The organism is Flavobacterium potami (genome assembly GCF_020026915.1).
GTDB classification, from domain to species: domain Bacteria; phylum Bacteroidota; class Bacteroidia; order Flavobacteriales; family Flavobacteriaceae; genus Flavobacterium; species Flavobacterium potami.
This window is the reverse complement of the sequence record NZ_JAINUY010000003.1, coordinates 518,545-633,887: the sequence shown is the minus strand read 5'-3', so window position 1 is coordinate 633,887 and position 115,343 is coordinate 518,545. Positions and strand designations below refer to the sequence as shown.

The window sequence follows — 115,343 nt, the reverse complement described above, 5'->3', positions numbered from 1 at the left end:
GGAAGTACTTCTGCCGCTTACCAATATGTTGATATGGTGAGAGCTCGTGTAAATATGAACACATTGGCTGTTGCACATCCTGAAATTGGAAACAATCATGATCTATTCTTAGAGCGTTTGAAAATGGAGAGAGTTTTAGAATTATGCGGCGAGAGTGTTCGTTGGGAAGATCTAAAACGTTGGGGAGATTTAGATTCTCAGGCTTCTGTAGATAAAATCGCAGCTCGTGACCCTGATTTTAAAAACTTCACAGTAGGTAAAAATCATAGAATGCCAATTCCACAAGTTGACGTAGATAATAATCCAAATCTAGAGCAAAACTCTGGATATTAATACTGAATTTTTGAGGGAATCAGAGGTATCACTCTGATTCCCTTACCATAAAGAACGATTGTTCAAAAAAAACAAAAACTAAAATGAAGAAAGTAAAATTGTGTCTGACATTTATGTTAGCAGGACTTGTATTGCTTAGTTGTAACAACAAAAAAAGCAATCCTGAAGAAAGTAAAGCTGAAACAGCTTCAGTAGAAAAAAGAGAAATCTGGACTAAAGATCAGGCCAATAAATGGTATGCTGAACAACCTTGGTTGGTTGGAGCAAATTATTCTCCTAGCACAGCTATTAATCAGTTAGAGATGTGGCAGGAAGATACTTTTGATCCAAAAAGAATTGATCAGGAATTGGGTTGGGCAGAAAATCTTGGTATGAATGTAATGCGTGTTTATTTGCATGATTTATTGCATGAACAAGATCCAGAAGGACTTTACAAACGCATGAATACTTTCTTAGAAATTGCAGATAAACACCACATTAAAACGCTTTTTGTTTTGTTTGATTCGTGTTGGGATCCGTTTCCTGCTTTAGGAAAACAACGTGCTCCAAAACCGCATACACACAACTCAGGATGGGTACAAAGTCCAGGGCAAAAAGTGCTTCAGGATAAAAATCAATATCCTCGTTTAGAGAAATATGTTAAAGAAACAGTAGCAAAATTTAAAGATGACAATCGTATTTTAGGTTGGGATGTTTGGAACGAACCAGACAACATGACGGGACCATCTTATGAAAAAGTAGAAATTAAAAACAAAGTAGATTTAATTCTGCCTCTTCTTAAAGATGTTTTTGCTTGGGCAAGAGAAAGCAATCCATCACAACCATTGACTTCAGGAGTTTGGGTTGGAGACTGGAGCGATGAAGCTAAAATGAAACCAATGCACAAAATGCAAATTGAGCAATCTGATATCGTTTCTTTCCACAATTACGACAAACCACAAGATTTTGAAAGAGTGGTAAAACAATTACAACGTTACGGAAAACCATTAATCTGTACAGAATATATGGCAAGACCAAACGGAAGTACTTTCGAAGGATTTTTACCTCTGGCAAGAAAATACAATGTTGGTATGATCAACTGGGGATTTGTAGATGGAAAAACGCAAACAAAATACGCTTGGGACAGTTGGACTAAAACCTATACGGCAGAACCAAAATTATGGTTTCACGATGTATTGCACACAGACGGAACACCATACATAAAAGCAGAAACTGATTTCATCAAAAAGATGACTTCTGAGGCAAACAAGAAGAATTAGATAATGTGTCAATTTGATAATTAGATAATTTTTAAACAGTGTTAATTGATTCATTTTCTAATTGGCACATTGTCTAATTTTCTAATTATCTAATTATCTAATTATCAAATTGACTAATTGGCACATTTAAAAAAAGAGCTTATGAAAACAGTAAAGAACTTATTTTTTCTAGCAGTAATTTTAGCTGGATTTTCTGCGAATGCTCAACAACCGGACCCACCAGGACAAGTTAAAGGAAATGAAAAACCAAAAAACGAAGCCTATCTTTTTGCCCACATGACGCACAACGATTACGGAAGATTATATTATTCTGTAAGTCTGGATGGACTTCATTGGGAAAATCTAAACAACGGAAAAAGAGTTTTTGAAGAATACAAAGGACATCCAGACATCTGTAAAGGTCCTGATGGAAAATATTATATCGCAGGAAATACTGGAGACGATGCGAAGAGCATTAATATTTGGGTTTCTGACGATTTAATTACATGGAAAAAACATGCTGATTATACACCAGATTTAAAAAGTACACCAGATTACTCCAACGCTTTACAGCGAATTGGCGCTCCAAAATTGTATTACGATGAGCCTTCTCAGAAATTTATTATGACTTGGCACACGCCACATCTAGAAGGAACAAAAGAAGACGGAGAACGCTATTGGGCAAGTCAGAGAACATTATATGTTTTGTCTAAAGATTTGAAAACTTTTGAAGGAACACCAAAACGTTTATTCGATTGGGATATGGGAACTATTGATGTTTTTATTCGTAAAGTAGGCGATTCTTATTATGCAGTTATTAAAGACGAAACCTATCCAACTTTGTATTGGACAACAGGAAAAACCATCCGAATAGCCAAATCAAAATCCCTTTTAGGACCTTATTCTTTGCCCCAGCAATCTATCAGTCCAAACTTCAGAGAAGCGCCAATGTTGATTCCTTCTCCTGATGATAAAATATGGTACATGTATTACGAACAATATCCAGGTGTTTCATACGGATTATCGATCGCAGATAACCTAAACGGACCTTGGTTTCAGGCTTCTGGTTATACTTTCTTCTCGGATTGGGACAAATACAGTCTTCCAGAAAAAGTACGCCACGGCTGTATGATTACAATCTCTAAAAATGAATACAATAGTTTGGTCAAGAAATTTGGTCTTACAAAAAAATAGTGGTGAATTATGAGGTGAATTCGGGTTATAATAATTCTTAAAAAAGAGGAATTTTTAAGATGTCAATAATTTACGGTTCACCATTAACCATTCATCATTTAAAAATTGGTTAGTTAAGTTAGTTTAGTTTAAGTAATTACCAGACTTATGTGGATATGAGTCTGGTAATTCAATTTTGATTTAGAAACATCATGGTAGTTATTCAAAGATAAATACCTAATAAATATAGAGTATGAAAAGAAAAAGTATCCTTTTTTTAGCCTTGTTTTCAGTATTGGCAGTCAACGCACAATGGAAACCACAAGGAGATAAAATCAAAACCAAATGGGCAGAACAAGTAGATTCTAAAAAGCCACTTCCAGAATATCCGCGTCCGATTATGGAACGTAGTCAATGGAAGAATCTAAATGGTTTGTGGAATTATAGCATTCAGGAATTCGGAAAAGCAGCGCCATCAAAATACGATGGACAAATTTTGGTTCCATTTGCTGCAGAGTCTAGTTTGTCTGGGGTAATGAAAGAAGTGGGGTCTAAAAATGAACTTTGGTACGAAACCAATTTTTCAATAGAATCAGGCTGGAACGGTAAAAATATTTTATTGCATTTTGGTGCTGTAGATTGGAAAACCGAAGTTTTTATCAATGATGTAAAAGTGGGTTCTCACACAGGAGGATATACGCCATTTTCATTCGATATTACACCGTTTATAAAAAAAGGAAGCAATCAAAAATTGGTTGTAAAGGTTTGGGATCCTTCAAATGATGGGCCTCAACCAAGAGGAAAACAAGTTAAAAATCCGGAAGGAATCTGGTATACTCCCGTTACAGGAATCTGGCAAACCGTTTGGATTGAACCAGTTAATGCTAAAAATATTACAGAACTAAGAACTACTCCAAACATCGATCAAAATACAATTAGTATAAAAGCTGATGTAAAAGGAGCAGAAACGGGCGATTTAGTAGAAATTTCAGTTTTAGATAACGGAAAAGAAATTGCTAAAGAGAAAGCGGTTGTTGGCGAAAGCAATGATATTGTTTTGAATGCACCGAAATTATGGTCGCCTGAAAGTCCGTTTTTATATCAAACTAAAGTTCGATTAATCAGCAAAAACAAGGTGGTTGATGAAGTAAAGAGTTATTTCGCTATGCGTAAAATTTCATCAAAGAGAGATGAAAACGGAGTGATGAGAATGCAGTTGAATAACAAAGATTATTTCCAATTCGGACCTTTAGATCAAGGCTGGTGGCCAGAAGGATTGTATACAGCGCCGACTGACGAAGCTTTAAAATACGATATCATTAAAACAAAAGAATTAGGTTTTAATATGATTCGTAAACACGTAAAAGTAGAACCAGAACGTTGGTATACTCATTGCGATCAATTAGGGATTTTAGTTTGGCAGGACATGCCAAGTGGTGACGAGCAACCAATCTGGCAAGATAAAAAATACTTTGAAGGAACTGAATTGCAACGTACACCAAAATCACAGGAAATCTACAAAAAAGAGTGGAAAGAAATTATGGATCATTTGTATTCTTATCCAAGTATTGTGGTTTGGGTGCCTTTTAATGAAGCTTGGGGACAATTCAAAACAGTTGAAATTACAGAATGGACTAAAAATTATGATTCAACTCGTTTGATCAATTCTTCAAGTGGAGGAAATCACTTCCAAACTGGCGATATTTTAGATTTACACAAATATCCAGCACCAGAATTGTATTTGTACGATGCTAGAAGAGTAACAGTTTTAGGAGAATACGGCGGAATCGGTCTTCCTCTTGAAGGGCATTTATGGAGAGCAAATGACAACTGGGGTTATGTGAAATTTAAAAACCAAGCAGAAGTTACCGCTGAATATGTAAAATATGCAGAAATCCTTAAAAACTTGGTTAAAACAGGTTTCTCAGCTGCAGTTTACACACAAACAACAGATGTTGAAGGCGAAGTAAACGGTTTCATGACCTACGACAGAAAAGTAGACAAAATGGATTTCAAAGCGGTGAATAAGATCAATACGGATGTTATAAATGCTTTGAATCAGAAATAATCTTTTTTAAACACATAGAAACATAGCTTTTTTAGTTCATCAAAATACAAGCAGCTTTGTGAACTTCGGCTTCTTTTGAAGTGGCAAAGCTGAGAAAAAACCTTTGCGAACTTTGCGAAAAACCTTTGCGTCTTTGCGTTTAAAAAAAACACGCCCAACAATAAAAAAAGTAAAATGAAAAAATACCTATTTCTTTTTCTGTTCACTACAATTGGTTTTGCACAACAGAAAACCTTCACAAATCCAATCTTGCCATCGGGCGCAGATCCGTATAGTACGTATTACAAAGGATACTATTATTACACGAATACTCTTGGCAATAAATTGACTTTATGGAAAACAAAAGATTTGTCAGATATAAAAAACGCTGAAAGTAAAGTGATTTGGACACCACCAAAAGGGACGGATTATTCGTCTGAAATCTGGGCGCCAGAATTTCATATCATAAACGGAAAATGGTATTGTTATTTTGCGGCAGATAATGGTGATAATAACAACCATAGAATGTATGTTTTAGAAAACAAATCTTCTGATCCGTTTAAAGGTACTTTTGAATTTAAAGGAAAAATCGCTGCTAAAACAGACAAATGGGCAATTGATGGAAATGTTTTTGAGCACAAAAAACAATTGTACATGATTTGGGCTGGCTGGGAAGGCGATACCAACGGACAGCAAAATATTTACATCGCTAAAATGAAAAGTCCACTAGAAATTGAAGGCGATCGTGTTATGATTTCTGCACCAACAAACGATTGGGAAACGCACGGAGCTTTGCATGATGATGTAAATCCTGCACAGGTAAATGTGAATGAAGGACCTCAGTTTTTAGAAAGAAACGGTAAAATCTTCATTGTTTTTTCTGCAAGCGGATGTTGGACCGATTTTTATTCTTTAGGGCTTTTAACGTTCAATGGCGGAGATAATTTACTAGATGCAAATGCTTGGGAAAAATCTCCAGAACCAATCTTCAAACAATCGGATAAAAACAAAGTTTATGCTCCGGGACATAATTCCTTCTTTAAATCTCCTGACGGAAAAGAAGACTGGATTTTATACCACGCCAATTCCAATCCAGGAGAAGGTTGTGGAAATAAAAGATCGCCAAGAATGCAGAAAATTAATTGGGATGCGAACGGATTTCCTGTTTTGGGAGAGCCGGTTAGTGAAGAAACTAAATTGGCAATTCCATCGAAATAAATAAGAACATTTAAAATTCATAAAATGAAAAATATTCAGATTGCTGCAGTTGTTTTGTTTTCACTTTTGCAATTTAATTGTAAGGATGCCAAGAAAGAAGAAGCAGTTTCAAAAGAAAATACAGAAGTCAAAACAGATTCGGTAAAGACAGTTTTAGAAACTAAAAATTTCGATACGATAATCGATGGCAAAAAAGTCAATTTGTATTGGATCGAAAACAAAGGAATAAAAGCTGCTTTTACCAATTATGGAGGTCGTTTGGTAGGTCTTTGGGTTGCAGATAAAAACGGAAAACAAACCGATGTCGTGGTTGGAATGAACAGCGCAAAAGGTTTTAAAAATTCAACTGAACCTTATTTCGGTGCTACAATCGGAAGAGTTGGAAACAGAATCGGTAAAGGAAAATTTACTTTAGAAGGAAAACAGTATCAAGTTCCTTTAAACAATGGCAAAAATGCTTTGCATGGTGGCGTAAAAGGTTTTCAGGATGTGGTTTGGGATGCTCAAAAAACAGACGAAAAGACTTTGGTTTTAACGTATATTTCGCCAGATGGAGAGCAAGGTTTTCCTGGGAAACTATCGGTAAAAGTTACTTATACACTTACAGATGATAATGCTGTAAAAATGGAATACGAAGCAACAACAGACAAAACAACTGTTGTAAACTTAACCAATCATGCGTTTTTTAACTTGAATGGAGAAGGAAGTGGTAGTATTTTGAACCACGAATTACAAATATATGCGAACGAATTTACGCCAGTTGATGAAGGCCTGATTCCGAGCGGCGAACTAAAAGCAGTAAAAAACACACCATTTGATTTTACTTCAAAACATACTATTGGTGAAAGAATTGAAACCAAAGACGAACAATTGAAATTTGGTAAAGGTTATGACCATAATTATGTTCTAGCTGGTACTAAAAAAGATGGTTTTCTGCATGCAGCTACAATAAAAGGAGATGCTTCAGGAATTACTTTAGATGTTTATACAGAAGAGCCTGGATTACAGTTTTATAGTGGTAATTTCATGCAAAGTAAAAATACCTTCAAATCGGGTGCTAAAGATGATTTTAGAACGGCATTTGCTTTAGAGACACAGCACTTTCCAGATGCTCCAAATCAGCCAAAATTTGCTCCGATAACCTTGAAGGCAGGAGAGAAGTATCACACCGTTTCTTTGTATAAATTTTCGGTAAATAAATAAGAGAATTTTTAAAGAAATACCTTTTGAGTTTTACTACAGAATAGGGAAATTATGAATCAGTTTTTAGAAGTGTAAAATGCCGAATTTATACCTTTTTTCGATGTTTTTATTCTATAAATTTTATCTATACTAGTTTGTTAAGTTTTTGATTTTTAGTAATTAAAACGTTTTTAATTGAATTAATAGATTAACATGAAAACAAAGAGCTATTTGAAAATTTTTTTGCTTGTTTTGATTCTTATTTCTAATGATATAAAGGCTCAAAATTCAAAAGAAACGACTTTTCAAAATCCGGTTTACAAAAGTGATTTTGCAGATCCAACTGTCATTAAAGCTGGCGATGGATTTTTTTATGCATATGGAACCAATACAAATGTTTCTGGCAAGACCATTCACATTCAAACATTAAAATCTAAGGATCTTGTCGAATGGGTTTTTGTTGGAGATGCGCTTCCGATAAAACCAAAATGGGCCGATAAGGATTTTTGGGCGCCGCATGTTTTATACGATGCAAAACTCAAAATGTATTATTTATATTATTCTGGTGAATCGGATACAAAAGAGGGAAAATGTCTTGGAGTTGCCGTGTCTAAATCTCCAGAAGGACCATTCGTTGATAAAGGAGAACCTTTGCTTTGCGGAGACAGTTTTATCAATATCGATCCGATGGCGTTTGATGATCCGCAGACTGGAAAGAAATTGTTGTATTGGGGTTCAGGTTTCGAAGCTTTAAAGGTTCGGGAACTTTCAGAAGATCGCTTGAGTTTTAAAACAGGAACATCTGCCAAAAATCTAATAAATCCGATTCGCAATAATGATCCAGCCAATTATCAGAATTTAGTTGAAGGAAGCTGGATTTCCTATCACGATGGATTTTATTATCTGTATTATTCTGGTGATAATTGCTGCGGAGACAAAGCGCATTATGCTGTAATGATTGCAAGATCTAAAAACGCTGAAGGTCCTTTTGAAACTTTAGCAGAAGCTGAAAAAAAAGAAAACAGTGTGATCTTAAGTAAAAATAAAAAATGGATTGCACCAGGGCATAATTCTATCGTAAACGACGATAAAGGTCAGGAATGGATCGTTTATCATGCTATTGATGCAGATAGTCCAAAATCAGGAAGAATTGTCTTAATTGATAAAATAACGTATAAAAACGGATGGCCAATCATAAATTCCGGTTCGCCTTCCATAGTAAAAATTTTAAAACCCATTGTAAAATGAAAAAAATAGTAAGTATAGCGACCTTGTTTTGCGTCTTCGCGGCGTGTTCGCAAGAAAAAAGTACAGAAAAACCAAAAGAAGAATCGACATCTAAACCGATTTTATTAGCCGATCCGACCGTTTTTTACAATAATGGATTGTATTATTTGTACGGAACAACTAGCGGAGATGTTCCAATTGGAGAAGGTTTTCAGGTTTATACTTCTTCAGATTTAAAAGAATGGAAAGGTCCTGTGGGTGCTCAGAATGGTCTTGCTCTGAAAAAAGGAGATACTTTCGGAGACAAAGGTTTTTGGGCGCCTCAGGTTATTTCCTATAAAAACAAATTTTACATGATTTACACAGCTAATGAAAATATAGCTGTTGCGACAAGTGATAGTCCGTTAGGGCCATTTAAAAGTGAATCTAAAGAGCCTATTATTAAAACTGGAAATCAGATTGATCCGTTTGTTTTTATTGACGAGGATGGAAAGAAATACCTTTATCATGTTCGTTTAACAAATGGAAACCGCATTTTCGTGGCAGAAATCAATGATGATCTTCAAAGTATCAAAGCAGAAACTTTAACAGAATGTATTTCGGGGACTTTGCCTTGGGAAAATACTCAAAATGTAAGTTGGCCGGTTACAGAAGGTCCGACCGTTTTAAAACACAACGGTTTGTATTATATGATTTATTCTGCAAACGATTTTAGAAATCCAGATTATGCTGTAGGTTATGCGACAGCAAAAAGTCCGCTTGGCCCTTGGGAAAAAGCAACTGATAGTCCGATAATCAGTCGTAAAGATGTTGGAATTAATGGAGTTGGACACGGTGATGTCTTTTATGATAAAGCTGGGAAAATGAAATATATTTTGCATACGCATTTCAATAATGGTGCAGTTTCCCCAAGAAAAGCTGGACTTATAGATATTGATTTTGAAGGAGCTAAAATCAAAGCAAATGCTAAAAGTTTTATTTTGTTAGAGGAGTAAAAAAGAGTTACAAAGTTACAAAGTTACAAAGGGACAAAGGGACAAAGGGACAAAGAAAGGTAGAAGAAAGAAGAAAAGCTTAAAGCTTCGTCTCTTTCTAACTTTGTCTCTTTGTCCCTTTGTAACTCTGTCTCTTTTTCGTAAAACATTGTATATGTGAAATGGGATTCGTAAATTGTTGCAAATTAAATACCATGAATCAGAAAATAGAAGATTTAATTCCGCACAGAGCTCCATTTTTATTTGTTGATGAAATTATCTCTTATACAGCCGAAACAATTATTGGACTAAAAACTTTTACCCAAGAAGATGCTTGGCTTCAGGGAAGTTTTCCCGATTTTAATTTTGTACCCGGAACAATTTTGATAGAAGCAATGGCGCAATGTGGTGGCGCAGGGGTAAAATTATTAGGACTAGCAGAGGGTGTTTTTGGTTTAGTGAGTTTGGATAATATCGAATTTTTTGCAGGTGTTGAATTTGAAAAACTGGTGAAATTTTTAGTGAAAAACATCCGCATAAGCGAAAAAATCATCAAGCAATCTGGAGAAGCTTTTTCAGATGATAAATTGATTGTAAAAGGTGAGTGGCTTTGCGTGAAGCTGCAGTAAGTTTAAAATGCTTCGCCAATTCTAAAATAAACTCCCCAATCTCCTTTACCAACAGCTCCGTCCAAACCAACATTAAATTTTGATTTCTTAAAAGGATTGTAGCGATAACCTACACCGCCGCCTGGATATAATTTCCAATCGAAACTTGGAGTGTCGGAACCGTAAATGGTTGCAATTCCAAAAAAGCCTACTAATCCCATTTTTTTTGCAAAGTTGTAGCGGTATTCTCCTTGAATATCGATTAATCCGGAACCTCGATATTTTCCTTCAGAATAACCACGTATATCTGTTCCTCCGATAGTACTTTGCTGTTCAAATGCTACGTCTCCTAAACCGAATTTGCTGTAAAAACGAGCAGCAATAACGTCTTTTTCTCCTCTGTTTGGAAAATATTTATTGGCTTGAAAAGAAATTCGATTTGAGGCTAATTCATTATCCAGAAATTTAGGATAAGTGGACCAATCCATTTTTATTTTATAACCTTTTGTGGGATAATATACGGCATCTCTGGTGTCGTATAATAAATTCACGACTAATGCATTGCTATGTGAAACGGATGAAGGCGAAATATCATCTTCATAAACTGTGTTGTAATGTTGCAAAAGTATAAGAAAGTCCGCCATAGAACTGTCCAATGATTTTACGTTGTCCGCCTACACTTAAGATAGTTGTTTTGGTTCCATAATCATAAAAATCAGGTTGATCTGCATCATCAACATAAAACTGAGAATTTTGATTTCCGGTCAAAAAGAAAAATTTTAAGCGCCATTTGTCTTCATTTAGATACCATCTATTGAAAAATGCCAAAACATAAGATTTGTTTGTGGTATAAATGGCAGACATTCCTGAAAGTGATTTAGGGGAAATCGTATCCGCCTGATTGACTTTGTACATCATCATTGGAATAACGCCCAACATAAAATCTAAATTTCGATTATAGCTTAAATACGGCATTATCCTCAATTCTATTTTCTTTTCTTTTTTAGGAATAGAATCTGCGGTTTTTTGTCCAAAAGAAAAAGTGATAAAACCTGCGAGAAAAAATAGGAGTAGAAAATGCCTCATAGTATAAATTTGTTTTAGTGAAACTTATATCTGGCGTATAATTACTTTAAAAGGGTTTCGATACTTGTAAATTTAAATAAAATAATTGTAAGTATTTGATGTGTAAAGAATTAAGTTTTTGTTGTTCTTTCGAAAATAGCAACTAAATTTTCTAGAGCATTCTCAGAATGTAGTTGCGCTCCATTTTTCAGAGTATCTTCTGTGGCCTTTGTGGCTCTTTCCAACATTCGTTTTTCAAAATGTGAAATAGCAGATTTGATATCTTTAAACGAATTGGTAGTTAAAAACTCCGAAAGTTCAAGTGCGTCTAGCATTGCCAAATTTGCACCTTTTCCTGCAAACGGAGGCATTCGGTGTGCTGCATCTCCAATCATGGTAAGGTTGTCTTGTGTTTCCCAAGTTTGGTTTAATGGGAAATAGTATTGCGGACGTGGGATGAAATACAATTCATCACTCAATAAAAGTTCATGCCATTTTGGACTCCATTCTTTGTATACTTCTTTAAACCAGTCGAAGACTTCCTGGTTGTTTTTGAAATCTAAATCACTTTCTGAAATCCAGTTTTCAGGAATTTTGCTGCTTAAAAGAAACATCAAAGAGCCGTCTCCTTTTGTGCCGTACATAATGGTTTGTTCGTTTCCGAGCGCTAATACTTTTCCTCCTTTCGAAAAATGAAAAAGATTTGGAGCATTTTCTTTGGCATTATAAATTGTTCCTTCAAGCATTGTAATTCCGGAATAAATCGGTTTTTCAGCATTTAAATAAGAACGGACTTTAGAATTTGCACCATCAGCTGCAATGACTAAATCAGCATAAAAATTAGTTTCATTTTTAAAATGCAATCGCCAGCCTTTGTTTTCTTTTTCCATAGAAAGAAAATAACTGTCCCAGATAATCGTTTCGGGTAGAAGCGATTGCAGTAAAATATTTCGAAGTACTGAACGGTCAATTTCCGGACGAGGTTTCGAGATATCCTGAAGTGAATTGTCGATTGAATTTTGTTTTGATTTTGATTTTGATTTTGATTTTGATTTTGAATTTGACATTGATATTGATATTGAGTCTGTATTTGAATCTAAATGTTCATCAAATTTCAATTCGAAATCTTTATTAAGAATTCTTGCTTTACTTGCGTTTGGACTAATGTTGGAGTAAAATTCTTTTTCTAAACCAGCATTTATCATGGCTTTTAAACCAGAATCTTCATGTAGATCCAAAGGAGAGCCCTGAATGCGAACTTCATCATTTGTATCTCGTTCAAAAACTTTTACATTTACATTTTGCATTTGTAAAAGGCGGGCTAGAAGTAAACCGCCCATTCCGCCACCGATTATAGCGACTTGTTTGTTTTCTAAAAGCATAGTTTTTTGTTTTAAAATCTATGCGACAAAATTATTTAGAGGAAAGAGCCGATAATAGTATAAATCGGTCGTTTTTGTTTTGAAACAATTCTTTAGGAAGAGAGCCTGATATTTTTTTGATTTCTTTAATGAAATGGGTTTGGTCTGAAAAATTTTCTTCAGGAAATAGTTTTCCTTTTGCAATATGCTCCAATGAAGCACGAAAACGAAGAATTGAAGAATATTCTTTTAATGAAATTCCAAAATACTGCTGAAAATAACGGTTTATTTGGCGGCTGCTCCAATTGGATTGTTCTGAAAATTCTTTAACGCTCAAAGCTCCGTGTGTTTCATAAAGTAGTCTGAATAGTTTTTGTTTTCGAATATCTACTTCTTTTGTTAGTTGAGACTGAATTTTTAGTGAAGCTTTTTCGCAGAACAGTTCAAAATTTTCCAAATCGGTTTTGTTGAAGTTCCAAAAGTAGTTTTCTACTATTTTTCCTGAATTTAAAAGTGCAGCAATGCTTTCGTGAAAAACGTATTCAATGGCAGGAAGTTTAAAACTGATGACAAAGGTCAGGCTGTTGGCTGGAATTATACCTTTTTCATATTGTTTGGTTCCTAAACCTAAGAGTCTAATTTGAAATGCATTTTCCTTGGTTTGAATTAAGGATAAATCGATTCTTCCGTCAGGCAAGCCAATTGTTTCTAAATTTTCGTCAGAATTGTTTTTCATGCACCAAAAACTATCCACAAAGTCAGAAAGGCTTTGATCGGGTTGAATGGATTTGTATTCTAATTTCTCGTGCATGCTAAAGAAAACTGATTTATGAAACGTTTTTCAACGAATTTAAGGCGATTTTTTTCAAAAGGAACTATTATTTCGCTAAAATTAGAAGCCGTTCTAATGGCTCAGAAAAGCATCTGAATTTATGAAAAATTACGAAGTAAAAACTTAACATTGGGTAATTGATTGTTTTTTAGTGTTTTATGTCGTGTTTTTTGCTGTAATGAAAAACTTAACATTGGCGAATAGGTTTTTCAATTTATCTTTGTTTATTATTTTTTGATGTTAATTTAATGATTTAATAACATTGAAAATTAGCAATATTCAAAATTAATTTAATCAATTTCTTAAAATTAACACAATAATGGCAGAAGAAGTGCTTACTAATGAAATCGATCAGGAGGTAAATACAAACCCGGTTATCTCTACTGATGAAAACGAGCAAAATACCGCTCAGAATCAAGAAACGGAATCAGTTGCAACTGAAACTCCAGAATCTCAACCAAAACCAAAACGGGCTCCGAGAAAAACAGTAGCTAAAGAAACTGTAGCTGTAGAAGAGGTGAAGGAAGAAGAACAAGAAGTTGCTGAAGAAGTAGAAGAAGTAGTTTCATCAGAAGAAGAAGCCACAGAAGCAAAAGAAGATAAGTCTAAAAACGATAAGAAGAAAAAGATGAAGGAAAAAGAGAAAAAACAGTTAGCTGAGAAAAAAGAAAAATTGAAAAAGAAAAAAGCAGTAGCTAAAAGAAAAGAAAAAGCTAAAGATGCTAAAAAAGAAAAGGCTAAAAAAGCAAAACTAAAAGCAAAAGCTAAAAAGAAAGCAAAAGCTAAAAAAGCAAAAGATAAAGCTAAAGCTAAAAAAATCGCTAAAAAGAAAGCGAAAAGAACTAAAGCAAAAAAGAACAAAAAGAAATAATTGATAATTGTTAATTGTTAATTGTTAATTGTTAATTGTTAATTGTTATGATTAATTATTAACTGTCAGGCTGAGCGAAGTCGAAGCCTGCTAAGTTCTTTATCAATAAATTGAAAGCCACAGATTAAAAGATTAACACTGATTTTAAAATCATTTAAATCTTCTAATCTGTGGCTTTTTTGTTTGTCTATATTTTTTTCAAGTAAAGCACCACTAACAATTAACAATTAACAATCAACCACCAACCATCAACCATCAACCATCAACCATCAACCATAAACCATCAACAATTAACAATTAACCATTATTTCTCTTTCTTCTTCAAAGCCAATTTATCTATTTTTTGAAGGAATTCAGGATCAAATTCAGAATAAGCCCTTAATCGGTATTTATCGTCTCTAATTTTCATGACCAAACGAATTTTTTGCACCATCAGCCAGATGGGTTCGTAGCGTTTGTGTCCTAATAAATATTGGATTTTGAGAATTGGCATTTTTCGATGTGTCAAAGTCATTAATTCAATGCAGATCATCCAGTAGCGAATAGGAAGATTCGAATTTTCCATGACAGTTCCTGATCTAAGACTAATTCTACTGCCGCATTTTCGACATTGAAATTTCAAATCGTTTCTTCTGAAAGAATGCTGATCGTGATTGCATTTTTTGCAAATTAAACCATTTTGTAAGCGCTTGTTCTTGAGTTCTTCAATACAAGTGGCTTCGTCTGGATATTTTTCGAAATAGGCGCGTAGTTCCATTTAAACAGTTCTTTTCAGTTTCTAAATATAGAAATTTTAGAGAAGTTTGAAACTGTTGTAAAAAAATAAAGAGAAACATTCAATATAGAATATTCCTCTTCAAGGGGCAAAAAATTACAGGTATTACAATTTTGTTGCGATTTCTTTCTTGTATTTATTTAAGATAGATTTTGTCATACCTAAATTAGCTTTAGTAGAATCTACCGCTAAATAAATAAAATACTGCTGATTGTCAGATACATCGATAATGTGCATTTGCGTGCTAAGCGTGATCATAATGTTGTCAACAACCTGTCCTTGTAGGTTTAGAGCCTTAATAGCATTCATTTTTGCTTTAACCACTTCAAGATTATAAGCCGATGCTAATTCAGGATCAAAATCTGCAACAACTGATTGTGAATAGTATGACATACCGCTTGCAATTTCAGCTACAGAAACAGCTATAAAACCAGGGACGTTTTTCTTTAGGTCTTCACCAAATTGAGTTAAAAAATCTGACATAATGTAGGATTTTAATTTGTTGTAAATATGATTGAATTGTTTTGGATTGCGCAAAATTACTTATAACATATTATATAATTATCCGCTTTGTGTACCTATTTTTTATTAGAACTGTTAAAAAATCATCTAGAAAATAGAATGTGTTTTTTGAGTTTGCTGAATTGAAATATAAATGAACTGAAAATGAATTTTTTAAAATAGAAAAATGCTCCTGAAAAAGCATTGTCAGCAATTTCAGGAGCATTTATAAAAAATAAAAAAATCTATTTTCTTATTTGATTTCTGTAATAAAGTCAGCTTGCGGTGTTCTTACCTTTTTTAGATTTACCAGCCAGTCGTTTGCTTCATCTCTGTAGCCAAGTGGTAAAATCAAAACACTTTTAAGTCCAAGTTCATTTAAACCTAACAATTTATCTACTTCAGCAGGAATAAAACCTTCCATTGGAGTGGTGTCTACTTCTTTTTCTGCAGCAGCTGCAATAGCTAAACCAAAAGAAATGTAAGCTTGTTTTGCAGCATGATTGGCGTGCCATTCTTGTCCAAGTGGCTCGTACATTCCCCAAAGTCTTTGTTTGTATTCGTCCATTGCACTTGCAGGAATTCCTCTTTCTGTTGTAGTTCTTTCAAAAACAGAAGAGATTTTGTCAATGCTGTAACCATCCCAAGCTGCCCAAACTAAAACGTGAGAAGCTTCTGTAACCTGACTTTGATCGAAACTTACGGCTCTTAATTTTTCTTTTAATTCTGGATTCGTAACAACAAATACTTTGTATGGTTGTAATCCTGAAGAAGAAGGAGCTAGTTTTGCAGCTTCAAGAATGTAATCTACTTTTTCTTGCGGAACAGCTTGTCCGTTCATTTTTTTTGTAGCGTAACGCCACTTTAGTGCATCTATTAAGGCCATTTTATTTAATTGATTAAAATTGTATTCAAATGTAAAGACTTTAAGTGTATTTTTGTCATCCGATTACCAAAAGTAACTGTAACATCGGGGTAACTAACTAACATTCTATGATAAAAGAGCCGAAACACGATCCAAAAAGATGTACACAACATATTATGTCTGTGCATGATGCGATGTATATTTTGAACGGAAGATGGAAAATTTCTATTATTGCATCTTTGTGTTTTAATAAACTAAGATTTACCGATTTACTGAGGGAAGTAGAAGGGATTTCAGGGAAGATGTTAAGCCGCGAATTGAAAAATCTGGAAGAAAACCAGCTAGTAACGAGAACCGTTCTTAATACACAACCCATAACCGTCGAATATCAATTGACTGAATATGGACATACTTTAAAAGAAGTGATAGATTCTTTAGCAAAGTGGGGGGCAAATCATAGAAAGAAGATTTCGGGAAAGGAGTAGTTTTTTAGTCTCAGTTTTTAGTCTCAGTCTCGGTTTTTAGTCCCAGTCTCGGTTTTTAGTTCTAAAGCTCTTTGAAGGAAACCTTTACGGGTTAAATTTTGTTCGGCTTCTTCGATTGCTTTCAGTAGATTATTTTGGTTGTCGGTAATTTCATTTAATGCCTTTTTTATGACATTCCATACTGGCTGCATTTTTATTACAAGCTCTTTTCCTTTTGGAGTAAGTATAATGAGTCTTTTGCGTTCGTCCTGCTTGTCTTTTCTGGAACTGATTAGTTTTTGTTTTTCCAGTTCTTTCAATAAACTAATGGTTGATGGATGGCTGTAACCAATTTCGCTGGCAATTTCTACAACGCTCAACATTTCTTTTACATGTAAAGTGTAAATAACCGGAAACCATTTTGGTTCAAAATCAATATCAAAAGATTTGTAGATCAAGGCGCCGTCTTTGCGCAATTGTTCGCTCAGTCGCTGTAATCGTGTTGATATGGCCAAAATGCCTATTTCATCAATTATATTCATCACTATTGATTTAATTTTAAATGGCAAAAAACATTATCCGGTTTCATTAAAGGAAAATCAACAGGAAGTGCTTCTTTTGAAATTGTAACAAAGTTATTCTTTTCATAAAATCGCAAAGCTGCCTGTAATATAGAAACCGTTCCTAAATATAAGTTTTTAATTCCGTTTTCTTCGCTGTAGGCAATCAATTGCTCTAATAATTGTTGTGCAATCTGAAATTCTTTGCCTCGGTATTCTTTCTTAACAAACATTTTTCTGATGGCAGCAGCTTCAGAATTGAACTTTACTAAAGCAATAGTTCCAACCAATTGACCTTCTATAAATGCTCCGAGAAAAGTACCGCCTGGTTTAAAATAAAAATTATGAATATCCAACAAATCCGGTTGATCTTCTAAAGTTACAGGAACATTAAACTCTTTTTGTTGGATGTTTAAAATCAAATCTATGATTTCATTTTCGTACTCGTTTTGTATGGATTGGATCTTCATTTTTAATTGGAATTTAAATATAGGTACAAAACTACGTAGTTGGCTACATATATACAATAAAAAACTGCTGAAATCAGCAGTTTTAGGTCTTTTTAATGATTACAATTTTTCTTTTTCCTAAAAATTATTCTTTAATTAAAACAATTACAGCCTTGTAGCCCGTACCAACATTCCATTCGCTTGACGAAATAACCTGACCTTTGTCGTCGTAAACCTTAAATTCGGCTGTGTTTGGAGAGGCAAAACCTTCGTTTAAAGCCTCAATATCAATTTTATTGACTCCTTTTACCAAATTTATTTTGACGCTTTTAAAATCAGAAGTTAACGAAACTTCAGGTTCCAGCACCTGATCGTTAAGATATACTTTTACTTTATCACCGTCTACAAAAGCAGCGTCACGATACATAATAGTAGAATAAACGGCTGTGGTAGTTATGTTTCCTAAAAACTGGTTTCTTCTATAATAAATCCCTTCAACATTAGATTCTTGTTTGTACAGATTTCTATTTGCAAAAAGCTCATCTGGATTAACATCTAAAGTTTTGGGCTTTTCTACAATTGCTGGCGGATTCTCTTTTGGAGCAGCTTCTTTTGGCGGAATAACTTCTTTTACAGCAGGATCTTTTGCTGGAATAGTTTTGAATTTATTGTTTAGTTCTTGTGAAAATCCCTGCAATGAAAAAGAAGCAAAGGCGATTATCAAAAATATTTTTTTCATGTTTTTACAGTATTAATCTAGTGGGGGGTGTTGATTTTAAGCAAGATCAGATGCATCATGATCTTTATATATAAACATTTTATACCACGAATTATTGCCTTGTAAAGCATTATTTTTAGAAAAATTAACTTTCTTTTTGGGTTTTTATAAAATTGAAAGTTTGCCACAAATTCTTCGAATTTGTCGTAAAGAATTAAAAAAAATCTGCTAAATCAGCCAAATCTGCGAGAGCGTAAATATTCTTGCAGATTTAGCAGATAATATTATTTAGGTTATTATTTTTGAATAATGTTTTGGTTTTAAAATACTGTATATCAATATTGTATATTTGTGTTTTAATTAAAAACACACTATTAAGATGAAATTTAGTTTAGATTTTCTTCTTTTGACGGCTAGTGTTTTTGCACAAGAAATTAAAATGGATTCAAATATTCAAAAACAGCTAGAAAATTATAATACTGTTTTTGTAAAAGCCTTAGTTGAAAACAACAAAGATGTAATACTACAATCGTATACGAATCAATCTGTATTAATGCCTGAACACAGTAGGCAAAGAGTTGGAAAGCAGGTAATCAGTGATTTCTACCAACAATGGTTAACGCAGGCAAAAGTCCTATCTTATCAAAAAACAATTATCGATTTGCAGGATTTTGAAGATTATATTTTGGAAATTGGAAATTTTACTGAAAACCTCGATGTAAAGAATCTAAAACCTTATACCTATTCAGGAAAATATATGGTTTTATGGAGGAAAGTTTCTAAAAGTAAAATGACAATCGCGGCTGAAATCTGGGGAGCTAATAGTTATTTTGATGATCGATTTATTCCTGAAATTGATGACTCAAAAGTTCCTGCAGCAAAAGAGTTTATTTCATCAGACCAAACAATTAAAGAAGTTATTACAAGAAACGGTTCTATTAAAAATTTAGTTCAGAATAGATTAGGAGCAGAGCATGCTAAAATGTTTATGCCAGATGCGATGTATTTAACCTATTACACACCAATTCTAGCGGGAGAAAAAGAGATTACAGCCTATTTTACAGAACATGAAAAGCCGGGAACTTTGAGTATCGATCAAATTTCTATTCAGACTTCGGGCGTTATTGTGGCTAAAAAAGCAATTATAGAATTTGGTTTTTACAGCGTAGACTGGAGCGATGGAGATAAAAACGGCAATGTAAAAGGGAAAAGTATTAATATTTGGAAACGAAATAACGACGGACAATTAATGCTTTTTAGACAAATGGTCAATCACGATTGAGGGTTTGGTTCAGTATTTAAAAATAATTAAGAATATTCTTGTAAATAATAAGAAAGTAATTATTTTTGAATAAATCTTTAAAATGTTGAATGTAAATATTTTGAAGTTTTATTTGCTAACTAAACCACTCAAAAACCACATGTACAAACTAAACAAGACGCTTTTGTTTTTATTGATTTCGGCCGCTTCATTTGCGCAGATTACCGTAAAATATGTTGGAACCAATGAAGGCATCATAAATTTTACTTCTCAATCAAGAGTAAATAGTTCCGATAGGGCAGTTTTAAGTACAAATAATAGAGAATTAAAAGTAGACAATAATTCGATTGTTAATTGCAATGATATTAACAGAGCCACTTCTATTTATGCTTCATCAAATGAAAATATAGAATTTGATGTGGATAAAACCGGTTTAATCCATTACTATTGCGCAACAAATCCTATTCGTAAATCGGAATCGGAATTCGAGAACGAACGTTTTAAGAAGTATGGAGCAACTAAAAATCTTCCCAGTTATAATCAATTGAAAATTATTATGGTTGCTGCCAAAATCAACAGCTATTTTGATAAAAATTACACGAAGGAAAAAGAACTTTTAGAAACGTATTATAAAGAAAGTAAGCTTTCTAAAGAATTCTACGATTATTTTTCTGCAACTTATTGGAGTTTAACTTTATATAATGAATTGGAAGTTCCAACCTTGAATCCGAATACATTTACAGCAATAGAAAAAAGTTTTGACCAGGCTCATGTTTTACTTGATGTACAGGATTACAGAGAATTACTTCAGAATTATGTTCAGAAAAGAATGAAATTTTTAGGTTTGAAAAAAAGTCTTTCAAGTGAAATGGAATTCATTTCTAAAAATTTCAATAACCAAAATATTAAAGATTATTTATTATACGCTACTATTTCTTATCCGTTAAGTATTCGGGATCAGAAAGTTCCTTTTGATGCAAAAGCGCTCGAAATATTTAGAGAACATTGCAAAGACCAGACTTATGTTGCTCATGTAGAAGATGAGCTAAAAACGGCTGTCACGCCTTTAGTTTTAAAAGAAATAGTAAAAAAACACGAAGGGAAATTAGTTTTGATTGATTTTTGGGCTTCTTGGTGTATGCCTTGCCGTGAAGAATTTCCAAGCGAAAAAAAACTAATGAACAAATATACCTATGTCGCTTTTGTGTTTGTTTCTATTGATAAAAGTGCCAATTCATGGAAAAAAGCAATGGCAGAGTATAAAGATATTTTAAACTCAGAGAATAGTGTTTTAATAGCAAAATCTGAAAAAGACGAGTTGTTAAAGCAAATTAATGTAACTACAATTCCGCGTTTTGTCTTATTAGGAAAAGATGGAAAAATTATCCATAAAGATGCGCCAAGACCTTCTACACCTGAAATTGAGGCTTTAATTCAGCAACACTTATAAGATTTTACAAGCGTTATAGGAAAGTATTCGCTGAACGATATGAAATCTTTGACAATATACAATGGTCAAAAAAGCGAAATATTTCAGTCGGCTAAAGATTTTGCTTCTTTACTAATTTGTAGAGGGTTTTTTCAATTAAAAAGATTGTTATATTTACTTTCAAAATCCGTAAGATTATGAAAGCATTGGTAATTGGAGCAACAGGCGCTACAGGAAAAGAATTGGTCGATTTGCTTTTAAAAAGTAATGATTATGCCGAAGTTTCCATTTTTGTAAGACGTGCAACAGGAAAATCACATTCTAAATTGACGGAGCATATTGTTGATTTCTCGAAAATGGATTCGTTTAAGGATTTAATTACAGGAGATGTTCTCTTTTCATGTCTAGGAACAACTTTAAAAGATGCAGGTTCAAAAGACGATCAGTGGAAAATTGACTTTGATATTCCCGCTCAATTTGCTGCTGTCGCGAAAGAAAATCATGTCAATTCTTTAGTTTTGGTTTCGTCTTATGGCGCTTCATCAAAAAGCAATGTTTTTTATTCTATGATGAAAGGAAAATTGGAAGAAAATCTGGAAAGTCTTCATTTCCCACAATATATTATTTTCAGACCGGGACCGCTTATTCGCGAAAATACAGATCGCGTGGGCGAAAAAATTTCTGTCAATGTGATTAAAATATTCAATGCAATTGGACTTTTTAAAAATCTAAAACCCATCTCAACTTTGCTTTTAGCAAGCAAATTGGTAAAAGCCCCAAAAGAGTTTTCTGCTGGGACATTTACGCTAGAATTAAGTCAAATTATTTCGCTCTGATTTAAGGTTTGTTTTTAATGTAAGCCGCAAGATAAAAAGCAATATGATTTAGATATTCTTTTTCTGCATTGATCATTAGAAAAACCTTCGATTCTTCCAGAGTTGTTTCCACGCATAAATCGGCCGTATTGAATATTCCAGTTGGCATTATTACACTTTTCAAATCGTTTCGATCTAAAGATTCGAAATCTGTATTACTATATAAATTATAGAGACTTAGTATTTTAAGTTTTCCGAAATACTTTTGTTTTTTAAAAAGGATTTCGTCGTTATACACAATTAAAACAGGAAATTTTAAAATGTTTTTGCGAAGATAAATGGAAGTGTACACCATAAATGCACCGGCAGCAAATATAAAAGTCCATAAATTAATTCTGAACATAACAATTAATGAAAGCAGCGCTTTAATACTGATAATCATGATTATGATTCCAAATATTAAGGAGTTTTTGGCTATTTTTTTTATCGTTTCAGGATTAGAACCGAAAATTCTTTCTGCATTTTTGTAGGTTTCTTTTAGTTTAGCATCAATTTCAAATTGATAATTGGAATCGTCGTTTGGGTTATGGTTCATTTTTTGGTTTTGGATTGATAATAAGCGAATATATAAAAATTCGTTATAGGTTTGGAATGAAGTAAATAAAAAAAAAGCGCCTCTTTTGAAGGCACTCTTTTAAAATAAAATTCCAAAACAAACTTTATTTTTTATCTTCTGAAATAATCAATGTTGAAGGGATATTGGGTAACCAAGTACTTTTAGTATCCATTAAATGTTTCCAGCCATCAATAGAAATCAGCATTAAATCTTGCTGTTCAAGAAAATCCTTGTCAACGGTTTGTTCTTTTCTTAGCGAAAGCTGACTTGGAGCTGCTTGTTCCATTAATCTGATTTGTTCTTTAGTATCTAAATCAGTATTGATTTTTCCTTCTACATCCAAAATCACAATTCTCGCATCAATATTCTGAATGAATTTCTGAACATAATTCTGAATCAAATTCCAGTCTTTTAAACTATAAAGAGGAATAAAAATCGAGTTAATGTCGGTCAAATCTTTGTCAATTAAAATACCAACCGGAATTTGAGATTTTGAGATAATCTGTCTCGTTCCGTCATCAAAAGGAGCAGATTCTAGGATGTTTTCTTTTCCAGTTACGGTATTTAAGATTTTTTCAGGATTGATAATTCTTGTTGTAAAACCGAGAACACGTCCTAATAAACTTCCCTGATAAATAGATTGTCCAATTCCGACTAAAAGTAAATCGTGTTTGCTTTTGTTTGCAACAGAAACAATTTCGTTGTCAATATCGGCAGATGCTTTAAACATAGTGGTAATATTTCTATTTAAAGCAACAGATTCTTCAACAACATCTTTGAATTTTTCTGTTTCGTAAATATCTGTATTATAATGGTGTAATTCTTCAGTTGGAAGAAAATGCATCGCAGTAATTTCAGAACTTTCAGCTCTTTTATTGGTTAATCCGTCCGCTACTTTTAGTAAAGCTTTTCCAGATTCTGGACGATCAAAAGACAGTAAAATTCTGTATTTGTTTTTCAAGGCTGTATCTTCTTCAGACTCTTCTTTACTCGATTTAAACAACCAGTTGATTAGATCTAAAGTTGGTCCAGTCATAAAGGTCGTGGCAAGGGCCATAATGACAAACATTGAGAACAATTCTGGACTTAAAACTCCTAAATCATAACCAATATTCAGCGCTACCAATTCGGTTAAACCTCTTGTATTCATTAGCGCTCCGATTGATAAACTGTCTTTCCAACTTTGTCCCACAAATTTTGCGGCAAGCATACTGCTGACAAATTTACCTATAACAGCTACCAAAAAGATTAATCCAGCTATTTTCCATAAATAAGGCTCGTTTAATAAACCGATTTGTGTTCTTAAACCTGTAAATACAAAGAATAATGGTAATAATAGTACAAGCGCAACGTCTTCTACTTTTTCGATAAACAAATTTCTAAATCTAATGTTTTCCGGCATAATTGCTCCTGCAATAAAAGCTCCGAATAAAGCATGAATTCCGATAACTTCTGTTAAATAAGAAGAAACCACAAGCGTTAAGAAAAAGATAGCGACAATTGGTTTGCTTAATTTTTCGTTTGTTGCGTACAAATCTCCAATTCTTTTCAAGAACGGACGGACTACTTTAATCATCAAGAAAACATATCCTAATGCTAAAAGAACAGTATATAAAGCGCTTCCAAAAGAACCTGCTTTTACAATTGCAATTACAACTGCCAAAATACACCATGCTGTAATGTCATCTGCTGCAGCACATGTAATTACGATGGTTCCTAATCTTGTTTTATGAATACCGCGTTCCTGCACAATTCTGGCAAGTACCGGAAACGCAGTGATACTCATCGCAATTCCGGCAAACAAGCCAAACGATGTAAACTGTACATCTGCAGGGGCAAATTCTTCATATATAAAATACGCCAATCCCATTCCTAAAACAAACGGAATTATAATACTAGCGTGACTAATAACCACAGCATCATGGGCTTTATTTCTAAGAATCTTCATGTCGATTTCCATTCCTACGATATACATGAAAAGAATTAAACCAATCTGACTTAAAAATTGAAGATTTCCTAATGATTCAGTAGGGAATAATGCCGCAGAAAACTCTGGAAAATACATTCCAATTAAAGAAGGCCCCATCACAATTCCCGCAATCATTTCTCCAATTACGGCGGGTTGTTTCATTTTAATACAAATCCATCCAAAAATACGAGCGACGAAAATAATCGTAACAATTTGAGCCAAAAGTAGTGCTAAAGGATGGTGTAGGTTTTTTATAAGAGAATCAAGAAATTCGTTCCATTGACTTTTATCTGAAGTTGGAATTTTAAGATTTCTTCCTGTTTGCAATTGTACGCCCAATAAAATGATCCAATACATCAATAGAGAGAATCCTCCAATAACTCCAACGTAAAAAATACTGTTTCTTAAGTTTTTCATTTACTTTAATTTTTATCTCTTTTAAGTACTACGATTCCTGAAAAAAAGTGCCTTTTGAAAGAGATTAGTTTACAAAATCTGCGCAATTTTATAACAAAATCAGTTGGCGCCCAATAGCAGATATTCAATTTTGTAATGACCTTGAAAAAATTTGTAATGAAATAAAAAATGGGTAATACGATTCTGAATATCAAATACGTTTATAGGCAAAACAAGGCATCTTTATTCAATTTAGCTTATCTTTGTGCACTTTACCTACTAATAAAATGAGAGATTACCCCATTCCAGAAAACGAATTAGAACGTTTAGCTGCTCTAAAACGTTACAATATACTAGATACACTTCCAGACAATGCTTTTGATGATGCCACAAAGCTTGTTTCGTATATCTGTGGTGTTCCTATTGCCCATATTTCATTTATCGACGAAAGCAGACAATGGTTTAAGTCTGAAATTGGAATAGGAGTGTCAGAAGTTCCTCGTGAAATTACATTTTGTAATTATACGATCATGGATACTAAAATGGTCGAAATCAACGACACCCATTTAAGCGAAAGATTTAAAGATGACCCTAATGTAACAGGCGGATTCAATGTTAGGTTTTACGCAGGAGTACCACTTACAACACCTGATGGTTACAATATTGGAACTTTATGTGCTGTCGATCATGTCGTTAAAGAACTCGACGACAACCAGCGAAATGCACTTTCTATTGTAGCAAAACACGTTATGGCTCAGTTAGAATTGGGTACCAAAAATTATGAGTTGTACACGCAAAGAAAGATTGCCGAACGCGCTGTTTTAGCAAAAGACAGTTTTCTGGCAAATATGAGTCACGAAATCAGAACACCTTTGAATGCTATTATCGGTTTTACAGATCTTTTGGCTCAGACAGATTTAGATGAGACGCAAAAGGATTATATCGATAGTGTGCAAATTGCTGGAGAAAATCTCCTCATTATTATCAATGATATTCTGGATCTTTCTAAAATTGAATCGGGAAATTTGGCCATTGAAATGGAACCTTTCAATTTAAAAAAGACATTGAAACATGTCTATAATTTATTGAAAGTTAAAGTTCAAAAAGATGTTGAATTCAATCTTTATTTGGATGCGGAAATGCCTGAAAATGTAATAGGTGATCAGGGAAGACTGAACCAGATATTAGTAAATCTGGTAGGCAATTCGCTTAAGTTTACGCAAGAAGGAGAAGTAACTGTTTCAGTAAAGAAAACAGAAGAAACAGCCGACGGTTATACGCTTCGATTTTCTGTTAAAGATACAGGTATCGGAATTCCAAAAAACAAACTTAAAACTATTTTTGAACGTTTTACTCAAGGTGAAGAAAGTACCACAAGAACATTTGGAGGTACTGGTCTTGGTTTGAATATCGTTAAACAATTGGTAGAACTTCATAAAGGAGAAATTCATGTAAAAAGCGAATTGAACCGAGGTTCAGAATTTTTCTTTTTCATTACCTACAAAAAAACGGAAGTTCAGGAAACGGCTTCAAAAACAGTTTCAAAAAATGATCTTGGTCATCTAAAAATATTGCTTTGCGAGGATAATGTTTTAAATCAGAAATTGGTAAAAAGCGTTATTCAGAATTTTGGTTTTGAATTGGATGTTGCTGGGAATGGAGAAGATGGTATCGAATTATTATCAAAAAATCAGTATGATTTGGTATTAATGGATCTTCAAATGCCAGTAAAAGATGGTTACCAAACCACGGATTATATCCGTAACGAAATGAATTTTTCAATTCCTATTATTGCCATGACGGCACATTCTTTAATTGGAGAACAAGAACGTTGTTATAAAGCAGGAATGAATGGTTATGTTCCAAAACCTTTTAAGCAAAACATACTTTTAAAAGCAATAAAAACAGCTTTGACCGAAGAAGTAGGACCAGAAAAAAGAAGAAGAATAGATTTTTCTTTTTTGGATGAAATGGCTTGCGGAGATGAAAATTTTAAAGAGGAAATGATTCATCTTTTCTTAGAAAAAATTCCAGGTCAGGTTGCAGAATTAGAAGAAGCTTTCAAAAAAGAGGATCACGATACAGTAAAGAAACTGGCGCATAATATGAAGTCAAGTTTGGATATTTTTATGCTGGATGATCTTAGCAAATGTGCAACAATTATAGAGGAGGAGGCCATGATGGCTCAGTTTTCTACAGAAATTTTGGACAAAATAAATATTTTACATTGTGGAATCGAAGATGTCGTAAAAATTCTAAAATCACTATGATAAAAGAGAAATATGCAATAGCTTTACATTTCTGACATTATAATTAAATTTTGCCCCTAGTTTAAAATTTGAAAAAATGAGAATAATCTTAGCTGAAGATAATGACATCCTACGCAAATCATTATCTTTTTTCTTAGAATCTAAAGGATTTAGTGTTGACCAGTTTTCTGATGGAAAAGATGCGCTCGATGCTATAAAAGAGAATCATTACAATCTGATTCTTACAGATATCAACATGCCCGGTATAAGCGGAATGGAAATTACTCAATATGTCCGCGAAACGCTTAAATCTGATGTTCCTGTCATTATACTAACTTCTTCAGGCGTTGAACAAACAGAATTGGATTCGTTTGACATTGGAGCCAATGAATTTATAGCAAAACCAGTCAGCCCGGCTGTGCTTTTAGTGAGAATCAATAAATTACTAAACACACGTGTATAATGAAATTTCTATATTATTCTATCTGCCTGTTATTTGTTTCCTCCATTGCATTTGGTCAGGAAATTAATGTTGAAGAAACTTTAGCAAACGTTAAACGTGAAGTGGAAAAAGAACATTACGATAAAGCTTTATCTTTAATTGAACCTTTACGTGCCAAGTATCCTCAAGACGAAGATATCCAAACATATACCGGAAGAATTTACAGCTGGAAAAAGGATTATAAAACGGCGATAAAAGTGCTTTCTCCGTTGACAGACAGAGTTAATCCGAATCCGGAAGCTTTACAAGCCATTATTAATGTTTATTTCTGGTCAGAGAATTACGAAAAGTGTAATCTGTATTGTGATAAATATTTGGCAATTGCTCCAAAAGATGTTGAGGTTTTAAAAATAAAAGCAAGTTGTCTGGAAAAACTAAACCGTGATCAGGAAGCCTTAGAACTGATTGAGAAAGCTTCTTTTGCAGATAACAGCACTCAGGCTTTTAAGGGAATTAGAACACTTATTGGCCGTAAAGCAAAAAATGCAGTATCGGTGTCTTATTTGAATATTTCGAGTTCAGATCCAGGACAATCTCCGTTTCATTACGGATATGCTGAATATTCACATAAATTTAGTAAATCGGCCATTGTTGGAAGAGCAAACATCGGAAATGTGAGCAACGAAACGCAAATGTTGTTTGAGACTGACTTCTATCAAACCTTTTCTAACAAAAGCTATTTGTATGCAAATGCCGGAGTTTCAACTGGCGAAACGATATTTCCTGTTGCAAAAGCGGGTTTAGAATATTATTTCAAACCTTATAAAAAGTTTGAATATTCTATTGGAGGAAGATTCATGCATTTTGATACCGACGATATTACTTTGGTAACAGGCCAATTGTCTTATAATCCAGGAATTTATTCTTTTGCTTATCGACCTTATTATGATACTTCAAACGAATTGTTTTCTCATGTTGTAAGTATTCAGAGAACAAATGAAGAAAAAGAACGCATCATTAGGTTGGAATTGCAATATGGAAATGTACCTTATTTGTATCTATACAATAATTTTACACAACCATTGAAGGCATATCGAATCGGGATTCAGTACCAGCATCGTTTTGGCGACTCGTTTTTTGTTCGTCCGATTTTCTTGTATGAAGATGAAGAATATATTCCGGGACAATATAGAAACAGGTTTAATGTACAGCTAATTGTAACCAAACGTTTTTGATATGACAGAAATCTGGCAGTTATATAAAAACGGACATTGGGTGGTGCCTTTTCTAACGGGAGCAATTTATTTGTTTGTTGCTGCTTCCTTTATTTTCTATCTCATCATTGTGGCAAGTAGAAATAGAAACATCAAAAGGGAAAAGCTTAGATTAGAATATGAAACCCAGATTGAAAGGGTAATGTCTTCTGTCATTTTTGAAGATGTACTGTTTTCAGAGATTAAAAAAGATAAAAATTTCATGGTGCTTTTTGATACGCGTTTTTTCAGAGAAGTTTTGACAGAAACGCTCATCAATCTTCATAAAAATTACGAAGGCATTTATGCGCAGAAACTGGAACAATTTTATAAAGATTCTGCTTTGATAAAAGATTCCTATAAAAAGCTCAAAAATTTTAATTGGGAAGTAAAATGTAAAGGAATTACAGAATTGTCTGAATTTAAAATCAATGAAGCCTTTGAACAGATTATTGCCTGTTCTAAAGCCCGAAACAAGACTTTAAAAATTACAGCCATAAATGCAGGAATAAGATTAGAAGGAACAAAAGGAATTGTACATCTTACCGAACATTCTGATATTATTGACGAATGGACTCAGGTTAATATTATTAGTGCTTTCAAAAAACATGATATCGGAGATACAAAAGGTGTCGAGCTTTTATTGGAATCGCAAAACACCACCGTGATTTCGTTAGGATTGAAACTCATAAAAGAACTGAAACTGACACAAAAAGTGCCTTTTGTTGCAGAATTGACAGCAAAAGCTCCCAACACTATAATAAAATATGAAGCGCAAAGCGTCTTACAGGCGTTAACGCTATAAATAAAAACGGAATGACTTTTTTTGATACAGAGATAACATGGTTTTTAGATGTTTACATACTTCTTATTTTGGGGTATGCCATTCTAATTATGTCTTCTTATTTGATATTGGCTTATCTTTCACAAAAAGAATTAAGAAGTTACCTGAAAAAAAACAGTTTTGTAGATTATGAAGTGCTTCTGACAAGCGAATTCGCACCAAAACTTTCGTTGATTGCGCCTGCATATAATGAAGGATTTACGATTGAAGAAAATGTAAAATCTTTACTTTCATTAAATTATAATAATTATCAGGTTATTGTGGTAAACGATGGAAGTAAAGACAATTCGATGGAAATTCTAACCAAAACGTACGATTTGGTTTTGACCGATTTGAATATTCATCCTAAAATTGAAACCAAAAAAATAAAAGGAATTTATACGTCCAGAAATGCGGCGTTCAAAAAACTAATTGTAGTTGACAAAGAAAATGGAGGTAAGGCCGATGCTTTAAACGTCGGTTTAAATATTGCACAGAATCCATACGTAGTTTGTATCGATGTTGATTGTATTCTGGACAAAGATTCACTTTTAAAACTGGCAAAACCTTTCTTAGAATCACAAGGAAAAAGAATTATTGCAACAGGAGGCGTAGTGCGAATTGCCAATCAATGTGTAATTAAAAATGGTCGTTTGGTTGAGGTTAATATTCCGGACGTGATGTTGCCTCGAATTCAGGTTCTAGAATATTTAAGAGCTTTTCTTTTGGGTAGAATGGCGTGGGGAAGACTAGACGGATTATTACTGATAAGTGGTGCTTTTGGAGCATTTGATAAAGAAATTGCTATTTTATCTGGTGGCTATAGCACAAAAACGGTAGGAGAAGACATGGAACTCATCGTGAGAATGCGCCGTTATATGCTCGAAAATAAATTGCCTTATGCGGTAAGTTATATTCCGGATCCGTTGTGTTGGACAGAAGCACCCGAAGATTTCAAGATATTTAAAAAACAAAGAAGCCGTTGGATGCGAGGAACAATAGAAACATTAAGCTTCCACAAAAAAATGTTTCTCAACCCCAAATATAAACTTTTAGGAATGTTGAGTGTGCCTTATTGGACATTGTTTGAATTTCTGGCTCCCGGAATAGAATTTATTGGACTCTTAATAACCGTAATTTTTATAATTTTCGGCTTATTAAACTGGCATTTCTTTGTATTACTATTGCTTTTTGTCTATTCTTTTGCTGTTTTCTTTTCGGTAATTGCTTTGTTTAGTGAGGAAAGAACGTATCACAAATATCCAAAACAAACAGATTTCTTTAAACTTTTAATGGCAGCATTTATAGAACCAGTTTATTTTCATCCGCTTACGGTTTACGCCGCTTTGATCGGTTATAAAGAAAAAATTATGGGAACTAAAGGATGGGGCGAGATGACCCGAAAAGGATTTACTAAGAAATAAGTTAATTCGATTCGCGTTTAGGACTAAGTGCTAATAATAACATTCCAAGTCCCATTCCGACAATTAAACCTCTTGACAAATCTGATATTTTGATAAAATGAGGAATGATTAAAGAAGCGGCTATAATGAAAATTCCAACGGATAGCAACATTAGCGATTTGGAGGTTATTTTTTCCATTTTTAATAATTTAAGGTGGATAGTTTTGAGCTTTATTTTATAAATATATTAAAAAAAAATGAAAAAAGCTAAATCAATTTTGATTTAGCTTTTTTTTAAGTATTTGAAAATGTAAATTTTAGCTTTAATCTCTTTTTAATATAGCGTCTGTATTGGTATTCTGTTTAAATTGTTTTTATTGACCATTAAAGTTTTTTAAGCTTTCGTTGTTTTCTAATGCGTTTCTTGATGGTTTTGAAAAACAGGTTTTTTCTCAGTGCTTTTGCTTAATAAAAAAACTGTAGAGATGATTAATAAACTCCCAATCCAGTCAATAAGAGAAAAAGGTGTTTTAAGCCAATAAACGGCTAAGATTGTAGCGGCAAGTGGTTCGGCAGATGCCAATAAACTGGCTTTTTGTCCCCCAATTATTTTTACAGAATTGAGGTAAAATGTAAAAGCAATTAAAGTTCCAAATACAATTATCAAGATTGTGTAGAGATAGGTAAATGCATCCCATTGACCTTCTATTTGCCATGGAGCTTTAACAAAGCTAAAAGCAAAACCACCGCAAAACATTCCCCAACCAATTACAACCGAAGGTTTATATTTGTGAAGCAGTTTAGCAGGCTGTAGCGTATAAATTGCCAAAGCGACCGCTGAACTGAGTCCGAAAAATAAAGCACTTCCAGAAATAGCTAATTTATTGAAATTACCGTGCGTTACTAATAATATAGTACCTGTTACTGCAAGTATAATAGCTAATGTTTCTTTTGCTTTTGGTAATTTTTTAAATTTTAAAGCTAAAAAAATAGCAATAATAATGGGACCGCAGAATTGCAATATCGTTGCCGTTGCAGCATTGGAATGTTTTATAGCTGCAAAATAAGTGTATTGAACAGAGAGCATTCCAGCGATACTAAATACTAATAATTGTAAAGCATCTTTTTTGGATTTCCAGATTTCAAATACTGCTGTTTTTTCGCTTAATTTCGAGTAAAACAAAAGTATTATTCCTGAGACTAGCATTCTAATGGTAATCAACCATTCTACATTAAGTCCTCTTTCTTGAAATAAAAACTGGCCAAACGTTCCTGATATTCCCCAAAATATAGCTGCTATAATAGCCAAAAGAAATCCTTTAAATATTGATTTGCTCATTCTTGTATTATTTTAATTTATGAAATGCAAAATTGCATCATTATTGGAGGTTATTTTGCTTAAATTTGGGGGTGAATTTGCAATTTTGTTTCATTTATGGATAGTTTTGATAAGGAAATACTAAAAATTCTTCAAAAGAATAATTTAACTCCGCAGCGAGATATTGGAGAAACAATAGGATTATCTCCTGCAGCGGTACAACGCAGAGTAAAAAGAATGCGTGAAGAAGGCATTATTAAACATGATATTTCAATACTGGAAAGGGAAACTCTAGGAAATCCTGTAACCTTGATTGTTGAAGTGTTTCTGGAAAGCGAACAAATCGATCTTATTGATGAAACCAAAAAATCTTTTGTTTCCTGTTCGGCTGTGCAGCAATGTTATTACGTAACAGGAGAATCTGATTTTGTCTTAATAATTGTTGCAAAATCAATGGCAGATTACGAAAAACTAACAAGAGAATTGTTTTTCGCCAATAAGAATGTAAAAAGATTTAGAACCGTTGTTGCAATGGGAGTCGAAAAGTTGGGATTGAACATCCCAATTACATTATAATTTAAAAAAACAGCTTCTCCAAATTAATGAAGAAGCTGATTCTAAGATATCTTAAAAATTTAATCCAAATCTGTTTTTAAAACAGCTCCTGTACTAGCATTCGTAACCAATGCTCTATATTGAGAAAGCCATCTTGAGCTTAAAGGTTTTTTCAATGGTTTGAAATTGGCTTTTCTTACAGCAATTTCATCCTCAGTTAAATTAACCGATAAAATATATTGATCTACATCGATATGAATTTCGTCGCCATCCTGAACCAAACCAATCATTCCACCTTCAGCAGCTTCTGGAGAAACGTGTCCGATTGAGGCACCTCGCGTTGCACCGCTAAATCTTCCGTCGGTAATTAAAGCAACAGAACTTCCTAATCCCATTCCCATAATCAAACTGGTTGGAGAAAGCATTTCCTGCATTCCAGGTCCGCCTTTAGGGCCTTCGTAACGAATAACGACTACATTTCCAGCTTTCACTTTGCCCATCATGATTCCGGCAATCGCTTCGGCTTGACCGTCAAAACAAACTGCACTACCAGTAAATACGCGATCTCCTGTTAAACCAGCCGTTTTAATTACAGCGCCTTGTTCAGCCAGATTTCCGTATAAAATTGCCAATCCGCCAACTCTGCTATACGGATTATCAATGGTGTGAATAATCGTTGTGTCTTTAATTTCGGCATTAGCGATTTTCTCCAATAAAGTTTCTCCGCTAATAGTCAGATTATCAATTAAAACGCCAGAACCTCTTTTGTTTATTTCTTTCATCACCGCATTTACGCCACCAGCTCTATTGATATCTTCCATATGAACGGTGCTTAAACTTGGCGAAATTTTAGCAATATGAGCTACATTTCCAGAAATGGTATTAATATCTTTCAGTTTAAAATCAACATTGGCTTCGTTGGCAATGGCAAGCATATGCAGAACCGTATTTGTACTTCCGCCCATTGCCATATCTACAGCAAAAGCATTGCGAACTGCATTTTCATTCAATATATTTTTCAATTTGAATTTTTCAATAGCCTGCTGATCTTTCGCAATATCACAAATTCTTCTTGCAGCTTTGCGATACAATTGTTCGCGTTCTGGAGTTTGTGCTAGAATAGTTCCATTTCCAGGCAAGGCAATTCCCATGGCTTCCATCAAAGTATTCATCGAGTTTGCCGTAAACATTCCAGAACAGCTTCCGCCACTCGGACAAGCGTTGCATTCAATATCATATAATTCTTCGTCAGAGATTTTTCCTGCTTCGTGTTTTCCAACTGCTTCAAATGCTGTTGCTAAGTCAATTGCAGTTCCGTTTTTGGTGTAACCTTTAGACATTGGTCCGCCGCTTACAAAAATAGTAGGAACATCAACTCGTAAAGCACCCATAATCATTCCCGGAACAATTTTATCACAGTTTGGAATCGCAATCATAGCATCCAATTTATGAGCGTTCATGACACTTTCTATAGAGTTTGCGATAATCTCGCGACTTGGAAGCGAATACAGCATTCCGTCGTGTCCCATTGCGATTCCGTCATCGATTCCGATGGTGTTGAATTCAAACGGAACACAGCCATTTGCACGAATTTCTTCTTTGATAATTTCAGAAACTTTGTTTAAGAAAAAGTGTCCCGGAATAATTTCAATAAAAGAATTCGCAACTCCGATAAATGGTTTTCCAAAATCTTCGTTTTTCAAGCCCGTAGCTCGCAATAAGGATCTGTGAGGAGTTCGCTGAACCCCTTTTTTTACTTCATCACTTCTCATGATAGAAAATGTTTTTTTATGTTGTTTTTTGATGTTTTACAGCGTGTTAGATCTGTGATTTTATTCGGCTCAACGTCTCAGGCGAAACATTAAGATATGCTGCAAGATTGGCGTTGGACAATCTCTGAATGAGTTCTGGATTGTTTTTAAGAAGATTACGATATCGTTCTGCAGCGTTTTGCGTTAGTAAACTGCTTAGTTTAGAAGTAATAACCGTTAAACCGTATTCGAGAATATAAATATACATTTTGTCCCATTGCGGAATCGTATTTCGAAGTCGGAAAAAATCGTCGTAAGAAATCGCTAAAAGCTCTGAATTCTCAACAGCTTCAATATATTCGGCACTTGGCTCTCGCGAAATAAAACTGACGATAGAAGTTAGAAACGTACCTTCGAAAGCCATAAAACGAGTAGCAATAGTATGGTCTTCGGTGCTGTAATACAATCGCAAACAGCCTTTTTTGATAAAATAGATTTTGTCAGCTACAGTTCCGCTTTGCAGCAATTGCTCATTCTTCTTTACTTGTACTAATTTAAAGCAAGAGAGAATGGTGTTTAAATCATCATTTTCTAATTGTAATTTGCTTTGAATTAAAGCTTCAAGTTCACTCATCATTTCTCAAAAATTAATCATTTTCAAAAGTAAAGTTAATCAAAGAAAAAAACATTGACGAATGTCAAAATCGGTTTAAGAATCAGTATAAATAAGATTTTAGAGTGGAATAAAAAACTTTGCGCCTTAGCGTCTTTGCGAGCAATTTCACAAAGCAAGGATTTAAAAGCTTAAAAAAATAATCTCGCAAAGGCGCAAAGAGGCAGAGTTATTTTTGTTTTAAGAAATATGGTAAAGCCTTTGTGTACTTTGTGGTAAAAAAAACAACAACAAGCAAAGAAATACAAAAAGCTGTGCAAGGTTTAAACTCGCACAGCTTTTCTAGTAAACATAAGCAGATTATTCGTACTTCAAATATTTTAAAGCATCAGCTTTTGTGGCTTGATACGCTTTCGCTAAAACAATAATTAGAGTAAGCGCCAATAAAAAAGCAAAAGAAATGAAGAATGGCAAAACAGGAATTTCTATTCTAAAAGCAAAATTATTAAGCCATTTTTGCAGCAAAACATAAGCTGGAACAATCGCGATTAGAAAACCAATTATGCAATACAAAACATATTGTTTTGATAATTCTTGTAATAAAATATTGGTGTCTGCGCCTAAAGTTTTACGAATGGCGATTTCTTTCATTCTTCTCTGAATCGAATACGAAGCCAAAGAAAATAATCCGAACAAAGCGATAATAATCACGATTACATTTAGCAGCGAAAAAAGACTCTTTTGTTTTACGTAAGCTTCGTAAGTTCTTGCATATTGCTTGTCTACAAAGTCGTATTGAAACGGATATTCGGTATTGGCTTTAGACCATAATTTTTCGATATTGGCAATCGTATTTTCCATATCATCCGGTTTTAATTTTGCATAGACTTTATTAATGTTTTGTGACATACCAAACATTTTAATATTGTAAAAAGCAATTGGCGGTACCTTTAATTCAGGACTTAATAAGTTGAAATCCTGACTAATGCCAATTATTTTTAATTTCTGCTCCCGAATTACAAGTTCCTTGCCGATTGGATCTTTAAGATTCATTAATTTTAAGGCGCTTTCATTTATGATTACAGAATTTATAGAATCTGAAGCCAATTTTTTATCAAAATTTCTTCCCTTAATTATTTTGATGTTCAACATTTCGAACATGCCAAAATCTAAAGGGATAACGCGTTGTTTAAAAAGTTCATCATTGTATAAAACCCCCGCTAAAGAATTGTCTGAACCATCAAACGCAATAAGACCTGTGGAGATTTCTTCGACGCCTTTAATTTTGCTGAGCTGCTGTTTTATGACGTTGTATTTGTTGTAAATATTTTGGGCTGCATTTTCTCCCTCATAATCAACCGATGGGAAATTTAAAGAAACCGAAATTACCTGATCACCCTTAAAACCCAGATCTTTATTCTGTAAAAATTTAATTTGCTGGTATACGATATTTGAGCCAATAATAAAAAAGGCAGCAATAGCAAACTGAAAAATAAGCATTCCGTTGCGTAACCAAATACCATTTTTGCTTCTTTCGAAATTCCCTTTTAAAACTTTAAAAGTTTCAAAATTGGATATATAAATGGCCGGAAATAATCCTGCTACCAAAATTGTAATGATAAAAATCAATATCAATTGTATGTAAAACTGACTGGCAAGAAGTACAATGTTCTTGTTTAAAAAGTTGTTGTAATAAGGCAAAGTCAACTCTACAATTACTAACGCCAGTAAAATAGAAAAAGTCGTGGTTAAAGCTGTTTCAAAGAGAAACTGACTAACAATATCGCCTTTTGATGCACCTGAAATTTTACGTACCCCAACTTCTTTCGCACGTTTTACGGCATTAGCAGTTGCAAGATTGATGTAATTAACAATCGACAAAACGAGAATCAAAAGAGACAGCCCCATCATGATTATTAAAAACTGATAATTTCCTCGTGTTTCAGGATAACCATCTACTATCGAATGTAATCTGGCTTTTGATAAAGGTTCAAGGATAACTGTAAAATGCCCCACTTTTTTAGTCATAACTTCGACTGTAAAACCTGCTTCTTTGGCAATTATCGCAATAAAATCGTGGTTGTAAATTCTCTCGAGTTTCTGTCTTGTAAGTTCAACTTTTGAAGGGTCTTTTAGCTTTAATAATAACTTTAAGGAAAATCCAGATGACATTCAGCTTTCTACGGTTGAAAAAGCAACAGTAGAAAGAGCACTGCTTAAAAACCAGAATAATATCAGTAAAACTGCCGAAGAACTTGGGTTATCAAGAGGTGCGTTATACCGTCGTTTAGAGAAATACAACATCAATATTGGTTAATATGTTTAAAACATTCCAAACTTATAAACTCATTTTCCTCCGATTAATTTTTATCGTGATCGGAATCGAATTGTCTATTTATTTCTTTAAAATCGAGTTGTTTTTTACTGGAATATTTGGACTTTGCATGGTTTTTCTTTTAGGAAGAGAAATGTATTTTTATGTTCGAAATATGGTTTTAATTTACAACAAAACTATTTCTTCGATCTTACAAAACGATTTTACTTCTGATTTTTCCAAACAGAAATTCAATAAAAGTTATGATGATCTGTTTCAATTGTATGAAACGCTGAAAGAAAAACACAACGAACAGATTTCTAAAGACATTATTTACCGTTCTATTTTAAATACTATTGAAACCGGTGCTGTCATTTTGCAGAAACAGGAAACGGATTGGAATATCTTTTTGATGAACGATTATTTTTCAAATCATTTTGATGTTCCGAAGGTTTCAAAATGGAAATATCTTAAAAATCAACTACCGTCTTTATGCGAAATTATCGAAAAAGATGATTTTCATGAAGTAAAAACTTCCATCGAAATCAGTATCAATGAGCAAGGTAAGCAGACATTTGTTTTACAAGCTTCGAGAACAGAAATTTTTGAGCAGGATTATTGTATTGTTTTGTTAGATTCGATTCAGAATGTGGTTGAGAAAAAGGAAAAAGATGCTTGGATTAATTTGATGAAAGTCATTTCGCATGAGCTTCTAAATTCCATTACGCCAATTCGTTCTATTTGCCAGAATTTGGAAGATTTGGTAGAACAGGATTCCCTTTCTTCAGAAGATTTGGATGATATTAAAAATAGCGTTCAAACGATGTTGAGACGAAGCGATCATTTACAGAAATTTATTGAAGGATATCGAAAACTGGCAATTCTTCCTTCTCCAAAAAAAGAAAAAACTGACTTGAAGGGTTTGATAGAAAACAGTCTTCAAATCATGAATCCATTATTAAGAAAAGAAAATATTGAGATCGAAAATTCAATTACGTTTCCTTATTTTATAAATGTAGATCAGCAACAAACGGAGCAGGTTTTAATCAATTTATTGACAAATTCTATAAGTGCTTTAGAAAACAGTAATTTCAAAAGAATTTGCCTTTCGGCGGAAGCCAAAGAAAACCGGATTTTTATAAAAATTTCAGACAACGGAAAAGGAATAGAAAAAGAGATTGAAGATAAAATATTTCTTCCGTTTTTTACCACACGAAATGAGGGGGCGGGAATAGGTCTGACTTTGTCCAAAAACATTTTAGAAGCGCATGGAGGTTATTTGATTCATAAAAATGAAAATGAAAAAACAGTTTTTGAGATTTGTCTAATCGAGAGTTTATAAAATTGTTAAAATACCTTTTTAAAATAGGACTCATGTTTTTTTTTTATATTTGTGAGAGAGGGTTGTCAATTAATTCTCGTAAACATACAAAAAGTACCCTATGAGTAGTAATACAGCATCTTCAATAGCTTCGAATTTTCTTAATGATTTAAAAACGCAAACGTCTGATTCTCATAAGAAATTAGAAGAACTTCCAGTCTCTATGTCCATCATGTCACCCAACATGAAAATCGAAGATTACACGTATTACCTAAGTTTAATGCACGATGTTCATAACGATACAGAAAGACTTATTTTTCCTTTTTTCTCGAATTCACTTGATGATTTAGAACAAAGAAGAAAGAAACATCTTATAGAGAATGATCTTTTATTTTTAAAATCAAATAAATCTAATACAGAAAAAGTTTTTCAAACTGAAGGAATTTCGGCTCCTTTTGCTTTGGGAATTTTATACGTTGTAGAAGGTTCGACTTTAGGAGGAAGATTTATTTTGAAAAATGTATCTAAATTTCCTGAACTTTCAGGAAATGAAGGTGTTTCTTATTTTAATGGATATGGCGAAAAAACAGGAAGTTTCTGGAAAGCATTCCTGAATTTTCTGGCGGAGTATGAGCAAGAAAATAATTGCGGAGACGAAATTATAGAAGGAGCAATCTTTGCTTTTGATAGTATTTATAAGCATTTTGACCGATAATAAAAGAATGAAGATTAAAGATATAGTTAATCGTGACCTTGTCAACTTGAGCAATTGCGAGCACGAACCCATACATATTCCAGGTAAAATACAACCTCATGGTTTTTTGCTTGGTATAACACTACAATGGAAAATAGATTTCTGTACAGAAAATGTTGCAGTATATTTTGATATTTCCCACACTCAGATGCTGGGCAAAGATTTTTCAGAAGTTTTTGGATCTGAAGCTGAAGATGAGATTTTAGCTTATACGAATGGTGATGAATTTAGAGATGCTTTTCCGCTGGAGATAGAATTGTTGGGAAAATTATTCCAAATCAACATTCATAAAAGTGATGGAATTTACATTCTTGAGGCTGAATTGTTGTTTGCCGACAGAGAAAAACTAGCAGATGCTTACAAACAGACTATTCAGTTTGTAAGTCAGATGAACAAAACTACTTCGCTTAAAGATTTGTGCGCACTTGTTGCACAGGGAACACGAGAAATTACGGGTTATGACCGTGTTATGATTTATCGTTTTGATGAGCAATATAACGGAGAAGTATTTGCAGAAGATTGCAGAGAAGATTTAGAGCCTTTTTTAGGATTACATTATCCGCATACCGATATTCCTGCTCAAGCTCGTGAGTTGTATATCAGAAACCAGCTTCGATTGATTGTGGATATCAATTATGAAGCAGTTCCAATTTATACGGTTGATGACAAGGAAGGAAAAAATCTGGATTTGAGCCTTTCTATTTTAAGAAGTACATCACCAATTCACGTAGAATATCTGAAAAATATTGGAGTGGGAGCAACGCTGACGATCTCTCTTATTCATCACGGAAAGTTGTGGGGATTAATTGCTTGCCACCATTATTCAGAAAAAAATATATCGCCAGAGATTAGATTGGCGGCCAAACTTCAGGGACAATTTATTACTTCTCAGATTGATATCAGACAGTCAAATGATGAGTATATTAATGCACAGAAAACCATTTTGGCATTAGAACAATTAACCAGTCTTGATCTTCCAATTGTAAAAGAATCTTTAGAAAAGATTATTGCTGCTCCACAATTGTTGGAAATTGCAAATGCTTCGGGAGTTTCCATTATTTCGAGAGATAAAATATTCAAAAACGGTTTAACACCATCTGATGATGAAATTTTAAACTTAATTGAAAAGATTAACCAAAAGGAAGTAGTTGAAATTTTTTCGACTAATAATATTACGGAACACTTTCCTGAATTTGCGGGTAATTCTAATTTCGCTGGAATCATCTATCATTCAATAGGTAGTAATGGGCACATAATATGGTTTAGACCAGAAACAATTTCAGAAATCAAATGGGGTGGCGATCCGGAAAAAAGTATTATAAAAGATAGCAACGGACTGCATCCGCGAAATTCCTTTGCTATTTGGAAAGAGATTGTAAAAAATCAAAGTAGTACATGGAAACAGTACGAGATTAATGCTGCTTCACAATATGCTCATACATTGCATAATCAGCTTATTTTGATTATGTTGAGTGAAGAAGAAGAGAAATATCGTAACCAAAGCGAAATCTTAAAAGAAACCAATTCAGAACTTGAAAACATCAACTGGATTAGTACACACGATTTACAGGAACCTTTGCGTAAAATTCAGCTGATTACTTCTAAAATGTTATCAGAAATTGATGTTATTTCTACAGAGTCGATTTCAAATTCTTTAGAAAAAGTTTCAAAATCGGCTAATAGAATGAGCGGTTTGCTGGAAGATATTCTAAAATATACCCGAATAAAAAACACCAGAGATACTTTGCAGGAGGTAAATCTGAATGAAATTCTGGAAGCGACTATTAAAGAAATGAGCGAAGCAATTAAGGAAAGCAATGCTGTAATTGAATCACAAAATCTTCCGGAAGTTCATGCAATAGGTTTTTTAATGAGACAATTGTTTGTCAATATTATTCAGAATTCACTAAAATACGCATCTCCAGATAGAGCACCAAAGATCACGATTACAGCTTCTCAAGAACCAGTAATTATTCATGATTTGTATAAAGTGTATTGTCATTGGGTGCGTTTCTCCGACAACGGAATAGGTTTCGAGCCTCAATATCAGGCTTCTATTTTTAAGATTTTTACAAAACTCCATACTCAGGAACAGTATACAGGATCGGGAATCGGTTTGGCTTTGTGCAAAAAAATTATGCAGGCTGTCGGCGGCGATATTTATGCAGAAGGAAGACCAGGCGAAGGAACGGATATTATTATCTACTTTCCTTGTGATCCTGCAGATACGCTTTTGCCTTTATAAAGAAATAAAAAGAATAGAACTAACTAAAAGCTTTGTCAGAATTAAAAACTTTGACAAAGTTTTTAGTTTTTTTAACACATAGAAACGTAGCTTTTTCTCTCTTTAAAAAGGTAATTGAAAGAGACTAGTTTCTAACTATAGTCTTAGATTGTAGAACTTTGTCAAATTTTGAGACTTTGTCAAAGTTAAAAAGATATAAAATTTTTTTTCACGCAGATTTAAAATAATTAGAATAGATTTTAATAAAAAAATCTATTTAATCTGCCTAAATCTTTTTGAATCTGCGTGAAACATTTTTAACGACTGCATTTTTCCAATTAATTTTTCTTGGCTAGTTTTAGTTTGCTGCTTTTAAAATTTACTTCTGAAATTAAAGTTCCTGCAAAAATAAGAGTGCCACCCAAAAGCAAACGCCAAGAAAGATCTTCTCCTAAAATAAAAAAAGCTCCGATTGCACCAAAAACGGGTTCGAACAAATAAATTACTGCAACACGTTCTGCCGATAAATAACGTTGCGAAATATTAGAAACCGTATACATAAAAGCAGTAGAAAACAAAGCGCAATAAACAGCGCCAATCCAAAAAGTTTCATTTTTAGGAAACCATATTGCTTGAGAATCTGTAAATGCCAAACAGAATGTAAACAAAGCGCAGAACGAAAACATGGGAACAATAGAATACAAAAGATTTTTTGTAGCGGAATGTTTTTCAACGACAATCAAATACACAGCAAAAGCAAATGCGCCCACAATAGTAAATAAATCACCTAAGTTAATCACAAATTTATCCTTGATGGCGATAATAGCCAAACCAGCTAAAGCGGTGAAAGCAGCAATCCAAATTTTTAAGGGCGTATTCGTTTTATAAAGTGTCAATTTTAATAACGGAATCAGGATAACTGTTAACCCCGCAATAAAAGCACATTGGGAAGCACTTGTATATTTTAGGGCAGTAGTTTGCAATTGAATACCTGCAAACATGGGAACAGCCAGAATAAATCCTGTTTTAATAGCTTCAAAATTAATGTCTTTAACGTATTTCCAAAAAATAATACTGAGAACAATTACCGCTAGGAAAAATCGATAAAATAAAAAAACATTTCCCGAATTTCCGCCAATCGCCATTTTGGTAACCGAATAGGAAATACCCCAAAAAGCAGTACCGAGGATTAATAAAAGCAATATGAATTTTCTTTTTTCCATTTTTGAAAAGTATTAGGATAAAACTTTTTTCATCATTAAATCGGTTTGTTCGTCGTCGCCTAAGCGGAAAATGTGCGTGTCAAATTGTACAAAACCATTTTTTGTGTAGAAACTTACGGCTCTGAAATTCTCTTCCCAAACACCCAACCACATATAAGTTGCTTTTAGTTTTAATGCGGTTTCTTCGGCTTGTGCATAAAGTGCCTGTGCTACTTTTTTTCCGTGAAATTCTTTTGCAACATAAATACGCTCGATTTCTAATGCTTTCAAATCTTCTTTTTCAGTTTGTGCTTCTCCAGTATTCAATTTTAAATAACCGACTACTTTTTCGTCTAAAACAGCCAAATAAAAATAAGAAAACGGGTTGTTAAGTTCTGAGATCAGTTTTTCTGTAGCAAAACTTTCGTTTAGATACTTCGCCATATTTTCTTTGCTGTTAACCTCTGAAAATGTTTCTGAAAAAGTAATTCTTCCAATTAATTGTAATTGAATTACATCATCAATTGTTGCTTTAAGTATTTTTATTGTATTCATGTATTATTTTTTAATGCGTTAAAAGCTATTTTTTATTCTCAATAAATGCGTAAATTGCATCAATGGATTTACAGCAAATTAAATATTTTTTGGCATTGTCTCGCGAACTTCATTTCTGGAATACTGCCGGAAAAATGAATATTACACAATCAGCACTAAGCCGACAAATTCAGTCTTTAGAAAATCAGCTTGGTGTGCAGTTATTTGAGCGTAATAAACGTAATGTCAAACTTACCGCTGCGGGCCAATTCTTAAAAGAAAAATGGGAAGTCGAATTGAATAAACTTGAATTTATTCATCAATCTGCCCGTCAGATTCAGTTAGGGGAGAGCGGTACCATTACGATTTCTCATCCCGATTCTATTTCTGCTTCTCTTATGCCCGAAATTCTATCCCGTATTTCTGATGCTTTTCCTAAACTTAAAATCAAACTGGTTCAGGTTCTTTATGAGAATCAGCAAGATTATCTACGTAATTACAAAATCGATTTGGCGATTACCAGAGATATTAATAATGCCAAAGATATTCAGTCTCAAAAGATCCATACCGACCATTTAGCACTTGTTGTTCCTGAAAATCATCCTTATCAAACACCTGAGGATTTAACCAAAGAAACATTGGCTTCTCAAAAGTTCATTTTGCCAACTAATGACGAAGGAAGCAGCTACAGTGATCTTATTCGAAGACTATTCAATTCTTTAGAAAACGCTCCAGAAGTTTATCTTCATTCTGAATTTGGTTCTGCCATTATTGCTTTGGTTCGAAAAGGATTAGGAATTGCTATTTTGCCCGATTCGTATCTTTTTCATGAAATTCCAGGTTTACGATTTATAAAGCTTCCTTTAGAAACTGATTTATACATTAACTGGCGAACCGAGGATCATAATCCTGTTTTGGCCAACGTTTTAAAATTGATAGTCCCTTAAAATTAAGCCCGTAGCATTTCAATATGCGGAATCCCGTCTTCGTCATAAGCTTCGCCTTGTTCTTTAAAACCGAGCGATTGGTAGAATTTCGATAAATGGTATTGTGCGCTTATTCGAATTGGAGCTTTTCCAAATTTTTCTTCGCAGCCTGCAATTGTAGCTTCCATTAGTTTTACTCCTAATCCTAGTCCGCGGTGCGTTCTTGCAATTACAACTCTTCCAATTGAAATTTCATTGTATGATAAACCAGACGGAAGTAAACGTGTTACACCTGCCAAATCGTTATCAACATAATACAAAAGGTGAAAACTTTTTTGATCTTTATTGTCCAAATCCAAATACGGACAGTTTTGTTCGACCACAAAAACGTCGCTTCTTAAACGAAGCATATTGTACAATTCGTGATTCGTTAATTCATCAAAAGATTTAATACTGTGGCTGAATGTCATTCTTATTTTATGCTTTAATTTTTGACAAAGATAAAATAGAGAATAATGATGTAAAATGCTATTTTATTATCATGTGATGCTAAAATTGCATTAATAGGATATGGAAAAAGTGAGCATGTTTTCCTTAAGAGTTAATTTCCAATTTATATCCTTTTCCACGTATCACAACAATATTAATAGTAGGATCTGCTTCCAATTTTTTTCTAAGTTTTGAGATAAACATATCTAGGCTACGACCTACGATGACGCCTTCGTCTTCCCAAATTTCTTTTTGAAGTTGACTTCTTTCTATAGTGCTATTTGGCGAAAGTGCAAAAATATGCAGTAGACGCGATTCTGTTGCCGTAAGTTCTATAGTACTTTCATTTATTATAAGTTTTCTATTTTTTGGGTCAAATTGAATTGTTCCTAAATCTAAAAAATCACTTTTTTTATTGGTCTTTAATTTTTTTTGAGGTTTAAACGATCTAACAAAAATGAAACCCACAAAAGCTAAAAATGGAAGACTTCCTAAAAGATATCCATTTTCTATTGTATTTGTAGGCTTTAATTTTATGTTGATGCTATATTTTGCTTTAGGTTGTATTCGGCCACGACAAGGTACGGCTTCATTTCTTTTATCTTTAGAAATACGGTATCCATAAACAACACTGGAGTTTTCAGAATTCAGAACATTCACTATATACTCTTTTGCAAGTGGATCATTAGCCAGCAAGCGCTCGATAGTTTTTACAAGTACATCTGGGTGGAAAGAAAAATCCTTTCCAAACTCGATTTGATATTCGTTGGAAGCAATTTTTTTAATAGGAAGAACTCTGGATGTACTGTCGCCTGATTGTAAAAGTAATTCATGTCCGATACTGCGGAGCAAAACTTCTCTTTTGGCACTATCAAAATCATTGTTTTCCGTTTTTCCGAAAGACACGAACAGTAAAGCGATAAGCAAGAATGTTATCGATAGAAGCAAATATTTGTATTTCCTGGAAAAGAGATTTTGGTTATAAGACATAGTGTCAAGAGTTTATTTACAAAGTTTACAATTTTATTTACAATTCAAATTATTCCAACTGGAAATTATCAAAGTAATTTTGGTCAAACAAATTTTAAAAATCGATTAAAAATGAAGCTATACTTGCGAATATACATCTTGTTTTCGGTATTCGTTTTTTTTACATCTTGTAAAGAATCCAATCAAATAAAACAGCAGAAAGAGAATATTTTGGTAGAAAAAAGAGATGCTGTGACACCAGACGGACCAAAGGGGATGGTACGGAATGTAAGGCAAGACAAAAACGGAAACATTTTAATTGCTTCTTTTCAAGACGTTTTTCGATACAATGGAAAATCTTTTACCAATCTAACAAATAACATAAAATCACCTAGTTTTTGGGATGTTTTAGAAGATCGAAAAGGAAATCTCTGGTTTGCAACTAAAGATTCAGGGGTTTATTTTTATAATAAAAAAACTATTCAACATTTTACAACCCAAAACGGACTTCCAAGTAATTTCGTTGCATCTATTTATGAAGATAAAGCGGGTAATGTTTGGTTGGCTACTGGCGGCGGAGCAAGTCGTTACGATGGAAAAAAATTTCGAAATTTCACCACTAAAGACGGACTTTCGAGTAATGCTGTTACTTCAATTATGGAAGATAAAACAGGAAAATTGTGGTTTGGAACTAGAGACGAGCCTTGTTATTATGATGGGAAGAAATTTACTGCTTTCAAAAAAATAAACGGGAAAACTTTTTACAATGTTTGGTCGATAATCGAAGATCAAAAAGGAAATATTTGGTTTGGTGGCTCTATACTCAAAGACAGAAAAGGCGAGAAAGGTGATACTTTGGTTCTCGAATTTGGGCTTTGGCGTTACGATGGAAAAACGTATACGAAAGTATCCAACCGAGGAACTTCAATTATACTAGAAGATAAAAAAGGAAATATTTGGACGACAGGGGCAGTAAAGCCAAATGGGTATTGGGTACTTTCTCGTTATGATCAAAAAACTTTATACGATAAAAATCCAAAAGTAACTGAAATATTCACACTAAAAGGAATGGGAATGCTTTGCGGAATTTTGGAAGCTAAAGATGGAAGTATTTGGTTTGGCTCTTTAGCTGGAGTATATCGTTATGATGGAATGACTCTTAAGGAGTTTTAAAAGTTTCAGGTTTCAAGTTTCAGGTTTCAGGTTTCAAGTTCCAAGTTTCACGTTACTTATACTAACTTGAAACCTGAAACCTGAAACAAAAAAACTCATATCCTTAATGCGAAACCGCTTTTAAACCAATAATAGAACCAACCAAAGTCGCTAAGAAGAACAATCTCCAAAATGCTGCTGGTTCTTTAAAAACAAAGATTCCGACAAGAACAGTTCCAACCGCTCCAATTCCCGTCCAAACCGCATAAGCTGTTCCTAACGGAAGCGTTTCAGTAGCTTTCATAAGTAAAAGCATACTTACAGTTAAGGAAATAAAAAATCCAATATACCAATAATACATTTCAGTTCCGGTTGTTGCTTTTGCCTTTCCTAGACAAGATGCAAAGGCTACTTCGAATAAGCCCGCGATGATTAGAATAATCCAGTTCATATAGTAAAAAATTTGTGGTGCAAAGTTCTTTTATGGAATGCAGAAAAAATTTAACAAATGATAAAAAATGAAATTATTTTAATTCATTAAAGTGAAATAAAATTAAGCAGTTGCATTAAATAAATAAAATCTAATCTGCTAAAATCTGTGTAAATCTGCGTGAAATACTTTGTGCATATAGATTTTTTCATGCAGATTTTAAAAGATTAAAGTAGATTGGTTCAGATTTATATTAATGATTAGAATTGGAAAAAATCGTGATATTCTTTATTTTAATTCCGCGCGAATCCTGCTTAAACTAACTTGTGTAATTCCTAAATAAGAAGCTATATGTCCTAATTGCACTCTTTTAATAAGTTCAGGATGATCTTTCATTAATTCCAAATAACGTTCAGAAGCATTTTTAAATTGTCTGGAAATCAAACGTTCTTCGGTTTTAATCAATTCTTTTTCAGCAAATTTTCTTCCCCAATTGGCAATGTGGACATCTTCGTTGAATAGTTTTCTTAGATTCTTGGTTTTGAGTTCGTATAATTCGCAGTCTTCCAAAAGTTCAATGTTTTCATATCCTGGCTCGTCTTCGACATAACTTTTCATGGAAATGATTGTTTCGCCTTCTTTCCCAAACCAAAACGTAACTTCATTATCTCTTTCTACGAAAGCTCTAACTAATCCTTTTTTTATAAAATAAATATTCGATTCTATTTTATTGGCTTTTAGTAAAATATGTCCTTTCGGGAAAGCAATTTCGGAAACATTATTTTGCAGTTCCAATTTGGACTGTTCAGGAAGTTGGTATATGAGATCAAGAATTTTGGAAATATCCATCAATGGAATTTTAGTATTTTAGAATAAAGGTAAAAAGTAAACTGGAAATGCGAATTGTTTTTACAAAAAAATCCCATTTCATACGAAATGGGATTTAAAATTACCTCTGCGATGAGCTAAAAAACAGAAATAATTTTGACCAATATATAAACACTAATTAATTACGCCACCTAAAGCTTTATACAATAAAACTTGAGAGTTTGCATTTCGCAATTGAATGTCAACAAAATCAAGTTCTGCCTGCAATTTATTTTGTTGTGCACTAATGATTTCCAAGTAATTGGCATAACCACTTAAATACAAATCATTTGAAACGTTTACTGCAATCTCAAGATGATCAATTTCATTCATTTTGTATTTTAAAACATCTTCGTAAGCTTCATTTCTGCGTAATAATGCACTCAATTCATTAAAAGCTGTTGTAACCGTATTTTGATATTGAAGAAATGAAATCTCCTGTCTTCTGTTCGAAACATAAAATTCCTGCTTAATCTGACCTTTATTGAAAACAGGCGCTGTTAACCCGCCTAAAATCTGCCATGCAAAAGAACCGGCATCAAAAAGGGTATTGAAAGAAAACGAATTAAATCCGGCATAACCTCCTAAATTTACCGTTGGGAAAAAGGCTGCACGAGCTGATTTTGCATCGGCATTACTCGCTAACAATTCGAAATAAGCTTCAGAAACATCTGGTCTTTTGTGAATGATAGAATCCACACTGATTTTTTGGTTTAAAACTTCTAAATGTCCTGATAAGAAATCGTTGCTTCTTTCTATTTTTCCGCCGTATTCCCCTAAAAGAGTTAATAATGCTTTTTCAGTTTGATCGATGCTTAATTTCAGTTCTGAAGCTTCGGCATGAATGTTACTATTTTGCGCATTAAATTGTTGCACAGCCAATTCTGTAGCTTTTCCAACCGATCTTTGAGCCGAAACGATATCTAAAGCTCTTTCTTGGGTTTTTAAGTTGTCATCGTAAATTTTAGCTTGTTTGTCTAGAGCGATAAGTTTAAAGTACAAATCGGCAACGTCACCCAAAAGTCTTGTTTGCAATAAACGCATTCCTTGTTGAGATGCGAAAAAACGTTGTTGAGCCGCTTTTTTACGATTGCTTAATTTTCCCCAAATATCGGCTTCCCAAGATACTTTTCCACCTAAAAATAGGTTAGGGGTAAGGTCTTCATTGATTCTTTGTCTTTCTGAAATATTCTGAGAAAAATTAGTATCAAAGTTACCAACGCCATCCATTGTATATTTTCCGTAATGTGTTCCAGAAGCGTCTGCAACAAGATCTAAAGAAGGAAGAAGTGCCAGTTTAGCGACTTTTAAATGCGAATTAGCAATTAAAATTCTTTCCTGCATAATTAAATAATCAGGATTTTTGGTCACCGCTTTTTTTAGTAATTCCTCTAATTTAGGATCTTTAAAAAAGGTTTCTGTTTTTAATGGAATAAAATCATCTTTAGCAACTTCTTTTCGCTGTGCATCAAAATTTTCTGGAAGTTTTGCGGCATCTAATTTACTGCTGACTTTTGGTGCAGAACAAGCAGTCAAAAGTAAAATTCCCGTTATAACAACGGCACTCTTGGTTGTCCTTAGAAACTGTACATCAGCATTTTTATATTGATTTAATATATCTTTCATTGTTTTAATTTATTTTGTTCAATCCTTTGTCTGTTTTTTTTAACACATAGAAACATAGGTTTTTCTTCTCTAAAAAGGGAATGGAAAGAAACTAGTTTCTAACACATAGCGATACTTATAACTTCTCATTCGCCTAAAGCTTCAACTTTGTTTTTTGAAGATTACCGTTCAGCTATGTTTATTTAAATGAAGTGAAACGCCTTTTTTAGCTTCCCAAATCCTATGATTCTATGTGTTTAAAAAAATTATACATTAAGATTTGCTTACTCGTTTTTCTAATTTTGCAAACAGTATATAAAGCCCTGGAATAATTAGAAGACCAAATACGGTTCCTATCAACATTCCACCCGCAGCTGCCGTACCAATCGAACGGTTACCAATTGCACCCGCTCCAGAAGCGATACACAACGGAATCAATCCTGAAATAAAGGCAAAAGAGGTCATCAAAATAGGACGGAAACGAAGTCTGGCTCCTTCAATAGCGGCTTCGACAATATCGCGTCCGAGTTTGTTCTGCGCCATCGCGAATTCTACAATCAGAATGGCGTTTTTGGCGAGCAGACCAATCAGCATGACGAGCGCTACTTGTGCGTAAATGTTATTGTCTAATCCAACCATTACAAGTGCGATGTACGAACCGAAAACTCCAACAGGTAAACTCAGTAATACTGGAAACGGAAGCAATAAACTTTCGTATTGCGCTGCCAATAATAAGTATACGAAAAGGATACAAAGCGCAAAAATGTAAATGGTTTGGTTTCCTGAAAGAATCTCCTCACGTGTCATTCCAGACCATTCTAATTCGAAACGGCTTGGCAGTTTTTCAGCTGCAATTCTTTCAACGGCTGCAATGGCATCTCCAGAACTGTAGCCTTCAGCAGGTTCACCATTAATCATTGCAGACATGTACATGTTGTAACGTGTTAAAACCTCAGGTCCGTAAACTCTTTCTAATTTGACGAAAGTAGAAAACGGAACCATTTCACCTTTATCATTCTTCAAATACATATCCAGAATACTTTCCGGATTTTGACGGAATTGCGGACTTGCCTGAACCATTACTTTATACATTTGAGAAAAACGTATAAAATTGGTTGCATAAAAAGAACCCAACATCGTTTGTAAAGTCGACATCGCATTATCTACCGAAATTCCTTTTTTGGCCGCCAAATCATAATCGATATGAATCATATACTGAGGGAAAGTGGCATCAAAACTGGAGAATGAGTTCTGAATTTCTGGCGAAGCATTTAATTCTTGAATAAATTCTTTGGTTACTTTGTCAGTATTGGTAATACTTCCTCCAGATTTATCTAATAAACGAAGCTCAAAACCACTTGTGTTACCAAATCCAGGAACGGTTGGCGGTGCAAAAATTTCGATTTGAGCATCAGAAATTCCCTTTGTTTTTTCGGTAAGTTCTGCCATGAATTCGGTAACCGAAATATCACGTTCGCTCCAATCTTTTAAGTTGATCATTCCCATACCGTACGAAGCTCCTGCAATTTCAGTAACAATACTGTATCCAGCAAGTGTTGTTACGTTGTCGACACCTTTAATTTCTTTTGCAATTCGAGTTACTTCGTCTAGAGCTTTTTCTGTACGTTCTACAGTTGCTCCTTGTGGTGTGGTAACACTTACGTAAACCATACCTTGATCCTCAGTCGGGATAAATCCTGAGGCTAAGAATTTAGTTGTTCCCCAAGTTAGAATACAAAATAACACTAATAAACCAATTGTAACGGTGTTGCGATCTGCAAATTTCACCAGTACTTTGATGTATTTTGAAGTAATATTATCAAACCAATTGTTGAATCTATGGAAGAAACGATCCAAAAGCGATTTTTTCTCTTTATTAGGATCATGCGCTTTCAGCATAATAGCACAAAGGGCAGGAGTAAGGGTAAGAGCATTAACACCAGAAATTACAATACTAATGGCCATTGTCAATGAGAATTGTCGGTAGAAAACCCCAACCGGACCACTCAAGAAAGCAACCGGAATAAACACGGCAGCCATTACAATCGTAATCGCGATAACGGCACCTGTAATTTCTTTCATGGCGCTGATTGTCGCGTCCATTGGCGACATATGTTCTTCGGAGATTTTTACGTGGACGGCCTCGACGACGACAATCGCATTATCGACCACAATTCCGATAGAAAGTACTAATGCAAAAAGTGTCAATAAGTTAATCGAGAATCCCATCATCGACATAAAGGTAAATGCACCAATAAGTGCGACAGGAACAGCTAATACCGGAATTAAAGTTGATCTCCAATCCTGAAGGAAAAGGAAAACTACAAATGCCACTAAAATAAAGGCTTCAACTAAAGTTCTTAATACTTCGTGAATAGAAGCATCAAGGAAACGAGAAACGTCGTAAGCAATGTTGAATTCCATTCCTGGAGGAAAAGAAGAACCTTTCAACTCTGCCATTTTTTCCTTAACACTTGCAATTACTTCCGATGCATTGGAACCAGGACGCTGTTTCAACATGATGGATGCAGAAGGTTTTCCGTCGGTTTTAGAAACCATTCCGTAACTCATGGCGCCAAATTCGATTTTCGAAATGTCTTTTAATCTTAAAATCGTTCCGTCAGCGTTGGCTCTTAATGCAATTTCTTCATATTGATTCGGTTCGAAGAACTTTCCACCATATTTAATTACATATTGCAATTGATTGTTCATTTGTCCAGAACCTTCACCTACTTTACCTGGAGCGGCAGAAATGTTTTGTTTTTGAAGTGAAGCAATAACTTCATTTGCCGAAATATTATACGAGAGCATCTTTTCTGGATCCAGCCAGACACGCATCGAATATTCTTTTTGTCCCATGATTTCGGCACGTCCCACACCATCAATACGTTTTAATTCCTGAAGAATATTAATATCCGTAAAGTTGAAGATAAACTGCTCATCCTGTGTTTTGTCGGTACTGGTAATGTTCAAGTACATCAACATACTGTTTACCTCTTTTTCGGTTGTAACTCCGGCACGAATTACCTCTTCTGGAAGTTCGTCCAGAATCGTGGTAACCCTGTTCTGCACGTTTACGGCAGCCAGATCGGGATCGGTTCCCACTTCAAAGAAAACCTGAATTAAAGTTAAACCATCATTAGAAGTTACGGTCGACATGTAGGTCATTCCGGGAACTCCGTTTATGGCTCTTTCGAGCGGAAGGGCGACGGCATTGGCAGAAACCTCTGCGTTTGCTCCTGTATATTTTGCTGTAACGGTTACAGACGGTGGTACAATATCTGGGAATTGGGTAATGGGAAGCTGAAACAACGCCAGCAATCCCAGAAGGACTATCATAACCGAGATGATTAAAGACAATATTTTCCTTCTGATAAATAACTCTATCATTTTATTTTTTTTAGATCAATAATTAAATAACTGTTTTACAGGTCGATAATCTACATTTGTTTCATGTTGATTTTATCTCCGTCTCTCAATGATTGTGTACCTTCTTCTACAATCAGGTCGTTGCTTTTTAGACCTTCATTTAGAATGTAAACATCATCTAGAGTACTTTCAATTGTAACATTAGTCATTTTAACTACTCCATCTTTTTTTACCACAAAAACATATTGTTTGTCCTGAATAGAAAAAACAGCCTTTTGCGGAATTAATATCGCCTTGGTTTTTGGTTCTGAAATAATTAATTTTCCAGAAGTTCCGTGTTTGATAAAACCTTGCGGATTGTGAAATTTTGCTTTGTATTGAATAGAACCGGTTTCTCTGTCAATTTCTCCATCAGCAGTTCTTAGTTCGCCTTTTTGTCCATAAACTTGGCCGTTTGGCAATATTAGTTTGATTTCTCCTTGTTTTTCCAAACTTTTATTTTCCATCATTTGGAAATACGTATTCTCTGGAATAGAGAAATAAGCGTAAACATCATCTAGTTGAGAAACAGTTGTTAACAACGAACCGTTTTCGATCAAACTTCCTTCTTTAAACGGAATTCTATCGACCGTTCCGTCAAAAGGCGCGCGAATTGTAGTAAAAGTAATTTGCTGGTCTATTGCTTTCTTTTCTGCAGCAGCGTGAGCCAATTTTGCAGAAGCGGCTTCATGTTTTGCTTTAGATAATTCTAATTCTTTGTCTGCAATTACTTTTTTATTGAAAAGCGTTTGCGCTTGTTCCAATTCAACGGTAGCAATTCTTAAATCAGCATTGGCACTTTTGTAAACTGCTTGAGCTTTAAGTAATTGAATTTGAAGTTCTACATCACTTATTTTAAAAAGGATTTGCCCTTTTTTTACTTTTTGTCCTTCACTTACGTAAACTTTGTCTAGTAAACCAGGAATACGAACATGAATTTCTACGTTGTTTTTTGCGTGTACATCGGCAACAAATTTGCTCGAAACAATAGTGTCTTTTAATGTGATTTTATAAACAGGAACTGTTTTTATATTATTAGAGTTCTTTTTGGATTTATCTCCGCACGAGACTAAAACGAATAAAGCCAAAGTGCATATAAGGAATGGATTTTTATAAATGCTCATCATTAGGTGTTTAATTTTGAATAAAAGATATGCTTCCTAATACAGAATATAAGGAAGTATGAATTTGGATTTTAGGTGTAATAATGCTCAGAGACTTCGATTGAAGTTCTGCAGTCTGGGATTTTTTTATATAAATATTTAGCTCAAAATACCAGGTGAAAGTACATGAGGAACTGCTTCAGAAAACTTCTGAATGCTAATTTTTATATAAAAACAACTTGAGTTTAAAGACTAGAAAAGTTGGTACAAATGAAGATGAGGATGTCTTTCGATGTGGTATATTGAAGCTATACCATATATTAAAGTCTCTTTGTGTAGTTTGAAGTTGACTAAATTGCTGAAATATGGAGCTTTGATCGTACTTTGTTCTAAAGTAGTCGCTCTGCATTTCATTTTCTTTTTGAGCTTATAATGAACTTCTAGATTTTTAGAAGAAGAAAAGTCAGTCGAGAAAATCTGTGTATCGTCTGCTGCAACACTATCTAAGGTAATGCAATTGCTGATGTTATACATCGGCACGTACGTTTCGGTACCTCTAAAAAAAGAGAGTAGCGAGAGTAAAACGATATATATGAACTTTACAGGTTTCATTTACAGCACAGCAGATTACGTAATTTTATTCCTTAAAAAAACGGATTTAAATTGTTTATAGTGCGCCAAATATAGTAATTTGAAAAGAAAGGTTTCTTAAATTTATTCTAAAAACTATGAAAATTAAGAATTTGATAATAAATGAAGTCGGCTTTTATGAAATTAATTTTTACCGTTATTAATTTTTAAAATTTATATTTCTACATTTATAATTCATTAAAAATCAATCTGAATTTTTACATTGAAAATTTAAATTATGAAAGGTAATGTATTTAAGTTATTCATTTTCTTTATAGTAGTTTTTGGATTTGTTTTTAGCAATGTATTTATAAAATCACGTAAAGAATATACTAAGAGTTATGATTTTATTATTAGTCGTATTGAATCGGATGCCAAAGGTTATTTAACATTTTACGATAGTCTCAATACTGGATATTCTTTTACAAGTTTTAGATTTAATGAATTTGATAAACAAGGATTTTTGGCTGGAGATAAAGTTTTTAAGGATAAATTTTCAAAAAATGTAAATATCAGCAGAAAGAAAGGAAACGAATATAAAATCTTTTTCACTCAAGAAGCTAACGGAATGATTCCTTTTTGTTTGTATGCGTATTGAAATAAATTGTTATCCCATTTTTATAAAAATAATTAAAAGAACTCGATATGTCAAATCAATTCGAACACGTAATAGAAAAAGCGTACAATGCTTTTAACGAAAGAAACATAGACAATTGTTTATCAACCATGCAGGAGGATGTACAATGGTCTAAAGCTTGGGAAGGCGGTTACATTAGCGGTCACGACGAAATTCGCCAGTATTGGACAAGACAATGGTCGGAAATTAATCCGAAAGTAAAACCGGTTGGTTTTGATGAAAGGGAAAATGGCAGCTTAGAAGTAAAAGTGCATCAAAGTGTAAAAGATCTTCAAGGTAATTTAATGTTTGACGGATTCGTAAAACATGTTTATACTTTTGAAAATGGATTAATTAAAACAATGGATATTGAGTTAATGGAGAATTAATGAAAATATCATAACGTTTAAATTCTGCTTGAACTATTTAAGTTTTTTATATTTGCGTTTTAAGAATAAATAAATGGAAATGTCTTGTGTTTCCTGAATAAAAAGAATACCACGTGAATTATTTAAAACTTCTAAGCATAAAATTACTAATGCTTTTACCTGTGATTAGTTTCAGTCAAAATTTAGAAAAAGCAATAAAAGAAAATACTGGAAAACGAATTGATACTTTAGTTCATTTCAAAACAGATTCTCCTTACAATTATATGCCCGTAACAATTATTTCGGGAAAAGAAAAAGGGCCCGTTTTTACGATTGTGGCGGGAATTCATGGTTTTGAATATCCACCAATTTCGGCCGTTCAGGAATTAATTAAAGAGATTGATCCGAATAATTTGAAAGGAACTTTAGTGGTTATTCCGATTGCTAATGTGGGTTCGTTTTATAAAAGAACACCTTTTGTAAATCCGTTAGATAATAAAAATCTAAATAATGCTTTTCCAGGTTCAAAATCAGGAACAATTACAGAACAAATTGCAAATTATATAACCAAAGAGATTATTCCAAATTCAGATGTTTTTCTCGATGTTCATGCGGGAGATGCCAATGAAGATTTGCTTCCTTTTGTTTGTTATTACAACAATACTTCAGAAGAAAAGAATACCGAATTAAGTGCTAAACTTTCAGAGATTTCCGGAATTAATCATATTGTTTCTTATCCATACACAATTACGAAAACAGAACCCGCAAAATATGCTTTTAAACAAGCTTCTCAAAACGGAAAAACTGCCTTGAGTATCGAAGCAGGAAAACTAGGAAATGTGCAAACAGAATCGGTTCATTTAATTAAAAAAGCAGTTTATAATATGTTGAATTATATGGATATATATGCTAAAGGAACAACTCCAACAAAAAATCCTTCTGCGGTTTATCTAAAAAATCAGGAATATGTAAAAGCGGAATTTAGTGGAGTTTTTCACAGCAATTTGAAAAGCGGAGATTACATTAAAAAAGAAGATAAAATCGGATTTATTTCAGATGAATTTGGTACTGTTTTAAATGAAATAAAAGCACCTGCAACCGGTGTTGTTTTGTATAAAATTGGAACGCCGCCGGTGAATAAAGGAGAAACTGTTTTTTGTATTGGGTTTTAAGCTCTTAACAGCTAAATAAAATAATGAGTCTTAATTTGAAAATATATTTGTCGCTACTATTTTTTGGTTTATTAATAATAAGCTGTGATCATAAGCGCACAACAAATGAAGATGTTCTATTTATAGTAGAAGATTTTAATGCAGTTAAGGATTCTGTTTTAAAGATAAAGTTAGTTAACAACTCGGATCGAAATTATTATATAACGTTAGATACAACTAGAACGTACAATTACTCAGGATTTAATGAGGGACTTAATAGTAGTATAATTTTAAAGCCTTTTATTTACAATCAAGACGAGCCTGTACCATTACGTGGAGAAAGTTTTGTAAATAAAACGACCGCTCCAAGAAAAGACGGTTGCATTGAAAGTGAGGTAGTTAAGTCTAATCGCTTTTATAAAGATTATATCACTTTAAAAAATGCGATACTTTTAAAGAGTAATAGTTCGAAGATTTTAACAATTCCATTTTCTTTAAAATTTAAAACATGTTTTTCATCTTATCACTATGATTTAAAGAGACAAAAAAACAATGAATTTATATTGGAATATAAAATGTCACAAAAAACTTTAGAAAGTCACGTAGATCCTAAGACTCGTGATTCTTTGATAAAGAAAGGATATTATCCTTATTATGATGCTATAGTTTCAAATGAAGCCAATATAGTTTTTGAATAAGTATTTTTTTACTAATTGAATCTGGTTAGCACATCAAAAAAAATCTACAAGAGAAAAACAAAGAAAAAAGGTCTACACTTTTCAGCATAAACCTTAAATTTTTATATTGGTAAAAAACAATTTCTTAGTTTGTTCCCGCAGCAACTTTATCAACCAAAAACAATAATTCACCAGAAACTGGTTTAATCAATTGCATTGGATACAAAGTCGGATTATATGCTCCAGTTGTAACTTCTTTTAAAGCATGAATTTTTTTCTCCCCAAAAGCTACAACCACAATTTTTTCTGCTTTATTGATTAATGGCGCCGTAAGCGTAATGCGATACATTTTTTGGGGAGCTAAATAATAAGCGTCAACCCATTTGGTTTGCTCTTCTAAAACCGCTTCGCCTGGGAAAAGAGAAGCCGTGTGACCGTCGTCTCCCATCCCTAATAAAATCAGGTCAAATTTTCCTTCTTCACCCAAAACAGTTTTGATAGATTGCTCGTAAGTTGCAGCATATTCTTCGGGAGTAACGCCATCTTTGTACATTTCAAAAATGTTTTCTTGCGGAATAGGAACGTGGCTCAACAAAGTTGAATAAGACATTTTTGCATTACTCAAATCATCATTAAGAGGAACCCATCTTTCATCACCCCAAAAAATATAAACTTTACTCCAGTCGATTTTGTTTTTGTAAGCATCAGAAGCTAACAATTTGTAAATTCCTGCAGGAGAAGAACCTCCTGTAAGAACAGCTGTAAATTTGCCTTTTGCTGCAATTGCTTTTTCTGCAGAGGCAACAAAAAGATCTGCCGCTGTAGTATTAATTTCTTCTGTGTTATTATAAATCTGTATCATTTAAAACTTCTTCTTTTGTTTGTGTATTCGGAATCCATTTGTGGCCTTGGCGCGCTAACAATTCGTCAGCTTCTTCTGGTCCCCAGCTTCCTGCTTTGTAATTTGGGAAATTAGTTGGAGCAGTCGTTTTCCAAACCTGTTGAATGGTATCAATTGCATCCCAAGCTTCTTCTACCTGATCCCAACGCATAAATAGGGTAGGATCTCCTAATAGTGCATCTGCAATCAATGTTTCATAAGCTTCTGGAGACATTGTTGAACAAGCAAAATAATCAAAAACCATTTCAGCAGGTCTTAAAGACATTGATAAACCTGGTTTTTTGGTCATAAATTGCAGTTTAATATCCATTGAAGGTTGAATATTGATGATCAATCTGTTTGGTGTGCTGCCTTCTTTTCCATAAGAAAACGAAGAATGCGGAACCGGTTTAAACTGAATGATGATAGAAGATTGTTTTTCTTCCATTCTTTTTCCTGAACGCAAGTAGAACGGAATTCCCTGCCATCTCCAGTTGTCCAGATAAATCTTCATTGCTACATACGTTTCGGTATTAGAATCTGGTGCAATTCCCTTATCCTGACGATAACCCGGAACCGGAACACCTTTGATTTCTCCAGCATCGTACTGACCTCTTACAATATAATGATCCACTTCATCCGGTTTGATACGACGAATTGATTTTAGAACATCTGCTTTACGATTACGAATATCATCAGCGTTTAAAGAAGCAGGCGCTTCCATAGCTGTCATACATAAAATCTGAAGCAAGTGGTTCTGAATCATATCTTTTAAAGCACCGACACCTTCATAGAATCCGCCTCGTTCTTCAACTCCGACTTCTTCTGCAACGGTAATTTGTACGAAATCAATAAAATTACGGCTCCATAAAGGCTCAAACATTGAATTTCCAAAACGGAAAGCCAAAATATTTTGAACGGTTTCTTTTCCTAAATAGTGATCGATTCTATAAATCTGCTCTTCTTTGAAAGTCTGCGAAAGCATTTCGTTCAATTCAATGGCAGAGGCTTTATCATAACCAAAAGGCTTTTCGATAATAATACGATCTTGCTTCGGATTAGCCGCCAATCCGATTTTCTTGATATTGCTCGAAATTGTCGAAATGAAAGAAGGTGTAATCGAAAGATAGAAAAGACGATTAGAACGTTCGCCAAAAGCCAAATCAAAATTGTTGATTTTCTCGTTTAATCCAATATAAGATTCTTCCTTGTCAATATCAAGACTGTGGTAAGTGATGTGCGAAAGAAACTTTTCTGTTTCTGGATCATTGCTTCCTTTTCTTCTAGAAAAAAGATCTAAATTTTCAGCCACATAGCTGCGGAAATCTTCATTGGTTTTTTCAGCTCTACCAAGAGCGATAATCTGAAACTTTTCAGACATACGTCCGTCAAGGTACAGATTTTGAAATGCGGGAAAGAGCTTTCTCTTTGCCAAATCTCCGGTTCCTCCAAAAATTACTATAATTGTTGGATTCTTTAGTTTATTTTTAGTCATTGTGTGGTTTAGTTGTGTTGCTTTAAATGTTTATTCAGCCCATTGTGTATGGAAAACGCCTTCTTTATCGATACGCTCGTAAGTATGCGCACCGAAATAATCACGTTGTGCCTGAATTAAATTGGTTGGAAGATTAGCAGAACGGTAAGCATCAAAATAAGATAACGAGTTCATTAATCCTGAAACTGGTAATCCTTTTTGAACTGCAAACTGTATAACCGCTCTCATTCCTGATTGGTTTTCTACTAATTTTGAAGCAATTCCGCCATCCAAAAGTAAGTTTGGCAAATCTGCTTTTGCAACGTATGCTTTTCTGAAATCTTCTAAAATTGTCGCACGAATGATACATCCTCCGCGCCAGATTTTAGCAACAGTTTCGAGATTTAATCCGTAGTTGTATTCTTTAGAAGCGGTGTGAAGTTGCGCTAAACCTTGAGCATACGTCACCACGATAGAAAAATACATAGCCGATTTTAAAGAAGAAATAGCTTCACTTTGAGAAACATTGGTTTCACCAGCGTTCCAAACTAATTTTTTAGCGGCTTCAATTCTTTCCGGTTTGGTTTTAGACATATCGCGCATGTTTACTGCAGCGTCGATTGTTGGAACTGGAACTTGTAGATCCATTGCGTTTTGCGAAGTCCATTTTCCTGTACCTTTAGATCTTGCCCAATCCGAGATTTTGTTGATTAATTGCGTTCCATCTTCATCTTTTTGTTTTAAGATGTTTCCAGTAATTTCAATTAAATACGATCTTAAATCATCGGTTTGATTCCATTCAGCGAAGGTTTTCTGAATCGTTTCATCATCCAAGTTATAACCTCTTTTCATTAAGTCATAAACTTCAGAAATCAACTGCATGATTCCGTATTCAATTCCGTTGTGAACCATTTTTACATAGTTTCCAGCAGAACCGTTTCCTAAATATTCTACACAAGGTTCGCCGTCAACTTTTGCAGCAATTGCTTCAAAAATAGGGCGAAGTCTTTCATATGCTTTTTGATCACCGCCCGGCATCATTGCTGGGCCTAAACGAGCTCCTTTTTCACCACCAGAAATTCCCATTCCAAAAAAGTGGATTCCTTTTTCAGATAATTCTAAAAATCTTCTGTCAGTATCGGTAAAGTAAGTATTTCCACCGTCGATGATGATATCTCCTTTATCTAAATGAGGAAGTAAACTAGCAATTGCGCTGTCAACTGGTTTTCCCGCAGGAACCAATAACATAATCGCTCTTGGTTGTTGAATAAGCTCAACAAAATGTTTTACATCTGTAGTAGCTTCAATTGTTTGGTTTGCATCGGCTTCTTGCTGAAGAGAATTGACTTTTTCTGTATCTAAATCTAAACCTGCAGCCGCGAAGTTATGGCTTGCAATATTTAAAAGTAAGTTTCGGCCCATTACACCTAATCCTACAATTCCAAAATCAAATTTGTTCATAGTTTTCAATTAACTAAATTATTAGAAGAATGTTTGACCGCAAAAAGTAAGAGAAAAAACAGTAACGTTTTTTTATTCAGTGTTTTGCAGAAAAACAAAGTTTATTTTAACCTTACATTTCAAAATGTAGAGTGCTAAGTTAGAGAAAAATGCTGAAAAAGGAGGAGTAAAATCGTTCACTTTTGGTCTTTATTGTGATACTTTTATATGTGTAAAAAACACATTTATTGTTGTCGTTTTGAGCCGTTTATACTACTAAATCGTTGTAATAGGGGAGTTTTTTGATTTTGAGTTTACGAGATCGCTTTTAAATGAAATTTTAAGATTTGTCAAATTTCCAAATAGGACAAACTTGATTCAATTATTAGCAACGGCTATGTGTTCAAAACTAGTTTCTAAACTCTATTTATTTAAAGAAAAAAAATCTATGTTTCTATGTGTTTCAAAAAAGTTAAGGATAAATCATCAAAAACATAAAAGCAAATAGATTGACCAAAAGTACCACACCATAAACAATATTCGATTTGCCTTTGCTTAAAGACAACATTACTGTAAAAACAGACAACGCCAATAAAACAATAGATTTAATATCGAGTCCCAAAACAATTGGCATGTTCATTATAATACAAACCGCCGCCACACTCGGAATTGTCAACCCGATACTGGCAAGGGCAGAACCTAAAGCCAAATTTAAACTCGTCTGCAGTCTGTTTTTTCTGGCTGCGATAATGGCTGCGATAGCTTCAGGCAATAAAATGATAATCGCAATGATGACTCCAACAAGAGATTTAGGAAGATTATAACCTATAATGATGGTTTCAATAGTCGGTGAAAGTGTTTTGGCTAATAAAACTACAATTCCTAGACTTACTAAAAGAAAAACCAGACTGGTATAAAATGTTTTATTATTGATTTCAATTGGATGTGTTTTAGTTTCGTCTTCATTACTGCCGTTAGTTAGAAAATATTGACGATATCCTTTGGTTTGTGCGAATAAAAAAGAAGAATAAATAACGACACAAGCTATAGAAGCAAAGATTAATTGTGGAGTTGAATAATACGATCCATGTACGCTTTCTGTAAATGTTGGAAAAACCAGCGTAAATACAATAATTGAGATTAACGAAACCAAACCAATCGTTACAGAAGAAGTCGAAAAATTTTGTTCGTAATGTTTGATGCTTCCAATAAGAAGGCACAAACCGATAATTCCGTTTAGAATCAGCATGGTTGCGGCGTATACGGTATCTCTGGCTAAAGAAGCTGCTTCAGAACCTTCAGAAAGCATTAAAGAAATGATGATGGAAACTTCAATGACAGTTATAGAAATGGCCAAAATAATAGTTCCGTAAGGTTCTCCAACACGTTCTGCAATGATTTCAGAATGATGCACTGCCGACATGACACTTAGAATAAGTAAAATACTGGCAACAATCTGAAAAATACTGCTGTTGTCTACCAATCCGCTAAAGAAAAGTACCCAAGATAGAATCGGAATAATGATGGTCCATTGTAATAGTTGCTTCATTCTGTAGTTTTTAAATTGACAATAATCGTCGACAGGGCCAACAGCGTCGACTTTTAATATTTCTGTAAGGTAAGGCTTTTATGGCTTAATAACATTCAAAAAAGATCTTTTTAAGCGCTTTTTAAGTTTATGCAACTGTTTTGGTTGCGAAATGTTTTTCCTAAATTTGATAAAAATGGATTTTTTCTATAGAATGCTGAAACATTTTAGCCAATAAATTAAAACATAAAATCATGTGGAATAACACAAAAGTAACTCAATTACTGGGTATCGATTATCCAATACTGCAAGGACCTTTTGGCGGAAATCTTTCTTCGGTCGAACTTACAGCGACCGTTTCTAATGCTGGCGGATTGGGCGGTTACGGAGCTTACACAATGACTCCGCAGGAAATTGCAGCCGTAGACAAACAGATAAAAGCAGCCACCAATAAACCTTACAATATCAATTTATGGGTTTCGGATCATGATATTCCACAATCTGGATTGACAGATGAACATTTTGAGCGTACAAAAGCATTGTTTAAACCGTATTTTGATGAAGCTGGAATTCCGTTACCAGAAAAACCGGCTTCGTTTCAATCTAGATTCGAAAACCAATTGGATGTTGTATTAGACATTCGTCCGAAAGTATTCAGTTTTATGTTCGGAACACTTTCGGAAGATGTTATGGAACAATGTCGCAAACTAGGAATTGCAACAGTTGGCGCCGCGACGACTTTAGACGAAGCCATTTTTCTCGAAAATTCTGGAGTAGATATGATTATAGCTTCCGGTTTCGAAGCAGGCGGTCATCGTCCTTCTTTTTTAACAGATGCAGAATCATCCTTAACCGGAACTTTCGTTTTATTACAGCTTATTCGTGAAAAAGTAAAAGTCCCAATTATTGCCGCTGGCGGAATCGCAACGGGAAAAGGTATTGCAGCAGCATTGACGCTAGGAGCAGACGCCGCACAAATCGGAACAGCATTTCTAGCCACCGATGAATCCAATGCCTTGCCCATACATAGAGAAATGTTGTTTTCGGATGCAGCAAAATACACAACCTTATCGCGTGCGTACACAGGAAGACTAGGACGTGGATTAACGCGTCGACTGGCAACAGATTTAATTGCAAAAGAAGCCGATTTTCTACCATTTCCATTGCAGACGACTTTTATTTCGTCATTAAGAAAAGCCGCAATCGAACAGCAAAAATGGGATATGATCTTGTTTTGGGGCGGACAAATCGCTCCAATTTTGAAACACAGAAAAGCAACAGTTTTAATGCATTCTCTAGTTGAAGAAACAACAGCATATTTTGATGCTTTAAAAGGCTAAAAGGAGATTTAAATAAAAAACAAAAGCGATCCGTTTAAGATCGCTTTTTTTAGTTTCAAATTAGTTTATTTTGAAAAAAAACATCATTTGGGAATGATAAATACAACATGCTCCAAAAACTACTCCATCTGCATTTACTCCATTCCTTTATGCTGTTTTGTATATGTACGATAAGTTGGATGTTGCGGATTTTATTTTTTATGAAAAAGATGATAATTATTTTGATTCTAAATAATTCTATGTTCGTAAAGTAACTTTTTCAAAGTCTTCTAAAAAAGTTTCCTGTTTGAGTTGATAAGGCAAAGGTGTAGGGAAGGTGTTTGTTGATTACATTAATGATTTTTTGTGGTTGTAAAATTTATTTATAATTGTTGAATTTGGGGAATTGTTTTGCAATGAAATAAAAAAGCGCAAACTCTAAGGAGATGCACTCTAATGCTTTTTAATTATAAGATCTAATTATTATTTTAAGTCTTCAAAGAGAAAGTTTCCATCAATTATTTCTTGTATTTCTAATATGCTATTGATTTTAAAGTTTCTAATTTTTCCTTTTCTTAATAAACAATTTGTTTTTACTATTATTTCAACATTATCATCTGTAAAAATTTTTTTCGGTAATCTATTATCAGGAATTATTTCTCCTTCTAAATAAATATATATACTGCCATCATCTTCGTAATTATATTTAACAAAAGCAATATCATCAACGGTCCATGAATTTAAATTTGTATATGTTTCTTTAAATTTTTTAAAATCCTTTATGTAAATAAAAAGATCTGAAATTTTTATAATTCTTTTTGTTATGTTGCTATAAGCATCTTTATATCTTATAAAATAATAAGAATCAATAATAAATCTACAATCAGTTGTCTTTAATCTAAATCCTCTTGAATTATAATCGGGATATTTTTTTCCAAAAACATCCTTTTCATTTTTTTTAGTGAATGAATCATCTATTGTAATTGAAGACTTGTTTTGGCTTATATAATCAAAATAATTCATTTGATAAAAGTAATGCTTGTATAATACAGCTTCGGAACGTCCAAGTGTATGAGATATTCTAATATCTCGTCCTTCTAAATTAAAACATTTATTTACTGGCAATATAGGCAAATTGAAAAAAGAGTTGTCCTCTATTGAATTAACTATATCTGATAATAAATCTGCATTCAATAATATATCTTGCGTGTCATTAACACGATACAAAGTTTCAATTGAAAGAAAATTTTCCGAAAATGATTTTGTATTTGAATTATACCATTTGCACTTTAATTCTATAAGTGGAATTCCTGTTTTTTCGCAAAACTTATTTTTATCATCTTGGAATTTGAAACCAATAATAGTCATTAAAGGAGGAAGAAATTCTAAGTGATTTGTTTCAGCTAATTCTCCATTTTCTTTTGTACGATTAATTTTGGTTTTAAACAATTCTAAATCTACACTTTTTAAAATTGCCTTTTTGTTTAAATGATTTTCATTAATTAATTTTTCGTAATTTTTACTTATAAGTTCTTTTTTTAAATCAATTAATTCTTTTTTTAAATCAAAATCATCAAGAATTTTATGATTTAGGGCAGAAAAAGATAGCTTGTTTGCTAAATTACTATTTATCCACTTATCAGTAAATTTTCCATCTCGTGAGTTATAGTATGTACAATGAAGTTGTTGTCCTATATCACGACCAGTTTCCTTGTCATGGGACTTTTCTTTTGTTTCCTTAATCACCATTATAGGCGAAGTGTAATCAGAGTAAGCAGAAAGTTTAATGTTTGTAAATTCTCTAACAAATGGGTGTGTTTTGAAAACTATAAGGTCTCCAATTTTAAATTCAGACATTGGTTAATTTTATTTTTGGTTAAGATGCCAATATATGAATTTTAATGTTAAATTTGGAAAGAATCTGTGTGAAGAGTAAATTACAGCTGTGTGGATCAGAAAACAAAATTATATTTTGTTTTACTCATGTATATAAAGATACTTGAGGAGAGAAGATTTAATAATCTTGGAGCTGTTCATCAATGAAGCTGTTCCCATTAGAAGAATAAGTCCATCAATAAATATGCCAATTATGTCATGCGTCACGCAGGATTTAAGTAAGGGCAATATTAATGTAGTTGAGTTCATAATTCTTTTGTATTTAATCATAATACCAATGACTCAGTAATTGGGTACCGATCCAACTCATTTATGAGGTATGTAATTTTTTAAACGTTATTGCTGATCGCAGATTCTTCTTTAGAATTTTTATTATGGATAAACCAAATTGGTTAAAAGAAAAAGGATATTTACACTTATCACCATCATTAGAAATTGGAAATGATTGGCAAAATATTGAAAAGAGAATTACTAATAAGAAGTATATTGAAAATTATGCATTTTATCCGCTAATTCACACTATCCTTTCGGATAGAAAATTCAAAAAAGGAGATTTACAAAAGTTTACTACTCATAAAAGAAAGCATACTCATTATCGTAAAAATACTTTGCATCCAGTTAGAAATTCCAAAGAGAGACCATTGCATTATGCCAGTCATATGGATGCTTTGGTTTATGGATATTATGCTGATATCTTAAAAAATAAGTATGAAAAACTTCTTAAGAAGGAACCTCTACAAGATGAAGCGATCATTGCTTATCGTAAAATAGAAACACTTGAAAATTCAGGTATTGGTAAATCTAATATTCATTTTGCTAGAGAATGTTTTGATGAAATTAAAAATAGAACCCAAAATAATGAAGAGACAGCTGTTTTAGCAATTGACTTGAAAAGTTTTTTCTCAACTTTAGATCATAAAATTTTAAAGAAACAATGGGCAAAAGTTTTAGATGAATGCGATCATATACCTAAAGATCATTACAATGTATTCAAAGCCTGTACAAAATTTAAGTATGTACTTTTAGATGATTTACGTATAAGGAAAAATAAAAATGGCAGAAAATCTCCTTTTGACGAATCTAAATTAGCTGATATTCGAAAAACGAAAGGCTTTAGGTGCTTTTTTGAATCTAATGAAGATTTTAGACAACATATAAAGGAGGGAAAATTACCAATTTATTCAAACCCTTTTTCGAAAAAATTAGATAGCGGAAAAAGAGTAAACTATGGTATTCCTCAAGGTTTGCCTATTAGTGCGGTCTTGGCAAATCTTTATCTCTTTGATTTTGATTTAGAAATCGTAAATCAGTGGGTGAAAACTCATAATGTATACTATAGAAGATATTCAGATGATATATTTATTATTTGTGACAAAAAGCTTTGTGATGATATTGAAAATTATATTTATTCTTTAATAAAACAGTATGAGATAAAAATAAGTACTGATAAAACTGAAAAATTTGTTTTTAGAAATATAACTCATAAAAATGATAGCAGATTAGAATGTTTTAGAATTTTAAAAGATGGCAAAGAAATTTCTTCTGCTATGTCATATTTAGGATTTGAATTTAGAGGTTATCATACTGGAATAAAATCTACCAATCTTGCTAAATATTATCGAAAAATTATATCTACTGTTAAAAGGAAAAGTAGAAGAACTTTAAAGTTAATTGAAAAAAATCCAAATACTAGAAAGGCAATTTTTAAAAATCAAGTCAAGAAAATTTATAATCTTCCTGTAAAGTTTAAGGATGGAGATCTTACAGAAAAAAGAATAAAGAAAAAGATGAGATATAATCTTGTTTTAAACGATAGAGGGTTTTATGAGTTTAAGTTTAGTGAGCGAAAGAATAAAAAACAAGCAAATTATCATAGTTATATTAAACGTTGTTGTGCTGAGTTTAAAACAGATTCTTTTGACAAGCAAATAAAGAAAAGTAGAAATGTTGCTTTTCTTGCTATCAAAAAGTATTTGTCATAAAAACTAGATAGTATCATTTAGATACTATCTAGTTAACTATTAGTATTTGCTGTTTTTCCAATTTTCTTTAATCCATTCTTTTATATTTTTTTGACTTCTTTTGTCACTTGGAACTTCGTTTCTAAGCATTTTTTCAACTTTTATAGCTGATTGTTTTTGTTTTAATCCATATATTTCACAAAATTTATTTACGAAATATAACACTTCATAGCCTTCTTTACGACTAAGTAAAGTGCTGTCAGGTTCACAAGAAACTGTAGGATCATCTCCTTTTATTGCTGTCCATGAATAGTCAGTGTAATGTAATTCAGTTCTTGTTATAACTCCCATATTTTTAAAATTAAGTTAATATTATTTAAGTCATTAATAATAGAATTTTGTTTTATGATTTCTATTGATAAAGATCACCATTTGATACTCAAGTGATTTACGGAAATCCATAAAAGAGTAAAAAAATATTATTGACAAGTCTAATGATTATTAAAAACCTAAACAACAAGTACTTATACGGTATTTTTCAAACAATCAAAAAAACAAAACCCTCAATCTTTATCTCAAAGACCAAGGGTTTTAATTTTTTCAAAAAAGAAACCTTATTCTACCTCCAAATACGGATTTAAAGTTTCGGATAGTTCATTGAGCCAATAGAAACTGCCCCTTAATTTAGTTTCTTTCTCCTCACTTCAAAAACACAGATTTTAAATTTCATCTCAAAAAAAACAAAGATTCCCACACTATTTGGTTTCAAATTATAATCTGAAACAAAGTAACGTGCTAATTTTTAGTTTTTTTTATACGGTGAATCTAATTTTATGGAAACAATTTTATAAGACGACCAGAAGAATAAATTTTTAATGAATAACCTAACTTTTAAATTTATGAAAAATGCTTTTCTACTACTTGCAGTTTGTCTGAGTTCCATTTTGTTCTCCTGCAAAAAAGATAAAAATACAGATCAATTAAATACGGAAACTGAAAAGGCAAGTACTTCTGACACAACATTGATTGCTGATAATGGCTGGCCGCGTGAAGTAGAGAATAACGGTACAAAACTGGTTTATTATCAGCCTCAGGTAGACGATTGGACAGATTTTAAAGATCTTACAGCTCGTGTGGCTTTTTCGCTGACTCCAAAAGATGGAAAACAGGTTTTGGGTGTGGCTTCTTTAAAAGCAGAAACATTGGTAGACAAAGACAACCGAAGCGCTTTTATAAAAAATATTCAGGTAACCGATATACGATTTCCTGCTCTGGACGAAAAGAAAGTTCCCGAAATGAAAAAACTGTTTGAAGAAACGATGCCTCAAGGCGGAGACCCGATTTCGGTAGATCGTATTTTGGCAGATATAAGTCATACCAAAAGTCCGCCAAAAGGAATTGCGGCCAAAAATGATCCACCTGCCATATTTTACAGTACTCATCCTTCGATTTTGTTGATTGTACAAGGAGAGCCGGTTTTGGTTCCCATAGATAAATCGGATATGCAATTTGTGGTCAATACGAATTGGGATGTGTTTTATGACAAAACAACAAAAGATTATTATCTCTTGGTTGATAATATTTGGCTGACTTCTAAAGATATTGCAGGTAAATGGACGAAAACGACCAAATTGCCTGCGGGCTTAAATAATCTGCCATCGGGACAGAATTATGATGAAGTCAAAAAAAATATTCCGCCACCTTCTTCGGGTGCAGCGCCAGAAGTTTTCTACAGCAATAAACCTGCAGAATTGATTGCGGTTGAGGGCAGTCCAAAGTTTATTAAAATCGACGGAACAAAATTAATGTATATTGACAACACCGAAAATGATGTTTTTGCCAATGAAGCCGATGGACAATATTATGTGTTGTTGTCAGGAAGATGGTTTAAATCGAAAGCATTAACAGGACCTTGGGCATATGCAGGAAATAATCTACCTGCAGACTTTGCTAAAATTCCGAAAGATTCACCACGTGCCAATGTATTAGCTTCTGTACCTGGAACACAAGAAGCCAAAGATGCAGTAATGTTATCGCAAGTTCCAACAACGGCGATATTGAAAAAATCGGATGCTGAGGCGAAAGTAAAAGTGACATATGATGGAGGAACGGCTCAATTTAAACCTATTGAAGGTACAAAAATGCAATATGCAAGCAATACGCAAGAGAAAATCATAAAAGTAGGCGATTTGTATTATTTATGTTTTCAAGCGGTTTGGTTCATGTCGACAAGTCCAAACGGACCTTGGAAAACAGCCGATTCTGTTCCGAAAGAAATCTATACGATTCCGCCAAGTTCGCCTGTGTATAATGTGACGTATGTAACACAAACTACAACCGATACAACTGTAGAAAGCAGTTCTACTGCGGGTTATTTGGGAGCGTTTATAATTGGGACAACCTTTGGCGCTATCTTAACTTATGGTACAGGTTGGTATTATCCGCCTTATGTGTATTATGGCGGAATGTATCCAATTTATCGTCCGTGGCCTTATGCGTACGGAGGAGGAGCCGTTTACAATCCGTGGACGGGTGGTTATGCCGCTGGAAGACGTGTTTACGGACCGTATGGTGCTGCGGGAACTTCGGCATGGTACAATCCAGCAACAGGAAGATACGGACGTTCTGCAAGTGTTCAGGGTTGGTATGGCGGTCGTACGGCAGCAAGCACTTATAATCCGTGGACGGGGAATTACGCCAGAACAAATCAGGGACATAATGCGTATGCGCAATGGGGACATTCGGCTGCAACAAATGGAAATCAGTGGGCACAAACCGGACATATTACAACCCGACGTGGTACTGCAATTGGTTACGAAACTTCAGGAGGAAATAAGGGTGTCATAACTCATCGACGTGGAGGAGGAACAACAATTCATACCAACAATAATGTTTATGCTGGCCATGACGGACATGTGTATAAAAGAGATGCCAACGGAAATTGGAGTCATTATAATAATGGAAACGGAGGATGGACACAGGCAGGAACTTTAGGTTCATCTAAAAAATCAGGTGAAGGGATTCAAAACAGACCTAATCAAGGACTTGGTGCAAATGGAGCGGGAGAAAGAATTCAGCGTGATAAACCGAATCAAGGATTGGGAGCTAACGGAGCAGGAGAAAGAATCCAGCCAAGGGGCAACCAGAATTTAGGTGGCGAAACTAGAATAGGCGATGGTGGGCAACGAGATAATTTCCCTAAAGCAGACCAAACCCTTGGACAACCTAATAAGCCACTTGGAGAAGCGGGTCGTCCTGATGTTACAAACGATCTGGATCGCTCTGCATTTTCAAGGGATCGTGGAGAAACACAAACTCGTAATTTCCAAAACTTCCAAAGAGATGGAGGAGCAGGCCGTTTAGGCGGCGGTGGAGGCTTTAGAGGCGGCGGAGGTTTTAGAGGGAGAAGATAGAAAGTCTAAAGTCTAAAGTCTAAAGTCTAAAGTCTAAAGTCTAAAGTTGAAAGGATAAAAGTTAGTTATAATTCAAGAAATCAGGAATGGTAGAAATACTAGACCTGATTTTTTTTATGCCTAAAGTTGTGTAACCGCAATGCACACTAATTTACGCAGCACGCAAGTTTTTTTAATCTCGCAAAGTCGCTAAGAAGCAAAGTTTTATTTGCTTGGCTATGCGGTAAGAAAAAGCCACAGAGTATACTGGTTAACACAGATTTTAAAATCCTTTTTAATCTTTGGCAAAAATAAACACAAAGCTTGGCGAACTTAAAGACCACTCATATTGATCTCAAAAAACTTAGCGCACTTTGCGAAAACCCTCTGCGTACTCTGCGTTAAATAGTATCCAATATTTAATTTTTCGAAAACCCAAAAATCAAAGCCTGTTAGCTATTAATTATTGAAACGTTACAACTTTTTCATAACGTCCATGATGACTAATGGAAATGTCTTTGAAAATAGAAGAGGAGATTTTTAAGTACGGAATGCCAAATTGGTCTTTTATAATCTGTTTGTTTTTGACGTCAATTTCAATCGTATTGTTGAGGTCGTTGAAATCGTTTACCGCAATGGTATGAATGTTTTCTGTGGTGATTACAGTTTTGGTGTAGTATTTATTTTGAAGGCAGGAAACTTCGCCAAAAGCAATGGTATCGTTTAGAGAATTCAAACTGCATATTAATTTTTGCGGACTGAATTCTCTAATTTTAGTTTGTCTATTGTAGATTTTATAAGCAGCTTCTTTCATACTCCAAAGCAACCAAACCATAATTTCTGAATCGTTATGATTTTTTATAAGTTGTTGTTCTGTTGGGGTAAAAAGCTTTTCAATTAAACCTTTGCGTGACCATCTACTTTCGAGACGAGATTGCGCAAGATCTACAATATCGTTGCCTATCATTTTGCTGCTAATTTTGTTTCAATGATTTCAATTGCAGTCTTCACATCGAGCATTCTTTCCATGTCAGCGTTGTCAATTACCACATCAAATTTTTCTTCAATATCAAGCACAATGTCCACCAAATTGGCTGAGTTGATATTTAAATCTTTAATGAAATCCGTTTCTTCTGTAAGATTTTCGTGCGCTTCTGTATTGGCAGCATACGGTTTTATGATCTCTTTTAGTTTTTCGGTTAGTTCAGTTCTGTTCATGTTATTTTTCGAATTTTTTAAATAATATACAAGCATTAACGTCGCCAAAACCAAAACTGGCTTTAGCTATTATTTTCGGATTTGTATTTTTAGTTTCTAAAAGTACTTTTGAAGGATCAATTAGCGCTGAAATTTCAGGATGAAGATCCTCACAATTTATATTTCCAAACAAAAAACCTTCGTGAAGCTGTAAAACAGATGCTACGCTTTCAATACTTCCTGAAGCGCTTAAACAATGACCAGTAAGGCTTTTTAAAGAATTTATGTATGGAAAATCAGCGCCCTTTCGTTCTAAAGCTCTCGTCCAATTTTCAATTTCAAGACTGTCTTTTGTGGTTGCTGTAAGGTGGCCGTTAATGGCGTCAATTTCATTAGGATTGATATTAGCATTCAAAACTGCATTTTTAATACATTTTTGAACTGCAATACTATTTGGAGCAGTCATACTTCCTCCATCTCGTTGTCCGCCAGAATTGACATTTCCGCCCAAAATTTCGGCGTAAATAGTGGCGTTGCGTTCAAGAGCAGTTTCTAAATCTTCGACAACTAAAGCACCTGCGCCACTTCCCGGAACAAATGCGCATGCAGAAGCACTCATCGGTCTTGAACCTTCTTCGGGATTTTCGTTGTATTTTGAAGAACACACGCGAAGCGCATCAAAACCCGCCCAAATGTACGGACCGCTATCTGAAGTGCTTCCAGCCAAAATGCGTTTAGCTTGTCCCGATTGAATGCGATCGTACGCCATTAAAATAGCTTCGGTTCCGGTTGTGCAAGCGGAAGAATTTGTCGTGACTTGATTTCCTAGTCCAATTTTACCGCCCAAATAGGCACTTACACCGCTATTCATAGTTTGAGCCACAACTGTACTTCCTAATCTTCTGGTTTGTAAATCGTCAATTTTATAGATGCTTTCGCGGAATTTTTCTATCCCCGAAGTTCCTGAACCAAAGATAGTTCCGCTATCCCAATCAGGGCTTTCATTTATGGGTAAGCCAGCATTTTTCCAGGCTTCCAAACCTGCCATAACACCGTATAAAATTCCGCTACTATTAAAACCACGAAGTTCTAATTCAGTAAAATATTGTGATTTGAGTTCGTCGGAAATCTGAGGCTGACCCGCAATTTGACAAGAAAATTGTAATTCTGCCAATTGCGCATCATGGCGAATGCCCGAAATACCATTTTTGATGGCATTGGTAAAATCAGGAATTCCGACACCATTGGGTGCGGCTACACCAAGACCAGTTATTACGACTCGTTTTTTCATAATCTTTTCGTTATCATTCCCGCCAAAACACCTCTGCAGACTTCTTGTCCGGTTTCATTTGTCATTACGGCGCTGCATTTTAATTTTCCAAAACGGAAAAACATTTTCTGCGAAGTAACCGTTACTTTTTCATTTGGATAGACAGGTTTTAAAAATTCCATTTCAGCTGATGTAAAAGCAATTACAGTATCGCTTTGCAAGTCATTGTTTAATAGAAAAATACCTAAGCAAACCATTCCGATTTGTGCCATTGTTTCTGTTAAAATAACGCCAGGAGTTACGGGATTATTTTTAAAATGCCCTTTATAAAAATCAAGATTTTCGTTAAAAGTATACGTTCCTGTTACGCCATTTTCGTCTGCGTGAAGTAATTCATCTACAAACAAAAAGGGTTCGCTGTACGGAAGTTGTTTGATAATAGTGTTTAATTCCATAATTCTAAAGTTACCATTGCAATAAAACGCGCTGCGCAGAAAATCCAGGGCCAAAACTCAACATTAAACCTTTTTCTCCTTTTTTAGGCTTTCGGTCCATAATTCGCTCTAAAACGTACAAAACGGTAGCGCTTGACATATTTCCGTATTGTCTTAAAATTTCTTTCGTGTCATCAATGTTTTTATTCAGTCCTGAGAAAAGTTCTTCAACGGTATTCACTATTTTTTTTCCTCCGGGATGAAAAATCATATGATCAATATCTTTTATTTCGAAGTTGTTTTGTTTTAAAAATGGATGAATAATATCGCCAAAATGAGAAGCAATCGTGTCTGGAACTTCAATGTCTAAAACCATTTGGAGTCCGCCATTGGTGAGTTTGAAACCCATCATATGTTCAGCATCATAAAAATGGTACATTTGTTCGTCGACGATTTCCGGACCTTCATCATTCTCATCAGAAGACAACAAACAACAAGCCGCGCCATCACCAAAAATTGCAGCGCTGACGATATTCGGCATCGAAAAATCATTTAATTGAAAAGTAGCGGTAGGCGATTCGACTGCAATAACTGCCGCACGTTTTCCAGGATTTGATTTTAGAAAATTCTTTGCATAAATAATTCCCGAAATACCTGCTGCACAGCCCATTTCGGTAACGGGAAGACGAACAATATCCTGACGAAGTTTCATTTTATTGATCAGATAAGCATCTAAAGACGGAATCATAATTCCGGTGCAACTTACGGTAATAATATAATCCAAACTCTGCGGATCCCAATCTGCTTTTTCAAGCGCTTTTTCTAAAACCTGATGTCCTAAAACGATCATTTCTCTACTGTAAATATCATTTTTTTCTTCGAAAGAAGTAGCGGTAAAAACCTCGGAAGGTTCCATGATCGAATAGCGTTTGTCTACCGATGCCCCTTCAAAAATCTTCTTGACTTTTTTGACAAAACGTTCTTCTTGTCCGTCCAGCCAAACATCTACAAGTGGAAGAATGTCTTCGGTTGTACGGGAATATTGCGGAAGCTGTTTGACAGCTGTTATAATCTTTACACTCATATTTTAGAAATTATCCATTGATAACGGAAAGCCCATTTCCAGTTGATGGAATAGTTGTTTAAATTTAATTTTTTAGAAAAATGGACCAATTCGCTCTTTTTAAATCCGCGTAGAATAGAAACTAATCCATCATTTTTGGACATTGAATTCAAATTGAAAACAAAACAAACACCTTCAAAAAGTCGGTACGCCAATTTGCTTCTGTGGAGATCATTTACAACAATTCCGACCGCCGCATTTTGGTGAAGCAAATCCAGAATTTTTTCAATTTCTTGGTTTGAAAAATGGTGCAATGTCAAAGTACACAACGCAATATCATATTTTAGATGATGAAAATCTTCACTAAAAATATCCATACAGACATATTCAATATTTTTGAAATCTTTAGAAAGTTCTCTGGCGTAATTGATTGTAAAAGCGTTGGCATCAATACCAATTAATTTGAAATTTAAGTTTTGTTTTTTACCATATTCTGCCAGCATTCTCAACATATCACCATTACCACAGCCAATATCTGCAATTGTAATGGGTTTGGAAGAATCCGCCTTTTTCAAGAGCTGTTTGATGCCATGCAAGGTGAGTTTATTACCACCTAACAATCGATTTATGACAGCAATTTTATCCAGCGCATGAATCAGTTCTTCGCCTTCAAGCGAGAAATCGTCCATTATTTCGGGTTCTTGAGTTCTATATTGAGTATTTAATGCCATTTAGTTTATGATTACAGGATCGCCATGCGTCTGTTTTATTATGGTTGAAAGTAAAGAGGGAAATGATGCTGCTACATGTGTCATGAAGAACGTGAAGTTTTTATGCATCAAGGCTTTCGCTAAAAGACGTCCAAAGAATAAGCGTTTGCTAAATTGCTTTTTCCATTGAGAAGCATATTTTTTTTCCAACGCCTCGCGAGATACAATGTTACCGTTGTAAAAGTCTATGATTAATTCTGATGCAATTTTAGCGCTGTGAATTGCCATTGCCATTCCGTTGCCGCACATCGGGTGAATAAGTCCAGCAGTATCTCCAATCATTAAAATATGATTTTCTACGGGCTTTTTTTTATCAAATGAAATCTGACTGATTGTTAGAGGTTTGTCAAAAAGGGGAGTGCTGTTCTCAAAAATAGCTTTCAAATTTTTATTTTTGTATAAAACCTTTTTTTGATATTCTTCTATGTTTTTATAATTCTTGAAAGTGTCGTAATCTGCCAGATAACAGATATTTATAATGTTGTTCTCGACTGTAGAAACTCCGCAATAACCGCCTTGAAAGTTATGAAGCGCTACCAAATTCGGATTGAAATTTCCGTAATAATGTCCTTTTACGGCAAGCCACGGCGATTTTTTCAAAATGAATTTCCGATCCAATTGCTGATCAATGTTAGAGCGTTTACCATAAGCGCCTAAAACCATTTTTGCTGAAAAAGTATTTTCTGGAGTTTTGACGGTAAAAAGATTGTTTTCAAAAGAAACTTCGGAGACATTTTCATTAATAATTATACAGCCGTTTTTAATGGCGTTTTCAAATAAAAAATGATCCAAAGTATAACGACTGATTCCAAATCCTCCCAAAGGAAGTTTGGTTTGGGCAGTTTTTCCGTTTTCAGTTGTAAATTCGAAATTGTTGATTAGGGAAGGATTGAGAACCGAAACATCGGCGTCCAGCCATTTTAAATAAGGCAAAATTTCGTTGGAGATGTACTCGCCGCAAACTTTATGTTTGGGGTAATCATTTTTTTCTAAAAGCGTGACTTTCAGTCCATTTTTAGATAAGTGAATAGCACTTGCCAAACCAGCAAGACCACCGCCAATAATTAGTACATCTGGATTCTTTTCCATACAACCAATTTACTCATAAAATATTGAATATTGTTTACATAATTTGGCGAAAATTATATTTTAAAGATTGAAATTATACAACTTCTTTGTCAATATTAAAATGTGATTTTTTTGGTAGAATCACGTTCTATAAGACTTGCTTTTATAACCTTAGTTTCAAATTCTGGCTGGTTTTCTTCGTCTTTTTCAATACGTTCAATCACTTTTTGAACTGCTACTTGCCCCATAAAAACGCCATGCTGACTAATACAGGAAATAGAAGGTTTGCAATACTTAAACATTTCGCTGTTGGTAAAACCAATTATTGAGATATCTTCTGGAATTTTGTAACCTCTGTTTTGGGCAATCGTCATCGATTCGACGGTTGAATATTCTTCAAGTCCAATAATGCCGTCCACTTTTTGATAATCCAGCATTGTTTTGATTTCGGTTTCAAAATCATATTCTTTTTTAATCAATGAAATCAGTTTTTGATTTACCGGGATATTGTAGTCTTCATGCGCTTTCAAATAACCGTCAATTCGCAGTTTTACAATTCCGAGATAATCTAGAACCGTAACGATTGCGATGTTTTTACAACCTGTTTTTATTAAATGTTCTGTCGCTTTATATGAACAGTTAAAATCGTCCACAATAATTTTGTCTGTCTCTAAAGAATCAAAAACTCGATCGAACATGACCACCGGGCCGGCATTTTTTATAAAATTTTCAATATGAGAAATATGCTGTTTGGATTGCGCTTCTTCGCATAACGAAATCAATAAACCGTCAATAATTCCATTTTCTAAAAGGTTGATTGAAGTAATCTCTTTTTCCAGTTTTCCATTCGAAATAATCGTAATCAGATTATAACCTTTTTCGTTGGCAGCTTGCTCCATTCCGTTAAAAATCTGAACAAAAAAATGATTCAAGATTGTTGGCATGATAACACCAATCGTTTTGGTCTTTTTGTTGAGTAAACTTAAAGCAATACTATTTGGTTTATAATTATGTAGCTGAGCGTAGTTTTTGATTTTATTTTTTGTTGCAGTACTAATGTCATGGCTGTCGTTCAAGGCTTTAGATACTGTTGCAATAGAAGTATTGAATTCTTTTGCGATTTGCTTCAAAGTAATTTTCTTATTCATTTTGGGACTTCGATAATAAAAATCAACAGCTTTTTTTGTTTTTGTTTAACGAATATACAATATAAATTAAGTTGTTTTATGAATCCTGTTTTGCTTTTCCTAAATTTTTTTTCAATGAATAAAAATGTAGTTAATTTCTTTAGATTTTAAATTTTTAGAAAAAAATTACTTAAACCTTTAAGTAAAATTTTAGTGAAATTTTCAATCACTTTGAACGCCTTGTATTTGCTGCTTTTTTACAATTTCAAAACTAATTTTTTAAGAATGGAGATTTTTTGAGTTTATAGCGCTGTGAAGTTAAAAATTGAATTATTCCTATTTCACGTCTATATATTTGAACTATTAACAAAAAAAGACCAAAAAAATCCAAAATTAAAAAACCAGCATTTATGAAAAATTACTTATTTAAGATGGTATTGTCCGTTTTTCTTTTAGTTACGGCAAATGCATTTTCTCAAAATGTCTCAGGAATTTTGACATCCAGTACGGGGCCTTTGCCTGGCGTAGATTTAAAAGTTAAAGGCAGCAATATCGGAACAACAACAGATTTTGATGGAAAGTTCTCTATTGCTTTAACTTCAGAAACAGCAACTTTGGTGGTGAGTTATTTAGGATATGAGACAAAAGAAGTTATGGTGAAGAAAAATCAACCGATTACCATTACTTTGGTTGAAAGCTTAAATACCTTAGATCAGGTTGTGGTTGTAGGATACGGACAAACGCAAAACAAAAAAGCAGTTTCTACAGCTGTTGGAGTGGTAAATGCAGCTCAAATTTCAGAATTGGCCGTTAGTCGTCCAGAAGCCGCTTTGCAGGGAACAACTCCCGGAGTTACGGTGGTTCAAACTTCTGGTTCGCCTGGTGCGCCGCTTACAGTACGCTTACGTGGAGCTGCTTCTGTTGGAGCTTCAGCGCCTTTGTATTTGGTTGACGGGCAGCAAGTTCCAAACTTAAATTTCTTAAATCCAGATGACATCAAAAGTATGAACGTTCTAAAAGATGCCGCATCATCAGCCATTTACGGTGCGCGCGGAGGAAACGGAGTTATTTTGGTGGAAACTAAAACAGGGAGACGTAATTCTGCTAAACCAAGTATTACAATCGACACTTATACTGGTTTTCAATCACTTGCAAACAAGCCAGATTTGATGGATAAAAACGCTTACGTCTCGTATTTAAACGATTTTAGAACCAAAAATCCAGGAAACGGAAATGCTTTAACACCAGATGAAATAGCAAAATTACCCAATACCGATTGGTATGGAGAATTATTTGAAACAACACCAGTTTCTAGTTTAAGTACTTCTATTTCAGGAGGTGGAGAGAATTATTCATACAACATTTCAGGTGGACTTTTTGATCAGAAGGGAATGGTCGGCGGAAACGAAGGGAAATCGCAATACACCAGAAAAAATGTAAAACTGAATTTTGAAACTGATATTACATCGAAATTTAATATCAATGTCGGTTTAAATCTGGTTGATGTAGAAAGAGATTATCTTTTTGAAAATCAATCAGGAACAGGCATTTCTATTATGAATTTTGTGAATTCAATTCCAGCCATTTATCCCGCTTTTGATCCAAACGATTCTTCAGTTCCATTCGGAATGGGAAATCAGCAGGGTGTTGTTGTAAATGGTGTTTCGCTGCCGACTGTTGGCGCGGTTGCCAATCCGTTTTTGGCTTTGATTATCACCAATAATAAATCGGTTTCAGATATTACTTCGGCTAATATTAAAGGAACTTGGAAAGTGACCAACGACTTTAAAATTACTGGAACGTATTTTCATTACAAAGACAACACATTCGACAAACAATTTACCCCAACTTTTGATTTTTCAGAACAAGGTTATGTCAATACGAATGCGACTTTGAGAGAAACCCTTTATTCGAACAAAATGACGCAGTTTGACGGAAATGGTTCTTATAAATTTTCCAATTTAGGCAATCATAATTTAGACGTTTTAGCTGGTATGTCGGTTTATCAAACCACTTTTTAAACGAGTTCAAGAAACGGCGTTGGCTTTTTTACGAATGATTTCAAGTCAACTAATTTCGCTACAATCCGAAATCCGTCGGGCATTACATCTGCTGTTCCTTATGCTTTTGATACTGCTTTGGTTGGTTTTTATGGAAAAGTAAACTACGATTATGCACACAAATATTTACTTTCTGGAACTTTAAGAGCAGATTCGTCTTCCAATTTTGGTCCGAGCAATAGAACGGGAGTTTTTCCTTCGGTTTCTGGAGGTTGGGTTATTTCAGAAGAAAGTTTCTTAAACGATTCTAAACTAATTAACCTTTTAAAACTTCGCGCAAGCTGGGGTATAAATGGGAGCGATAATATCAATCCGTTTCAATATTCTGCAGTGTTGAATTCAGGTTCAGGTACAAACTTCGGAGGCGAAAATGTTTCTGGTTTAACACCGGCTTTTCTACCAAATCCAGATGTAAAGTGGGAAGAAGTCGCTCAAACGAACTTTGGTTTGGATATTAATGCTTTTAATAATTCGTTTGGTTTGACCTTCGATTATTATATCAAGAAAACAAGCGACATGCTGATTCCGATTGGGGTTCCATTATTTTCAGGATATCCAGCGCCGGCAACCAATATTGCCGATATGGAAAACAAAGGTTTTGAGTTATTGCTTTCATACAGAAAGAAATATGATAATGGTTTTTCTTGGGATATCTCGGCCAATCTGGCTCAAAACAAAAACAAAGTTACCAGTTTAGGAAACAACGGACAACCATTAACGGGCGGAACTGGAACTTTTGTTTTCAATGATCCAATTACACTGACTACTGAAGGGCATTCAATTGCTGGATTTTACGGTTATCAAGTAGAATCAATAGATGCTGCGGGGAATTTAGTTTATAAAGATAATGATGGTGTTCCGGGAATTACAGCAGCAGACAAAACGTATATAGGAAGTGCTCTTCCAGATTTTACATATGGTGTTAATTTGGGTGCAGCTTACAAAAACTTCGATTTCAATGCCTTTTTATACGGTTCTGAAGGAAATGATATTTATGATGCAACGATTAGAACAGATGCAGGTTATTCGAACAGAAAAGATTCTTATGCATCAAACGGTTTAAAAAACAGTTTAGGTTTTGGTTTAACCGATTCTCAGGTTTCTGATTTCTATGTAAAAGATGGTTCTTTCTTAAAACTAAAAACGGTGACTTTAGGGTACAGTCTTCCATCGAGTTTAGTAGACAAATTTAAAATTGACAAATTCAGAATTTATGTTACAGGTCAGAATTTATGGGTAAGTACAAAATACGATGGAACAGATCCTGAAATTGGAGAATCTGGTGCAAGCAATTCGCTAGACATGGGAATCGATAGAGGATTTTATCCGCAAGCCCGTACCATTTTGATGGGAGTACAAGCTAAGTTTTAATTCTAAAATAAAAATTTCGTTATGAAAATTAAATATATAAAAGGTAGCATATTGGCATTTACAATGTTATGGATGCTCAACGGTTGTTCTGAAGATTTTCTGACTATTGAACCAACGACTCAGTTGACAGCAGATGCCATTCAGACCGATTCAGATTTTGAAGCTTTGGTCAATGCAGCTTACGATCCGTTGCGTTGGCAGGTAGATGGCGCTGCGACAAGACATATGTATCCGGTTATGTTTCAGGATATGCGTGCAGACAACGTGGTTTCGCAATGGGCAACGTTTTGGGTTGCTGGTCAGGCTTTTGATAAAAATCCGATTCAGACCAATAATCCAAGTGTGGAAGGAATGTGGAAAAAATGGTATACGATGATTTCACGAGCTAATACTGCGATTGGCGTTATTACAGAAACGCAGAAAATTAAAGACGAAGCTTTTAGAAATCAATTAATTGCGCAAGCCAAATTTCTACGCGGATTTGCTTATTTCGAATTGGTAAAACATTTTGGAGGCGTTCCTCTAATTACAGAATATATTAAAGATGCTTCTTATAATTTTAAAAAGCCAAAAGCAACGGCAGCAGAAGTGTATGTTCAAATTGAAAAAGATTTATTAGAAGCGGCGCAGACTTTACCCGCTATTGCAGCAAAAAAAGGAAGAGCAACAAAAGGTGCGGCTTATGCTTTTTTAGCGAAAGCGAATTTATATCAGAAAGATTATAATGAAACCGTAAAATACTGCGAAGAAGTAATGAAATTAGGTTATTCGCTAGAAGAAAAATTCGAGGACAACTGGGACTTAAACAACGAATACGGCAAAGAATCCATCTTTGAAATCGGTTATATCAGTGGTTCTTTATATAACAATTTTGAAGGCGGACAAAGTTATTCTAACCAAGGTTCGTCGACACATCAAATGTTTGGTTTCTTATTCAATAGTTCGGTTGGAAACAGCGCTTTCGGAAATAGTGTGCCGAGACAGGAATTAATCGATTTTTATGATAATTCAGATCGTAGAAAAGAATATACTTTCATTACACCTCAAACCATTGTAAGAGGAGGAAGAGGTGCGATTTCTTGTAATTGCAGTACCAATCCAGATGGATCCATCAATTTTGCAACAGAAGGACAATGGGTTTTTGGAACAGATACTTATAATTATTTCTGGCCAACAGGAACGCCTGCTTTCAAATCTAAAGCCAGTATGTACAAATATTGGATTCCGCCTGCAGTACAAGATGGTTTGCAAAACTATGCGGATTCGCCATTAAATGAAAAAATCATTCGTTATGCCGATGTACTTCTAATGCATGCAGAAGCAACATTAATGGGAGGAACCGGAGTTTTAAGCGGTGCAAGTTCTTTCCAATTAGTAACGGAAAGAGCTTACGGAGCCGGAAACCAGAAAATTCCAGCTTACAATTTACAAGGAGTTAAAGACGAAAGAAGAAGAGAATTGGCCACTGAAGGCTGGGATAGATACACGGATTTAGTACGTTGGGGCGATGCCAAAACAGCTCTTGAAGCGGTTGGAAAAGTATTTGTTGTAGGAAGAGATGAATTATTGCCAATTCCAGCGTCGGAAATTCAACAAGTGGGACCGACCATTTTAATTCAAAACCCTGGATATTAGGAAGTAGTTTATAGTTAGTTCAGTTAGTCTGAGTCGGGCTGTTGTAAAAAACAGTCCGACTTTTTAAAAAATTAATTACATTTCAAGTGTTTAAGATCCTTCTACGAACCATTTATGAAATAAAAACAAACGTAATTTTAAATGAAAAAATCAATATTCGCAGCTTTTATAGTGTCTTTGGGAGGATTTTTATTTGGTTTTGATGCAGGAATAATTTCTGGAGTAATGTCTTATGTTGGTCCAGAATTTAATCTGAATGATTTTCAAACAGGCTGGGTGGTAAGTTCACCGTCTTTTACCGCAATGTTTGCCATGTTGGTTTCAGGGCGCTTGAGCGACATCATCGGAAGAAAGAAATTGCTCATTTTGGCAGCTTTTTTATATGCCTTATCAATCGTTTTATCTGCTTATAGTTTTTCTTATGAAATGCTTTACATCGCTAGAATGATTGGCGGTATTGCATTCGGAATCGCATTGGTTATTGCACCAACTTATATCGCAGAAGTTTCTTTGGCAGAAAACCGCGGGAAATTAGTTTCTATTCAGCAACTCAATATCGTATTGGGATTTTTTGCTGCTTTTTTGAGTAATTACTACATCAATTATTTATATACTTCAGCGAAAACCAGTTTTTTAACCGAAAATAATGTTTGGCGTTGGATGCTCGGAATTGTGATTATTCCCTCCATTATATATTATATCTTTTTGTTTTTTGTGCCCGAAAGTCCGCGTTGGTTGTTTACCCAAAAACGAGAAGACGAAGCCAGAAAAGTTTTGATTTCCATGCATGGAGAACAAAATGCAAATAATGAAGCCGAATCTATTTTAGAAAGTCTAAAAGAAGACAATCAAAATGTTGAAAAACCGAAAATCAAGGATCTTTTTAAACCGGCGCTAAAATTTGTTTTTACAGTCGGAATTGTAATTGGCATTTTACAGCAAATTACCGGAATCAACGCGATTTATTTTTACGCAACTTCTATTTTCAAACAAACCGGAATTGGAAATGACGCTTCTTTTTCGTCAGGCGTTTTATTGAGTTTTATAACGGTTGCTTTTACCGTTGTAGCCATGTTTTTAATTGATAAAATGGGACGTCGACCTTTATTGCTAGTCGGAATTGCCGGAATTGCAATCAGTATGGCTTTGTGTGCATACGGATTTAAAGAAGCTAAATATCAATTGACTTTAGATAAAATAACGCTTTTAGAAACTTCTATTGCCGAAAAATTAAAACCAATTGCAGGTAAAGTTTATGATAATGATATCACGTTTAAAAATGAAATGAAATCACTTTTAGGCGATCAGATTTACGCTAAAAACGAAGGTTCGATTCTGGAAATCGCCACGCAAATGAACGCCGTTTTGGTTTTGATCGGCGTAATGGGATTTATTGCTTGTTTTGCCTTTTCACTCGGACCCGTTATGTGGGTTTTATTATCCGAGTTGTATCCAAATCGCTATCGTGGTTTGGCAATTGGCGTTATTGGTTTTGTAAACGGATTTGTAAGTTGGGTCGTGCAGCAGGTTTTTCCTTGGGAATTATCGAATTTAGGAAACGCATTGACGTTTGCACTTTTCGGCGGAATTGCCTTAGTTGGCTTTTTTGTTTTGTATAAAATCCTTCCCGAAACCAAAGGAAAATCATTAGAACAAATAGAAATTGATTTCGTAAAATAAAAGATATGATTCAGAACCCCATTTTAAAAGGTTTTAATCCAGATCCTTCTATTTGTAGAGTTGGAGACGATTATTACATCGCAACATCAACGTTTGAGTGGTTTCCTGGCGTACAAATTCATCATTCAAAAGATCTCAAAAACTGGAAAGTAATTACGCATCCGCTCAATCGAATTTCACAATTGGATATGAAAGGAGTTCCTGATTCCTGCGGCGTTTGGGCACCTTGTTTATCGTATAAAAACGGAACTTTTTATCTGGTTTATACCAATGTAAAATCGTTTGATGGTGTGTGGAAAGATACACCGAATTATGTCGTTACGACAAATGATATTTTAGGAGATTGGAGTGAGCCCGTTTATTTTACGTCAGCAGGTTTTGATGGCTCTTTTTTTCATGATAATGATGGAAAAACATGGTACATCAATATGTTGGTGGATCATAGAAAAGGAAAATTTTTTGGAGGAATAGAACTTCAAGAATACGATACAAACGAACAAAAATTAATTGGCGAAATCTTCTACTTAACGTCAGGAACTGATTTAGGTTTTACTGAAGGTCCGCATTTATATAAGAGAAACGAATATTATTATTTAATTCTTGCCGAAGGCGGAACAGAATACGGTCATGCAGAAACGGTTATGCGTTCTAAAACTATTTCTGGTCCTTACGAATCTCATCCTGAAAATCCGATTTTAACCGCAAGAAATTCACCCGAATATGAATTGCAGAAAGCAGGACACGCATCGTTTGTTGAAACTCAAAACGGTGATTGGTTTGTTACCTTTTTGGTAAGCAGACCTTTAACGGTTCAAGGAAGATGCATTTTAGGAAGAGAAACCGCAATCGAAGAAATTATCTGGAAAGAAGATTGGCCTTATTTGAAATCGGGTTCTAATTTGCCTCGTTTAGAAATTCCTTCCCCAGATTTAAAAGAGTTTATCTTTCGCGAAAGCGCAGAAAAAGAAAATTTTGATTCGGATCAACTGCCAATCGATTTTCAAACTTTAAGAATTCCGCAATCAGAAGAATGGATTTCTTTAAAAGAGCGTCCAGGATTTTTAAGATTAAAAGGAAAAGAATCTTTGACTTCGACTCATACGCAGGCATTGGTGGCGAGAAGATTACAGCATTTTAATGCGCAGATTACGACTTCAATTCGTTTTGAACCGACTAAATTTCAGCATTTGGCAGGCTTGGTTTTGTATTATAATACAGGACATTATCATTATCTGCATCTTACAAAAAATATAAATAATAAAGTACTTTCTATTGTAAGTTGTTGTAATTATAAAATCATTGAACAGAAGGAAATAGTGATTGTTTCCGGAATTGAAGAAATTCTATTGCGAGCCAAAATCAATCACGATGCATTGCAGTTTAGTTTTAGTTTAAATGGAAATGATTTCAAAAATATTGGAGAAAAACTCGATATGAGCATTTTATCTGATGATTATGTTCGTGACGAAAGTGAACGCTACAGACCTGCATTTACGGGCTGTTTGGTCGGATTGTGCTGTCAGGATTTAGCAACGAATACTGTTCATGCTGATTTTGATTGGTTTGAGTATAGGATTTTAGATGCTTAGATAGAAAATAGAGAATAGAGAATAGAAAATAGAAGCAAGAAGCAAGAGGAAAGATTTGAGGAAAGAAAAACGATTTAAAAATTATATTATGATTTTAAGATATACAATGATTATTGGACTTTGTTTTTTGTTGGTGAATTGTAAGCAGCAATCTTCTAACGAAAAAGTAAAAGTTGCTGAAATAAAAGAGCAAAAGCGAGCCAAATTTGAACCTGAAGATGGCGAAGTGATTCTGTTTATTGGTCAGGAAAATGATGCTTTGGGCGGAACAGAAAAAGATAAAAATGGTTATTTAGATCATTTTCCCGCTCCAGGTGGATTTACAATGTATACTGATATTATGCCCGACGTTACAGAGGAGTTTGACGGACATTCGTTTACTTATTCTGGTTTAAACGGAATTTTTGAAACCGCAGATTGGGGAGATGGACCAGAAAATATGTCCTTGCAATTAAACGATGCTGATTTTAAAAACTCAGCTTTGGCTATTGGTTTGGCAATAATTGATACCGAAGAAAAAATAGCAAGCGGCGAATTGGATTCTTATATTATCAAAATGGGTGATTTCTTTAAAAGTTTAGGAAAAAGACCAGTTTTTCTTCGCATTGGTTTCGAATTTGACGGACCTTGGAATCGTTATGAAAGGGTAGCTTACATTAATGCTTTCAGACATATTAAAGACAAATTGGACGAACAAGGTGTAACCAATGTAGCGTATGTTTGGCAATCAAAAGGATTTGAAAGTACTTTAGAAGATTTAGAAAAATGGTATCCCGGTGATAATTATGTAGATTGGTGCGGATTTTCATTCTTCAACAATTACAAACAAGAAAAGATGATTGCTTTCGCGAAAGCCAAAAAGAAACCCGTTTTTATTTGTGAAGCCGCACCGACTTCAACCGACTGGAAAAACGATCCGAAAGGGAATACAGGACTTACGAAACAAATGATTTTATCCAATCCAGAGCAAGCAAAAATGGCTTGGTACGAATGGTTTGTTCCGTTTTTTAAAGTTATAAATGATAATCCGAAAACAGTAAAAGCGATCAGTTATATCAATGCCAATTGGAAAGACAAACCAAGATGGAAAGTGAATCCGACTTTTAAAGGAATTGATTCTAGATTGCAATTAAGCGATTTTATTACCAAAAAATGGAATGAAGAAGTAGGAAAAGATAAGTATTTGAAAGCTTCTCCAGAACTTTTTGATAAGTTATACCATTAAAACTATACATATTCCGCAAAATAGGACAAAAAAAGCTAAACGTAAAGGTTTAGCTTTTTTAGTTAATCTTGTTGAAACGAATTCAAACTGCCGTCTTCATTAAACTGTATCGAATAGCGTTCGCGACTTCCTTGAATGGATGTCGGATACCATCTTAATTGATTATTGAAAACAATGGCATAAACACTCGTTGTCGGTTTTGCGCCCTCGATTTGTTGTGTTTTTTCGTTATAAATCTGAGCCACTTTAGCAGCGTTCAAAAAACTGATTTTATTTAAAGGAACCAAACGACTTTTGATATCATCGCGAACAGAAAGTTGAACGGGTAGTGGCGCTGACCATTTACCCTCTCTAAATTCGTAAGTATCTACATATTTTGGATTTTCAGGATGTTGCAACATGACATTGATTCTTCCGTCATTGTAAAAATAAAGCATAGAAAAAACAAACATTTCCTTTCCTTTATATTGTGGAAGTTGTCGCAATTCAGCTTCTGCTTTTTTTAAAGTTGCGGTATCGGTCAAAAGATCAATTTCTTTTTTGATTTCCTGATTTTGATTAGTTGTTGAAGCATTTTTTTGTATTTCTTTTTCAACCACACCTTCATTAGGTTTGAACGTTTCGTCTATACTTTTTTTGATCTCTTCGCAACTCAAAAACAGTGAAGAAATTAGGATAGAAAGAATTACTTTTCTCATAAATTAAATTGGTTTAAATCATTTGCAAAAACAATATGCATCGGATTTTCTGGATCATAAAAAATATCCAGAAATTGTTTTCTCGTCATTTCAAGATCCAAAACGCCAATGACTTTTTTCAAACTGTTTTTGTGAAGCTGATTTCTGGTATCGTTATATTCCATTTCAAAACGCATCATCGGTTTGTCATTTATATAGGTTCCCGTTTCTCTCACGTTGATGAGCTTTGCTTGTGTTTTTACTCCTTTAAATTTTAGCGGAATAGATTCCTGATTTAAGCCTGTTAATTTTTGAAATATAAAACGAACCAAAACGCGATAAAATAAAAGTACCAACGGCATAATCAATAGCGGATGTCCTGCAGACATAAAACGCCAACCCATTCCGAAACTTTCTTTTTGGTAAGCGTAGAAATAATATACAATTACAAGTCCAGTAAAAAGAAGCCAGCCAAGTGTTCTTAAAATAAGACTTCGGGTATTAATAGTTGCCACTGCTGAAGAAATTACAAAATAGGGAGGATTTTTCATTTTCCTGTCCAATAATATCGTTATTTTCTGTCCCGCATCGAAACGTCTTTCCAGCGGTTTGCTGTCTGTAACAGTAGTTCGGTGAATGATCTCGGTATCGGAGAGATTTTTAAAGGACAATTCAAGTTCGTAGGTATTGAATCTGGCGTTTGGTTTAGACGTTTTTTTAGAACTTATAATATGTGCTTCACGTCTTAATCCGTTGTTTTTTATCCTTTCTAAATTATTCTTTGTTATGAAAACCTGAATAATCCATCTTTGGAAATAACCAATTAAAACATTTAACCAAAGTAATACAGAAATTAAAACGTAGCCTAAAGTCCAATACGGATCTTTTTGTATTAAAGTTTCTATATCATGTTCGCTATTGATTCCGTAATACAAAATCATAGGAAACGGAATGGCAAAAAAGAGCATATAAAGTGCCCAGAAAGTTACGGCTAGATTTTTTTTCATTCGACAAGAATTTGGGGTTGATGATTAAAATTTAGTCAATAGTATCGTATCAGGTTTTATAATTTGCTTTGTCTTGGAATTACTCAAATTTAAATAAAAATAAAAAACAAAAGATATCATAATGCGATATTTTCTTTCAAAAACAAACAAAAGAGATGATTTTATCTTTTATTAAATAAAAAATGAGATTTCGTTAAAATAAATACAAAATAGTATGTACTTTTGTTGCCGAAACATTACACAAGCAGTTGAAAAGGTTATTTATCATAGTACTTTCCATTTTAATTTTGTCGCCATCTTTTGGCAGCTTGTTCGTTTATGCTTCATTCAAAATAAACCAGAAGGAAATTGCACAGACTATTTGTGTGCAGCGTAAATCAGTTTTTAATACTTGTAACGGTCGATGCGAACTTCAAAAAAGCATTAAAAAGTATGCTGATAACGAAAGAAAAATGCAGGACAGTTTAAAAGAAAAAGTAGAATTGGTTTATGTTCAAAATTCTACTGAAATTAATTTTGCTGTTATTCCTGTTTTGGAATCAAAAGAAAATTCTTCAATCTTATTCGACAAGAAACCGATCAAGGCTTCTAATCTTACTTTTCATCCACCGCTCTGTTTCGTTTAGATCAGGGTTTCTATTTCAATTTTTTAGTTAAGTCATTGTTTTTAATGCAGTGATTGACATTATACAATTAAATCTAAGATTTACTTATGCATAAACTCAAAATCTTGGGTTTACAGTAAGCTTAGTATTTTTTACTCCCGAAACTGTTGATCTTATTTCCATCTAATTTCACGGCACTTGGCGCGTTTTGACTTTCAAAATGGAATGGCTTTGTGCTAAAATTTAAACAGTTTTTAAACCTTCATTACAAATGAAATTTTTTAATTTTTTGGTAATTGCAATGTTTTGTGCAATTACTTCGTGTACCATCGATAAAACAGATTACGAAGCTGAAATTGGTTCTCAAGTTCCAGAGTATTACGAATTTAAAGAAGCAGTTTCTTTTACAAGTGGTATTTACAAAATCAGTATTGACGCTTTAAATGGAACATTTTACAAAGGATATAATGAGCTTCACCTGAAAGTCGTAAATACACAAACGAATCAGGATGTAACTACTTCTCAAGTTACTTTTATGCCTATAACAACAAACGCTGACGGAAGCAAAAGTTCTTGTCCGCATGAATATAATGTTGCTTACGATGCTACAAATAAATATTACGCTGGATATTCGGTTTTTACAGGCGAAAGTACCACCACAGCAAGTTGGAAATTGTATGTGAGTTTTACTGCTGATAATCAGAAATATGAAATCAATAAAGATATTTCTGTTCAAAAACAAAGCAATAAAAACCTGAATATGACTGCTTTTACAGGAAATGATGGCGAACAGTATTTTATAGCTTTGGTTTCTCCTCAAAAACCAACTGTTTCAGAAAATAAATTGGTTGCGGGAATTTACAAATACAATAAACCAACAACCGCAGCGGGAACTTTTCCAGATCCTACTCAATTTTCTTATTCAGAAGTTACAGGTTTCACTTTAAAATTAGACCCAAGAATGCCAGAGCCTTCAATGGGAAATCACTCTTCGCCAAACAATCAGGATTTGACACAGCAAAATGATGGTTTGTATCACGGTGTAGTCAATTATACGATGACAGGAAATTGGACTTTAAATCTGATTATGATGAATCAAAACGGATTGATCTTAAAAGGAACTGTTGTTCCAACCGATTTTACGCCTGGAGTTGAAGGAGTTAAAAGTGAACTTTATATTGATACTTTATTCTAAAAACATGAAATATATTATAATGCTGCTTTTTTTGGGAATGTCAGTAACCGCTCAAAATCCGCACGCACACCACGACAGCATCAGAAATTTAGAAGAAGTAACCGTAAAAAATACCGCTAAAAAGAAAATTGAAACCGAAATGAAAATGGCCGTTTCAGTTGATGAATTTTTATCTTCTTCCGATAATATAAGTTTCATAAAAAGAGGTGCTTATGCTTGGGAACCTTTGTTAAATAATATGAGCACTGAACGTTCGACGGTTACCATTGATGGAATGCACGTTTTTGGCGCTTGTACGGATAAAATGGATCCAATTACGTCTTATGTAGAAAGTAATAATCTTTCGACAATTGATATCAAATCTGGACAGGAGGGAAGTCTTCACGGTGCAACGGTTGCAGGAAGTATCGATTTAAAAAGAAAAAGCACGCCGTTTAGTGCCCAAAAAAAATGGAATGGAGCTTATCAAAGCGGATTTGAATTCAACAACAAACAGTTTTTTAATCTTGGAAATGTTTCGTATTCCAGTAATAAATTTGTGGCTGACGGAAGTATTTCGTACCGAAAAGCAGACAATTATTATGATGGAAATGATGACGAAGTAAAACATTCACAATATAAAAAGTTCAATACCTCAGTAGGTTTAGCGTATAAAACAAGCGAATTATCTGCGGTAAGAGTTGATGCGATTTTTGATATGGCAAAAGATGTTGGTTTTCCAGCTTTACCAATGGATTTGTCCCTTTCTAGAGCGCTTATTACTTCGGCTGCTTACAAGCAATTGTTTGAAGACGGTTTGGTAAAAGTGGTAGATACCAAAATCTATTTCAATGCCATTGAACATTATATGGATGATACGACTCGTCCTGAAAATTTGGTTCACATGGACATGCCGGGTTGGAGTACAACTTACGGTTTGGTTTCTAAAGCCAATTTAAAAAAGAACAATTATTCTTCTGAAATTCAATTGAATGCTTACGATAATTTGTCTATTGCAGAAATGCGTATGTATCCGCAAGATCGAAGCGAAAGAACGATGTTTGCGTACAGCTGGCCTTGGGTAACCACACGTTACGCAGGACTTTCGATGAATAATTCTTGGGATCTTTCAGATATAAGTCAGTTGAATTTGGGCGGTTCTTTGGGCGTGAATTACAATTATTCGAAATATGTAGAATTCAACTGGATTTTTCATCCAGGAGCGCCACAGGAAAAAACTAGATTTTTACCGAATCTTCATGCCGGTTATCAATTGAATATTGATCAGTTTAACTTTTCTGTTGGAGCAGGTTACGGTCACAGAGCGCCTTCTGTTTCTGAAGGTTACGGGTATTACATTTATAATAGTTTCGATCGTTACGATTATATCGGTGATCCGAATCTAAAAAATGAAATTTCGTATGAAGGAAACGCAAGTGCTGGTTTTAAAAACGAAAGATTTAGCCTTCAAGGAAAAATAAACTATTTCTACATTCAGAATTATATTATAGGTAGAATTTTGAGCATGGGAAGTCCGATGAATTATCAATCGGTTGGTGTAAAAGGGTATACTTCATTAGATTATGCCACACTTTTGAATATGTCTGTAAATGCTGGTTATGATATTTTAGAACATTTACATTGGAAAGGAACCTTAATGTACGCACGAGGAATGGACAATTTAGGTGGAAATCTGCCTTTTATTCGTCCGTTGAGTTATCAGACTTCGCTTCATTTTATGCATAAGAACTTCGGAATTCAGACTTCTGTAAATGGTGATTTTGCGCAAATTAATTACAGTCCGGAATATGGAGAAGATCAAACCGCAGCTTACACCATTTGGAATCTTTCAGCCGATTATACTTTTAAAATCAATAAAGTAAAAACAACGATTCAGGTTGGAGCAGAGAATTTATTAAATGAATATTACAGCACTTATGCCGATTGGGGAAATATTCCGAGAATGGGACGTAATATTTTTACTTCTTTAAAATTCACTTTATAAAATGAAAAAAGTTTTTAGTTTCACAATGACAATTTTGTTCTTGTTGGTTTCTTTCCAACAGGCACTTATTGTTGTGCACTTCAAACTGAATCAGCAAGAGATAGAAAAAGAATTCTGCGAAAACAAAGCCAAACCAGAATTACAATGCCACGGAAAATGTCATTTAAAGAAAGAATTAGAAAAATCTGAAAAGAATGATTTGGAACTGAATAGTATCTTTAAAAAGATCGATATGCTTCCGAATCAGAATTTTGAGTTTCCAATTGACATTCTAAAAATGATTGCTAATAAAGTGTTGATTTATAAAGAATTTAATCATTTCGAACCTTATTTAGAAATTTTTGTACCGCCACCTATTTTATTTTTTGCTAACCGTTGAAAATATTTTAACACATAGCAACATAGATTTATTTTAAATGCTAATAAAGATTTTGGAAAGAAACTAGTTTCTAACACATAGCTATGTTTATTGATGCAAGTGAAACGCCTTCTCTGAATCTAGAAAAACTATGTCTCTATGTGTTTAAAAAATTTCAGCATAAACCTTAATAAAATAGAATTACAATAATTAAAATAAAAGAAATGCAAAATTTAAAAAAATACCTATTATTATCCATCGCGGCATTAGCGTTTGTATCTTGTTCAAGTGACGATGACAATCCAGTGGCAAACAATGTAACACTTGAATTTACGAATACCTTTAAAAGTAATACGATTGTTCTTGGAAATGCTACAGCAACTTCAGCAACAACCAATACTTCGGCAGCAGGGCAAATCCATCATTTTTCAGAATTAAAGTATGTCATCAGTAACATTCGACTGATAAAAGATAATGGCACTGAAGTTCCTTATAATGTAAATGATTTGGATAAAGGCGCAACTCTAATTGATCAATCTAAAACAGCTTCGTTGAGCTATGTTTTAAGTAATATTCCGTCTGCGACTTACAAGCAGATTAAATTTGGATTAGGAATTAAACCAGAACAAAACACTTTAGATCAGGTACGTTTTCCAAATTTCTACGCTGCTGCGGGCGCAAACGACACACAAATGATGTGGGAATGGGGAAGTGGTTACCGTTTTACAAAAGTGGAAGGTTTTTATGATACCGATAATAAAGCCATGTCAATTCATACCGGAAGCACAATTGAAGGAACAGCAGGAGCTTATACACAAGGTGTTAACGCTTACAGAGACATTACTTTAAACCTGACTACCAATGCAGTTGTGGGAAGCAAAGCGCCAAAAATCAAAATTCAGGCTGACTTTGATAAATTATTAAGTGGAAAAATCAACACCATTACTTTATCAACTGGAGATGGAATGAATGATAATGCAACGCCAAATATTCATACGGCAGCTCAAATGGTAAAATTTGTAGACAATTTAGGAGGAAATGGTTCAAGCGATATTAGCGGAATGTTTTCTGTTAGTAGCGTAGAAAACTAAAATTATTTCAGAGCCGTCTGAAACAAAAATCAGACGGCTTCTTAAATTCATTTATAATGAAAAAAATAATTGTTTTGATGGCAATCGTATCATTATTAACGTCATGTAATAATGAAGATTCGGATATGATGGCTATTGATAATCCTGAAATTGCTTTAGAAATTCCAGCTGATTTTCCCGAAGTCAATAGTTTTGTGAGTTCAAATAAACCTACAAAATATGGTGTAGAATTAGGCGAAAAGCTTTTTTCGGATAAAAGATTCAGCGCAGACAATACAATTTCATGTGCAAGTTGTCATATTAAGGCAAATGCTTTTGCAGACCATCATCCACAGGCGATTGGAATTGAAGGCAGAATCGGACTTCGAAATGCGCCTTCGCTTCAGAATTTAATGTTTCTGAAATTTTACAATTGGGACGGAAGTAAATTACAGCTTGAAACGCAGCCGTTGGTTCCGATTATTACACATGAGGAAATGGATTCTTCTATTTTGGAAGTGATTGCGAGAATTGAAAATGATTCGGATTATAAATCTCTATTCAAAAAAACATTTGGAGATGAGAATATTACACCCGAAAGAATCTACAAAAGTATTGCTCAATTTGAATATACTTTGATTTCTGCAAACAGTAAATACGATAAAGTAAAGCGCAAGGAAGGCGAAACGTTTACTGAAAGTGAGTTGGCAGGTTATCAAACATTTCAGCAGAAATGTGCCAGTTGTCATGCAACAGAACTTTTTACAGATCAAAGTTTTAGAAATATTGGTTTTCCAATAAACACTAATTCCAATGAAGCAGGAAGGGGAAGGGTAACCGGAATTCCATCAGATTTTATGAGTTTTCGTGTTCCAACTTTACGAAATATAGAATATACAGCTCCATATGGTAGTTTCGGACAGTTCGCAACCTTGGAATCTGTTTTGGATTATTTTGATAAGGGAGTTCTCGATTCAGACAACTTGGATCCGATTTTTAAAAATAATGACAAAAGAATTCCACTTACTGAACAGGAAAAAACGAACCTTATTGCCTTCATGAAAACATTGAGTGATAAACAATTTGTTGGGAAATAAGTTGAAAACGCCTTATTTATATGACATTTTCTCTTCTTTTTTGTAAAATAAAATGTTTATAAAGTGTTGATAAATAGTAGGTTGTGACCTATGTTAAAAAAAAGTTTTGATCGATTAATTGTTCTAAATTTATAATTATAAGACAATTAATTAATTTAAAAAATTTGCATATGGGAAGAGCTATAAAACTACAGGTTCGCAAAGAATTAGATGGCAGACAGCAATTTAACTTAATTAAATTGAAAGGCAGTTTAATTACTAAAGGTTATACCGAAATTATTCATATTAGTGACAAGGATGAAGAATTTCATATCAATTCATTCGAGACCGAAGCAAAAAATGAAGTAAAAGAATTTATTTTGGACTTTATAGTCAAAGAAAATTTAAGTAATACTATAAGTGTTCTTGTGTAATAGCTTTTCTAGGAAAGAATATTACACAAAAACATTTTATAAGTAAAGATTATACAGCTGTTGCAAGAGTTGTATTTTCATCCAGATAATTATTCTGATCTTTGAATGTAGTATCTGGTTTCTCGTCCCAATCTCCCCAATCTCCTACGTAAGTTTTACGAAATATCAATTCGTTATTGTCTCCTGCACAAACGCTTAAACGATTGTTGCAAACCATTTTATTTTCGTTTTTGTTTGTTTGTAGATTTTTCATGGCGTTAGTTTTTAAGATTGTTCAAATTTACAAACGGCTTACTTTTAGTTTGTTACATCTGAAATTTGATTTCTTGTCAAATTCACATCTCACTATAAATAAAAATCTCCCAGTTTCTAAGCATTGAAACTGGGAGATAGTGAAAAAAAATAAACACAAACTTTTTTAGAATGAATATCTAACTCCAAGCTGTCCTTGGAATCTAGACGCTAACTGATCTACTGTATAAGGTGTAGATGTAGGCTTTTGGAATGTATATGTTGGATCTCCTGTAGCAACTCCACCAAGGTTTCCTGATTTTGTTAATCCAATATTTGCTGTTGAATTGTAAGTGTTTGGAACAAAATAACTTCTTCCCCAATCTTTATTGATCAAGTTTCCAATATTTGCCATACTGAAAGAGATTTGAAAAGTTCCCACTTTTGTAACCTGAATTTCATCCATCAATTTTAAATCTGCCTGAATGTTCCAGGGCGTTGTATCGCCATTTCTTTGTGTGAAAGTTCCTCTTCTGCTTTTTAAATAATCATTTCCATTAATAAAAGCTTCGTAATCTGCTACTTGCTGAGCTGCTGTTGCAGATGGAACTCCGGCATTGTTTACTCCAATATATTTTGCAGCTTCTGCAGCATCTTTAAAGATATAAGCTAAACCAGCTGCTTGTCCTGTTCCTGCAATTGTTGAGTTAACAAATCCCCAAGAAAATGGATTTCCTGATTGTGCGTTGAAATAAACATTGGCAGTTAAGGTATTGTTTGAAGCTAATTTCACTCCGTAACCAACATTAGAAACAATTCTGTGTTTGATATTAAAGTTAGAAGTCGCTAATTGCGGATTATTTGGTGTCAAAGACTGATTCATTTGGAAGTTACTTTCCATAGAATTACGAATTCCGTTTGTAATATCGCGAGAATCTCCGTAAGTGTACGCTACCATAAAGTTGAAACCGAAATCGTATGTTTTAGAAATCATTTCTGTAATGCTGTAACGGTATCCTTTATCTGTGTTTGATAACAAATAAGCATTTGAAAAAGCAGAATTTATGTTTGCTGCATAAATTGGCATTTGGTGATTTGTATCATAAGAAAAATAAGTCGGATTGTCTGTTTTGTTTACTTGTTGAAATTCTAAATCACGAATTACTTTGGTGTAAATCCCTTCAACTGTAAATTTATATCCGTCAACAGTTTTGTCAAAAGCCAATGAGTTTCTTAAAACTGCCGGCATTTTAAATTTGTTGTCTACTAAATCGGCTTGTACTTTTGGAGTTGCATCGTGGTAACCATTCAATCCGCCAGTTGCCAAAGGATCTCCCGCAGCGGCAACCTGAGCCGCTGTAAGGTTGTTTTTGTCGTAACTTCCGTAACCAACACCATCATTATAATAAGCATAACCTAACCATGCAAACGGAATTCTACCTGTAAATATTCCAGAACCTCCACGAATTACGAATGTTTTGTCTTCGTCAACATTATAAGTAAAACCAACTCTTGGAGAAACTAAAGCAGTGCTGAAAAAGTTGTTTTTAATTTGGCTTAAAGGCGTGTATGTATATGTTGTACCATAATTTGGATCAGCTGGAGAATTTTGAACCTGCGGACTTAAATTTGGTTTGTTTGGAATGTCTGTATAATCTACACGAACACCTGGAGTTACTTTTAATCTGCTTCCAACTCTAATTTCGTCTTGAGCATAAACGCTGTAAAGATTTACTTTGAATTTTGCATATGGATTATCAAAAATTTCATCTCTTGTAGAACCATCAAACGGATACGTTCCACGAACACGAGTAGGAAGTTTGTTGAAAAAATCTGTTAGAGATTTGTATGAAACTCTTCCGTTAAGTGCATTTACAAAACCATAATTGATGTCGTAAAACTCATTGTGTGTACCGAATAATAAAGTATGATTTCCTGTTTTATAAGTCAAGTTATCTGTAATTTCAGCTGTGTTTTGTTTCATGTTGAAAACAGTAGCTTCACGATCGTTTCCTAAGAAAATAGTTCCTCCATTGTAACCAATTTCTGTTTGAGGAAACATAATATTATTCGATTTTGGATCACGGTAATCTTTAATAGCCGAATAACTAGCAATAAAAGAGTTAGACCATTGACTGTTAAAATGGCTTTTAAGTTCTAAAACCGTACTGATCGATTGGTTTTTTTGCGTAAAATCCATACTTGAGAATCTGAAGTTTGCCGCATCGCGCTCTAAGTTTGTTGCTTGAGAAACTACAGTATTATTTCGTAAAGATATCGAATGTTTATCGTTGATTTTCCAATCTAATTTGTTGAAGAATTTCTGGCTTTTTGCAAAGTTGTTGTATTGGTCGTAAGTTCCTGGATCAAAATTGTAGTTTGCTTTTACGAAGTTTGAAATTTGTTCGGCCGTTGCATTATCAACTAAAGAAGTCAATTTTCCGTTGGCATCCGTTTGTCCTGCATTATAAAAAATTGGATCTGTTCTTTCTGCATATTCCATATTCGTAAAGAAGAACAATTTGTCTTTTACAATTGGAAGCCCTAATCTAAATCCGATTTGGTAATCTCCAAAAGCTTTTGGCATTTTAGAACCGTCTCCGGCATTGTTTGGACCTGTAAGTGCAGCGCTTCTTCCATAAGAATAAATAGATCCGCTTACTGTATTTGTTCCGCTTCTTGTTACAGCGTTAACACTTCCTCCTAAAAAATTTCCTAATTTAATATCGTAAGGCGCAATATAAACCTGAATATCCTGAATCGCATCTAAACTGATTGAGTTAGAACGTGTACTACTTCCTGGCATTCCAGAAGTTCCAGACTGACCACCCAAAGACGGACTAAAACCAATCGCATCATTATTAATAGAACCGTCAATCGTTACGTTGTTGTATCTAAAGTTTGTTCCTGCAAAAGAGTTGTTTGAACTTTGCGGAACTAATTTCGTAACATCTTGAATTCCACGGTTAATTAATGGAAGTCCGTTTACTTGTTTTTCGTTAATGTTTGTTCCATTATTTTTAGAAGAAGGTTTAGAACTTGTAATTACTACTTCTTCCAAAACATTATTGTCTGCTTTTCCAACCACAATTGTTGGTAAATCATTGTCGCCAAGCGCTAAATGAATTTGTGCATTTGAGTAATCTTTAGTGTCTTTACTTTTAATTTCTAATTCGTAAGGACCACCGGCATTTAAATTCTCGAAACTGAATCGACCTTGTTTGTCTGTTGTTGTTCTGTAAACCGCATTTGTAGGCAAATGAGTCAAGGTAACATCAGCATCGATAACTGCAGTTGTTCCATCATTGACTTTAGAAGACAAAGATGAAGTTGTAATCTGGGCAAAAATACTTCCTACAGTTAGAAGCATTAAAGCCGTGAATAAGAGTTTTAGTTTTGTCATGTTATTTTAGTTATTATTTTTTGACAAATAAACTCTCTTTAACTGGTTTCGATTTAAGGCTATTGTTAACCAAAAATCAAAAAAAAATGCAATGTTAATTTAGAATGATGGATAGGTTATTTTATAAATAAGTCGGTAACTCTTTAAAATCAATACTTTGTATAAAATCCCTGAAATAAAGGGGTTAGAGGTAGATTTGAAGTAGATTAGAGATAGATTAGAGTGTTATGGGAATGTTACCAATTAAGAAAAACGGCATTTTTAAAATTCTATAAAGCTGATTTTTATTGAATTTTTTTTAAGGAAATAAAAGCGAAAAACTAGTTCCTTTTTCCAACTCAGAATCTACGTTTAAAGTAATATGATGCCGTTTTAAAATTTCCATCGTGATATAAAGTCCCAAGCCTTGTCCTTTTATATGTCGTGTACGATCGCTTCTAAAGAAAAGATCAAAAATAGATTCTTTGTCTTTTTCTGCAATTCCAGAACCTTGATCGATAACTTGTATTAAAAGTTTTTTTTCTTTTTCTAAAGCTAAAATAGAAACAGGAGCAGGAAATGAAAATTTTATAGCATTGTCTACTATATTATATAAAGCCGTAAAAAGCATGTGTTTATTGGCATGAACCGAAAGTAATTCCTCATTTTCAAGAGCTTCCAAATTGAGAGAAACTTTAGATTCAGGATATTCGATTGCTTTTTTTTCTAATACATTCCATAAAATCTCATCAATTCTTACGGTTTCCATTTGTTCGGGTTCGCCAACTTGCAATCCAGATAAAACCAAAAGACCGTCTAAAATAGATTTAAGCTGAAAAGTGTCTTTTCGAAGTGATTTTAAAACTTCCTCATATTGTTCATTCGTTCTCGGATGCTGGAGTGAAACATCGATATCTCCAATAATAATAGTTAGCGGCGTTTTTAATTCATGAGAAGCATTTTTTAGAAAATTATTCTGAATGGTAATGCCGCTTTCCAACCTTTCCAAAAGATAATTAAAAGTGGTGATTAATTCTCTTACTTCATCTTTTCCGCTTGTCGGCATTTCGAGTCTAGAATGCAGATTTTCTGTCGTAATCGTATTTACTTTTGCAATAACATCTTCAAAAGGCCTAAAAGTTTGTTTGGCTAAAAACCTTCCAATAAAGAAATTAAGCGGAATAACAATCAAATAAGAAATTAGAAAAATGAAACCCAAAACATCCAATTGTCTGTCTCCAACCGTGTCAATTCCAGAAACGACAATAATAAAATCGCCTTGATTATCCTTATAAAATAAACCCGAAAACTGTCTGTCATCTTTAGTGAAATGAACGATTCTATTTTTAGAAATGTTTTTTAAAACCTTATCGTTCAATTGAATATCAATTCCATCATGGAGGTACAATTCTTTAGTCGAGGCATTGTAAATTCGGATAGCTTGATTCGTGATTTTTTTATATTGAACTTCTATTTCCTGATAACGCGAACTGTCATTTTTAGTAATTTCATCTTTTTCAAAATAAAAAAAAGCGGTGATCAAAGCACTGTCTTCCAGTCTTTCATAATAAAGTTCTTGTCTATGGTTTTTAAAAAGCAAAAAAGAACCAGCCAGCACAAGTCCAACAATAAAAGCAAAAAGCAACGTCGAATTGACTGATAATTTGGTTTTAAGATTCATTGATCTTGTTTTTGAGCATATATCCTGTTCCTTTTATCGTGTGAATCAGAGGAGTAGGGAAGTTCTTGTCTACTTTATTTCGCAAATAATTGATGTAAACATCTACCGTATTGGTATTCATATCCAAATCAATATTCCAAACTGCTTCGGCAATTGCAATTCTGGAAAGTGCTTTTTCGCGGTTTTTCATGAAAAAAATCAGCAGTTTTAATTCTCTTGACGAAAGATTAAGTTCTTTTCCGTCTCTCGATGCACTTTGTTCCTTCATATTGATTTCGATTCCTGCATAGGATTGAAAATCTAAAATCCCGCTGCTAAATTCAGAACGACGAAGCTGTGCGTTGATTCGAGCCAAAAGTTCTTCAAACATAAAAGGTTTCGCCAGATAATCATCGGCTCCAGCCTGAAGACCTTTTACTTTTTCGTGTGGAGTGTCTAAAGCACTAAGAATCAATATCGGAACGATTATCTTTCTTTTTCTTAAAATTTCACAAACTTCAAAACCCGTTAAATCAGGTAGCATGATATCTAGAATAATAATGTCATAGGTATTTTCCATTACTTCATTAATGGCATCAAAACCTTTGTTTACATTTTTGACCTGATAAAGCTGTTCTTCAAGTCCTCTAATAATAAAAGAAGCCACTCTCGGATCGTCTTCAACTAATAAAACTTTATTCATAAAATTAAGTGCAAAAAACTGAAATTATAGTTTAGCAAGATCATCAATCGTATAAAACTTCAAACCTTTTTCTTTAGCATATTTACAAAGTTCTTCTAAAGCATAAAGAGGAGTTTCTAATTTCTCATCGGCATTTTCAACCGTTTTATGACCATAGAAAATTACGATTTTGTCATGCGCTTTAGCATAATCCAGTAAGGTCTTGTAATACGGAATATTGAATTGTTTGTAATCGTCGTCAATTCCTAATCCATAAACTAAACGATTTCCCTCATAATAACAATATTGTTGTGCTGCCGGAATTTCATCATAAGTAGTTCCTCTTATAATATCAAAATGATTGAGTAATTCCTTGTCCAAATCGGTATCGCGCGCGCCATCAGGATAGGCAAATGAATGAATGTTGAAACCGTCTTTTTTCATTGCGGCTTTTAAAGGTACAATATCATCGTTGATGTATTTTTCGATGCCAAATTCCTTTGAATATTTTAAAGCATTCAAATGATTGTAGCCATGACCTGCAATATCATGCCCCATATCTTGCAAATAATGCAGTTTATCTTTTTGATCTCTAGACAGACTTCCGTACCAGCACACAAAAAAAGTTGCTTTCCATCCTAACGGATGCAATAATTTTTCTGCATTGTACCAATCGTCTATATAATCATCATCAAAAGTAAAGACAACTCCGGGCGGATATGCTTTTTTTACAGGTTTTGCAACAGTCTTTTCTTCCGAATACATTTTAAAAACCACAACAAGTGCAATGATTGTTATTAGTAAAATCGCTGCTGTTTTTTTAGAAAATAAATTCTTCATAAAGAGAAAATTAGATTAGTTCTCAACCATAAATTGATTGCAATTTTTATCCCTTTCATTTTCCTTTTTCGCACGCATAAAGATATTTCATTTTAAATGAATTTTAAATGAAGTAGCTAAAAATGAATTAATTTTTCTTCTTCAAGATCCAAGTAATACATCTGTTTTCTGATAATAGATTCATCAATATGCTGATCTTCTTTGTTTCTTGCAATTAACCATTGTCTTTGTTGATTTAATAAATCAAGGTAGATAACTTTGATTTCGTTCCCAATTGATTCATCATCAATTCCTTTACTGTGTTGTTCCCATTTTAGGATAAGTTGCTGCAATGAAGCGTTACTTTCCAACTGATCATTATAAGTTGTTTTTAAATAAGACAAAGCATGAGCGGCCAAATCTCTTTTTAAAATTTGAGAAGCATCTTCCGGAGAAACGGGATCGTAAATATTATCCAATTTTATTTTTTTGATGAAATAAGGAAGCGTCAAACCTTGAATCAATAAAGTCAAAAGAATGACAATGAAGGTGATAAATAAAATAAGATTTCGCTGTGGAAAACCGTTTCCATTATCCAAATAAACTGGAATTGATAAGGCTGCCGCCAACGAAACAACACCACGCATTCCTGTCCAACCTAAAATAAAAGGCGTTTTATAACCAGGATGTCTACGGTCGGCAACGGTAATAAAATTACGCGCAATCAACGTGACAATTACAGCACCATAAGCAGATAAAATTCGGCTTACAATTAAAACAAAAGTGATTAAAACGCCGTATCCAATAGCAGTTGCAAGACTCACACCTTCTAATCCGGAAGTAATTTGAGGAAGATCTAAACCAATCAGCATGAACACCAATCCGTTTAAAATAAAGCATAGACTTTCCCAAACATTTACGCCTTGAATTCTCGATTTGCTACTTAGAAAACGATGTCTGTTATTCGACAAAAGCAATCCGCCGCTTACTACAGCCAAAACACCAGAACTGTGTACTTCTTCTGCCGCAAGATAAATGATGTAAGGCGTTAACAGCGACAAAACAATATCAACATTTGCATTTGTTGGTAAATATTTATGAGCTTTCATAAACAGCCATCCGATCAACAAACCAATAGCAACTCCACCCAATATCATCCAACTAAAACTAATGGCTGCTTTATAGAAGATAAATTGTTCCGTTGCAACGGCAATCATGGCAAATCTGAAAATGATTAAAGAGGAAGCGTCGTTCAATAAACTTTCGCCTTCCAAAATAGACGACATGGTTTTGGGAACTTTCACAAATTTTAAAATAGCTCCGGCACTTACAGCATCTGGAGGAGAAACGATTCCGCCCAATAAAAATCCTAAAGCAAGAGAAAATCCGGGAATAAAATAATTAGCCACTAAAGCAACAGAAAGTGCCGAAAGAAAAACTACAATGAAAGCGAAACTAGTAATAATACGTCGCCAACGCCATAATTCTTTCCATGAAACGGTCCAAGCAGCTTCGTATAATAATGGAGGAAGGAAGATAAAAAAGATAAGATCTGGCTCAATTTTTATTGTTGGAACTTTAGGAATAAAACTAATCGCTAATCCAGCCAAAACCAAAAGCACAGGATAAGCTACTTTTATTTTATTGGCCAACATAATCAGCAATAAAATAACTACGATAATACCTAAATAGAAAGGAAAGTTCTCTAGCATTCTTTATTTTTTAATGGAAATTAATCTTAAATCCAACAATTATTGGATTGGTTGTAAAAATCGTTCTTTGACCAAATTTATCAATTTCAGTTGAATATGTTAAAAAAAATAAAGCCCTAGAAATATATTTTTCTAAGGCTTACATTTTTATCTTTTTTTGTTTTATTATTCCCGTATTGACGATTTATCCTGAAGTGTCATTTTAGCAATTTCATCCTTTCTTTTGAAAGTAACACCGCTATGTTTCTTCATATAATCTAGCAAATCAGAGGTTGTTTTGACCATTTGTGGTGTGCCTCCAATTCGATCATGAAAACTTATTGACATTTGTCTGCGTTTGAATTCGCTTTCTGCATAAAGCTGATCAAATTCTGCTTTAACCTGATTAAAGAATTGATCTGATGAGAAATTTTTTCCTTCAATTAAAACAATATCATTGCAGCGAATGGTGTAAGGAACCACAACAAAATCTTTTTTATTCGCTTGAATGATAAAAGGTTCATCTCGGCTTAAATCATCAATATGATACATAAAACCAATTTCTTGCAGAATTTTAATGGTATTTTCTCCACGTCGCAACCAATTAGCATTGTAACCCACAGGAGTAAAACCTGTAACACTTTTTACAGCATCGGCACCAGCTTTGATGAATTTTTTTTCTTCTTCATAAGACATTGCATATTGCGAACTCCAGTTCATTCCGTGTGCTGCTGCTTCATGTCCGCGTTGCACAATTTCTTTGGCTAGAGCTGGATTTTGCAAAACAGCAGAACCAACCATGTGTGAAGTAACTTTTATGCCGTGTTTGTCCCAATTGTCCAACATTCTCGGAATTCCTTCTTTATAACCATATTGATACCAAGTTTCGCCAGGCAGATCTTTGTATCCTTTCTGCATGTTTTGAGGAAATGGACTTTCTGCGTTCTCAGGTTGACCACCAGCTTCAAACTGCATGGAAACCGAAACGACTAATCGCGAACCGTCTAACCATTTGTTTTGTATTTCAGAATCCATTTTTTCTTGTTTTATTGGGTTTGAAAATGCATCAACAGGATTTGCCATTACCGCAGCACCCGTCAAACCAGCGATTTTTATAAAATTTCTTCTTGTTGTCATTTTTTTATCTTTTGAGTTTTATCAAAGGTCATTTTATTCTGTATGTTTTAATCTCGCAAAGGCGCAGAGTTTTTTCTTCTTTAAACTTTCAATAAAACTTTGCGCCTTTGCGAGTAATTCTCAACGCAAAAGAAAAAAACTTAAAATTTAACCTGCATTTTCACGTCTTTAAAAAATAATGGAAATAAAGATGTTTAGTTCAAATTTTAAACACATAGAATCATAGCCATACTTTAAATTAAAAAAGGCGTTTCACTTCGTTTTAATGCACATAGCTATGTGTTAGAAACTAGTTTCTTTCAATACTCTTTTCCAGCAAGCAGAAATCTATGTCTCTATGTGTTAAGAAATTTATCAATTAGATAAGTTAAAATTTAAGTTGCATCGTAACGCCAGTAAAAAACATATCTTTTCCAGTTCCTGCCGCTTTTAAGAAATCACCTGCCTTAAACCAAGTAGCTTCAACGCGGAAATACAAATATTGATTCGGTGTGTAGATAATTTCGCTTTCCAATTGTTTTCCAATTTCTTTCGCATCCGTTGCATTTCCCGGATAAATCATGATTGTGTTTGGACCATAAATTCCGTCTTCAGAACTGTATCTCCAAAACATATCATAATCAATAACCCAATCGATATTTTTGGATAGTTCGAAACTTAATGACGGATGAAAATCAACTAAATTAGAAGGCCCGATAACAGAAGCCAATCCAAAGTAAGCACCTCTTGGAAACAATGGATTAAAAGTATTTAACTGATTGTCGCCATTGGTTTTATCTCCGCTGATTAACTCTACTTTAAATCCAAATTCAGGTTTTAAAACTACCGATGTAAATCGATATCCCGTATTCAGCGAAACTGTCCAAGCTTTAATGTCCTTAGAAGCAACATCTCCAAACTGATAAACGGCTTCAGCATCATAACGCCAATCTTCATATTTTCCCCAAATGCGTGTTCCAACAGAATGACGTAATTCTTTTCCGCTGGCATCATCAAAATTGGCATTGGCTCTTTTGTAACCTAAATAATAAAGATCAATATTCTTGATAGCAGGAATTTTATTAATCACAAAATAACTTCCCCAAAACTGCCTTTTTTTATTCGAATAATCATCAAAAATACCGTCTTGTGCGACTACATAATGACTGTAGAATAAATCAGCATGAAAATTATTTAAACCTAAAATAGCTTTCGCACCATCAAAAGACTGACGATTATTGGGTCCGTCACGAACAGCAACCAAACGTTGAGAACCATAACTTAATTCCTGTCTTCCAGCTCTAAAAATCAATTGTTTGTTTTTTTCTGAAAGCACATTAATATCAATAAATCCCTGATGTACTTCAAGCGGATCGCTGTCAACCGGGCTTGGATCAATTCTTCCATTTGCATTACTGCTTTGAAGCTGAATAAAAGCTCGAAAGTATTTGCTCGCATGAAAATCGGCGTGAAGCAAAAATCGGTTTAAAATGTAACCGTCATTATCGACAGGATCATCTCCCCATTTTTCATTTTTGGCATAGAAATATTGATACCTGACTTCTCCTCCAAAACTCAGATAAGTTTCCCCTGTAGAGGAGAGAGGCAGGTATTTCATGGTTTTATACCAGTTTTTAACGGTATCTTTTTGTAAAACTTCATAATTTTCATCAAATCTCATTGGTTTAAAATCGGGATAAGATTGCGCCTGAAGTTGTATACAAATAAGAAATAATAGAATGATTTTTTTCATGGCTATTTGCCTAAACTGTTTTTCTTAATATCGTTGTAAGCGTTTGGAATATTGAAATTGTAATGCAGCCAATTAAAAAGCACATATCCTTTATCAAATTCTTTCATTGTTACCGATGCTTTTACTTGTTCTAAAGTTTCGCCTTTTTTCACGGCATCTTCTACATTTTTCTTCAAAGCATTTACATAATCAATGGTATATTTTATTCCTTTTTTATTGGTAATTCGGCCGTGACCAGGAACCACAACATCATTGTCACCAACCATATCATAAATCTTTTGGAGATTGCGAACAGGCTCCAAAAAGTAACCGTCAAATAACCACGGAATCGTCGGACTTTCAGCAATAAACGGATTTCCGGCCCACAATACATTTTTGTCAGAATCTTTTAGAAATACAAACAAATCGGCAGGAGATTGTGCCGTTCCGGTATTAATGATTTCTACGATTTTTCCGCCTCCCATATCCAGTTTTAAACTCTGATTCACAGCAATTGTAAGATCTGCGGGACGATACACACTTTGTTCAATCCCGCGATCTTTTCCAAAAAGCATGATCATAAATTGTTTGATTCCTTCGTAATTCTTAGCCAAATTTTCTTTACAGAATTCGTTTTGTATTAAGATGGTTTCCCTTGGAAGTAAATAATTTCCAAAGCAATGATCGCCGTGATCACTTGTGTTTACAGCATAAACAATAGGTTTTGGCGTAACAGAACGAATTAGTTTATACAATTGATCATATAATCTTTTGTTCAGCATGGTTTCAATCAATAAAACACCTTTGTCACCCACAATAAATCCCGCAGAAGTAGCTTGCGGAATTCCTTTTGTAGTTTCTGTTTCAGTTGTTGAAGGAGAAACTGCATATACATTCTCAGAGATTTTATGCAGCTGTAAATTCACTTTATTACCATCCCAAATTGGTACTTCGGGAGGCATGGGAAATTGTGCATACGTTTTTTGTGCCGATAAATAAGCAGCGAAAAAAAGTATGATTATTAAGAGATAATTATATTTTTTCATGATTCTATATTTAAGTTTTAAAAAAGTTTAGCCACAGATTATGAGGATTAAATGGATTTCAAAATGAGATAAAAAATCCGTTTAAATCTGCCTAAATCAGCGTCATCTGCGTGAAATTTTCATTGCTATTACTATTGTCATTGTCATTGTCATTGTCATTGTCATTGTCATTGTTTCTGATAACCGCCGAAATATTTCACTGGAGACCAATCCGGAATTACAGCAGGAATTTCTGGATTCAACGCTTTATATTCCGCGGAAGCGTAAACAATTTTACCATTCACAATCGTCAAAACCGATTCGATTTTGCGAACATCATCCGGTTTAAGCGAAAAATAATCATCAGATAAAATTGCTATATCAGCGTACATTCCTTTGATTAATTTTCCTTTGTCTTTTTCTTCACCAGAAAACCAGGCACTTCCAGAAGTATACAATTGCAAAGCAGTGAACTTATCCAAAACCTGATCTTTTGGCCAGAACTGCATACCGCCAATCGTTTTTCCAGTCAAAAGCCAATGCAAAGACATCCACGGATTATAAGTTGAAATACGCGTTGCATCAGTTCCTGCGCCAACCGGAATTCCTAATTCAAGCATTTTTTTTATTGGAGGTAACTGTGTTTTTGGAGCGCCATACATTTTGTTGTACAATTCACCTTGATAATACATTCTAAATTGTACCGCAACACCGCCGCCTAATTTTTTAACTCTTTCTAATTCGGGAGTTTTAATTGTTTCAGCATGATCAAAAAACCAACGCAATCCGTTAAACGGAATTTCTTTGTTTACTTTTTCAAACACATTCAACATTCTGTCAATAGATTCTCCGTAAGTGGCGTGAAGTCTAAACGGCCATCTGTTTTTGGCTAATAATCGAATGATAGGTTCTAAATCGGTTTCCATTTCATCAGATAAAACAATTCTGGGTTCGAGGAAATTCTCAAAATCTGCCGCTGAAGCTGTTATGTTTTCTCCAGCGCCTTCTTCGACATAACCATTTGCCACAATCAGATTATCGTTTTTATTGATTTGAGTTTCGGCAACCCATTTTTCGTAATCTTGTAATTCTCTGCCTTTTTGCTGTGCAAACAAATAATACGAAATACGAAGACTCAATTTGTTTTGTTTTGCCAATTCAAGCGACGTAACATAATCAGCAGGAAAGTTTTGACTTCCTCCCGCGGCGTCAATTATACTGGTTAATCCAAAACGATTCAGCTCGTGATTAAACTGTATCGAACTGTTGATTCGTTCTTCTGGTTTTAGTTTTGTAGTTAATCCCAAAGTCATATAAATCGCTTTTGGCGTTTCTTTGGCATACATTAAACCTGTTAGATTTCCTTTTGAATCTTGTTCTAAAACACTTCCTTCGTATTTGGTATCTTTGGTATAACCGAGAACTTCGATTCCTTTTTTATTTAAAAATGCTTTTCCATATAAATACGTGATGAAAACAGGTTTATCAGGAACTGCAGTGTTGATTTCGTCAATTGTAGGCTGTCTTTTTTCTTCAAATTGAAATTCGTTCCAACCGCCGATAACTTTTATCCAAACACCTTCTGGAGTTCTTGCTGCTTGTTCTTTCAACATCTCCATAGCACGTTTTAAGGTTTTTACACCATCCCAGCGCAATTCTGAATTGTAATTCAAACCTTCGCGAATTACATGCATATGACTATCATTTAATCCTGGAATTACTGTTTTTCCTTTGGCATCGATTAATTTGGTTGCTGATGATTTATAAGAAGAAAGAATGTTTTTCTCGGTTCCAATGTCCAAGATAATTCCGTCTTTCATTGCAATGGCCTGAACAAATTCGTTCTGTTTCTGCATTGTTGCAATTTTTCCATTATAAATAATCAAATCAGCTTTTTGCTGGGCTTGAGATGCCAAGCCCGCAGAAAGCAATAGAATTAATAATATATTTTTCATAATAAAAAATTAGGGTAATGATGAAATTTTTTAAACACATAGAATCATAGAATATTGATTGTGTGTATGTGTTGAGAAACAAGTTTCTATGTGTTTAAAATAATTTTAGCGTTAAGCATTTTAATTATTTACTTAGAAAAAAAGCTAGTAAATCTTTTTGTACCTGAGCTGTATTTTCCTGAACTAACCAGTGGCCTGAACCAGCAATTTTAGATTCCGTAACATTTTCTGCTACTAATTTGGAGTGATCTTTAAGGAAAGCTGCAGCGAAATATTCCCCGCCCATAGCTAGTAGTGGCATTTTTAGTTTTTTCTTCATGAAAATTACATTGTCTTTTCCGTCTTGGTCAAATTCACCAAACCATTTAAAAGCAGCCGTTGTTCCGCCCTCAGTAGCATAAGCTCTAATAAATTCTGTAGTTTCCTCTGGAGTGAAAGGATCTTTTACGTGTCCTACAACTGGCCAGAAATTAGTTAAGAATTCTTTTTCTTTTCCTTTTACGATATCTCCAGAAGCTGGCCATGCGAAGAAACCAAACCACCAAGCTGATCCTTTTACATTCGACCAAACAGGCTCAATTCCAGGTAAAAGTGCGTCCATCAAAGCTACTTTGTTTACGCTGTCGCCATATTGTGCCGCGTAAGCGTAAGCCACCATTAGTCCGATGTCATGTCCTGCCAAATTGATTTTTTTATACCCAAGCTGATTCACTAATTCGTGAATATCAGAAGCCATTGTTTTTTTGTCATAACCGCTTTCTGGTTTATCAGATTCGCCAACACCTCTTAAATCGGGAGCGATTACGGTAAAATGTTTAGAAAGTTCTGGCAATAAGCGATTCCACATGTACCAGTTTTGACCGAAACCGTGAACTAAAACTAAAGGATCACCTTGTCCGCCCACAACGTAATGAATTTTAATTCCGTTTACAGTTGCTGTGGCATGTTTAAAATTTGATGGCGGATTTGCCGGAGCGACTTCAGCTGTTTCTGTTGCTGTAGCAGGTTTAGCTTCTGCTGCAGGAGTTTCTTCTGTTTTTTTATTACAGGAAATAATCGTCAATATTAAAAGTCCCAGAACTAAGAGTTGGGTAGTTTTACTTTTAAAGTTAAAAAAAGCGGTGTTTACTAAATTCGTTTTCATAATTTGAAATTTTATAGAATAATTGGTTAATAAATAATTGGTTTTTAATTTTATACGTGTTGTTTTTCTATCCAGTCTTGTATATAAACTGCAATTTCCTGCCAGCCCGGCTGGTTGAGGACAAAATGATTTCGATCTGGAAAAACTTTAAAGTCGGTTACAGAATTTTTGTCGGAGTATTTTTTATAATTGGAATAATTGAGAGATTCTGGAATCGTGTGATCTGTAGATCCTGCAATCAATAAAAGTGGTTTATGAGGAGCATTAAAATCGACTTTTGCTGCTGAAGTTATCGTATCACGAACAATCAACTTAGATTCTGGAATTGCCGATTCGTAATAGGCTTTTTCCTGCCATTCTTCGGGCATTCCGTTTGTAAAAGCATATTGCCACTGACTAAAACTCATCATAAAAGTTGTTTTAGTTGAAGTGAAGAAACCAAGTGGTCCCCAACCGGCTTTTAAAAACGAAAATTTAAAAGTCATAATTCCTTGGGGCGGAACAGAATGTATGGCAATTGCAGCGGCAGCTAAATTACGCTGAAGAAGAATTTGTGCTATCAATCCGCCAATAGAATGGCCGATAAGAATCGGTTTCTCAGGTAATTTTTTGGCGATATTTTCAAAATGTTCAATTAATTGAGTCAAACGCAACCCAGCAATCTGCGGATCCGGATGACGCTTGCGCAATACTTCGGCGGGAGCATCTTTATATGGCCAAGCAGGAGCCAGAGTTTTGAAGCCTTTATTTTCAAAAAAAGCTTTCCACTCATCCCAACATTTATTACTCACAAAAGCGCCGGTAATAAATAGAATTGTAGTAGGGTTTTCAGTTTGCATAATACATTGTTTTAATGTTATGCCAAACGGTATGCTAAAATCGAACCTTTTTAGTTAAGGTGTTGTTTTTTAAGGACTTGTGTTCTTTGTGAAGATTTGCATCAAACTATATTTCGTCGTTAAACGAAGAAAAGGCGACTTTATATCGTTACTTGCTTAATTGTTAGTTAGTATTTTTTTAAATCACATTCTTTCTACTTTTTTAGATTTTGTTTATTTAGGATTTTGGCTAGTGACATGAAAGTTTTTTAGGAATGTTTATTTAGCGCTAAGAAATAAGATGAAAAAAAATAGTAAGAATTATCTAAATATTTTTTTAAAAAATATATAAAAAATATATTTTTGCTTTTGAAAGAAAAAACTGCAATAAAAAATGACCAGCAAAAAGCCAGAAATAACAAAAAATTTAAAAAGAATAGTGCTATTTATCATCACATTAGCACTAACCAATTGCCAGGATAGTGAAAATACAATTCAGCAGCAAAGCAATATCAAGACTGTTAGTTTTAGTGAATTGAAAGCGTTCTTGACCAATTCAACCTATAGTTCATTAGCTAAATCATCTACTGATGAATTAAGCACTCTTGACTTTGATCAGGCAACGCAAGAAATAATAAACGGTAGCGATCAGTTATTGACCGTTATTCCTTTTTCTGAAAATAACGAATTTCAGAATAATCGTCTTTTAGCTGTAAAAATAGACAATGAAATTAAAACGGTTATCTTCAGTATGCAACCCGATGAAGGTTCTAATATTTCTCTTTTTTCTGGAAAGATATTTATTTACTCATCCGAATGGAAATTTCTAAAAGGTTTCAGGGCAAAGGAAGGTGTTATTATCTCGGAACTAGTGAAAATTGCTGCAAGTACAACAGCAAAAACGATTGATGGTGGACAGTTGCAAGATGTAGTTGTTCTTGGAAAACCAAAATTAGTAAATGCTACCGATTGGGACATGATTTGGGGAAGTGGAGGTTCAAGTATGGGTTATTCTCCATCGGGTGGAGCATCGGGAATGTCGTGGGATGCTACAAGTAGTGGTGGTGGTTCGGGTAGTTCAAGTGTAAATGCAGTTGCAGAAACTATTGAAGAACTGATTATTACGGACAGTTTAGATGATTGTCCGAAAAAGGTATTTGAACTGTTGAAAAAAGGAACAAATGCAAGTATTGCAAAAGTATTAAGTGAATTGGGAACCAGTAAGGTTTATAACGTAAAAATAACATCAAGTTCTAAGATCAGCAGACCAGCATCATCTATTCCCTCGGGGACGGCAAACAACTATAACATAATGATAAGTTCGAATTATACCAGCGCAACGAAGTTATTCCGAGCTTCCAATTTATTACATGAAATTGTACATTGCTACTTTTTTAGTCTTGTTGATGAATACACTGCTAAAAATAATCCGGCAATTTTTGATGATTTTCCAGCGCTGTACCAAAAATTTGTTGATAAGAAGTATCCTGGCTCAAAGGATGCAGCACATCATGATGCTATGGCAAAAAGTTATGTAGATGCGATAGGGGCTGCATTACAGGAATTTGACACGGGAAAAGCACTCAAGAAGGGAGATATTCCAGATCAAATCTATACGGATTTAGCTTGGGGAGGTCTACAGGAAGCGCCTATATTTCAAAAAAAGTTCCCAGTAAACAGTGTGGACTACAATAGAATTATTGGCAGATATAATGGCGAGAGTGTTAATTCAACTATTAATGGACAGAAGGCTGTAGGAGAACCATGTAAATAATTAATGCAAGTATCATGAAGAGAATTATCATATTATTTTTAATAGGTTTATCGGTTTATGGCTGTTCTTCTACAAAAGACTTGCTGCCATCTCCTGTAGATACTTATTTAGGCTCAAGGCTTGCTGTCAAGGACACTGTAATTATTATTTCCAATAAAATAAACAGCAATTATGTATTGGATCTTTTTAAGGAAAGATCACTGGTTTCGATAAACAACAACACTCTTGATAACAGTATTATATCAAATGATCCATCATATGTTGAGGAATACTGGAATCTTATGAATAAAAGATATCGGAACTATAAAACAGATGAGACTTGGGTGCAAACCAGTTTTTGGACACAGGACGATTTTAAAAACCCTCAGATTAAATTTATGAAGGAGAAGGATTTCCCAAAACCTACAGCATACAATGAATTTATGAGCGAAAAGA

99 protein-coding genes and 3 pseudogenes (2 of these 102 only partly in view) are annotated in these 115,343 nt (G+C 34.1%); 47 read left to right on the top strand and 55 right to left on the bottom strand.

Features of this window, described 5'->3' with window-relative positions:
- The 9 genes from K6T82_RS12315 to K6T82_RS12275 form a co-directional block, all read left to right on the top strand.
- Positions 1-333, top strand: partial view of a RagB/SusD family nutrient uptake outer membrane protein gene (locus K6T82_RS12315; RefSeq protein ID WP_223706171.1) — the 3' end only. Its footprint begins 1,191 nt before the window's first position; the window shows 333 of its 1,524 coding nt (coding positions 1,192-1,524); its start codon lies off the left edge, out of view; the stop codon is at positions 331-333.
- A gap of 83 nt (positions 334-416) precedes the next feature.
- Positions 417-1,592, top strand: a complete 1,176-nt coding sequence (locus K6T82_RS12310; protein ID WP_223706170.1) for a glycoside hydrolase 5 family protein — start codon at positions 417-419, stop codon at positions 1,590-1,592.
- 141 nt (positions 1,593-1,733) lie between these two features.
- Positions 1,734-2,765: a glycoside hydrolase family 43 protein gene (locus K6T82_RS12305; protein ID WP_223706169.1), complete on the top strand. Its 1,032-nt coding sequence runs from the start codon at positions 1,734-1,736 to the stop codon at positions 2,763-2,765.
- A 232-nt stretch (positions 2,766-2,997) separates the two neighbouring features.
- The gene (locus K6T82_RS12300) at positions 2,998-4,812 is read left to right on the top strand and encodes a glycoside hydrolase family 2 protein (RefSeq protein WP_223706168.1); all 1,815 of its coding nucleotides are present in this window, start codon (positions 2,998-3,000) and stop codon (positions 4,810-4,812) included.
- 174 nt (positions 4,813-4,986) lie between these two features.
- The gene (locus K6T82_RS12295) at positions 4,987-6,009 is read left to right on the top strand and encodes a glycoside hydrolase family 43 protein (RefSeq protein WP_223706167.1); all 1,023 of its coding nucleotides are present in this window, start codon (positions 4,987-4,989) and stop codon (positions 6,007-6,009) included.
- 24 nt (positions 6,010-6,033) lie between these two features.
- On the top strand, positions 6,034-7,212 hold the full coding sequence (locus tag K6T82_RS12290; protein WP_223706166.1) for an aldose epimerase family protein: 1,179 nt from the start codon (positions 6,034-6,036) through the stop codon (positions 7,210-7,212).
- Positions 7,213-7,404: 192 nt separating this feature from the next.
- Positions 7,405-8,439 (top strand): glycoside hydrolase family 43 protein, encoded by a 1,035-nt coding sequence (locus tag K6T82_RS12285; RefSeq protein ID WP_223706165.1) that lies wholly within the window; start codon positions 7,405-7,407, stop codon positions 8,437-8,439.
- Positions 8,436-9,413: a glycoside hydrolase family 43 protein gene (locus K6T82_RS12280; RefSeq protein ID WP_223706164.1), complete on the top strand. Its 978-nt coding sequence runs from the start codon at positions 8,436-8,438 to the stop codon at positions 9,411-9,413. Before K6T82_RS12285 ends, K6T82_RS12280 begins: the two co-directional genes overlap by 4 nt.
- A gap of 194 nt (positions 9,414-9,607) precedes the next feature.
- Positions 9,608-10,021 (top strand): 3-hydroxyacyl-ACP dehydratase FabZ family protein, encoded by a 414-nt coding sequence (locus K6T82_RS12275; protein WP_223706163.1) that lies wholly within the window; start codon positions 9,608-9,610, stop codon positions 10,019-10,021.
- Between the two features lie 2 nt (positions 10,022-10,023).
- On the opposite strand, the gene K6T82_RS12270 is transcribed toward K6T82_RS12275, so the two are convergent.
- The 4 genes from K6T82_RS12270 to K6T82_RS12255 form a co-directional block, all read right to left on the bottom strand.
- Positions 10,024-10,644, bottom strand: a complete 621-nt coding sequence (locus K6T82_RS12270) for a BamA/TamA family outer membrane protein (protein ID WP_223706162.1) — start codon at positions 10,642-10,644, stop codon at positions 10,024-10,026.
- On the bottom strand, positions 10,598-11,086 hold the full coding sequence (locus K6T82_RS12265; protein ID WP_223706161.1) for a hypothetical protein: 489 nt from the start codon (positions 11,084-11,086) through the stop codon (positions 10,598-10,600). The genes K6T82_RS12270 and K6T82_RS12265 overlap by 47 nt, the downstream gene beginning before the upstream one ends.
- A 110-nt stretch (positions 11,087-11,196) precedes the next feature.
- Positions 11,197-12,447 (bottom strand): FAD-dependent oxidoreductase, encoded by a 1,251-nt coding sequence (locus K6T82_RS12260; RefSeq protein ID WP_223706160.1) that lies wholly within the window; start codon positions 12,445-12,447, stop codon positions 11,197-11,199.
- Between the two features lie 31 nt (positions 12,448-12,478).
- Complete coding sequence (locus tag K6T82_RS12255; protein ID WP_223706159.1) at positions 12,479-13,237, bottom strand: helix-turn-helix transcriptional regulator; 759 nt, start codon at positions 13,235-13,237, stop codon at positions 12,479-12,481.
- 340 nt (positions 13,238-13,577) lie between these two features.
- On the opposite strand from K6T82_RS12255, the gene K6T82_RS12250 reads away from it, so the two are divergent.
- Complete coding sequence (locus K6T82_RS12250) at positions 13,578-14,129, top strand: hypothetical protein (RefSeq protein ID WP_223706158.1); 552 nt, start codon at positions 13,578-13,580, stop codon at positions 14,127-14,129.
- A 310-nt stretch (positions 14,130-14,439) separates the two neighbouring features.
- Here K6T82_RS12250 and K6T82_RS12245 read toward each other — a convergent pair.
- The 3 genes and pseudogenes from K6T82_RS12245 to K6T82_RS12235 all read right to left on the bottom strand — a co-directional run.
- Positions 14,440-14,886, bottom strand: a pseudogene (locus K6T82_RS12245) (IS1595 family transposase); the annotation flags it as partial.
- Between the two features lie 123 nt (positions 14,887-15,009).
- Positions 15,010-15,387 carry a hypothetical protein gene (locus tag K6T82_RS12240; protein WP_223706157.1) on the bottom strand — a complete coding sequence of 126 codons (378 nt, stop codon included), beginning with the start codon at positions 15,385-15,387 and terminating at the stop codon, positions 15,010-15,012.
- Between the two features lie 271 nt (positions 15,388-15,658).
- Positions 15,659-16,291: a nitroreductase family protein gene (locus K6T82_RS12235; protein ID WP_223706156.1), complete on the bottom strand. Its 633-nt coding sequence runs from the start codon at positions 16,289-16,291 to the stop codon at positions 15,659-15,661.
- A 107-nt stretch (positions 16,292-16,398) separates the two neighbouring features.
- Here K6T82_RS12235 and K6T82_RS12230 point away from each other — a divergent pair, with 107 nt between their 5' ends.
- Positions 16,399-16,755, top strand: coding sequence for a winged helix-turn-helix transcriptional regulator (locus K6T82_RS12230; RefSeq protein ID WP_223706155.1), 357 nt, complete (start codon positions 16,399-16,401; stop codon positions 16,753-16,755).
- Positions 16,756-16,778: 23 nt separating this feature from the next.
- Here K6T82_RS12230 and K6T82_RS12225 read toward each other — a convergent pair whose 3' ends face one another.
- The 3 genes from K6T82_RS12225 to K6T82_RS12215 form a co-directional block, all read right to left on the bottom strand.
- Positions 16,779-17,276, bottom strand: coding sequence for a MarR family winged helix-turn-helix transcriptional regulator (locus tag K6T82_RS12225; protein WP_223706154.1), 498 nt, complete (start codon positions 17,274-17,276; stop codon positions 16,779-16,781).
- A gap of 2 nt (positions 17,277-17,278) precedes the next feature.
- The gene (locus K6T82_RS12220) at positions 17,279-17,764 is read right to left on the bottom strand and encodes a GNAT family N-acetyltransferase (RefSeq protein WP_223706153.1); all 486 of its coding nucleotides are present in this window, start codon (positions 17,762-17,764) and stop codon (positions 17,279-17,281) included.
- A 124-nt stretch (positions 17,765-17,888) separates the two neighbouring features.
- On the bottom strand, positions 17,889-18,482 hold the full coding sequence (locus K6T82_RS12215) for a hypothetical protein (RefSeq protein WP_223706152.1): 594 nt from the start codon (positions 18,480-18,482) through the stop codon (positions 17,889-17,891).
- Between the two features lie 358 nt (positions 18,483-18,840).
- On the opposite strand from K6T82_RS12215, the gene K6T82_RS12210 reads away from it, so the two are divergent.
- From K6T82_RS12210 to K6T82_RS12200, 3 genes are all read left to right on the top strand, one after another.
- Positions 18,841-19,743 carry a hypothetical protein gene (locus K6T82_RS12210; protein WP_223706151.1) on the top strand — a complete coding sequence of 301 codons (903 nt, stop codon included), beginning with the start codon at positions 18,841-18,843 and terminating at the stop codon, positions 19,741-19,743.
- A gap of 139 nt (positions 19,744-19,882) precedes the next feature.
- Positions 19,883-21,172: a thioredoxin-like domain-containing protein gene (locus tag K6T82_RS12205; protein ID WP_223706150.1), complete on the top strand. Its 1,290-nt coding sequence runs from the start codon at positions 19,883-19,885 to the stop codon at positions 21,170-21,172.
- A gap of 176 nt (positions 21,173-21,348) precedes the next feature.
- A complete protein-coding gene (locus K6T82_RS12200; protein WP_223706149.1) occupies positions 21,349-21,987 on the top strand; it encodes an NAD(P)H-binding protein in 639 nt (212 codons plus the stop codon).
- 1 nt (position 21,988) lies between these two features.
- Here K6T82_RS12200 and K6T82_RS12195 read toward each other — a convergent pair whose 3' ends face one another.
- Both K6T82_RS12195 and K6T82_RS12190 read right to left on the bottom strand, forming a co-directional pair.
- Positions 21,989-22,561 (bottom strand): hypothetical protein, encoded by a 573-nt coding sequence (locus K6T82_RS12195; protein WP_223706148.1) that lies wholly within the window; start codon positions 22,559-22,561, stop codon positions 21,989-21,991.
- Positions 22,562-22,685: 124 nt separating this feature from the next.
- Complete coding sequence (locus tag K6T82_RS12190; RefSeq protein ID WP_223706147.1) at positions 22,686-24,968, bottom strand: cation:proton antiporter domain-containing protein; 2,283 nt, start codon at positions 24,966-24,968, stop codon at positions 22,686-22,688.
- A gap of 266 nt (positions 24,969-25,234) precedes the next feature.
- On the opposite strand from K6T82_RS12190, the gene K6T82_RS12185 reads away from it, so the two are divergent.
- From K6T82_RS12185 to K6T82_RS12165, 5 genes are all read left to right on the top strand, one after another.
- Positions 25,235-27,217: a GAF domain-containing hybrid sensor histidine kinase/response regulator gene (locus K6T82_RS12185; protein WP_223706146.1), complete on the top strand. Its 1,983-nt coding sequence runs from the start codon at positions 25,235-25,237 to the stop codon at positions 27,215-27,217.
- Between the two features lie 76 nt (positions 27,218-27,293).
- A complete protein-coding gene (locus tag K6T82_RS12180; protein ID WP_223706145.1) occupies positions 27,294-27,659 on the top strand; it encodes a response regulator transcription factor in 366 nt (121 codons plus the stop codon).
- On the top strand, positions 27,659-28,873 hold the full coding sequence (locus K6T82_RS12175; RefSeq protein WP_223706144.1) for a YaiO family outer membrane beta-barrel protein: 1,215 nt from the start codon (positions 27,659-27,661) through the stop codon (positions 28,871-28,873). Before K6T82_RS12180 ends, K6T82_RS12175 begins: the two co-directional genes overlap by 1 nt.
- Before the next feature lies 1 nt (position 28,874).
- Positions 28,875-29,696 carry a hypothetical protein gene (locus tag K6T82_RS12170; RefSeq protein WP_223706143.1) on the top strand — a complete coding sequence of 274 codons (822 nt, stop codon included), beginning with the start codon at positions 28,875-28,877 and terminating at the stop codon, positions 29,694-29,696.
- 11 nt (positions 29,697-29,707) lie between these two features.
- Complete coding sequence (locus tag K6T82_RS12165) at positions 29,708-31,138, top strand: glycosyltransferase family 2 protein (RefSeq protein WP_223706142.1); 1,431 nt, start codon at positions 29,708-29,710, stop codon at positions 31,136-31,138.
- A gap of 1 nt (position 31,139) precedes the next feature.
- Here K6T82_RS12165 and K6T82_RS12160 read toward each other — a convergent pair whose 3' ends face one another.
- Together K6T82_RS12160 and K6T82_RS12155 are read right to left on the bottom strand one after the other, a co-directional pair.
- The gene (locus K6T82_RS12160) at positions 31,140-31,316 is read right to left on the bottom strand and encodes a hypothetical protein (RefSeq protein ID WP_223706141.1); all 177 of its coding nucleotides are present in this window, start codon (positions 31,314-31,316) and stop codon (positions 31,140-31,142) included.
- Positions 31,317-31,529: 213 nt separating this feature from the next.
- The gene (locus K6T82_RS12155; protein ID WP_223706140.1) at positions 31,530-32,456 is read right to left on the bottom strand and encodes a DMT family transporter; all 927 of its coding nucleotides are present in this window, start codon (positions 32,454-32,456) and stop codon (positions 31,530-31,532) included.
- Between the two features lie 96 nt (positions 32,457-32,552).
- Here K6T82_RS12155 and K6T82_RS12150 point away from each other — a divergent pair, with 96 nt between their 5' ends.
- Entirely contained in the window at positions 32,553-33,011 is a 459-nt protein-coding gene (locus K6T82_RS12150) for an Lrp/AsnC family transcriptional regulator (protein ID WP_223706139.1), read from the top strand.
- 59 nt (positions 33,012-33,070) lie between these two features.
- Here K6T82_RS12150 and ilvD read toward each other — a convergent pair whose 3' ends face one another.
- The 3 genes from ilvD to K6T82_RS12135 form a co-directional block, all read right to left on the bottom strand.
- Positions 33,071-34,762 (bottom strand): dihydroxy-acid dehydratase, encoded by a 1,692-nt coding sequence (gene ilvD, locus K6T82_RS12145; protein ID WP_223706138.1) that lies wholly within the window; start codon positions 34,760-34,762, stop codon positions 33,071-33,073.
- 46 nt (positions 34,763-34,808) lie between these two features.
- On the bottom strand, positions 34,809-35,378 hold the full coding sequence (locus tag K6T82_RS12140; protein WP_223706137.1) for a Crp/Fnr family transcriptional regulator: 570 nt from the start codon (positions 35,376-35,378) through the stop codon (positions 34,809-34,811).
- A 336-nt stretch (positions 35,379-35,714) separates the two neighbouring features.
- On the bottom strand, positions 35,715-37,262 hold the full coding sequence (locus K6T82_RS12135) for an ABC transporter permease (RefSeq protein WP_223706187.1): 1,548 nt from the start codon (positions 37,260-37,262) through the stop codon (positions 35,715-35,717).
- 241 nt (positions 37,263-37,503) lie between these two features.
- On the opposite strand from K6T82_RS12135, the pseudogene K6T82_RS12130 reads away from it, so the two are divergent.
- The 4 genes and pseudogenes from K6T82_RS12130 to K6T82_RS12115 form a co-directional block, all read left to right on the top strand.
- Positions 37,504-37,671: pseudogene (locus K6T82_RS12130) on the top strand (helix-turn-helix domain-containing protein); the annotation flags it as partial.
- A gap of 1 nt (position 37,672) precedes the next feature.
- Entirely contained in the window at positions 37,673-39,010 is a 1,338-nt protein-coding gene (locus K6T82_RS12125) for a sensor histidine kinase (protein WP_223706136.1), read from the top strand.
- 100 nt (positions 39,011-39,110) lie between these two features.
- The gene (locus K6T82_RS12120; protein ID WP_223706135.1) at positions 39,111-39,704 is read left to right on the top strand and encodes a biliverdin-producing heme oxygenase; all 594 of its coding nucleotides are present in this window, start codon (positions 39,111-39,113) and stop codon (positions 39,702-39,704) included.
- Between the two features lie 7 nt (positions 39,705-39,711).
- A complete protein-coding gene (locus K6T82_RS12115) occupies positions 39,712-41,988 on the top strand; it encodes an ATP-binding protein (RefSeq protein ID WP_223706134.1) in 2,277 nt (758 codons plus the stop codon).
- Positions 41,989-42,305: 317 nt separating this feature from the next.
- Here K6T82_RS12115 and K6T82_RS12110 read toward each other — a convergent pair whose 3' ends face one another.
- Together K6T82_RS12110 and K6T82_RS12105 are read right to left on the bottom strand one after the other, a co-directional pair.
- Positions 42,306-43,190 carry a DMT family transporter gene (locus K6T82_RS12110; RefSeq protein WP_223706133.1) on the bottom strand — a complete coding sequence of 295 codons (885 nt, stop codon included), beginning with the start codon at positions 43,188-43,190 and terminating at the stop codon, positions 42,306-42,308.
- Positions 43,191-43,202: 12 nt separating this feature from the next.
- Positions 43,203-43,724, bottom strand: a complete 522-nt coding sequence (locus K6T82_RS12105) for a GNAT family N-acetyltransferase (RefSeq protein WP_223706132.1) — start codon at positions 43,722-43,724, stop codon at positions 43,203-43,205.
- 62 nt (positions 43,725-43,786) lie between these two features.
- Between K6T82_RS12105 and K6T82_RS12100 the strand changes: the two genes are divergently transcribed.
- Positions 43,787-44,650: a LysR family transcriptional regulator gene (locus K6T82_RS12100; RefSeq protein WP_223706131.1), complete on the top strand. Its 864-nt coding sequence runs from the start codon at positions 43,787-43,789 to the stop codon at positions 44,648-44,650.
- Between the two features lie 2 nt (positions 44,651-44,652).
- Here K6T82_RS12100 and K6T82_RS12095 read toward each other — a convergent pair whose 3' ends face one another.
- Entirely contained in the window at positions 44,653-45,099 is a 447-nt protein-coding gene (locus K6T82_RS12095; protein ID WP_223706130.1) for a GNAT family N-acetyltransferase, read from the bottom strand.
- Positions 45,100-45,223: 124 nt separating this feature from the next.
- Positions 45,224-46,024, bottom strand: a complete 801-nt coding sequence (locus K6T82_RS12090; protein ID WP_223706129.1) for a winged helix-turn-helix domain-containing protein — start codon at positions 46,022-46,024, stop codon at positions 45,224-45,226.
- A 195-nt stretch (positions 46,025-46,219) separates the two neighbouring features.
- Here K6T82_RS12090 and K6T82_RS12085 point away from each other — a divergent pair, with 195 nt between their 5' ends.
- A complete protein-coding gene (locus K6T82_RS12085; RefSeq protein ID WP_223706128.1) occupies positions 46,220-47,260 on the top strand; it encodes a ligand-binding sensor domain-containing protein in 1,041 nt (346 codons plus the stop codon).
- 103 nt (positions 47,261-47,363) lie between these two features.
- Here K6T82_RS12085 and K6T82_RS12080 read toward each other — a convergent pair whose 3' ends face one another.
- The 6 genes from K6T82_RS12080 to K6T82_RS12055 form a co-directional block, all read right to left on the bottom strand.
- On the bottom strand, positions 47,364-47,690 hold the full coding sequence (locus K6T82_RS12080) for a DMT family transporter (protein ID WP_223706127.1): 327 nt from the start codon (positions 47,688-47,690) through the stop codon (positions 47,364-47,366).
- A 267-nt stretch (positions 47,691-47,957) separates the two neighbouring features.
- On the bottom strand, positions 47,958-48,518 hold the full coding sequence (locus K6T82_RS12075) for a Crp/Fnr family transcriptional regulator (RefSeq protein ID WP_223706126.1): 561 nt from the start codon (positions 48,516-48,518) through the stop codon (positions 47,958-47,960).
- 153 nt (positions 48,519-48,671) lie between these two features.
- Positions 48,672-50,162: a TolC family protein gene (locus K6T82_RS12070; RefSeq protein WP_223706125.1), complete on the bottom strand. Its 1,491-nt coding sequence runs from the start codon at positions 50,160-50,162 to the stop codon at positions 48,672-48,674.
- Between the two features lie 252 nt (positions 50,163-50,414).
- The gene (locus K6T82_RS12065; protein ID WP_223706124.1) at positions 50,415-53,531 is read right to left on the bottom strand and encodes an efflux RND transporter permease subunit; all 3,117 of its coding nucleotides are present in this window, start codon (positions 53,529-53,531) and stop codon (positions 50,415-50,417) included.
- Positions 53,532-53,581: 50 nt separating this feature from the next.
- A complete protein-coding gene (locus tag K6T82_RS12060) occupies positions 53,582-54,676 on the bottom strand; it encodes an efflux RND transporter periplasmic adaptor subunit (RefSeq protein WP_223706123.1) in 1,095 nt (364 codons plus the stop codon).
- A gap of 228 nt (positions 54,677-54,904) precedes the next feature.
- Entirely contained in the window at positions 54,905-55,264 is a 360-nt protein-coding gene (locus tag K6T82_RS12055) for a hypothetical protein (protein ID WP_223706122.1), read from the bottom strand.
- A gap of 256 nt (positions 55,265-55,520) precedes the next feature.
- On the opposite strand from K6T82_RS12055, the gene K6T82_RS12050 reads away from it, so the two are divergent.
- From K6T82_RS12050 to K6T82_RS12035, 4 genes are all read left to right on the top strand, one after another.
- Entirely contained in the window at positions 55,521-55,880 is a 360-nt protein-coding gene (locus K6T82_RS12050) for a hypothetical protein (RefSeq protein WP_223706121.1), read from the top strand.
- A gap of 47 nt (positions 55,881-55,927) precedes the next feature.
- Positions 55,928-56,287, top strand: coding sequence for a nuclear transport factor 2 family protein (locus K6T82_RS12045; protein WP_223706120.1), 360 nt, complete (start codon positions 55,928-55,930; stop codon positions 56,285-56,287).
- A gap of 113 nt (positions 56,288-56,400) precedes the next feature.
- Positions 56,401-57,438: a succinylglutamate desuccinylase/aspartoacylase family protein gene (locus K6T82_RS12040; RefSeq protein ID WP_223706119.1), complete on the top strand. Its 1,038-nt coding sequence runs from the start codon at positions 56,401-56,403 to the stop codon at positions 57,436-57,438.
- Positions 57,439-57,461: 23 nt separating this feature from the next.
- Positions 57,462-58,115: a hypothetical protein gene (locus K6T82_RS12035; RefSeq protein WP_223706118.1), complete on the top strand. Its 654-nt coding sequence runs from the start codon at positions 57,462-57,464 to the stop codon at positions 58,113-58,115.
- A 124-nt stretch (positions 58,116-58,239) separates the two neighbouring features.
- Here the strand turns inward: K6T82_RS12035 and pgl are convergent, their stop codons facing one another.
- The 4 genes from pgl to K6T82_RS12015 form a co-directional block, all read right to left on the bottom strand.
- Entirely contained in the window at positions 58,240-58,956 is a 717-nt protein-coding gene (pgl, locus tag K6T82_RS12030) for a 6-phosphogluconolactonase (RefSeq protein ID WP_223706117.1), read from the bottom strand.
- Positions 58,940-60,469, bottom strand: coding sequence for a glucose-6-phosphate dehydrogenase (gene zwf / locus K6T82_RS12025; RefSeq protein ID WP_223706116.1), 1,530 nt, complete (start codon positions 60,467-60,469; stop codon positions 58,940-58,942). Before zwf ends, pgl begins: the two co-directional genes overlap by 17 nt.
- Positions 60,470-60,499: 30 nt before the next feature.
- Complete coding sequence (gene gndA, locus K6T82_RS12020) at positions 60,500-61,909, bottom strand: NADP-dependent phosphogluconate dehydrogenase (protein WP_223706115.1); 1,410 nt, start codon at positions 61,907-61,909, stop codon at positions 60,500-60,502.
- A gap of 451 nt (positions 61,910-62,360) precedes the next feature.
- Positions 62,361-63,437: a calcium:cation antiporter gene (locus K6T82_RS12015; protein WP_223706114.1), complete on the bottom strand. Its 1,077-nt coding sequence runs from the start codon at positions 63,435-63,437 to the stop codon at positions 62,361-62,363.
- Between the two features lie 233 nt (positions 63,438-63,670).
- Here K6T82_RS12015 and K6T82_RS12010 point away from each other — a divergent pair, with 233 nt between their 5' ends.
- On the top strand, positions 63,671-64,756 hold the full coding sequence (locus K6T82_RS12010; RefSeq protein ID WP_223706113.1) for an NAD(P)H-dependent flavin oxidoreductase: 1,086 nt from the start codon (positions 63,671-63,673) through the stop codon (positions 64,754-64,756).
- Between the two features lie 462 nt (positions 64,757-65,218).
- On the opposite strand, the gene K6T82_RS12005 is transcribed toward K6T82_RS12010, so the two are convergent.
- Positions 65,219-66,592: a hypothetical protein gene (locus K6T82_RS12005; protein WP_223706112.1), complete on the bottom strand. Its 1,374-nt coding sequence runs from the start codon at positions 66,590-66,592 to the stop codon at positions 65,219-65,221.
- Positions 66,593-67,005: 413 nt separating this feature from the next.
- On the opposite strand from K6T82_RS12005, the gene K6T82_RS12000 reads away from it, so the two are divergent.
- Entirely contained in the window at positions 67,006-68,613 is a 1,608-nt protein-coding gene (locus K6T82_RS12000) for a reverse transcriptase domain-containing protein (protein WP_223706111.1), read from the top strand.
- Positions 68,614-68,652: 39 nt separating this feature from the next.
- On the opposite strand, the gene K6T82_RS11995 is transcribed toward K6T82_RS12000, so the two are convergent.
- Positions 68,653-68,943, bottom strand: a complete 291-nt coding sequence (locus K6T82_RS11995; protein ID WP_223706110.1) for a hypothetical protein — start codon at positions 68,941-68,943, stop codon at positions 68,653-68,655.
- A gap of 548 nt (positions 68,944-69,491) precedes the next feature.
- On the opposite strand from K6T82_RS11995, the gene K6T82_RS11990 reads away from it, so the two are divergent.
- Positions 69,492-72,005: a dermokine domain-containing protein gene (locus tag K6T82_RS11990; protein WP_223706109.1), complete on the top strand. Its 2,514-nt coding sequence runs from the start codon at positions 69,492-69,494 to the stop codon at positions 72,003-72,005.
- A 442-nt stretch (positions 72,006-72,447) separates the two neighbouring features.
- Here the strand turns inward: K6T82_RS11990 and K6T82_RS11985 are convergent, their stop codons facing one another.
- The 8 genes from K6T82_RS11985 to K6T82_RS11950 all read right to left on the bottom strand — a co-directional run bounded on the left by K6T82_RS11985 (position 72,448) and on the right by K6T82_RS11950 (position 78,934).
- Positions 72,448-72,951 (bottom strand): 4'-phosphopantetheinyl transferase family protein, encoded by a 504-nt coding sequence (locus K6T82_RS11985; protein WP_223706108.1) that lies wholly within the window; start codon positions 72,949-72,951, stop codon positions 72,448-72,450.
- Entirely contained in the window at positions 72,948-73,202 is a 255-nt protein-coding gene (locus K6T82_RS11980) for an acyl carrier protein (RefSeq protein ID WP_223706107.1), read from the bottom strand. The genes K6T82_RS11985 and K6T82_RS11980 overlap by 4 nt, the downstream gene beginning before the upstream one ends.
- 1 nt (position 73,203) lies before the next feature.
- Entirely contained in the window at positions 73,204-74,472 is a 1,269-nt protein-coding gene (locus K6T82_RS11975; protein ID WP_223706106.1) for a beta-ketoacyl-[acyl-carrier-protein] synthase family protein, read from the bottom strand.
- On the bottom strand, positions 74,469-74,906 hold the full coding sequence (locus K6T82_RS11970; protein ID WP_223706105.1) for a 3-hydroxyacyl-ACP dehydratase FabZ family protein: 438 nt from the start codon (positions 74,904-74,906) through the stop codon (positions 74,469-74,471). The genes K6T82_RS11975 and K6T82_RS11970 overlap by 4 nt, the downstream gene beginning before the upstream one ends.
- Before the next feature lie 10 nt (positions 74,907-74,916).
- Complete coding sequence (locus K6T82_RS11965; protein WP_223706104.1) at positions 74,917-75,969, bottom strand: type III polyketide synthase; 1,053 nt, start codon at positions 75,967-75,969, stop codon at positions 74,917-74,919.
- Positions 75,966-76,679 (bottom strand): methyltransferase domain-containing protein, encoded by a 714-nt coding sequence (locus K6T82_RS11960; protein ID WP_223706103.1) that lies wholly within the window; start codon positions 76,677-76,679, stop codon positions 75,966-75,968. Before K6T82_RS11960 ends, K6T82_RS11965 begins: the two co-directional genes overlap by 4 nt.
- On the bottom strand, positions 76,680-77,807 hold the full coding sequence (locus K6T82_RS11955) for an NAD(P)/FAD-dependent oxidoreductase (protein ID WP_223706102.1): 1,128 nt from the start codon (positions 77,805-77,807) through the stop codon (positions 76,680-76,682).
- Positions 77,808-77,902: 95 nt separating this feature from the next.
- Positions 77,903-78,934, bottom strand: a complete 1,032-nt coding sequence (locus K6T82_RS11950) for a LacI family DNA-binding transcriptional regulator (protein ID WP_223706101.1) — start codon at positions 78,932-78,934, stop codon at positions 77,903-77,905.
- 389 nt (positions 78,935-79,323) lie between these two features.
- Between K6T82_RS11950 and K6T82_RS11945 the strand changes: the two are divergent.
- The 5 genes and pseudogenes from K6T82_RS11945 to K6T82_RS11925 all read left to right on the top strand — a co-directional run bounded on the left by K6T82_RS11945 (position 79,324) and on the right by K6T82_RS11925 (position 88,473).
- Positions 79,324-82,344: pseudogene (locus K6T82_RS11945) on the top strand (SusC/RagA family TonB-linked outer membrane protein).
- A 21-nt stretch (positions 82,345-82,365) separates the two neighbouring features.
- Complete coding sequence (locus K6T82_RS11940) at positions 82,366-83,979, top strand: RagB/SusD family nutrient uptake outer membrane protein (protein ID WP_223706100.1); 1,614 nt, start codon at positions 82,366-82,368, stop codon at positions 83,977-83,979.
- Positions 83,980-84,120: 141 nt separating this feature from the next.
- The gene (locus K6T82_RS11935; RefSeq protein WP_223706099.1) at positions 84,121-85,659 is read left to right on the top strand and encodes a sugar porter family MFS transporter; all 1,539 of its coding nucleotides are present in this window, start codon (positions 84,121-84,123) and stop codon (positions 85,657-85,659) included.
- A 5-nt stretch (positions 85,660-85,664) separates the two neighbouring features.
- The gene (locus tag K6T82_RS11930) at positions 85,665-87,248 is read left to right on the top strand and encodes a glycoside hydrolase family 43 protein (protein ID WP_223706098.1); all 1,584 of its coding nucleotides are present in this window, start codon (positions 85,665-85,667) and stop codon (positions 87,246-87,248) included.
- An 88-nt stretch (positions 87,249-87,336) separates the two neighbouring features.
- On the top strand, positions 87,337-88,473 hold the full coding sequence (locus tag K6T82_RS11925; RefSeq protein WP_223706097.1) for a glycoside hydrolase family 26 protein: 1,137 nt from the start codon (positions 87,337-87,339) through the stop codon (positions 88,471-88,473).
- A gap of 62 nt (positions 88,474-88,535) precedes the next feature.
- Here the strand turns inward: K6T82_RS11925 and K6T82_RS11920 are convergent, their stop codons facing one another.
- The gene (locus tag K6T82_RS11920; protein WP_223706096.1) at positions 88,536-89,171 is read right to left on the bottom strand and encodes a hypothetical protein; all 636 of its coding nucleotides are present in this window, start codon (positions 89,169-89,171) and stop codon (positions 88,536-88,538) included.
- Positions 89,168-90,157, bottom strand: coding sequence for a hypothetical protein (locus K6T82_RS11915; RefSeq protein ID WP_223706095.1), 990 nt, complete (start codon positions 90,155-90,157; stop codon positions 89,168-89,170). Before K6T82_RS11915 ends, K6T82_RS11920 begins: the two co-directional genes overlap by 4 nt.
- A 248-nt stretch (positions 90,158-90,405) precedes the next feature.
- Between K6T82_RS11915 and K6T82_RS11910 the strand changes: the two genes are divergently transcribed.
- From K6T82_RS11910 to K6T82_RS11880, 7 genes are all read left to right on the top strand, one after another.
- A complete protein-coding gene (locus K6T82_RS11910; RefSeq protein ID WP_223706094.1) occupies positions 90,406-90,783 on the top strand; it encodes a hypothetical protein in 378 nt (125 codons plus the stop codon).
- A gap of 250 nt (positions 90,784-91,033) precedes the next feature.
- Positions 91,034-91,957, top strand: a complete 924-nt coding sequence (locus K6T82_RS11905) for a FixH family protein (protein ID WP_223706093.1) — start codon at positions 91,034-91,036, stop codon at positions 91,955-91,957.
- Positions 91,958-91,961: 4 nt separating this feature from the next.
- Positions 91,962-93,941 (top strand): TonB-dependent receptor plug domain-containing protein, encoded by a 1,980-nt coding sequence (locus K6T82_RS11900; protein WP_223706092.1) that lies wholly within the window; start codon positions 91,962-91,964, stop codon positions 93,939-93,941.
- Between the two features lies 1 nt (position 93,942).
- Positions 93,943-94,320: a hypothetical protein gene (locus K6T82_RS11895; RefSeq protein WP_223706091.1), complete on the top strand. Its 378-nt coding sequence runs from the start codon at positions 93,943-93,945 to the stop codon at positions 94,318-94,320.
- Between the two features lie 203 nt (positions 94,321-94,523).
- Positions 94,524-95,390 (top strand): MbnP family protein, encoded by an 867-nt coding sequence (locus tag K6T82_RS11890; protein WP_223706090.1) that lies wholly within the window; start codon positions 94,524-94,526, stop codon positions 95,388-95,390.
- A gap of 56 nt (positions 95,391-95,446) precedes the next feature.
- Positions 95,447-96,466: a cytochrome-c peroxidase gene (locus K6T82_RS11885; protein ID WP_223706089.1), complete on the top strand. Its 1,020-nt coding sequence runs from the start codon at positions 95,447-95,449 to the stop codon at positions 96,464-96,466.
- A 170-nt stretch (positions 96,467-96,636) separates the two neighbouring features.
- Positions 96,637-96,879 carry a hypothetical protein gene (locus K6T82_RS11880; protein WP_223706088.1) on the top strand — a complete coding sequence of 81 codons (243 nt, stop codon included), beginning with the start codon at positions 96,637-96,639 and terminating at the stop codon, positions 96,877-96,879.
- Between the two features lie 49 nt (positions 96,880-96,928).
- On the opposite strand, the gene K6T82_RS11875 is transcribed toward K6T82_RS11880, so the two are convergent.
- The 12 genes from K6T82_RS11875 to K6T82_RS11820 all read right to left on the bottom strand — a co-directional run bounded on the left by K6T82_RS11875 (position 96,929) and on the right by K6T82_RS11820 (position 113,155).
- On the bottom strand, positions 96,929-97,132 hold the full coding sequence (locus K6T82_RS11875) for a hypothetical protein (protein ID WP_223706087.1): 204 nt from the start codon (positions 97,130-97,132) through the stop codon (positions 96,929-96,931).
- A gap of 165 nt (positions 97,133-97,297) precedes the next feature.
- Positions 97,298-100,513, bottom strand: a complete 3,216-nt coding sequence (locus K6T82_RS11870) for a TonB-dependent receptor (protein ID WP_223706086.1) — start codon at positions 100,511-100,513, stop codon at positions 97,298-97,300.
- A 298-nt stretch (positions 100,514-100,811) separates the two neighbouring features.
- Positions 100,812-102,173, bottom strand: a complete 1,362-nt coding sequence (locus tag K6T82_RS11865) for a sensor histidine kinase (protein WP_223706085.1) — start codon at positions 102,171-102,173, stop codon at positions 100,812-100,814.
- Positions 102,163-102,855 (bottom strand): response regulator transcription factor, encoded by a 693-nt coding sequence (locus tag K6T82_RS11860; protein WP_223706084.1) that lies wholly within the window; start codon positions 102,853-102,855, stop codon positions 102,163-102,165. Before K6T82_RS11860 ends, K6T82_RS11865 begins: the two co-directional genes overlap by 11 nt.
- A gap of 24 nt (positions 102,856-102,879) precedes the next feature.
- Positions 102,880-103,674, bottom strand: a complete 795-nt coding sequence (locus K6T82_RS11855) for a polysaccharide deacetylase family protein (RefSeq protein ID WP_223706083.1) — start codon at positions 103,672-103,674, stop codon at positions 102,880-102,882.
- A gap of 116 nt (positions 103,675-103,790) precedes the next feature.
- Positions 103,791-105,365 (bottom strand): Na+/H+ antiporter, encoded by a 1,575-nt coding sequence (locus K6T82_RS11850; protein WP_223706082.1) that lies wholly within the window; start codon positions 105,363-105,365, stop codon positions 103,791-103,793.
- Between the two features lie 165 nt (positions 105,366-105,530).
- On the bottom strand, positions 105,531-106,481 hold the full coding sequence (locus K6T82_RS11845; protein ID WP_223706081.1) for a polysaccharide deacetylase family protein: 951 nt from the start codon (positions 106,479-106,481) through the stop codon (positions 105,531-105,533).
- A 367-nt stretch (positions 106,482-106,848) separates the two neighbouring features.
- Complete coding sequence (locus K6T82_RS11840) at positions 106,849-108,213, bottom strand: alginate export family protein (RefSeq protein WP_223706080.1); 1,365 nt, start codon at positions 108,211-108,213, stop codon at positions 106,849-106,851.
- 2 nt (positions 108,214-108,215) lie between these two features.
- A complete protein-coding gene (locus tag K6T82_RS11835) occupies positions 108,216-109,238 on the bottom strand; it encodes an MBL fold metallo-hydrolase (RefSeq protein WP_223706079.1) in 1,023 nt (340 codons plus the stop codon).
- Positions 109,239-109,405: 167 nt separating this feature from the next.
- Entirely contained in the window at positions 109,406-111,172 is a 1,767-nt protein-coding gene (locus K6T82_RS11830; RefSeq protein WP_223706078.1) for an amidohydrolase, read from the bottom strand.
- Between the two features lie 124 nt (positions 111,173-111,296).
- Positions 111,297-112,316 (bottom strand): alpha/beta fold hydrolase, encoded by a 1,020-nt coding sequence (locus K6T82_RS11825; RefSeq protein ID WP_223706077.1) that lies wholly within the window; start codon positions 112,314-112,316, stop codon positions 111,297-111,299.
- 50 nt (positions 112,317-112,366) lie between these two features.
- Positions 112,367-113,155 (bottom strand): alpha/beta hydrolase, encoded by a 789-nt coding sequence (locus K6T82_RS11820; protein ID WP_223706076.1) that lies wholly within the window; start codon positions 113,153-113,155, stop codon positions 112,367-112,369.
- Between the two features lie 373 nt (positions 113,156-113,528).
- Here K6T82_RS11820 and K6T82_RS11815 point away from each other — a divergent pair, with 373 nt between their 5' ends.
- Both K6T82_RS11815 and K6T82_RS11810 read left to right on the top strand, forming a co-directional pair.
- Positions 113,529-114,908 carry a hypothetical protein gene (locus tag K6T82_RS11815; protein WP_223706075.1) on the top strand — a complete coding sequence of 460 codons (1,380 nt, stop codon included), beginning with the start codon at positions 113,529-113,531 and terminating at the stop codon, positions 114,906-114,908.
- Between the two features lie 14 nt (positions 114,909-114,922).
- On the top strand, positions 114,923-115,343 hold the 5' portion of the coding sequence (locus K6T82_RS11810) for a hypothetical protein (RefSeq protein WP_223706074.1). 188 nt of this gene lie beyond the right edge of the window; the window shows 421 of its 609 coding nt (coding positions 1-421); its start codon is at positions 114,923-114,925; its stop codon lies off the right edge, out of view.

What these genes read in the sequence shown, in the direction of transcription:
- K6T82_RS12310 (WP_223706170.1), top strand. Translation starts at nt 417, where the DNA reads ATGAAGAAAGTAAAATTGTGTCTGACATTTATGTTAGCAGGACTTGTA.
- K6T82_RS12305 (WP_223706169.1), top strand. Translation starts at nt 1,734, where the DNA reads ATGAAAACAGTAAAGAACTTATTTTTTCTAGCAGTAATTTTAGCTGGA.
- K6T82_RS12300 (WP_223706168.1), top strand. Translation starts at nt 2,998, where the DNA reads ATGAAAAGAAAAAGTATCCTTTTTTTAGCCTTGTTTTCAGTATTGGCA.
- K6T82_RS12295 (WP_223706167.1), top strand. Translation starts at nt 4,987, where the DNA reads ATGAAAAAATACCTATTTCTTTTTCTGTTCACTACAATTGGTTTTGCA.
- K6T82_RS12290 (WP_223706166.1), top strand. Translation starts at nt 6,034, where the DNA reads ATGAAAAATATTCAGATTGCTGCAGTTGTTTTGTTTTCACTTTTGCAA.
- K6T82_RS12285 (WP_223706165.1), top strand. Translation starts at nt 7,405, where the DNA reads ATGAAAACAAAGAGCTATTTGAAAATTTTTTTGCTTGTTTTGATTCTT.
- K6T82_RS12280 (WP_223706164.1), top strand. Translation starts at nt 8,436, where the DNA reads ATGAAAAAAATAGTAAGTATAGCGACCTTGTTTTGCGTCTTCGCGGCG.
- K6T82_RS12275 (WP_223706163.1), top strand. Translation starts at nt 9,608, where the DNA reads ATGAATCAGAAAATAGAAGATTTAATTCCGCACAGAGCTCCATTTTTA.
- K6T82_RS12270 (WP_223706162.1), bottom strand. Translation starts at nt 10,644, where the DNA reads ATGGCGGACTTTCTTATACTTTTGCAACATTACAACACAGTTTATGAA.
- K6T82_RS12265 (WP_223706161.1), bottom strand. Translation starts at nt 11,086, where the DNA reads ATGAGGCATTTTCTACTCCTATTTTTTCTCGCAGGTTTTATCACTTTT.
- K6T82_RS12260 (WP_223706160.1), bottom strand. Translation starts at nt 12,447, where the DNA reads ATGCTTTTAGAAAACAAACAAGTCGCTATAATCGGTGGCGGAATGGGC.
- K6T82_RS12255 (WP_223706159.1), bottom strand. Translation starts at nt 13,237, where the DNA reads ATGCACGAGAAATTAGAATACAAATCCATTCAACCCGATCAAAGCCTT.
- K6T82_RS12250 (WP_223706158.1), top strand. Translation starts at nt 13,578, where the DNA reads ATGGCAGAAGAAGTGCTTACTAATGAAATCGATCAGGAGGTAAATACA.
- K6T82_RS12240 (WP_223706157.1), bottom strand. Translation starts at nt 15,387, where the DNA reads ATGTCAGATTTTTTAACTCAATTTGGTGAAGACCTAAAGAAAAACGTC.
- K6T82_RS12235 (WP_223706156.1), bottom strand. Translation starts at nt 16,291, where the DNA reads ATGGCCTTAATAGATGCACTAAAGTGGCGTTACGCTACAAAAAAAATG.
- K6T82_RS12230 (WP_223706155.1), top strand. Translation starts at nt 16,399, where the DNA reads ATGATAAAAGAGCCGAAACACGATCCAAAAAGATGTACACAACATATT.
- K6T82_RS12225 (WP_223706154.1), bottom strand. Translation starts at nt 17,276, where the DNA reads ATGAATATAATTGATGAAATAGGCATTTTGGCCATATCAACACGATTA.
- K6T82_RS12220 (WP_223706153.1), bottom strand. Translation starts at nt 17,764, where the DNA reads ATGAAGATCCAATCCATACAAAACGAGTACGAAAATGAAATCATAGAT.
- K6T82_RS12215 (WP_223706152.1), bottom strand. Translation starts at nt 18,482, where the DNA reads ATGAAAAAAATATTTTTGATAATCGCCTTTGCTTCTTTTTCATTGCAG.
- K6T82_RS12210 (WP_223706151.1), top strand. Translation starts at nt 18,841, where the DNA reads ATGAAATTTAGTTTAGATTTTCTTCTTTTGACGGCTAGTGTTTTTGCA.
- K6T82_RS12205 (WP_223706150.1), top strand. Translation starts at nt 19,883, where the DNA reads ATGTACAAACTAAACAAGACGCTTTTGTTTTTATTGATTTCGGCCGCT.
- K6T82_RS12200 (WP_223706149.1), top strand. Translation starts at nt 21,349, where the DNA reads ATGAAAGCATTGGTAATTGGAGCAACAGGCGCTACAGGAAAAGAATTG.
- K6T82_RS12195 (WP_223706148.1), bottom strand. Translation starts at nt 22,561, where the DNA reads ATGAACCATAACCCAAACGACGATTCCAATTATCAATTTGAAATTGAT.
- K6T82_RS12190 (WP_223706147.1), bottom strand. Translation starts at nt 24,968, where the DNA reads ATGAAAAACTTAAGAAACAGTATTTTTTACGTTGGAGTTATTGGAGGA.
- K6T82_RS12185 (WP_223706146.1), top strand. Translation starts at nt 25,235, where the DNA reads ATGAGAGATTACCCCATTCCAGAAAACGAATTAGAACGTTTAGCTGCT.
- K6T82_RS12180 (WP_223706145.1), top strand. Translation starts at nt 27,294, where the DNA reads ATGAGAATAATCTTAGCTGAAGATAATGACATCCTACGCAAATCATTA.
- K6T82_RS12175 (WP_223706144.1), top strand. Translation starts at nt 27,659, where the DNA reads ATGAAATTTCTATATTATTCTATCTGCCTGTTATTTGTTTCCTCCATT.
- K6T82_RS12170 (WP_223706143.1), top strand. Translation starts at nt 28,875, where the DNA reads ATGACAGAAATCTGGCAGTTATATAAAAACGGACATTGGGTGGTGCCT.
- K6T82_RS12165 (WP_223706142.1), top strand. Translation starts at nt 29,708, where the DNA reads ATGACTTTTTTTGATACAGAGATAACATGGTTTTTAGATGTTTACATA.
- K6T82_RS12160 (WP_223706141.1), bottom strand. Translation starts at nt 31,316, where the DNA reads ATGGAAAAAATAACCTCCAAATCGCTAATGTTGCTATCCGTTGGAATT.
- K6T82_RS12155 (WP_223706140.1), bottom strand. Translation starts at nt 32,456, where the DNA reads ATGAGCAAATCAATATTTAAAGGATTTCTTTTGGCTATTATAGCAGCT.
- K6T82_RS12150 (WP_223706139.1), top strand. Translation starts at nt 32,553, where the DNA reads ATGGATAGTTTTGATAAGGAAATACTAAAAATTCTTCAAAAGAATAAT.
- ilvD (WP_223706138.1), bottom strand. Translation starts at nt 34,762, where the DNA reads ATGAGAAGTGATGAAGTAAAAAAAGGGGTTCAGCGAACTCCTCACAGA.
- K6T82_RS12140 (WP_223706137.1), bottom strand. Translation starts at nt 35,378, where the DNA reads ATGATGAGTGAACTTGAAGCTTTAATTCAAAGCAAATTACAATTAGAA.
- K6T82_RS12135 (WP_223706187.1), bottom strand. Translation starts at nt 37,262, where the DNA reads ATGGGGCTGTCTCTTTTGATTCTCGTTTTGTCGATTGTTAATTACATC.
- K6T82_RS12125 (WP_223706136.1), top strand. Translation starts at nt 37,673, where the DNA reads ATGTTTAAAACATTCCAAACTTATAAACTCATTTTCCTCCGATTAATT.
- K6T82_RS12120 (WP_223706135.1), top strand. Translation starts at nt 39,111, where the DNA reads ATGAGTAGTAATACAGCATCTTCAATAGCTTCGAATTTTCTTAATGAT.
- K6T82_RS12115 (WP_223706134.1), top strand. Translation starts at nt 39,712, where the DNA reads ATGAAGATTAAAGATATAGTTAATCGTGACCTTGTCAACTTGAGCAAT.
- K6T82_RS12110 (WP_223706133.1), bottom strand. Translation starts at nt 43,190, where the DNA reads ATGGAAAAAAGAAAATTCATATTGCTTTTATTAATCCTCGGTACTGCT.
- K6T82_RS12105 (WP_223706132.1), bottom strand. Translation starts at nt 43,724, where the DNA reads ATGAATACAATAAAAATACTTAAAGCAACAATTGATGATGTAATTCAA.
- K6T82_RS12100 (WP_223706131.1), top strand. Translation starts at nt 43,787, where the DNA reads ATGGATTTACAGCAAATTAAATATTTTTTGGCATTGTCTCGCGAACTT.
- K6T82_RS12095 (WP_223706130.1), bottom strand. Translation starts at nt 45,099, where the DNA reads ATGACATTCAGCCACAGTATTAAATCTTTTGATGAATTAACGAATCAC.
- K6T82_RS12085 (WP_223706128.1), top strand. Translation starts at nt 46,220, where the DNA reads ATGAAGCTATACTTGCGAATATACATCTTGTTTTCGGTATTCGTTTTT.
- K6T82_RS12080 (WP_223706127.1), bottom strand. Translation starts at nt 47,690, where the DNA reads ATGAACTGGATTATTCTAATCATCGCGGGCTTATTCGAAGTAGCCTTT.
- K6T82_RS12075 (WP_223706126.1), bottom strand. Translation starts at nt 48,518, where the DNA reads ATGGATATTTCCAAAATTCTTGATCTCATATACCAACTTCCTGAACAG.
- K6T82_RS12070 (WP_223706125.1), bottom strand. Translation starts at nt 50,162, where the DNA reads ATGAAAGATATATTAAATCAATATAAAAATGCTGATGTACAGTTTCTA.
- K6T82_RS12065 (WP_223706124.1), bottom strand. Translation starts at nt 53,531, where the DNA reads ATGATAGAGTTATTTATCAGAAGGAAAATATTGTCTTTAATCATCTCG.
- K6T82_RS12060 (WP_223706123.1), bottom strand. Translation starts at nt 54,676, where the DNA reads ATGATGAGCATTTATAAAAATCCATTCCTTATATGCACTTTGGCTTTA.
- K6T82_RS12055 (WP_223706122.1), bottom strand. Translation starts at nt 55,264, where the DNA reads ATGAAACCTGTAAAGTTCATATATATCGTTTTACTCTCGCTACTCTCT.
- K6T82_RS12050 (WP_223706121.1), top strand. Translation starts at nt 55,521, where the DNA reads ATGAAAGGTAATGTATTTAAGTTATTCATTTTCTTTATAGTAGTTTTT.
- K6T82_RS12045 (WP_223706120.1), top strand. Translation starts at nt 55,928, where the DNA reads ATGTCAAATCAATTCGAACACGTAATAGAAAAAGCGTACAATGCTTTT.
- K6T82_RS12035 (WP_223706118.1), top strand. Translation starts at nt 57,462, where the DNA reads ATGAGTCTTAATTTGAAAATATATTTGTCGCTACTATTTTTTGGTTTA.
- pgl (WP_223706117.1), bottom strand. Translation starts at nt 58,956, where the DNA reads ATGATACAGATTTATAATAACACAGAAGAAATTAATACTACAGCGGCA.
- zwf (WP_223706116.1), bottom strand. Translation starts at nt 60,469, where the DNA reads ATGACTAAAAATAAACTAAAGAATCCAACAATTATAGTAATTTTTGGA.
- gndA (WP_223706115.1), bottom strand. Translation starts at nt 61,909, where the DNA reads ATGAACAAATTTGATTTTGGAATTGTAGGATTAGGTGTAATGGGCCGA.
- K6T82_RS12015 (WP_223706114.1), bottom strand. Translation starts at nt 63,437, where the DNA reads ATGAAGCAACTATTACAATGGACCATCATTATTCCGATTCTATCTTGG.
- K6T82_RS12010 (WP_223706113.1), top strand. Translation starts at nt 63,671, where the DNA reads ATGTGGAATAACACAAAAGTAACTCAATTACTGGGTATCGATTATCCA.
- K6T82_RS12005 (WP_223706112.1), bottom strand. Translation starts at nt 66,592, where the DNA reads ATGTCTGAATTTAAAATTGGAGACCTTATAGTTTTCAAAACACACCCA.
- K6T82_RS12000 (WP_223706111.1), top strand. Translation starts at nt 67,006, where the DNA reads ATGGATAAACCAAATTGGTTAAAAGAAAAAGGATATTTACACTTATCA.
- K6T82_RS11995 (WP_223706110.1), bottom strand. Translation starts at nt 68,943, where the DNA reads ATGGGAGTTATAACAAGAACTGAATTACATTACACTGACTATTCATGG.
- K6T82_RS11990 (WP_223706109.1), top strand. Translation starts at nt 69,492, where the DNA reads ATGAAAAATGCTTTTCTACTACTTGCAGTTTGTCTGAGTTCCATTTTG.
- K6T82_RS11985 (WP_223706108.1), bottom strand. Translation starts at nt 72,951, where the DNA reads ATGATAGGCAACGATATTGTAGATCTTGCGCAATCTCGTCTCGAAAGT.
- K6T82_RS11980 (WP_223706107.1), bottom strand. Translation starts at nt 73,202, where the DNA reads ATGAACAGAACTGAACTAACCGAAAAACTAAAAGAGATCATAAAACCG.
- K6T82_RS11975 (WP_223706106.1), bottom strand. Translation starts at nt 74,472, where the DNA reads ATGAAAAAACGAGTCGTAATAACTGGTCTTGGTGTAGCCGCACCCAAT.
- K6T82_RS11970 (WP_223706105.1), bottom strand. Translation starts at nt 74,906, where the DNA reads ATGGAATTAAACACTATTATCAAACAACTTCCGTACAGCGAACCCTTT.
- K6T82_RS11965 (WP_223706104.1), bottom strand. Translation starts at nt 75,969, where the DNA reads ATGAGTGTAAAGATTATAACAGCTGTCAAACAGCTTCCGCAATATTCC.
- K6T82_RS11960 (WP_223706103.1), bottom strand. Translation starts at nt 76,679, where the DNA reads ATGGCATTAAATACTCAATATAGAACTCAAGAACCCGAAATAATGGAC.
- K6T82_RS11955 (WP_223706102.1), bottom strand. Translation starts at nt 77,807, where the DNA reads ATGGAAAAGAATCCAGATGTACTAATTATTGGCGGTGGTCTTGCTGGT.
- K6T82_RS11950 (WP_223706101.1), bottom strand. Translation starts at nt 78,934, where the DNA reads ATGAATAAGAAAATTACTTTGAAGCAAATCGCAAAAGAATTCAATACT.
- K6T82_RS11940 (WP_223706100.1), top strand. Translation starts at nt 82,366, where the DNA reads ATGAAAATTAAATATATAAAAGGTAGCATATTGGCATTTACAATGTTA.
- K6T82_RS11935 (WP_223706099.1), top strand. Translation starts at nt 84,121, where the DNA reads ATGAAAAAATCAATATTCGCAGCTTTTATAGTGTCTTTGGGAGGATTT.
- K6T82_RS11930 (WP_223706098.1), top strand. Translation starts at nt 85,665, where the DNA reads ATGATTCAGAACCCCATTTTAAAAGGTTTTAATCCAGATCCTTCTATT.
- K6T82_RS11925 (WP_223706097.1), top strand. Translation starts at nt 87,337, where the DNA reads ATGATTTTAAGATATACAATGATTATTGGACTTTGTTTTTTGTTGGTG.
- K6T82_RS11920 (WP_223706096.1), bottom strand. Translation starts at nt 89,171, where the DNA reads ATGAGAAAAGTAATTCTTTCTATCCTAATTTCTTCACTGTTTTTGAGT.
- K6T82_RS11915 (WP_223706095.1), bottom strand. Translation starts at nt 90,157, where the DNA reads ATGAAAAAAAATCTAGCCGTAACTTTCTGGGCACTTTATATGCTCTTT.
- K6T82_RS11905 (WP_223706093.1), top strand. Translation starts at nt 91,034, where the DNA reads ATGAAATTTTTTAATTTTTTGGTAATTGCAATGTTTTGTGCAATTACT.
- K6T82_RS11900 (WP_223706092.1), top strand. Translation starts at nt 91,962, where the DNA reads ATGAAATATATTATAATGCTGCTTTTTTTGGGAATGTCAGTAACCGCT.
- K6T82_RS11895 (WP_223706091.1), top strand. Translation starts at nt 93,943, where the DNA reads ATGAAAAAAGTTTTTAGTTTCACAATGACAATTTTGTTCTTGTTGGTT.
- K6T82_RS11890 (WP_223706090.1), top strand. Translation starts at nt 94,524, where the DNA reads ATGCAAAATTTAAAAAAATACCTATTATTATCCATCGCGGCATTAGCG.
- K6T82_RS11885 (WP_223706089.1), top strand. Translation starts at nt 95,447, where the DNA reads ATGAAAAAAATAATTGTTTTGATGGCAATCGTATCATTATTAACGTCA.
- K6T82_RS11880 (WP_223706088.1), top strand. Translation starts at nt 96,637, where the DNA reads ATGGGAAGAGCTATAAAACTACAGGTTCGCAAAGAATTAGATGGCAGA.
- K6T82_RS11875 (WP_223706087.1), bottom strand. Translation starts at nt 97,132, where the DNA reads ATGAAAAATCTACAAACAAACAAAAACGAAAATAAAATGGTTTGCAAC.
- K6T82_RS11870 (WP_223706086.1), bottom strand. Translation starts at nt 100,513, where the DNA reads ATGACAAAACTAAAACTCTTATTCACGGCTTTAATGCTTCTAACTGTA.
- K6T82_RS11865 (WP_223706085.1), bottom strand. Translation starts at nt 102,173, where the DNA reads ATGAATCTTAAAACCAAATTATCAGTCAATTCGACGTTGCTTTTTGCT.
- K6T82_RS11860 (WP_223706084.1), bottom strand. Translation starts at nt 102,855, where the DNA reads ATGAATAAAGTTTTATTAGTTGAAGACGATCCGAGAGTGGCTTCTTTT.
- K6T82_RS11855 (WP_223706083.1), bottom strand. Translation starts at nt 103,674, where the DNA reads ATGAAGAATTTATTTTCTAAAAAAACAGCAGCGATTTTACTAATAACA.
- K6T82_RS11850 (WP_223706082.1), bottom strand. Translation starts at nt 105,365, where the DNA reads ATGCTAGAGAACTTTCCTTTCTATTTAGGTATTATCGTAGTTATTTTA.
- K6T82_RS11845 (WP_223706081.1), bottom strand. Translation starts at nt 106,481, where the DNA reads ATGACAACAAGAAGAAATTTTATAAAAATCGCTGGTTTGACGGGTGCT.
- K6T82_RS11840 (WP_223706080.1), bottom strand. Translation starts at nt 108,213, where the DNA reads ATGAAAAAAATCATTCTATTATTTCTTATTTGTATACAACTTCAGGCG.
- K6T82_RS11835 (WP_223706079.1), bottom strand. Translation starts at nt 109,238, where the DNA reads ATGAAAAAATATAATTATCTCTTAATAATCATACTTTTTTTCGCTGCT.
- K6T82_RS11830 (WP_223706078.1), bottom strand. Translation starts at nt 111,172, where the DNA reads ATGAAAAATATATTATTAATTCTATTGCTTTCTGCGGGCTTGGCATCT.
- K6T82_RS11825 (WP_223706077.1), bottom strand. Translation starts at nt 112,316, where the DNA reads ATGAAAACGAATTTAGTAAACACCGCTTTTTTTAACTTTAAAAGTAAA.
- K6T82_RS11820 (WP_223706076.1), bottom strand. Translation starts at nt 113,155, where the DNA reads ATGCAAACTGAAAACCCTACTACAATTCTATTTATTACCGGCGCTTTT.
- K6T82_RS11815 (WP_223706075.1), top strand. Translation starts at nt 113,529, where the DNA reads ATGACCAGCAAAAAGCCAGAAATAACAAAAAATTTAAAAAGAATAGTG.